The sequence below is a fragment of the Pseudomonas sp. S3_B11 genome, from assembly GCF_054667715.1.
Genome location: NZ_CP162749.1, coordinates 2576820 through 2691596, shown reverse-complemented (window position 1 = coordinate 2691596; position 114777 = coordinate 2576820). Strand labels below are relative to the sequence as shown.

The 114777-nt window shown below is 62.4% G+C and carries 98 protein-coding genes and 3 pseudogenes (2 of these 101 running past the window's edge); 48 read left to right on the top strand and 53 right to left on the bottom strand.

The features are described 5' to 3' along the window. From AB4O22_RS12315 to nahK, 3 genes are all read left to right on the top strand, one after another. Positions 1-341, top strand: partial view of a nitrous oxide reductase accessory protein NosL gene (locus AB4O22_RS12315; RefSeq protein WP_013693250.1) — the 3' portion only. The gene continues 187 nt to the left of window position 1, outside the view; only the last 341 of its 528 coding nucleotides appear in the window; its start codon lies off the left edge, out of view; it ends in the stop codon at positions 339-341. 154 nt (positions 342-495) lie between these two features. Then, entirely contained in the window at positions 496-1659 is a 1164-nt protein-coding gene (gene nosP, locus AB4O22_RS12310; RefSeq protein ID WP_003201423.1) for a nitric oxide-sensing protein NosP, read from the top strand. Then, on the top strand, positions 1589-4231 hold the full coding sequence (gene nahK / locus AB4O22_RS12305; RefSeq protein WP_460096393.1) for a hybrid sensor histidine kinase/response regulator NahK/ErcS': 2643 nt from the start codon (positions 1589-1591) through the stop codon (positions 4229-4231). The genes nosP and nahK overlap by 71 nt, the downstream gene beginning before the upstream one ends. A gap of 77 nt (positions 4232-4308) precedes the next feature. Here nahK and AB4O22_RS12300 read toward each other — a convergent pair whose 3' ends face one another. From AB4O22_RS12300 to AB4O22_RS12275, 6 genes are all read right to left on the bottom strand, one after another. Next, positions 4309-4974 carry a response regulator transcription factor gene (locus tag AB4O22_RS12300; RefSeq protein ID WP_014338437.1) on the bottom strand — a complete coding sequence of 222 codons (666 nt, stop codon included), beginning with the start codon at positions 4972-4974 and terminating at the stop codon, positions 4309-4311. 59 nt (positions 4975-5033) lie between these two features. Next, complete coding sequence (locus tag AB4O22_RS12295) at positions 5034-5567, bottom strand: PQQ-dependent catabolism-associated CXXCW motif protein (protein WP_003201429.1); 534 nt, start codon at positions 5565-5567, stop codon at positions 5034-5036. 261 nt (positions 5568-5828) lie between these two features. Beyond that, on the bottom strand, positions 5829-6620 hold the full coding sequence (locus tag AB4O22_RS12290; protein ID WP_063321456.1) for an ABC transporter permease: 792 nt from the start codon (positions 6618-6620) through the stop codon (positions 5829-5831). Next, positions 6617-7348 carry an ABC transporter ATP-binding protein gene (locus AB4O22_RS12285; RefSeq protein WP_460096392.1) on the bottom strand — a complete coding sequence of 244 codons (732 nt, stop codon included), beginning with the start codon at positions 7346-7348 and terminating at the stop codon, positions 6617-6619. Before AB4O22_RS12285 ends, AB4O22_RS12290 begins: the two co-directional genes overlap by 4 nt. Continuing rightward, positions 7345-8349: a YVTN family beta-propeller repeat protein gene (locus AB4O22_RS12280; protein ID WP_003201434.1), complete on the bottom strand. Its 1005-nt coding sequence runs from the start codon at positions 8347-8349 to the stop codon at positions 7345-7347. The genes AB4O22_RS12285 and AB4O22_RS12280 overlap by 4 nt, the downstream gene beginning before the upstream one ends. A 27-nt stretch (positions 8350-8376) precedes the next feature. Further along, positions 8377-9543: an ABC transporter substrate-binding protein gene (locus AB4O22_RS12275; protein ID WP_460096390.1), complete on the bottom strand. Its 1167-nt coding sequence runs from the start codon at positions 9541-9543 to the stop codon at positions 8377-8379. Between the two features lie 377 nt (positions 9544-9920). Between AB4O22_RS12275 and AB4O22_RS12270 the strand changes: the two genes are divergently transcribed. Together AB4O22_RS12270 and AB4O22_RS12265 are read left to right on the top strand one after the other, a co-directional pair. Then, positions 9921-11174, top strand: coding sequence for a HAMP domain-containing sensor histidine kinase (locus AB4O22_RS12270; RefSeq protein WP_460096389.1), 1254 nt, complete (start codon positions 9921-9923; stop codon positions 11172-11174). Further along, a complete protein-coding gene (locus tag AB4O22_RS12265) occupies positions 11174-11812 on the top strand; it encodes a response regulator (protein WP_043042249.1) in 639 nt (212 codons plus the stop codon). The genes AB4O22_RS12270 and AB4O22_RS12265 overlap by 1 nt, the downstream gene beginning before the upstream one ends. 69 nt (positions 11813-11881) lie before the next feature. Here the strand turns inward: AB4O22_RS12265 and AB4O22_RS12260 are convergent, their stop codons facing one another. Beyond that, positions 11882-12526 (bottom strand): pentapeptide repeat-containing protein, encoded by a 645-nt coding sequence (locus tag AB4O22_RS12260; RefSeq protein ID WP_003201442.1) that lies wholly within the window; start codon positions 12524-12526, stop codon positions 11882-11884. 130 nt (positions 12527-12656) lie between these two features. Continuing rightward, the gene (gene exaA / locus AB4O22_RS12255; protein ID WP_460096388.1) at positions 12657-14513 is read right to left on the bottom strand and encodes a quinoprotein ethanol dehydrogenase; all 1857 of its coding nucleotides are present in this window, start codon (positions 14511-14513) and stop codon (positions 12657-12659) included. A gap of 254 nt (positions 14514-14767) precedes the next feature. Here exaA and pedF point away from each other — a divergent pair, with 254 nt between their 5' ends. The 10 genes from pedF to mqo all read left to right on the top strand — a co-directional run bounded on the left by pedF (position 14768) and on the right by mqo (position 26558). Further along, entirely contained in the window at positions 14768-15229 is a 462-nt protein-coding gene (gene pedF, locus AB4O22_RS12250) for a cytochrome c-550 PedF (protein ID WP_003201446.1), read from the top strand. A 5-nt stretch (positions 15230-15234) separates the two neighbouring features. Then, positions 15235-16110, top strand: coding sequence for a substrate-binding periplasmic protein (locus tag AB4O22_RS12245; RefSeq protein ID WP_003201448.1), 876 nt, complete (start codon positions 15235-15237; stop codon positions 16108-16110). Positions 16111-16120: 10 nt separating this feature from the next. Next, positions 16121-16879, top strand: coding sequence for a quinoprotein dehydrogenase-associated SoxYZ-like carrier (locus tag AB4O22_RS12240; protein WP_003201450.1), 759 nt, complete (start codon positions 16121-16123; stop codon positions 16877-16879). A 16-nt stretch (positions 16880-16895) separates the two neighbouring features. After that, positions 16896-17834 carry a quinoprotein relay system zinc metallohydrolase 1 gene (locus AB4O22_RS12235; RefSeq protein WP_460096387.1) on the top strand — a complete coding sequence of 313 codons (939 nt, stop codon included), beginning with the start codon at positions 16896-16898 and terminating at the stop codon, positions 17832-17834. A 137-nt stretch (positions 17835-17971) separates the two neighbouring features. Continuing rightward, positions 17972-19747: a PQQ-dependent methanol/ethanol family dehydrogenase gene (locus tag AB4O22_RS12230; RefSeq protein WP_003201454.1), complete on the top strand. Its 1776-nt coding sequence runs from the start codon at positions 17972-17974 to the stop codon at positions 19745-19747. Positions 19748-20034: 287 nt separating this feature from the next. Then, positions 20035-21555, top strand: coding sequence for an acetaldehyde dehydrogenase ExaC (gene exaC / locus AB4O22_RS12225; RefSeq protein WP_003201456.1), 1521 nt, complete (start codon positions 20035-20037; stop codon positions 21553-21555). 277 nt (positions 21556-21832) lie between these two features. Next, entirely contained in the window at positions 21833-21904 is a 72-nt protein-coding gene (gene pqqA / locus AB4O22_RS12220) for a pyrroloquinoline quinone precursor peptide PqqA (RefSeq protein ID WP_003243383.1), read from the top strand. 133 nt (positions 21905-22037) lie between these two features. Beyond that, entirely contained in the window at positions 22038-23195 is a 1158-nt protein-coding gene (ercA, locus tag AB4O22_RS12215) for an alcohol dehydrogenase-like regulatory protein ErcA (protein ID WP_087945363.1), read from the top strand. Next, complete coding sequence (locus AB4O22_RS12210) at positions 23179-24549, top strand: ATP-binding response regulator (RefSeq protein ID WP_460096385.1); 1371 nt, start codon at positions 23179-23181, stop codon at positions 24547-24549. Before ercA ends, AB4O22_RS12210 begins: the two co-directional genes overlap by 17 nt. Before the next feature lie 365 nt (positions 24550-24914). Beyond that, positions 24915-26558 (top strand): malate dehydrogenase (quinone), encoded by a 1644-nt coding sequence (gene mqo, locus AB4O22_RS12205; protein WP_460096384.1) that lies wholly within the window; start codon positions 24915-24917, stop codon positions 26556-26558. Positions 26559-27661: 1103 nt separating this feature from the next. Here mqo and AB4O22_RS12200 read toward each other — a convergent pair. From AB4O22_RS12200 to AB4O22_RS12190, 3 genes are read right to left on the bottom strand one after another with little or no spacing between them, the layout of a single operon-like run. Continuing rightward, complete coding sequence (locus tag AB4O22_RS12200) at positions 27662-28969, bottom strand: CitMHS family transporter (protein WP_460096383.1); 1308 nt, start codon at positions 28967-28969, stop codon at positions 27662-27664. Positions 28970-29021: 52 nt separating this feature from the next. Further along, positions 29022-29345 carry an AtuA-related protein gene (locus AB4O22_RS12195; protein ID WP_003201468.1) on the bottom strand — a complete coding sequence of 108 codons (324 nt, stop codon included), beginning with the start codon at positions 29343-29345 and terminating at the stop codon, positions 29022-29024. After that, on the bottom strand, positions 29345-30694 hold the full coding sequence (locus tag AB4O22_RS12190; RefSeq protein ID WP_460096382.1) for an acyclic terpene utilization AtuA family protein: 1350 nt from the start codon (positions 30692-30694) through the stop codon (positions 29345-29347). Before AB4O22_RS12190 ends, AB4O22_RS12195 begins: the two co-directional genes overlap by 1 nt. A gap of 113 nt (positions 30695-30807) precedes the next feature. Between AB4O22_RS12190 and AB4O22_RS12185 the strand changes: the two genes are divergently transcribed. Next, positions 30808-31692, top strand: coding sequence for a LysR family transcriptional regulator (locus AB4O22_RS12185; protein WP_223472817.1), 885 nt, complete (start codon positions 30808-30810; stop codon positions 31690-31692). Between the two features lie 122 nt (positions 31693-31814). On the opposite strand, the gene AB4O22_RS12180 is transcribed toward AB4O22_RS12185, so the two are convergent. The 3 genes from AB4O22_RS12180 to AB4O22_RS12170 form a co-directional block, all read right to left on the bottom strand. Beyond that, positions 31815-32666, bottom strand: a complete 852-nt coding sequence (locus AB4O22_RS12180) for a CAP domain-containing protein (protein ID WP_003201475.1) — start codon at positions 32664-32666, stop codon at positions 31815-31817. A 194-nt stretch (positions 32667-32860) separates the two neighbouring features. Further along, on the bottom strand, positions 32861-33634 hold the full coding sequence (locus tag AB4O22_RS12175) for an L-iditol 2-dehydrogenase (protein WP_460096381.1): 774 nt from the start codon (positions 33632-33634) through the stop codon (positions 32861-32863). Positions 33635-33792: 158 nt separating this feature from the next. Next, entirely contained in the window at positions 33793-35106 is a 1314-nt protein-coding gene (locus AB4O22_RS12170; RefSeq protein WP_223472814.1) for an ABC transporter substrate-binding protein, read from the bottom strand. Positions 35107-35379: 273 nt separating this feature from the next. Here AB4O22_RS12170 and AB4O22_RS12165 point away from each other — a divergent pair, with 273 nt between their 5' ends. Together AB4O22_RS12165 and AB4O22_RS12160 are read left to right on the top strand one after the other, a co-directional pair. Continuing rightward, on the top strand, positions 35380-36282 hold the full coding sequence (locus AB4O22_RS12165) for a helix-turn-helix domain-containing protein (RefSeq protein ID WP_003201480.1): 903 nt from the start codon (positions 35380-35382) through the stop codon (positions 36280-36282). 11 nt (positions 36283-36293) lie between these two features. Next, positions 36294-36923, top strand: coding sequence for a hypothetical protein (locus AB4O22_RS12160; protein WP_223472813.1), 630 nt, complete (start codon positions 36294-36296; stop codon positions 36921-36923). A gap of 151 nt (positions 36924-37074) precedes the next feature. Here the strand turns inward: AB4O22_RS12160 and AB4O22_RS12155 are convergent, their stop codons facing one another. Further along, complete coding sequence (locus AB4O22_RS12155; RefSeq protein ID WP_223472812.1) at positions 37075-38850, bottom strand: sigma-54-dependent Fis family transcriptional regulator; 1776 nt, start codon at positions 38848-38850, stop codon at positions 37075-37077. A gap of 284 nt (positions 38851-39134) precedes the next feature. Between AB4O22_RS12155 and AB4O22_RS12150 the strand changes: the two genes are divergently transcribed. The 6 genes from AB4O22_RS12150 to AB4O22_RS12125 all read left to right on the top strand — a co-directional run bounded on the left by AB4O22_RS12150 (position 39135) and on the right by AB4O22_RS12125 (position 48206). Continuing rightward, the gene (locus tag AB4O22_RS12150) at positions 39135-40607 is read left to right on the top strand and encodes a benzaldehyde dehydrogenase (RefSeq protein ID WP_223472811.1); all 1473 of its coding nucleotides are present in this window, start codon (positions 39135-39137) and stop codon (positions 40605-40607) included. A gap of 69 nt (positions 40608-40676) precedes the next feature. Then, on the top strand, positions 40677-41444 hold the full coding sequence (locus AB4O22_RS12145; protein WP_223472810.1) for a coniferyl-alcohol dehydrogenase: 768 nt from the start codon (positions 40677-40679) through the stop codon (positions 41442-41444). A gap of 89 nt (positions 41445-41533) precedes the next feature. Next, a complete protein-coding gene (locus tag AB4O22_RS12140) occupies positions 41534-43183 on the top strand; it encodes a DUF1302 domain-containing protein (protein WP_460096380.1) in 1650 nt (549 codons plus the stop codon). Positions 43184-43198: 15 nt separating this feature from the next. Then, the gene (locus AB4O22_RS12135; protein ID WP_460096379.1) at positions 43199-44560 is read left to right on the top strand and encodes a DUF1329 domain-containing protein; all 1362 of its coding nucleotides are present in this window, start codon (positions 43199-43201) and stop codon (positions 44558-44560) included. 69 nt (positions 44561-44629) lie between these two features. Then, complete coding sequence (locus tag AB4O22_RS12130; protein WP_460096378.1) at positions 44630-45733, top strand: WD40/YVTN/BNR-like repeat-containing protein; 1104 nt, start codon at positions 44630-44632, stop codon at positions 45731-45733. A gap of 52 nt (positions 45734-45785) precedes the next feature. Beyond that, positions 45786-48206, top strand: coding sequence for an efflux RND transporter permease subunit (locus AB4O22_RS12125; RefSeq protein ID WP_027911727.1), 2421 nt, complete (start codon positions 45786-45788; stop codon positions 48204-48206). Positions 48207-48648: 442 nt separating this feature from the next. Here AB4O22_RS12125 and AB4O22_RS12120 read toward each other — a convergent pair whose 3' ends face one another. From AB4O22_RS12120 to AB4O22_RS12105, 4 genes are read right to left on the bottom strand one after another with little or no spacing between them, the layout of a single operon-like run. Next, positions 48649-50016, bottom strand: a complete 1368-nt coding sequence (locus tag AB4O22_RS12120) for a 4Fe-4S binding protein (RefSeq protein WP_223473011.1) — start codon at positions 50014-50016, stop codon at positions 48649-48651. Then, the gene (locus tag AB4O22_RS12115) at positions 50004-50858 is read right to left on the bottom strand and encodes an FTR1 family iron permease (protein WP_027911725.1); all 855 of its coding nucleotides are present in this window, start codon (positions 50856-50858) and stop codon (positions 50004-50006) included. The genes AB4O22_RS12120 and AB4O22_RS12115 overlap by 13 nt, the downstream gene beginning before the upstream one ends. A gap of 22 nt (positions 50859-50880) precedes the next feature. Then, positions 50881-51243 carry a cupredoxin domain-containing protein gene (locus tag AB4O22_RS12110; protein WP_460096377.1) on the bottom strand — a complete coding sequence of 121 codons (363 nt, stop codon included), beginning with the start codon at positions 51241-51243 and terminating at the stop codon, positions 50881-50883. A 2-nt stretch (positions 51244-51245) separates the two neighbouring features. Next, entirely contained in the window at positions 51246-51776 is a 531-nt protein-coding gene (locus AB4O22_RS12105) for an iron transporter (RefSeq protein WP_003201507.1), read from the bottom strand. A 204-nt stretch (positions 51777-51980) separates the two neighbouring features. Here AB4O22_RS12105 and AB4O22_RS12100 point away from each other — a divergent pair, with 204 nt between their 5' ends. Beyond that, positions 51981-52208 (top strand): DUF3079 domain-containing protein, encoded by a 228-nt coding sequence (locus AB4O22_RS12100; protein ID WP_027911723.1) that lies wholly within the window; start codon positions 51981-51983, stop codon positions 52206-52208. Between the two features lie 183 nt (positions 52209-52391). Here the strand turns inward: AB4O22_RS12100 and AB4O22_RS12095 are convergent, their stop codons facing one another. From AB4O22_RS12095 to AB4O22_RS12085, 3 genes are all read right to left on the bottom strand, one after another. Continuing rightward, positions 52392-54131: a dipeptidase gene (locus AB4O22_RS12095; RefSeq protein ID WP_460096375.1), complete on the bottom strand. Its 1740-nt coding sequence runs from the start codon at positions 54129-54131 to the stop codon at positions 52392-52394. Between the two features lie 225 nt (positions 54132-54356). Continuing rightward, positions 54357-56357 (bottom strand): peptidase U32 family protein, encoded by a 2001-nt coding sequence (locus AB4O22_RS12090; protein ID WP_460096374.1) that lies wholly within the window; start codon positions 56355-56357, stop codon positions 54357-54359. A 118-nt stretch (positions 56358-56475) separates the two neighbouring features. Beyond that, positions 56476-58044: a sensor domain-containing diguanylate cyclase gene (locus tag AB4O22_RS12085; RefSeq protein WP_223473016.1), complete on the bottom strand. Its 1569-nt coding sequence runs from the start codon at positions 58042-58044 to the stop codon at positions 56476-56478. Positions 58045-58171: 127 nt separating this feature from the next. Here AB4O22_RS12085 and AB4O22_RS12080 point away from each other — a divergent pair, with 127 nt between their 5' ends. Beyond that, positions 58172-58630 (top strand): metallophosphoesterase family protein, encoded by a 459-nt coding sequence (locus tag AB4O22_RS12080; protein ID WP_003201516.1) that lies wholly within the window; start codon positions 58172-58174, stop codon positions 58628-58630. A 9-nt stretch (positions 58631-58639) separates the two neighbouring features. Here the strand turns inward: AB4O22_RS12080 and AB4O22_RS12075 are convergent, their stop codons facing one another. From AB4O22_RS12075 to AB4O22_RS12065, 3 genes are read right to left on the bottom strand one after another with little or no spacing between them, the layout of a single operon-like run. Beyond that, positions 58640-59542 (bottom strand): sugar phosphate isomerase/epimerase family protein, encoded by a 903-nt coding sequence (locus AB4O22_RS12075; protein WP_003201518.1) that lies wholly within the window; start codon positions 59540-59542, stop codon positions 58640-58642. Between the two features lie 42 nt (positions 59543-59584). Further along, positions 59585-60754, bottom strand: coding sequence for a Gfo/Idh/MocA family protein (locus AB4O22_RS12070; RefSeq protein ID WP_223473017.1), 1170 nt, complete (start codon positions 60752-60754; stop codon positions 59585-59587). A gap of 18 nt (positions 60755-60772) precedes the next feature. Then, positions 60773-61696, bottom strand: a complete 924-nt coding sequence (locus AB4O22_RS12065) for a TIM barrel protein (RefSeq protein ID WP_223473018.1) — start codon at positions 61694-61696, stop codon at positions 60773-60775. 128 nt (positions 61697-61824) lie between these two features. Here AB4O22_RS12065 and AB4O22_RS12060 point away from each other — a divergent pair, with 128 nt between their 5' ends. Next, positions 61825-62880: a LacI family DNA-binding transcriptional regulator gene (locus AB4O22_RS12060; RefSeq protein WP_223473019.1), complete on the top strand. Its 1056-nt coding sequence runs from the start codon at positions 61825-61827 to the stop codon at positions 62878-62880. Between the two features lie 63 nt (positions 62881-62943). On the opposite strand, the gene AB4O22_RS12055 is transcribed toward AB4O22_RS12060, so the two are convergent. Together AB4O22_RS12055 and AB4O22_RS12050 are read right to left on the bottom strand one after the other, a co-directional pair. Continuing rightward, positions 62944-64038 (bottom strand): alkene reductase, encoded by a 1095-nt coding sequence (locus AB4O22_RS12055; RefSeq protein ID WP_223471897.1) that lies wholly within the window; start codon positions 64036-64038, stop codon positions 62944-62946. Between the two features lie 51 nt (positions 64039-64089). Continuing rightward, positions 64090-64929 (bottom strand): pirin family protein, encoded by an 840-nt coding sequence (locus AB4O22_RS12050; RefSeq protein ID WP_460096373.1) that lies wholly within the window; start codon positions 64927-64929, stop codon positions 64090-64092. A gap of 121 nt (positions 64930-65050) precedes the next feature. Here AB4O22_RS12050 and AB4O22_RS12045 point away from each other — a divergent pair, with 121 nt between their 5' ends. The 6 genes from AB4O22_RS12045 to AB4O22_RS12020 all read left to right on the top strand — a co-directional run bounded on the left by AB4O22_RS12045 (position 65051) and on the right by AB4O22_RS12020 (position 71012). Then, entirely contained in the window at positions 65051-65965 is a 915-nt protein-coding gene (locus AB4O22_RS12045; RefSeq protein ID WP_460096372.1) for a LysR family transcriptional regulator, read from the top strand. Positions 65966-66204: 239 nt separating this feature from the next. After that, positions 66205-67530: a flavin-containing monooxygenase gene (locus tag AB4O22_RS12040; RefSeq protein ID WP_223471900.1), complete on the top strand. Its 1326-nt coding sequence runs from the start codon at positions 66205-66207 to the stop codon at positions 67528-67530. Then, the gene (locus AB4O22_RS12035) at positions 67530-67940 is read left to right on the top strand and encodes a RidA family protein (protein WP_003201555.1); all 411 of its coding nucleotides are present in this window, start codon (positions 67530-67532) and stop codon (positions 67938-67940) included. The genes AB4O22_RS12040 and AB4O22_RS12035 overlap by 1 nt, the downstream gene beginning before the upstream one ends. 10 nt (positions 67941-67950) lie before the next feature. Further along, the gene (locus AB4O22_RS12030) at positions 67951-68625 is read left to right on the top strand and encodes a DUF1028 domain-containing protein (RefSeq protein WP_223471901.1); all 675 of its coding nucleotides are present in this window, start codon (positions 67951-67953) and stop codon (positions 68623-68625) included. After that, entirely contained in the window at positions 68618-69787 is a 1170-nt protein-coding gene (gene argE / locus AB4O22_RS12025; RefSeq protein ID WP_460096371.1) for an acetylornithine deacetylase, read from the top strand. Before AB4O22_RS12030 ends, argE begins: the two co-directional genes overlap by 8 nt. A gap of 244 nt (positions 69788-70031) precedes the next feature. Then, positions 70032-71012 (top strand): ABC transporter substrate-binding protein, encoded by a 981-nt coding sequence (locus tag AB4O22_RS12020; RefSeq protein ID WP_411740639.1) that lies wholly within the window; start codon positions 70032-70034, stop codon positions 71010-71012. 163 nt (positions 71013-71175) lie between these two features. Here the strand turns inward: AB4O22_RS12020 and AB4O22_RS12015 are convergent, their stop codons facing one another. From AB4O22_RS12015 to AB4O22_RS11995, 5 genes are all read right to left on the bottom strand, one after another. Beyond that, positions 71176-72087, bottom strand: a complete 912-nt coding sequence (locus AB4O22_RS12015; protein ID WP_003201562.1) for a LysR substrate-binding domain-containing protein — start codon at positions 72085-72087, stop codon at positions 71176-71178. A gap of 211 nt (positions 72088-72298) precedes the next feature. Continuing rightward, positions 72299-73501, bottom strand: coding sequence for an NAD(P)/FAD-dependent oxidoreductase (locus AB4O22_RS12010; RefSeq protein ID WP_460096370.1), 1203 nt, complete (start codon positions 73499-73501; stop codon positions 72299-72301). A 236-nt stretch (positions 73502-73737) separates the two neighbouring features. After that, the gene (locus AB4O22_RS12005) at positions 73738-74112 is read right to left on the bottom strand and encodes a response regulator transcription factor (RefSeq protein ID WP_460096369.1); all 375 of its coding nucleotides are present in this window, start codon (positions 74110-74112) and stop codon (positions 73738-73740) included. A 101-nt stretch (positions 74113-74213) separates the two neighbouring features. Further along, entirely contained in the window at positions 74214-74861 is a 648-nt protein-coding gene (locus AB4O22_RS12000; protein ID WP_223471906.1) for a response regulator transcription factor, read from the bottom strand. Beyond that, complete coding sequence (locus AB4O22_RS11995; protein ID WP_411740640.1) at positions 74858-76309, bottom strand: sensor histidine kinase; 1452 nt, start codon at positions 76307-76309, stop codon at positions 74858-74860. The genes AB4O22_RS12000 and AB4O22_RS11995 overlap by 4 nt, the downstream gene beginning before the upstream one ends. Positions 76310-77020: 711 nt before the next feature. Between AB4O22_RS11995 and AB4O22_RS11990 the strand changes: the two genes are divergently transcribed. After that, positions 77021-77962, top strand: a complete 942-nt coding sequence (locus AB4O22_RS11990) for a LysR family transcriptional regulator (RefSeq protein ID WP_317846382.1) — start codon at positions 77021-77023, stop codon at positions 77960-77962. A gap of 27 nt (positions 77963-77989) precedes the next feature. On the opposite strand, the gene AB4O22_RS11985 is transcribed toward AB4O22_RS11990, so the two are convergent. Beyond that, positions 77990-79000, bottom strand: coding sequence for a GlxA family transcriptional regulator (locus AB4O22_RS11985; RefSeq protein WP_460097815.1), 1011 nt, complete (start codon positions 78998-79000; stop codon positions 77990-77992). Between the two features lie 207 nt (positions 79001-79207). Here AB4O22_RS11985 and AB4O22_RS11980 point away from each other — a divergent pair, with 207 nt between their 5' ends. The 5 genes and pseudogenes from AB4O22_RS11980 (at position 79208) to AB4O22_RS11960 (ending at position 85067) form a co-directional block, all read left to right on the top strand. After that, positions 79208-80215: an ABC transporter substrate-binding protein gene (locus AB4O22_RS11980; protein ID WP_460096368.1), complete on the top strand. Its 1008-nt coding sequence runs from the start codon at positions 79208-79210 to the stop codon at positions 80213-80215. Between the two features lie 111 nt (positions 80216-80326). Continuing rightward, positions 80327-81318: pseudogene (locus tag AB4O22_RS11975) on the top strand (helix-turn-helix domain-containing protein). Positions 81319-81387: 69 nt separating this feature from the next. Next, complete coding sequence (locus tag AB4O22_RS11970; protein ID WP_460096366.1) at positions 81388-82323, top strand: SphA family protein; 936 nt, start codon at positions 81388-81390, stop codon at positions 82321-82323. 12 nt (positions 82324-82335) lie between these two features. Further along, positions 82336-83592, top strand: coding sequence for an MFS transporter (locus tag AB4O22_RS11965; protein WP_223471912.1), 1257 nt, complete (start codon positions 82336-82338; stop codon positions 83590-83592). 17 nt (positions 83593-83609) lie between these two features. Next, positions 83610-85067, top strand: coding sequence for an amidase (locus AB4O22_RS11960; protein ID WP_223471913.1), 1458 nt, complete (start codon positions 83610-83612; stop codon positions 85065-85067). A gap of 144 nt (positions 85068-85211) precedes the next feature. Here the strand turns inward: AB4O22_RS11960 and AB4O22_RS11955 are convergent, their stop codons facing one another. After that, positions 85212-86699: an aldehyde dehydrogenase family protein gene (locus tag AB4O22_RS11955; RefSeq protein ID WP_028237006.1), complete on the bottom strand. Its 1488-nt coding sequence runs from the start codon at positions 86697-86699 to the stop codon at positions 85212-85214. A 208-nt stretch (positions 86700-86907) separates the two neighbouring features. On the opposite strand from AB4O22_RS11955, the pseudogene AB4O22_RS11950 reads away from it, so the two are divergent. After that, positions 86908-87867 (top strand): annotated as a pseudogene (locus AB4O22_RS11950) (methyl-accepting chemotaxis protein); the annotation flags it as partial. Between the two features lie 158 nt (positions 87868-88025). Here AB4O22_RS11950 and AB4O22_RS11945 read toward each other — a convergent pair. Beyond that, positions 88026-89354, bottom strand: a complete 1329-nt coding sequence (locus tag AB4O22_RS11945) for an alginate export family protein (protein WP_460096365.1) — start codon at positions 89352-89354, stop codon at positions 88026-88028. Positions 89355-89646: 292 nt separating this feature from the next. Here AB4O22_RS11945 and AB4O22_RS11940 point away from each other — a divergent pair, with 292 nt between their 5' ends. From AB4O22_RS11940 to feaR, 3 genes are all read left to right on the top strand, one after another. Beyond that, on the top strand, positions 89647-91146 hold the full coding sequence (locus AB4O22_RS11940) for an APC family permease (protein ID WP_038859563.1): 1500 nt from the start codon (positions 89647-89649) through the stop codon (positions 91144-91146). Continuing rightward, positions 91091-91711 (top strand): DUF3156 family protein, encoded by a 621-nt coding sequence (locus AB4O22_RS11935; RefSeq protein WP_050516647.1) that lies wholly within the window; start codon positions 91091-91093, stop codon positions 91709-91711. Before AB4O22_RS11940 ends, AB4O22_RS11935 begins: the two co-directional genes overlap by 56 nt. Positions 91712-91834: 123 nt before the next feature. Beyond that, the gene (gene feaR / locus AB4O22_RS11930) at positions 91835-92797 is read left to right on the top strand and encodes a transcriptional regulator FeaR (protein ID WP_003201588.1); all 963 of its coding nucleotides are present in this window, start codon (positions 91835-91837) and stop codon (positions 92795-92797) included. 172 nt (positions 92798-92969) lie between these two features. Here feaR and AB4O22_RS11925 read toward each other — a convergent pair whose 3' ends face one another. From AB4O22_RS11925 to AB4O22_RS11900, 6 genes are all read right to left on the bottom strand, one after another. Next, a complete protein-coding gene (locus AB4O22_RS11925) occupies positions 92970-93737 on the bottom strand; it encodes an SDR family oxidoreductase (RefSeq protein ID WP_038859353.1) in 768 nt (255 codons plus the stop codon). Beyond that, entirely contained in the window at positions 93730-94530 is an 801-nt protein-coding gene (locus tag AB4O22_RS11920) for an SDR family NAD(P)-dependent oxidoreductase (RefSeq protein WP_460096364.1), read from the bottom strand. Before AB4O22_RS11920 ends, AB4O22_RS11925 begins: the two co-directional genes overlap by 8 nt. Continuing rightward, entirely contained in the window at positions 94523-95344 is an 822-nt protein-coding gene (locus tag AB4O22_RS11915; RefSeq protein ID WP_013693296.1) for a molybdenum cofactor biosynthesis F family protein, read from the bottom strand. The genes AB4O22_RS11920 and AB4O22_RS11915 overlap by 8 nt, the downstream gene beginning before the upstream one ends. Before the next feature lie 78 nt (positions 95345-95422). After that, on the bottom strand, positions 95423-96082 hold the full coding sequence (locus AB4O22_RS11910) for a helix-turn-helix transcriptional regulator (RefSeq protein WP_003201594.1): 660 nt from the start codon (positions 96080-96082) through the stop codon (positions 95423-95425). 51 nt (positions 96083-96133) lie between these two features. Beyond that, the gene (locus AB4O22_RS11905; RefSeq protein WP_003201596.1) at positions 96134-96499 is read right to left on the bottom strand and encodes a cupin domain-containing protein; all 366 of its coding nucleotides are present in this window, start codon (positions 96497-96499) and stop codon (positions 96134-96136) included. A gap of 108 nt (positions 96500-96607) precedes the next feature. After that, the gene (locus AB4O22_RS11900) at positions 96608-97906 is read right to left on the bottom strand and encodes an NAD(P)/FAD-dependent oxidoreductase (RefSeq protein WP_003201598.1); all 1299 of its coding nucleotides are present in this window, start codon (positions 97904-97906) and stop codon (positions 96608-96610) included. A gap of 311 nt (positions 97907-98217) precedes the next feature. Between AB4O22_RS11900 and AB4O22_RS11895 the strand changes: the two genes are divergently transcribed. From AB4O22_RS11895 to hpaR (AB4O22_RS11885), 3 genes are all read left to right on the top strand, one after another. Further along, positions 98218-99387 carry a p-hydroxyphenylacetate 3-hydroxylase oxygenase component gene (locus tag AB4O22_RS11895; RefSeq protein ID WP_003201600.1) on the top strand — a complete coding sequence of 390 codons (1170 nt, stop codon included), beginning with the start codon at positions 98218-98220 and terminating at the stop codon, positions 99385-99387. A 65-nt stretch (positions 99388-99452) separates the two neighbouring features. Further along, positions 99453-100394, top strand: a complete 942-nt coding sequence (locus AB4O22_RS11890; RefSeq protein WP_003201603.1) for a p-hydroxyphenylacetate 3-hydroxylase reductase component — start codon at positions 99453-99455, stop codon at positions 100392-100394. Between the two features lie 201 nt (positions 100395-100595). Continuing rightward, a complete protein-coding gene (hpaR, locus tag AB4O22_RS11885; RefSeq protein ID WP_014338027.1) occupies positions 100596-101018 on the top strand; it encodes a homoprotocatechuate degradation operon regulator HpaR in 423 nt (140 codons plus the stop codon). 139 nt (positions 101019-101157) lie between these two features. On the opposite strand, the gene hpaI is transcribed toward hpaR (AB4O22_RS11885), so the two are convergent. From hpaI to AB4O22_RS11845, 8 genes are all read right to left on the bottom strand, one after another. Further along, complete coding sequence (hpaI, locus tag AB4O22_RS11880) at positions 101158-101955, bottom strand: 4-hydroxy-2-oxoheptanedioate aldolase (RefSeq protein WP_013693297.1); 798 nt, start codon at positions 101953-101955, stop codon at positions 101158-101160. 14 nt (positions 101956-101969) lie between these two features. After that, positions 101970-102773, bottom strand: coding sequence for a 2-oxo-hept-4-ene-1,7-dioate hydratase (gene hpaH / locus AB4O22_RS11875; RefSeq protein WP_003201609.1), 804 nt, complete (start codon positions 102771-102773; stop codon positions 101970-101972). 12 nt (positions 102774-102785) lie between these two features. Beyond that, the gene (locus AB4O22_RS11870; protein WP_460096363.1) at positions 102786-104090 is read right to left on the bottom strand and encodes an MFS transporter; all 1305 of its coding nucleotides are present in this window, start codon (positions 104088-104090) and stop codon (positions 102786-102788) included. A 52-nt stretch (positions 104091-104142) separates the two neighbouring features. Further along, positions 104143-104535, bottom strand: a complete 393-nt coding sequence (locus tag AB4O22_RS11865) for a tautomerase family protein (RefSeq protein WP_003201613.1) — start codon at positions 104533-104535, stop codon at positions 104143-104145. Positions 104536-104579: 44 nt separating this feature from the next. After that, positions 104580-105437, bottom strand: a complete 858-nt coding sequence (gene hpaD, locus AB4O22_RS11860; RefSeq protein ID WP_027911702.1) for a 3,4-dihydroxyphenylacetate 2,3-dioxygenase — start codon at positions 105435-105437, stop codon at positions 104580-104582. Positions 105438-105549: 112 nt separating this feature from the next. Next, positions 105550-107010 (bottom strand): 5-carboxymethyl-2-hydroxymuconate semialdehyde dehydrogenase, encoded by a 1461-nt coding sequence (gene hpaE, locus AB4O22_RS11855; RefSeq protein WP_014338032.1) that lies wholly within the window; start codon positions 107008-107010, stop codon positions 105550-105552. A 5-nt stretch (positions 107011-107015) separates the two neighbouring features. Beyond that, positions 107016-107786 (bottom strand): fumarylacetoacetate hydrolase family protein, encoded by a 771-nt coding sequence (locus AB4O22_RS11850; protein ID WP_003201619.1) that lies wholly within the window; start codon positions 107784-107786, stop codon positions 107016-107018. After that, a complete protein-coding gene (locus AB4O22_RS11845; RefSeq protein ID WP_003201621.1) occupies positions 107783-108460 on the bottom strand; it encodes a fumarylacetoacetate hydrolase family protein in 678 nt (225 codons plus the stop codon). The genes AB4O22_RS11850 and AB4O22_RS11845 overlap by 4 nt, the downstream gene beginning before the upstream one ends. A 187-nt stretch (positions 108461-108647) precedes the next feature. Between AB4O22_RS11845 and hpaA the strand changes: the two genes are divergently transcribed. Further along, on the top strand, positions 108648-109553 hold the full coding sequence (hpaA, locus tag AB4O22_RS11840) for a 4-hydroxyphenylacetate catabolism regulatory protein HpaA (RefSeq protein ID WP_003201623.1): 906 nt from the start codon (positions 108648-108650) through the stop codon (positions 109551-109553). A 140-nt stretch (positions 109554-109693) separates the two neighbouring features. After that, a pseudogene (gene hpaR / locus AB4O22_RS11835) lies at positions 109694-110115 on the top strand (homoprotocatechuate degradation operon regulator HpaR). A 171-nt stretch (positions 110116-110286) separates the two neighbouring features. Here the strand turns inward: hpaR (AB4O22_RS11835) and AB4O22_RS11830 are convergent. The 4 genes from AB4O22_RS11830 to AB4O22_RS11815 all read right to left on the bottom strand — a co-directional run. Next, a complete protein-coding gene (locus AB4O22_RS11830; RefSeq protein ID WP_212795843.1) occupies positions 110287-110505 on the bottom strand; it encodes a phage infection protein in 219 nt (72 codons plus the stop codon). A gap of 200 nt (positions 110506-110705) precedes the next feature. Then, the gene (locus AB4O22_RS11825; RefSeq protein WP_003201628.1) at positions 110706-111485 is read right to left on the bottom strand and encodes an alpha-amylase family protein; all 780 of its coding nucleotides are present in this window, start codon (positions 111483-111485) and stop codon (positions 110706-110708) included. 180 nt (positions 111486-111665) lie between these two features. Continuing rightward, positions 111666-113669, bottom strand: coding sequence for an NfrA family protein (locus tag AB4O22_RS11820; RefSeq protein ID WP_460096362.1), 2004 nt, complete (start codon positions 113667-113669; stop codon positions 111666-111668). Beyond that, positions 113666-114777, bottom strand: partial view of a glycosyl transferase family protein gene (locus tag AB4O22_RS11815; RefSeq protein WP_003201631.1) — the 3' portion only. The gene runs 1003 nt beyond the window's last position; the window shows 1112 of its 2115 coding nt (coding positions 1004-2115); the start codon falls outside the window, past its right edge; the stop codon is at positions 113666-113668. The genes AB4O22_RS11820 and AB4O22_RS11815 overlap by 4 nt, the downstream gene beginning before the upstream one ends.

Genomic DNA, 114777 nt, shown 5'->3' with positions numbered 1-114777 from the left:
TCGGGGCAGGGGGCGTGAAGAAATTCTGCTCGCCGGCGGAGATGCTGGGCTGGTGGTTGCAGCCGGAAAACCATCGGGCTGACGTCAAGCTGTATGTCCACGACATGGGCCGCAGCCATTGGGATACACCGGATGACGCCCACCTGATCGACGCCCGGACCGCCTACTTCGTCATCGGCAGTGGGCTTAAAGGCGCCATGGGCGTTGTCCTGGCCTCGTTCTCCGACCCCCAGGCGGCACAAAAGCTCGCCAGCGACACCGGCGGCCGGGTGCTGCGGCTGGAAGACATCGACCAGAAATTGCTGGGGCAGGCGACTGCCATGGCGCCGATGAGTCACTGATATTGCTTGTTCGGCAAACCACGCTTGTGGCAGGGGCGCTTGTGGGAGCAATCTCATCCCATGGAAGTGTCCACCCGCTACCCAAGTAGCATTCGTCGACTCGACGCGGCTTCGTACACTCAGGGCTCCTATCACGCACCCGTCGGAGGCGAAGATGCAGCAGGCCCAGAGCGAAGGTGTGGTGAGCGCCATGTCCCAGGCGACGGACGTCCAGCAGGTGGCCCAGGAGCTGGCGCGGCAGTTGTTGCACCCGCACCTGGGCTTCGTGCTGTTTTTCTGTTCCGCCGAATACGACCTGCCGGCCCTGGGCCAGGCGTTGTCCCAGAGTTTCGGCGGGATTCGCCTGGTGGGCTGTACCAGCGCCGGTGAAATCACCGCCCAAGGTTATGGTCGCAACTGCGTGACGGCGGTGGGGTTCGATCACCGGCACTTTTCCATCGCCGCCGAACTGATCGGTGAAATGGAGCGCTTCAGCCTGATCGACGCCCAGCAAATGGTCGAGCGCCTGGCGAGCGGCTGTCGCAGCAACGCCTTGGCCCCGATCAAGGGTCACAGTTTCGCCTTGACCCTGCTCGATGGCCTGTCCAGCCGCGAGGAAATGGTGCTGGCGGCCTTGAGTGCCGCGCTGGGGGACATCCCGCATTTCGGCGGGTCGGCTGGCGATGACAACTACCTGACCCACACCCACGTGTACTTCGAAGGCCAGTTCCACAGCGGCGCGGCCGTGGTGGTGCTGATCAACACCTGGCTGGAATTCGAAGTCTTCACCACCCATCACATCCTGCCTCGCCAAGAGAAGCTGGTGGTGACCGGTGCCGACAGCGCCTCGCGGCGGGTCTATGAGCTCAACGCCGAACCCGCCGCTGAAGAATACGCCCGGCACATCGGCGTGCCGGTGAGCGCCCTCGACTATCGGGTCTTCGCCGCCCATCCACTGGCGGTGCGCATCAACGATCAGTACTACGTGCGGGCGATCCAGCAGGTGCACCCGGACCTGAGCCTGAGTTTCTACTGCGCGGTGGAGAACGGCATCGTTCTCACCGCCATGACCCCCGGTCCCTTGCTGCAAAACCTGCAAACGCTGTTCGACGGTTTGCAGGCCCGTCTCGGTGATCTGTTGCTGACCATCGGCTGCGATTGCTTTCTCCGGCGCCTGGAGCTGGAAGATCGCGGCGGCCTGGAGCAGATCGGCCAGTTCCTGCGCGAACAACGGGTGATGGGGTTCAACACCTATGGAGAACAGTTCAATGGCATGCATATCAACCAGACGTTCACCGGAGTTGCCATTGCCCGACATCGCGTCCCCGGCCATCGTTGAGCTGCAGGCCCAGCTCGCTGCCCTGCAGCACGAAAACCGCAAGTTGCGGCGCATCAACGAGGCGCTGATCGAACGGGTGGAGTCTGGCGTAACCCGGGGCAACGACCCGTATGCGGCGTTCCAGCACTCGGTGGTGCTGGCCGAGCAGGTGCGCGAGCGCACCGATGCGCTGAACCAGGCCATGGCTGAACTCAAGGCCGGCAATCACTTGCTGGGCGAGGCGCGGCTGCGGGCGGAAACCGCCCACCGGCACCTGATCGACGCCATCGAAAGCATCTCCGATGCGTTTGTGCTGTTCGATGAGCAGCAACGCATTGTCCTGTTCAACAGCCGCTTCAAGGCCTTCTGGGCCAACAGCCGGGTGCGCATCATCGCCGGAATGCGTCTCTCCGAGGTCAAGCGCTTGATGACCGCCAACGGGCTGTTTAGCGAAGAGCCTCGGGGCCAGGCCGACGAGCACGTGCTGTACCGGCTGCAGAACGGACGTTGGCTGCAAGTCAGCGAGCGACCGACCCAGGAGGGCGGCCGGGTAATCCTGTTCACCGATATCACCGACGTCAAGCTCAGCGAAACGGTGCGCCGCGAGCAGGCCATCGCGCAGAAATCCCACCTGTTGCAGCGGGCGGTGGACAACCTGTCCCAGGGCGTGGCGATGGTCAACGCCCAAGGCGTGCTGGAGCTGTGGAACCGGCGTTTCCTCGAACTCAGCGGCCTGGCACCGGTAGCGGCGCACCGGCCATTCAATGAAGTGATTGCCGACAGTGAGCTGCAACTGCTGACCCCGGCCAGTCGCGACAGCAACGGCCGGCTGATCCACGAATCCGAGCAGCGCCTGTCCGATGGCCGGGTCCTGGAGATCCGTACGCATCCCTTGCCCACTGGCGGCTACGTCAATACCTTCACCGACATCACCGAACGCTACCAGCACGCCGAGGCGCTGAGCGAAAGCGAACGCTGGATTCGCCTGATCACCGACCATGTGCCGGCGCTGATCGCCTACCTCAACGCCGACCTGGTCTACGAATTCACCAACAAGGTCTACGAGCAGTGGTATTGCTGGCCCCGTGGCGTGATGCTCGGCCAGAGCCTGCGCGAAGCCCATAGCGAGCAGCATTACCAGCGCCTGGAGGCCTACGTGGCGCGGGCGTTGGCGGGTGAGAGCGTGACGTTCGAGTTCGCCGAGACCAATATCAACAACCAGGAGCGCTACATGCTGCGCTCCTATGTACCCAACCGCCTGGCCAACGGCGAAGTGGTGGGAATTTTCGTGCTGATCCGCGACATCACCGAACGCCGGCGCACTGCTGAAGCGCTGCACCAGGCCTACCAGAACCTGGAACAGCGGGTCCAGGAGCGCACGGCCGAACTGACCACCCTCAACGAGCAGTTGCTGCGCGAAATCGAAGAGCGCAGCCGGGTGGAATTGCGCCTGCGGGAGGCCAAGCGCGAGGCCGAGCAGGCCAACCTGTCGAAGACCAAGTTTCTCGCAGCGGTCAGCCATGATCTGCTGCAACCGCTCAACGCCGCCCGGCTGTTCACCAGCGCCTTGCTGGAGCGCCGCGAGCCGGTTGCCAACGCGCAACTGGTGCGTAACGTCAGCAATTCACTGCAGGACGTGGAGAACCTGTTGGGCACCCTGGTGGATATATCCAAACTGGACGCCGGGGTGATCAAGGCCGATGTCGCGCCGTTCGGCCTCAGCGAGCTGCTCGACAACCTGGCTGCCGAATACGCCCAGATCGCCCGCAGCGAAGGGCTGGAGCTGCACTTTGTCGGCTGTTCGGTGCTGGTGCGCAGCGACATGCAATTGCTCGCGCGAATCCTGCGCAATCTGCTGAGCAACGCTATTCGCTACACCCCCAGCGGCCGGGTGGTGCTGGGTTGTCGGCGCCACCGCCAGCGCGTGTCGATCCAGGTCTGGGACAGCGGCATCGGCATTGCCGAGAACCGCCTGGAGGAAATATTCCAGGAGTTCAAGCGCGGCGACGTGCAGCGCCCGAATCAGGACCGTGGGTTGGGCCTGGGCCTGGCGATTGTCGAGAAAATCGCCGGGATCCTCGGGCACCGGATCCAGGTGCGCTCCTGGCCGGGCAAGGGCTCGATGTTCTCTATCGACGTGCCGCTGAGCGCCACCGCGCCCAAGCCGCTGCCGTGCCTGGACATGAGCGAGCCGATGCTCGAACGACTGCGTGGGGCGCGGGTCTGGGTACTGGATAACGATGCGGCGATCTGTGCCGGCATGCGTACGTTGCTGGAGGGCTGGGGTTGCCAGGTAGTGACCGCGTTGTCAGAACAGGACCTGGCCCGCCAGGTGGACAACTACCATGCCGAGGCTGACCTGTTGATCGCCGATTATCACCTGGACAACGATCAGAACGGCGTCGATGCGGTGGCCCGGATCAACGCCCGCCGGGCCTCACCGATCCCGGCCATGATGATCACCGCCAACTACAGCAACGAACTCAAGCAGCAGATCCGCGAACGCGGGCACACCCTGATGCACAAGCCGGTGCGACCGATGAAGCTCAAGATTGCGATGAGTCATCTGTTGGGCCAGGCCCTGAGCCATTAAGTCGAACGCTGTTGTGGCGAGGGAGCAAGCTTCCTCGCCACAGGGGTGTCCACCCTATCTCAGCAGTGTCCAGCGGTTCAACGCCGCAGATAAGCCCCGAAATCAATATCCCCGGCACTGAGGATCGCCTGCACCCGGTTGTGCACGTTGAGTTTGCGCAGGATCGCCGAGACGTGAGCCTTGACCGTGGTTTCGGCGATGTCCAGGGTGTAGGCGATCTGTTTGTTCGACTCGCCCTTGGTCATGCGTTCGAGCACCAGCAATTGCTTGCGGGTCAAGGCCTGGAGCAGTTCCGGCGGGAAGCTCGGGTTTTCGTTCAGGCGCCGGCCCATCGGGCTTTTTTGCGTGCGAATGATGTCCGGCGGCAGGTACACGTTGCCGTTGAGGATCTGCTCGATGGCGTCGGTCATCTGCGAGCGTGGCGAGGATTTGGTGATGAAACCCACCGCGCCATAGGTGATGGCCTGCAGCACCACCTGTTTGTCCTGCTCGGCGGAGACAATCACCACGGGGATGGTCGGCGCCTCGTTGCGCAGGTTGATCAGGCCATTGAGCCCGTGCATGCCGGGCATGTTCAAGTCCAGCAGGATCAGGTCCAGGTCGTCGTGCTCGGCAGTCAAGGCCAGGGCACTGTCCAGGTCGGCGGTCTCCATGACCTCGCTGCCAGGAAAACCGTCGCTGATGACGTTGTGGATGGCTTCGCGAAACAGTGGGTGATCGTCGGCTATCAGGATTTTATACATGGCCATTCACCTCGTTATTGTCGTGTGGGGCAGAGCAGTTGCACGCACTTCTTGCAAGATCAGGGAAAGGGTTCGGGCCGGGCAGCTTGCAGGGGCAGGTTGGCCGCCTCCCAGGCATCGAGGCCATCGCGATACCAGTACAGATGGTTATAGCCCATGGCAGCGGCGCGTTTTACCGCGTTCCAGCTCAGCCAGCAATCTGCGCGGCAATAAAAGACCAATGGCGAATCCAACCGCCCGCCGGTGGCCGCGCGCAGGTGATGGCTGAAGTAGTCCTGCCAGGTCGGGTCGAGGTCGCCGTCACCAGTATTGGCCAGCCACAGGCTGCCGGGGAGATTGGCGTGGGGTTCGTTGTCGATGAAACGCCCTTGGACCCACGGCCGACGATAGACGTCGATCAGCACTGGGGGCGAGGCTTGGCCGAGCAGCTGTTGCAGGGCCTGGGTGTCGAGGGTCTGGGCGCCGTCGACAGTGGCGGGCGTCGGGCTGCGGTATTGGCCGATGCGATAGCCCTGCGCTGAAAACAGCGCGGTATCGGCCTGCGCAACATTCAGCGCCAGGCCCAGCAGGAGGATCGCCAGCAAACGGGGCATAGGATTTATCCTTTTTGTTATGCGCCCATTACATGCCAGGGTCGAGGTCTTGTGAATGCGACCATGGACAGGAAAACCAGTACTAAAGTAGTAATTTCGACCATGGGCCCTGCACAGAACCCTTGTGGAGAACCTTGTGGGAGCGAGCTTGCTCGCGATAGCGACGGATCATTCAGCAAGGATGTTGACTGATACACCGCTATCGCGAGCAAGCTCGCTCCCACAGGATTGCACCCACAGGAATCTGGGCAGGGGGCAGGATCAATTGGCCTTGCGCAACGCCGCATGCTGCGGATTGAACGTCCACACCGCCAACAGCGCGAACACCAGGGTCAACCCCACGCACACCGCCATCGCCAGCAGGTTGAACTGCTCGTACAGCGCAAAACGCACCAGCTCCACGCCGTGGGTGAACGGGCTGACCGAGCAGAGCCAGTACAGCCAAGGGCTGGCTTCCTGCATTTTCCATAGCGGGTACAGTGCCGAAGACAGGAAGAACATCGGGAAAATCACGAAATTCATCACCCCGGCGAAGTTCTCCAGTTGCCGGATGGCATTGGACAGCAACAAGCCCAGGGCGCTGAGCATCAGGGCCACCAGCAACAGGGCCGGCAGGGCCAGCAGCAGGCCCATGGTCGGTGGCTGGATACCGTACAACCAGGCGATGGCGAGAAAGGCGTAGACCTGCAAGAGCGAGATCAGCGACGTCGCCAACAACTTGCTCGCCAGCAGGAAAGCCCGGGGCAGGGGACTGGTCAGCAGCACGCGCATGCTGCCCATTTCCCGATCGTAGACCATCGACAGCGAGCCCTGCATGCCGTTGAACAACAGGATCATGCAGGCCAGCCCGGGCACGATGTACACCTCGTAGGGGATGTAGGTGTCGTAGGGCGCGATGATGGCGATGCCCAGTGCCGCGCGAAAACCGGCGGCGAACACCAGCAGCCACAGCAGGGGCCGGACCAGGGCGCTGAGCAGCCGGGTGCGTTGCAGTACGAAGCGCAGCCATTCGCGCGTCACGATGCCGCTGAAACATTGCCAGTACGCATTCATGGCCGGACTCCCGAGGCGGTCAAGCGAGTGAAGGCCGAGCCGAGGGTGCCGCCGTGTTCCAGGCTCACCGCGTCGGCCTGCCCGCTGGCGACCAGGCGGCCCTGATGCACGATCAACAGATCGTCGCTGGGCTGCACTTCGTCGAGCAAGTGAGTGGTCCAGAGCACGCTGATACCTTGCTCGCTGCACAGTTGCCGGATGTGCAGGCCCAGGGCTAGGCGGCTGGCCGGATCAAGGCCGACGCTGGGTTCGTCGAGCAGCAACAGGCGCGGTTCGTGGAGCAGGGCGCGGGCGATCTCGACCCGGCGACGATGGCCACCGTTGAGGTCGCGTACCCGCTCGTGGCGGCGCTCCGTCAGGTGCTGGCGGGTCAGTTCAGCGTCGATGCGGGCGCTGCCCTGGCGCCGCGAAAACCCGTGCAGCGCCAGGTGATAGCGCAGGTTCTGTTCGATGCTCAGGTCCAGGTCCAGGGTGCTCTGTTGGAACACCACGCCCAATTGGCGCAAGGCCGGACGCGGAGATTTTTGCAGGGAATGACCGCCGATGCGGATCTCGCCACGTTGCAGGTCGTACAAACGCGTGAGCAGGGCGATCAGCGTCGACTTGCCGGCACCGTTGGGCCCCAGCAGCGCAGCGAAACGCCCGGCGGGCAGGCTGAAATTCATCTGCTTGAGGGCTTCGCGCGTGCCATAGGCAAAGCTCAGGTCGCTGACCTCCAGGGCGTTCATGGCGTGACCACCACGCCCCAAGGGTAGCGCCCGACTTTCACCGACTTCAGGACCTTGCGGCTCTCTACATCGATCACCGAGACATCGCCGCTGACGCCGTTGGTCGCCAGCAGCTGCTTCTGGTCCGGGGTGAACGCCAGTTGCCAGACCCGTCGGCCCACCAGCAGGTAATCCAGCACTTCGAAGGTCTTGGCGTCGATCACCGCCACATGGTTCGCCGGGCCCAGGGCGACGAACGCCAGCTTGCCGTCGGCGCTGAGCTTGATGCCCACCGGCTGGACCTTGTCCGGGTGCACGCCCTTGATCTGGAACGTCAGGGTCTTGAGGATCTTGCGTGTCGCCACGTCAAGCACGGTCAACGTGCCGCCGATCTCCGCCGAGGCCCAGAGCTGCGTGCCGTCGCGATTGAACTCGACGAAACGTGGCCGCTGATCCACCAGGGTGTTGTCGGCCAGGGTCTGGGTGCTGGTATCGATCCAGTGCAGCATGTTCGTGGTTTCACTGGTGTTGACCGCCCACTTGCCGTCAGGGCTGACGGCCATGCCTTCGGGTTCGACACCGACACCGATCTGGCCCAGCACTTCGGAGGTCTGGGTGTCGATCACCGTGACCAGGGCATCGTCTTCGTTGGAGACATACAGCCAGCGGTCGTTGGGGTGCAGGGCGAACTGCTCCGGGTCCTTGCCGGAGGGCAGTTCCTTGATGATCTTGCGGGTGGCGACGTCCATCACCTGGACCCGGTCCGAGTCGCTGGCGCAGATGTACAGCAGGCGATTGTCGTGGGACAGCAGCAGGCCCCGGGGGCGCTGGCCGACCGGCAGGGTCTCGATCACTTCCAGGCTCTGCATGTCGATCAGGCTCAGGCTGTTGTCTTTCTCGTTGGAAACCCAGGCGATGCTGGCGGCGGCGGGACCGGCGGCGAGCAACGCGGCGCCCAGGGCGAGGGCTTTGCATAGCCGGGTCGGGCAGAGCCGGGCCGGGTGAATCAGGGAGCGGCGCATGGCGGTTTTCCTTATTGTTGTTATCGATCAGGGGTAACGGCAGCTCACTTCGGGCTGGTCATAGCCCAGGCTGTCCATTTCATTGGAAGGGTGCAGAAAACCGTCCTGGGGCGAGGTGCTGACCAGTGCCCGTGGCTGGACCAGCGCAATTGGTTGGCGCAACTGGCCGTTCCAGGGCCGGTAGCTGAGCTTGCGACCCTTGAAGCCGTCCAGGGGCAACTGGTCGCTGAGGGCCAGTTGGCGGATGGCGAGCGGGTCGTCCTGGCGCAGTTTGCTCACGGCGCTGGCGATGCTGCGCACGGCAATCCAGGCGGCGAAATCGCGGTCGTTCATCCAGCGTCCGGCCAGGGCTTCGAAGCGTTTTTGCAACTGCGCCGCGCCGTAGGTTTCCACGGTCTTGTGCCAACCGGTGGGGGTCAGCCCTTGGGTGCCGGCCACTGGGCGTGGATACCAGGTCTGGTAGGGCAGGTATTCGCCGAAGTCGCCGCGCTCGTCGGCTACCAGCACCACGTCGTACTCGGCGGTCTGGGTGAACAGTGGCATGTCGGCCTGGGCGCTGCGACGCTGGTCGTTGTCGAACTGCCAGGCCTTCTCGGCGACGATCTTCATGCCGAAGCGTTTCATGGCCCGGCGCAATGCGGCGGCATAGGCCTGGTCCTCGGGCGTCTGGCCGACGATCAGCAAGGCCCGCTGCCATTTACGCACGACGCTGAACTGCACCAGGGCATCGGCGAGCATGGCGCGGTCGGGCAGGCTGTGCAGCACGTTACCGAGGCAGTCGGTGGTGCGCAGGCTGTCGTCGGGGCTACCGGCGTTGAACAGCAGGCTGTCGGGCAGGGCGGCGCTGAGTTGGCGCAGGCTGGCGGCCGGTGCGTTGACCACGAACAGCCGCAGACCCTGGTCGTGTTGGGCCCGGGCGGCCTGGAGCAGCGCTTCGGGAGTGTCGACGCTGGCGCTTTCCAGGCGGTAGTCGTGCTTGAGAAAACGTCCGGTGCTGTTGCTGTCGACGATTGCCAGTTCAGCGCCGCGCAACCCGGCATCGGCCGGTTCGGCAATGACGTTGGACAGCAACGGGCCCGGATCGGGACGATAACCCAGGTAGCCGATGCGCACTTGCAGCGGTGTGATATCGCCCGCGTGAGCGGTTGCCGCTGCCAGCAGAGAAACCAGGGCGTAACTGACGAGCCGGCGCATGACATCCTCCATTGCAGGTAGCCCCAGCATAGGAAGCCCAGGGTCATGGGGAAATATGCAGAAAGTACCGCCGGTGCAGTACCAAGGTAGTAACTCGCCTTGGAGGCCGGGGTTTTAGCATGCTAGGCATCGTCATTGGCCAGGAGGGGACAGACCATGCGGATTCTCAAAGCGTTGCTGCTGCCGTTTCTGCTGATCCTGAGTTTGATCGGGGTTGATCGTCCCAGAACCTGGAAACCTCCAAGCCCCTCTGTGGGAGCGAGCTTGCTCGCGATAGCGGTGGTTCAGTCAACTTCAGTACCGGATGTGCCGCCGTCATCGCGAGCAAGCTCGCTCCCACAGGGGGTGGGTGTCAATTCAGGGTTGGAGCGCTAGCCATGTCAGCCCTCTGGCGCATCAACCTCTGGGTTTGTGCCTTTTTCGCCCTGGTCACCCTGGCCTGTGCAGTCCTGTTGTTGCACCAGGCCACGGCCGATGTGAAACGCGAGCTGCAATCGGCCGGGTCGGTGGTGCATTACCTGCGCGAAACCGCCGAGCGCGATCCGGCCAGTCTCCAGCCGCGATTGACCGGCAGCCTGCGGCATGTGCGGGTCAGTTGGCTGGCCCCTGGGGAACTGTTCCCGGCGGATGAAGACGGGATGAAGGCCTGGCTCGGCCGCCGGTTACTGGATGACGGCCCTGCGGCCCAGGTGGTGGATTTGCCGGACGGTCGGCGGGCCTGGATTGCCGTCGACCCGCGCGATGAAATCGACGAGATTCTCGATTCCTTGGTGCAACTGTTGTACGTCTGCGCCCTGGCGCTGTCGCTCAGCCTGTTGGTGATTCGCTGGGGGGTACGCCGGGGCATGCGTTTGCTCGATGAGTTGCTGCATGCGTTGCGTCAGGTGTCAGCCGGGAACCTGCAGGTGCGCCTGGGTACTGAGGGTATCCCGGAGGCGCAGCATCTGGCGGGGCATTTCAATCGCATGACCGCCGCCCTGGCCGAGGCCCAGGCCGATAACGCCCGGCTTACCCACGCCTTGCTGGCCGTGCAGGAGCAGGAGCGCACCCAACTGGCCCAGACCCTGCACGACGATCTGGGCCAATACGTGGCCGGTATTCGGGCCCGCGCCTGCCTGCTGCGGCTGGTGATGGATCAACCCCTGGCGCTGGAGCAGACCGTCAGCCAGCTCGAAGAGCATTGCGAGCATTTGCAATTGGGTTTCCGGGCGCTGGTGCATGACTTGTACCCCGTGGTGTTGCAGCACCTGCCGTTGTGCGAGGCCATCAGGCTATTGGCCGGGCAATGGCAGGCCAACCAGGGCATCGCCTGTCAGGTGTGGATCGACAAAACGCTGCCGCCCTTGTCCGGGCCGGACAAGACCCATTTGTATCGTTTGTTGCAGGAAGCGTTGACCAACATTGCCCGGCATGCCGGCGCCACGCAGGTGCGGATTCGCCTGCAACACCGCGCCGGGCGCCTGCGGTTGCTGGTGCGCGACAACGGTTGCGGAGCGACGCAACCATCGCGCGCCGGTGTTGGCTTGCACTCGATGTCTGAGCGGGCGCGCAGCCTGGGCGGTGAGCTGCGCATCGTCAGCCAGCCTGGCGCCGGGTGGGCGCTGGCCTTGAATATTGCCTTGGAGGCGTGATGAACATTTTGTTGGTGGACGACCATGCGGTGGTTCGGCAGGGCTATGCCAGCCTTTTGCGGGTGTTGATGCCGGACCTGCAGGTCCGCGAAGCAGCCACCGGCGAGGAGGCGTTGAGCCAGGTCCAGGAGCAGGTGCCGCATCTGGTGATCATGGACTTCGGCCTGCCCGGTATCAGTGGCTTGGAAACCACCCGCCGGCTACGCCAGCGCCTGCCACAGCTGCGGGTGTTGTTCTTCAGCATGCACGATGAATTGCCCTTGGTGCGCCAGGCATTGGACGCCGGTGCCGCGGGCTACCTGACCAAGAATTCGGCACCCCAGGTGCTGATGGAAGCGGTACGCCGGGTGCTGGCCGGGCATGTCTACATCGAGCAATCCCTGGCCACGCAACTGGCCTGCACCAGCTCGCGCCAGGATGTCGACCCGCGCCTGCAATGCATGACCCAACGGGAGTTGGAGATTTTCGTCATGCTCGCCAAGGGCACCCCCGCCCGCACCATTGCCGAACAGCTGTGCATCAGCGCCAAGACCGTGTCCAACCACCTGACGCTGCTCAAGAGCAAGTTGCAGGTCAGTTCCCATGCCGAGTTGGTGCATCTGGGGATCGATATGGGGGTGGTGCGGGTGGCTGGCTGAAATGATCAGAGCCGAACGCGGAGCGTCCGTTGAGGCATTCCCACGCGGAGCGTAGGAGCGATCAGGTCTTCACTGATCCCACGACGTCGGGCACCCGGTACAGCCTTGCATATTGGCATCCTGGAAATTCCCGTAATGCTGGCGAGAACCGCTCAGGTTGGCCTGTTCCAGGTTGCTTTCACCGAGCTTGGCTTCCTGCAGGTTGGCGTCGCGCAGGTCGGCGCCCTTGAGGTCGGCCTTGCTCAGCCAGGCCATTTCCAGGTCCGCCGCCTGCAGGTTGGCCTCGTGCAAGCGGGCGCCGGACAAGCGGGCGAATTGCAGGTAGGCCGCCGTCAGGTCGGCACGCTGGAATTGCGCGCCCTGGGCGAACAGGCCCCAACCCTGGATCGCCTTGAGTGTGGCGCCGCTGAAGTCCGCCAGGCGCAGGTTGCTTTGTTGCAGGCTGGCACGGGTCAGGTTGGCGCCCTGTAGCTGGGCTTTCTCAAGATTGGCCAGGTCCAGTCGCGCGTGCCGCAGATCGGCGTCGCGCAGATCGGCACCGCTGAGGTTCATCTTGCGCAGGTCCTGGTTCGCCAGTTTTGCACCGCGAAGGTTGGCGCCGGGGCATTGGCTGGATTCGGCGATGAGGCAGCCGTTGATCGTCAGGGGGGTGTCAGGGTCGTCGGCATGGGCAAGGGCGCCGATGAACAGAAGCAGCAATGGCAATGATTTCATGGCAGGAACTCGGGCAAGTGTGGGAACGGGCTTGCTCGCGAAGACGTAGGCACAGTCAAAATCCCTATCAACTGAACCACCGCTTTCGCGAGCAAGCCCGCTCCCACAGGGGATTGTGGTGAGGGTCAGGTTATTTCTGCGCCGTCGCCTTATCCCAGCTCGGAATCTTGAACACCCAGAACGACCCACCCTGGGCCACCGGCTTGGTCAGTTCGGCCATGTCGCCGCCCCACAACGGTACGGCGCCACCGTAGCCGACGGTCACGCCGATGAATTGCTCGCCGTCCTGCTCCCACGTGATTGGCGGGGAGACGATGCCGCTGCCGGTCTGGAATTTCCACAGTTCCTGGCCGGTCTTGGCGTCGAAGGCCTTGAAGAAGCCGTCGCCGGTGCCGGTGAACACCAGGTTGCCCTTGGTCGCCAGCACACCGGCCCATAGTGGCAGAGGTTCCTTGTGTTCCCAGACCACCTTGCCGGTGGTGGGGTTCATCGCCCGCAGGCTGCCGACGTGATCGTCGTACATGCGCTTGATGCGAAAGCCCATGCCCAGGTAGGCCGAGCCTTTCTTGTAGTTCACTTCCTCGGTCCAGTATTCCTCTTTCCACTGGTTGCCGGGGACGTAGAACAGGCCGGTGTCCTGGCTGTAGGCCATGGGGTTCCAGTTCTTGCCACCGAGGAAGGGCGGCGAGACTTCCACCGGCTTGCCCTTGGTTTCACCCGGCAATGGCTTGGCCGGACGCTGGCCGGGATTCTCCACTGGGCGACCGGTCTTGAGGTCGATGTGGCTGGCCCAGGTGATGTTGTCGACGAACGGGAAGGCGTTCTGCAGCTTGCCGTTGTTGCGGTCCACCACGTAGAAGAAACCGTTGCGGTCGGCGTGGGCGGTGGCCTTGACCACCTTGCCGTCCTTATCCTTGTAGTCGAACAGCACCAGCTCGTTGTTGCCGGAGAAGTCCCAGGCGTCGTTGGGCGTGTGTTGGTAGAACCACTTCACTTCGCCAGTGCTTGGGTCGACCCCGACCTGGCCGGAGGTATAGAGGCTGTCGAAGTCGTGAGGGTTGCCGTCCTTGGCCGTGCGCGCCCAGGTGTTCCACGGGCCGGGGTTGCCCGCGCCGACGATGATGGTGTTGGTCTCGGCGTCGAAACTGGCACTCTGCCAAGGTGCGCCGCCGCCGTGGCTCCAGGCTTCGACCTTGCCGGTTGCAGTGGTCTTGTCGTCGGGCCAGGAGGGCGCCTTGACGTCGCCGGTCGGCGTGCTGTCCTTGCCGTTGAGGCGGCCCATGTGGCCTTCGACAAACGGGCGCATCCAGACTTCGTCGCCGGTGTCCGGGTCGCGGGCGAACAGTTGCCCGACCACACCGAACTCGTCGCCGGAACTGCCATGGATCAGCAGGACCTTGCCACTGGTCTTGTCCTTGATCAGCACCGGGGCGCCGGTCATGGTGTAGCCGCCGGCGTGGTCGCCGAACTTCTTGTTCCACACCACTTTGCCGGTGTTTTTATCCAGGGCGACGACTCGCGCGTCCAGGGTGCCGAAGTAGATCTTGTCGCCGTAGATGGCCGCGCCGCGGGTGACCACGTCGCAGCACGGGCGAATGTTGTCCGGCAGCCGGTGGTTGTAGGTCCACAGGCGCTTGCCGGTCTTGGCGTCGAGGGCGAATACCCGCGAGTACGAGCCGGTGACGTACACCACGCCGTCGCTGACGATGGCCTGGGACTCCTGGCCGCGCTGCTTCTCGTCGCCGAATGAGTAGGACCAGGCCGGGGTCAGCTTGAACACGTTCTTGTCGTTGACCTGGGCCAGCGGGCTCCAGCGCTGGGCGTTGGTGCCCATGCCGTATTGCAGCACGTCCTTGGTGGTCAGGTGGTCGTTGGCGATGTCTTCCCAGGTGACGGCAGCGTGCGCCGAGGGACTCGACGACAGACTGCCGGCCAGCAGCAAGGCAACGGTCAGGGAGGAGAGGGCGGGTAGCGTTTTTATTCTCATGGTGGCAGTTCCCAGTGAAAGGTTTTGGCCTGACTAGGGTGAGTCGCGCCACGACGTTGCCGATACGGAAAAAGTCCCGCCCTTGCCGGGAAGACTTCCCGAACCGCCTGTCTTTACGACCTGCGTCGGATGGCTTGCTACCAAGGAACTAGACCCCGGCCACCAAAGCAGCATTCGGCTGGGGCAAGGGGGTTCCTAAGATGACGGCACGGCTTCTTCACAGAGGTCTTGCGTGCAATCCAGAGGGCATAACAATGACAACAAAACGCAACGCCATCATCGCTACCGCATTACTGATGGGGCTGACCGGCGCAGGCTCCGCATGGGCCCATGGCAACGTAGTGCCCCAGGCAGTGGAAACCAAGGGTCTGACCCCGATCAAGGACACCGGTGTCGCACTGGACGGTGACGGCTGGGCCACGGTGAACCCTTATCGCGCCTCACCTGAACACGACCGGGCACTGGAAATCGGCTCATCGGCCTACAACCAGAACTGCGCGGCCTGCCATGGCCTGGAAGCCAAATCGGGCGGCATCGCCCCGGACCTGCGCATGCTCGACGCCGCCGACGCCGGTGATGAGTGGTTTGTCGAGCGCGTACGTCACGGTGCGGTGCGCGACGGCCGGGTCTACATGCCAAAAATGGCCGACTACCTGAGCCAGGAAGCCTTGTGGGCGGTGCGCACCTATCTCGACAGCGTGCACGTCGAGGAGTGATCGCCATGCGCCTGTTCGCGTGGGTAATGTGCAGCCTGCTCCTGTGGGGCCAGGCGGTGCAGGCGCAGGTGCGCAGCTACGACCAGATGATCGCGGCCGGTGAGTTGAAGGTCGCGGTCTACAAGGACTTCGCGCCCTACAGTTTCGAAGACCACGGCCAACCCAGGGGCGTGGACGTGGAACTGGCCCAGGCCCTGGCCAAGGCGCTTGGCGTGCGCCTGCAACTGATGTGGGCACCGCCGGGCGAAAAACTCGATGACGATCTGCGCGATTACATCTGGCGCAGCAGTCCGCTGCACGATCGACAACTCGCCGACCTGATGATGCGTGTCCCGTACGATCATGACTACGTGCAAAGGCGCAACGACATCGGCGAACTGGCAAACGCCCAGGTGGTGATGTTCGGCCCTTATCAGCAGGAATGCTGGCAGGTGGCATTTGACCGCCGCCGACTGGATTCGGTGGGCAGTGTCGCGGTGTTCCAGCAGCACCCCATTGGCGTTGAAGTCGACAGCGTGCCGTCGTTCTACCTGACGTCGGTGTTCAACGGCATGCTCAGCGCCAAGACCCACCATTACCCCGGTGTCAGCCAGGCCTTCAAGGCCATGCAGGCCGGGGAGGTGGACGCTGTCATGGCCATGCGCGGTGAGGTCGATTGGCAAGTGCACGAGGCGGCCGATCCGCAACTGGCGCTGGCGGAGAATGCCTACCCGAACATGGGCAAGCAACGTTGGGAAATCGGCATGGCGGTGCATGAAAGCAACCGTCAGCTGGCCTATGCGGTGGAAGAGGCGCTGGAAGGCTTGATCCGCGACGGCAGCGTCAAGACCGTCTATGCCCATTACGGCCTGCGTTACGAAGTGCCGGAGATGTATCAATAGGAGCGCCGGGATGAAATGGGTCATGTGGTGCCTGCTGTGGTGCGGCCTGCCAATGACCGCCTGGGCGGCGGTCGAGCCAGGGAAGGACCCGGTGCCATCGGTGATGTGGGCCTTTTATCACAAGCAATTGCTGGGGGACGCGCCGTTCGTGTTCGATGACCGGGTGCGCCTGCTGGCGCCACCCTTTGCCGAAGACGCCCGCCAGGTGCCACTGGAAATAGATGCCCGGGCCTTCACCGGCGACGTCGTGCGGGTGCTGGCCTGGGCCGAACTGAACCCGTTGCCGAAAATCGTCGACTTCCAACCGGGGGAGCGAGTGCTGCCCTGGCTGTCGATCCGCATTCGCATCGAGCAAGCCACGCCGTTGCGCGCCGCCGTGCAGACCCGCGATGGCTTGTGGCACGTCGGCTCGACGCTGATCGACGCGGCCGGTGGCGGCTGCACCGCGCCCAGCGTGGTGCGCACCCAGCCAGGTTGGGAGGAACACTTGGGCGAGGTACTGGGCGCCCGCTATCCCCGGGGCGATTCGAGCCGCCTGCGCCTGCAGGTGGCTCATCCGATGGATAACGGCCTGGTGAGCGGCATCCCGGAATTTTTCCTCAACCAGGCGCAACTGCTGGACGCCGACGGCCAGGTGCTGGCGCGCCTGGAGCTGTTCCCGGCGGTCAGCGAAAACCCCAACCTGGGCTTCGACATCCGAGGCCCGGGCCAGACCCGCCTGCTGCTGCGCGACAACAGCGGCAATACGTTCGAGGCGGCGATCCCCTGACCACAAGGAGCGCGCCATGCGCTGGTTGTTGCTGATGTTCCTGAGCCTGTGCTGGCCGACGTGGGCCGGGACGGGCTACGCACTCAAGCCCCGGCAGATCGCCGAAGGCACCTGGCTGCTGGAAGGCAGCACCGAGAATTTTGCCAAGGCCAACGGCGGCAACATCGTCAACACCGCGTTCATCGTTACCGATGCCGGCGTGGTGGTGATCGATACCGGGCCGTCGAAGCGCTACGGCGAGGCGCTGCGCCAGGCCATTGCCGCGACCACCGACAAACCGGTGATCCAGGTCCTGCTGACCCATCACCACCCCGACCATGTATTGGGCAACCAAGCCTTCAGCGACGTGCCCATTGGCGCCTTGGCGGGCACCACCGACCTGCTGCGGCAACAGGGTGATGCGCTGGCGGAAAACATGTACCGGCTGGTGGGCGACTGGATGCGCGGCACCGAGGTGGTGTTGCCGACTCGAGAGCTGGCTGCGGGGCCGCTCAGGGTGGGTGACCATTCGTTGCGCTTGCTGCAACTGGCCGGGCACACCGGGGCCGACCTGGCGATCCTCGACGAAACCACCGGCGTGCTGTTTGCCGGCGACCTGGTGTTTTACGAACGCGCCCTGACCACACCCAACAGCCCGGGACTCGAGATCTGGCTCCGGGACCTGGACACCTTGCAGGCCTTGCCCTGGAAGCAGATCGTGCCCGGCCACGGCCCGGTCGCGACCGACGCCCGGCCCTTTGCACAGATGCGCGACTACCTGGGCTGGCTCGACCAACTGATGCGCGATGGCGCGGCGCGGGGCGACGACATGGCCGAGATGATCCGCAGCCCCATTCCCGAGCGCTTTGCCGGGATCAGCCTGAGTCGCTATGAGTTGATTCGCAGCGTCAGTCATCTCTATCCGCGCTATGAGCGGGCGGGGATGAAGCGGGTGGATGCCCACGACCCTGACTGAACGCACTCCTCTATGTGTACCAAGGAACTAGAAAACTCAACACAGCGGGCAATTGTTGGCAACGGCTCCGAGCCCAAGAATCTGTGGCAGACCGGGAAAAATTCCCGGGTATAACAATAACCGCAGAGGTAGCCGTCATGAGTCATCCCGCACGTCGCCAACCCTTCGCCGTGAGCCTGCTGCTCAGTGCCATGCTGCTGTCCGGTTCGGCCCTTGCAGCCGTGACCGATCAGGAAATTCTCCAGGACCCGAAAAACCCGCAACAGATCGTGACCAACGGCCTGGGTGTCCAGGGCCAGCGCTACAGCCCGCTCGATACCCTCAATGTCGATAACGTGAAGGACCTGCGACCGGTCTGGGCGTTCTCCTTCGGCGGCGAAAAGCAGCGTGGCCAGCAAGCCCAGCCGATGATCAAGGACGGTGTGATGTACCTCACCGGTTCCTACTCTCGGGTATTCGCAGTGGATGCGCGCACCGGCAAGAAGCTGTGGCAATACGATGCGCGCCTGCCCGATGACATCCGTCCTTGCTGCGACGTGATCAACCGTGGCGTAGCGTTGTACGGCGACCTGGTGTTCTTCGGCACCCTCGACGCCAAGCTGGTGGCCTTGAACAAGGACACCGGCAAAGTGGTGTGGAGCAAGAAGGTGGCCGACCACAAGGAAGGCTACTCCATCAGCGCCGCGCCGCTGGTCATCAACGGCAAGCTGATCACCGGCGTGGCCGGGGGCGAGTTCGGCGTGGTTGGCCAGATCAGCGCCTACGACCCGAAGAACGGTGACCTGCTGTGGACCCGCCCAACCGTGGAAGGCCACATGGGCTACGTCTACAAGGACGGCAAAGCCATCGAGAATGGTATTTCCGGCGGCGAGGCGGGCAAGACCTGGCCGGGTGATCTCTGGAAAACCGGCGGTGCCGCGCCTTGGCTGGGCGGCTACTACGATCCGGAAACCAACCTGTTGCTGTTCGGCACCGGCAACCCGGCGCCCTGGAACTCCCACCTGCGTCCTGGCGACAACCTCTATTCGTCGTCGCGCCTGGCCCTGAACCCGGACGATGGCAGCATCAAATGGCACTTCCAGAGCACGCCTCACGACGGCTGGGATTATGACGGCGTCAATGAACTGATCTCGTTCAACTACAAGGAAGGTGGCAAGGACATCAAGGCGGCGGCGACCGCGGACCGTAACGGCTTCTTCTACGTGCTCGACCGCACCAACGGCAAGTTCATCCGCGGCTTCCCGTTTGTCGACAAGATCACCTGGGCCACTGGCCTGGACAAGGATGGGCGGCCGATCTACAACGAGGCCAGTCGTCCGGGCGCGCCGGGCAGCGAAGCCAAAGGCAGTTCGGTGTTTGTCGCACCGGCCTTCCTCGGCGCAAAAAACTGGATGCCGATGGCGTATAACCAGGACACCGGGTTGTTCTACGTACCGTCCAACGAGTGGGGCATGGACATCTGGAACGAAGGCATCGCCTACAAGAAAGGCGCGGCGTTCCTCGGAGCCGGTTTCACCATCAAGCCGCTGAACGAGGATTACATCGGCGTGCTGCGGGCCATCGACCCCAAGACCGGCAAGGAAGTCTGGCGCCACAAGAACTACGCGCCGCTGTGGGGCGGGGTCCTGACCACCAAGGGCAACCTGGTGTTCACCGGTACGCCTGAAGGGTTCCTGCAGGCATTCAACGCCAAGACCGGGGAAAAGGTCTGGGAATTCCAGACCGGCTCCGGCGTGCTCGGCTCGCCCATCACCTGGGAAATGGACGGCGAGCAATACGTCTCCGTGGTCTCCGGCTGGGGCGGCGCGGTGCCGCTGTGGGGCGGCGAGGTGGCCAAGCGCGTGAAGGACTTCAACCAGGGCGGCATGCTCTGGACCTTCAAGTTGCCGAAGGACTTGGTGGTCAAGCGCTGAGCCAACTCTGGCAAATGCAGAACCTGTGGAAAATGTAGCACCTGTGGGAGCGAGCTTGCTCGCGATAGCGGTCGATCAGTCACCCCTCCATGCTGGATGTGCCGACCTCATCGCGAGCAAGCTCGCTCCCACAAAAAAGCCCGGGTCAACCTCAGATCGCGGCAAAACCTACGACCAAATAACGAGAGTCCCCCCTGCCAACGACGCATTCGTCCGGCAGGCGGGGCTCTCTACCATCGGCCTATCGCCTGTCCTGTGACAGGCATCGACCAGGCAGAGGCCCCATCATGATCTATGCACAACCCGGAACCCCAGGCGCCGTCGTTTCCTTCAAGCCGCGCTATGGCAACTTCATCGGCGGCGAATTCGTCGCGCCGGTCAACGGCGAATACTTCACGAACACGTCCCCGGTCAATGGCGAAGTCATTGCCGAATTCCCACGCTCCAGCGCCGCCGACATCGACAAGGCCCTGGATGCCGCCCATGCCGCAGCCGATGCCTGGGGCAAGACCTCGGTGCAGGACCGTTCCCTGGTGCTGTTGAAAATCGCCGACCGTATCGAGCAGAACCTGGAAATCCTCGCCGTCAGCGAAACCTGGGACAACGGCAAGGCCGTGCGCGAAACCCTCAATGCCGACGTGCCGCTGGCGGCCGACCATTTCCGTTATTTCGCCGGCTGCATCCGCGCCCAAGAGGGTGGGGCGGCCGAGATCAACGAACTGACCACGGCCTATCATTTCCACGAGCCGCTGGGCGTGGTCGGGCAGATCATCCCGTGGAACTTCCCGCTGCTGATGGCCGCCTGGAAACTCGCCCCGGCCCTGGCTGCCGGTAACTGCGTCGTGCTCAAGCCGGCTGAACAGACGCCGCTGTCGATCATGGTCTTCATCGAGCTGGTCGCTGACCTGCTGCCGCCAGGGGTGTTGAACATCGTCCATGGTTTCGGTCGCGAAGCCGGTGAAGCCCTGGCCACCAGCAAGCGCATCGCCAAGATCGCCTTCACCGGTTCCACTCCGGTGGGCTCGCACATCATGAAATGCGCCGCCGAGAACATCATCCCGTCCACCGTGGAACTGGGTGGCAAGTCGCCGAACATCTTCTTCGAAGACATCATGCAGGCCGAGCCGGCCTTCATCGAGAAAGCCGCCGAAGGCCTGGTGCTGGCGTTCTTCAACCAGGGCGAAGTCTGCACCTGCCCGTCCCGGGCGCTGGTGCAGGAGTCGATCTACGAATCGTTCATGGCCGTAGTCATGAAGAAGATCGCCAAGATCAAGCGCGGCGACCCGCTGGACACCGAGACCATGGTTGGCGCCCAGGCCTCCGAGCAGCAGTACGACAAGATCCTCTCGTACCTTGAAATTGCCCAGCAAGAGGGCGCCGAGCTGCTCACCGGCGGTGCTGCCGAGCGACTCGAGGGGGATTTGTCGAGCGGCTATTACATCCAGCCGACCCTGCTCAAGGGCCACAACAAAATGCGTGTGTTCCAGGAAGAAATCTTCGGCCCGGTAGTGGGTGTGACCACCTTCAAGGACGAAGCCGAAGCCCTGGCCATTGCCAACGACACCGAGTTCGGCCTCGGCGCCGGCCTGTGGACTCGCGACATCAACCGCGCCTACCGCATGGGCCGGGCGATCAAGGCCGGTCGCGTGTGGACCAACTGCTACCACCTGTACCCGGCGCACGCCGCGTTCGGTGGCTACAAGAAGTCCGGCGTGGGGCGTGAAACCCACAAAATGATGCTCGACCACTACCAGCAGACCAAGAACCTGCTGGTGAGCTACGACATCAATCCGTTGGGATTCTTCTAACCCGATAACACAGCACGACACCCTGTGGGAGCGAGCTTGCTGTGGAGCAAGGCTTGCTGTGGGAGCAAGGCTTGCCCGCGATACAGGCGACTCGGTCTCCGGTCAGGCCGAGGCGACTAATCGCGAGCAAGCTTTGCTCCCACAATGGGTTTTGTAGCTCTCCTGAATTGCTACCAACGCACCCCACCCACCGCTTCGAAAGTAGCATTCGAGCCCCGGGCGCGGCGTGCATTAATGACCTTGCCGGAATCGCCCGGTACAAGAAGAGGAAAGACCCATGTGGACTAAACCCGCGTACACCGACCTGCGTATTGGCTTTGAAGTGACGATGTACTTCGCCAACCGATGAGTGCCGGCCCGGCCTGACGCGTTCAGGCCGGGCTCACCATTTGGTCTGATTGCAATCACGGTGGGATGCTTTAGGCTCAGGGTATCCCAATACAATAAGAACAGGCTTACCGATGAGCCACGTACCTGAAAAGATGAGTCTCAGCCCGCTGCGCAAGTTCGTTTCACCTGAAATCATGTTCGGCGCCGGTTGTCGGCACAATGTTGGCAACTATGCCAAGACGTTCGGCGCACGCAAGGTGCTGATCGTCACCGATCCCGGCGTGATCGCTGCCGGGTGGGTGGCCGATGTCGAAGCCAGCCTCCAGGCCCAGGCCATTGATTACTGTCTCTACAGCGCCGTCTCGCCCAACCCCCGGGTCGAGGAAGTGATGCTCGGTGCCGACGTGTACCGGGAAAACCATTGCGACGTCATCGTTGCGATTGGCGGCGGCAGCCCGATGGACTGCGGCAAGGCCATCGGCATTGTCGTCGCCCATGGTCGCAGCATCCTCGAATTCGAGGGTGTCGACATGCTGAACATGCCCAGCCCACCCTTGATCTTGATTCCCACCACTGCCGGCACCTCGGCCGATGTGTCGCAGTTCGTGATCATTTCCAACCAGCAAGAACGCATGAAGTTTTCCATCGTCAGCAAGGCGGCGGTACCGGACGTGTCGCTGATCGACCCGGAAACCACCCTGAGCATGGACCCGTTCCTGTCGGCTTGTACCGGCATCGACGCCCTGGTTCACGCCATCGAGGCGTTTGTGTCCACCGGTCATGGCCCGTTGACCGACCCTCATGCGCTGGAAGCGATGCGCCTGATCAACGGCAACCTGGTGCAGATGATCGCCAACCCGGCGGACATCGCCCTGCGGGAAAAAATCATGCTGGGCAGCATGCAGGCCGGGCTGGCGTTCTCCAACGCAATCCTCGGCGCGGTGCACGCGATGTCCCACAGCCTGGGCGGTTTCCTCGATTTGCCCCATGGCTTGTGCAACGCGGTACTGGTGGAGCACGTGGTGGCGTTCAACTACAACTCGGCGCCGGACCGTTTCAAGGTGATTGCCGAGACGCTGGGCATCGACTGCCGGGGGCTCAACCACCGCCAGATCCGCACTCGGCTGGTGGAACACCTGATTGCCCTCAAGCACACCATCGGTTTCCACGAGACCCTGGGCCTGCACGGTGTGAGCACCTCGGACATTCCGTTCCTGTCGCAGCATGCGATGCACGACCCGTGCATCCTCACCAATCCTCGGGAGTCGAGCCAACGGGATGTCGAGGTCGTTTATGGCGAAGCCCTCTGACGAGCAGCAGAAAGCCCTGGAAGGGCTGCTGGGGCTGGGCAATCACTCGACGCGCAAGAGCCACTACCCAGAACTGGCGGCGCGTCTGGATGAGCTGGAGTTGGCCCGGCAATACTTGCAACAGCTCAACAACCAGTTGGAGCAGCGGGTGTCCGAGCGCACCGATGCGCTGCTGGAGGCCAACCGTAACCTGCAACAACAGATCGCCCAGCGCGAGCTGATTGAGCAGCAGTTGCGCGACGCGCGCGACGCCGCACAGGCGGCCAACCGCAGCAAAGATAAATACCTGGCAGCGGCCAGTCACGACTTGTTGCAACCGCTCAACGCCGCCCGCCTGTTGATTTCCACGTTGCGCGAACGCCAACTGCCCACCGCCGAACATGTGCTGGTTGAGCGTACCCACCAGGCCCTGGAAGGCGCGGAAGATCTGCTCACAGACCTGCTGGACATTTCCCGTTTGGACCAGGCGGAGGTCAGGCCCGACCTGGCTCCGTATCGACTGGATGAGTTACTGGCGCCGCTGGTGTCGGAATTCCAATCGGTGGCAGGCGCTGTCGGGCTGGAGCTGCGGGTGCGGTTTGGCGATGAAGCCGTGCTGACTGACCTGCGATTGATGACCCGCATTCTGCGCAACCTGCTCAGCAACGCCTGCCGCTACACCGACAAGGGCGGTGTTCTCTTGGCTGCACGGCGTCGGGGCGGGCGGTTGAGCCTGGAAGTCTGGGACACCGGTCGCGGCATTGCCGCCGACTGCTTGGAGTCGATATTCCTGGAGTTCAATCAACTGGACGTCGGACGGGCGGCGGACCGCAAAGGCGTGGGCCTGGGGCTGGCGATTGTCGAACGTATCGCCCGTATCCTTGGCTACCGGGTCCAAGTGCGTTCCCGTCCGGGGCGTGGCTCGGTGTTCAGCATCGAGGTGCCACTGTCAGCCGAAAAACCGCTGCCCATTGCTCAAATGCCCATACAGGCGGTCGCCGGCAACCCGCTGCCGGGGCGGCGTTTGTTGGTGATCGACAATGAACTGAGCATCTTGCAAAGCATGGCGGCGTTGTTGGGGCAGTGGGGCTGCGAAGTCCTGACCGCCACCGACGAAGCGGGCGCCCTTGATGTGCTGCAAGGGCGTGCGCCGGAGCTGATCCTGGCGGATTTCCACCTGGATCACGGGGTCGTGGGGTGTGAAGTGGTCAAGCACCTGCGCGAGCATTTCCACCAGGCGATCCCGGCGGTGATCATCACCGCCGACCGCAGCGACCAGTGCCGCCGCGCCTTGCGCAAGCTGGATGCGCCGCTGCTCAACAAGCCGGTCAAGCCTGGCAAGTTGCGGGCGGTGTTGAGTCAGATGCTTGGATAGGTCAATCGGTCCCGAGAGCCAGCAAAATGCCGTCATTTGGTCGGCGTTTTTGCCAGGAATGTAAAAAGACGCTTCGGTCTGTTTATTTCCTTATGTAAACTCCCCCCCCCGCTGCGACAATCGGGCACGGCCACGTCTGGCCCGATGAACACCGTTTGCAGCGTCCCTCACCCCAGCTGAAGCCAAGACCTACAAGAAGTCAGCGCCGGAGAGACATAAACGAGAGGCCGACGTATTGCTCGGCCCTGTAGGTCCATCCTCCGGTCCTTCTCGATAGCCGCCCTGCTGGTGTTGCCGGCCATGGACGTGGTCTATCCTTGATCAGGACAGGTGGACGGAATGGCGTTCATCCTAGGGATACACACATGTTGAAGAAAACACACACGGCGCTACTGGGCCTGGCGATGGCGATGGGTCTTGCGACCACGCACGCCGCCGAGCCAAAAAAAGTGGATGTCTTGCTCATTGGTGGGGGCATCATGAGCTCGACACTCGGCGTCTGGCTCAATGAGCTGGAGCCGGGCTGGACCATGGAAATGGTCGAGCGCCTGGACGGTGTTGCCGAAGAGAGCTCCAACGGCTGGAACAATGCCGGTACCGGTCACTCTGCGCTGGCCGAGCTGAACTACACGCCGGAAGACAAGAACGGCAAGGTCGATATCTCCAAGGCCATCGAAATCAACGAAGCCTTCCAGATTTCCCGTCAGTTCTGGTCCTGGCAGGTCAAGAACGGCGTGTTGAAGAACCCGCGTTCGTTCATCAACTCCACGCCGCACATGAGCTTTTTGTGGGGCGACGAGAACATCGCGTTCCTGAAGAAGCGCTACGAAGCCCTCCAGGCCAGCCCGTTGTTCGCCGGCATGCAGTATTCCGAAGATCGCGAGCAGATCAGCAAGTGGGTGCCGCTGATGATGCAAGGGCGTGACCCGAGCCAGAAAGTCGCGGCCACCTGGAGTCCACTGGGCACCGACGTGAATTTCGGCGAAATCACACGCCAATTCGCGGCTTATCTGCAAACCAAGCCGAACTTCTCCCTCAAGCTGTCCAGCGAAGTGGAAGACATCACCCGCAACGAAGACGGCACCTGGCGCGTTTCGTACAAGAACCTGAAAGACGGTACCGAAACCGAGACCGACGCCAAGTTCGTGTTCATCGGCGCAGGCGGTGGTGCCCTGCACCTGCTGCAGAAGTCCGACATCCCGGAAGCGCGTGAATACGCAGGTTTCCCGGTGGGTGGTTCGTTCCTGGTCACCGAAAACCCGACCGTCGCCCAGCTGCACCTGGCCAAGGCCTACGGCAAGGCTTCGGTGGGCGCACCGCCGATGTCGGTTCCGCACCTGGACACCCGCGTGCTTGATGGCAAGCGCGTGATCCTGTTTGGCCCGTTCGCAACCTTCTCCACCAAGTTCCTGAAGAACGGTTCGTACTTCGACCTGCTGACCAGCACCACCACTCACAACGTGTGGCCGATGACCAAGGTTGGTATCGAACAGTACCCACTGGTCGAGTACCTGGCCGGTCAACTGATGCTGTCGGATGAAGATCGCTTCAACGCCCTGAAAGAGTACTTCCCGGAGGCCAAGCAGGAAGACTGGCGCCTGTGGCAGGCTGGCCAGCGCGTGCAGATCATCAAGCGTGACGAAGAGAAGGGCGGCGTGCTGAAACTCGGCACCGAAGTGGTCGCGTCCCAGGACGGCAGCATCGCCGGCCTGCTGGGTGCCTCGCCAGGCGCCTCGACTGCCGCACCGATCATGCTGACCGTGCTTGAGAAGGTCTTCAAGGACAAGGTCGCCAGCCCGGCCTGGCAGGAAAAACTGCACCAGATCGTGCCGAGCTACGGCACCAAGCTCAACGATAGCCCTGAGCGTGTAGCCCAGGAATGGGCTTACACCAGCGACGTCCTGCAACTGGACCCGCCACCGGCAATCGGCAAGCCAGGCACCACCGCGGCACCGGCCAAGCCGGGGGCTCCCCGTGAGGCCAACCCAGCGGCTGACATGGCGCTGTAAGCCGGACGCTGTCTGGTGAGGTACAAGAACGCTGCGCATTGAGCGTAATGCTGTTCACTTAAGGATACGGCGCTTTTTCCGAGGTAGGGGAAGGCGCCGTTTTCTTTGGTGTTGGTGTTGGGTTGGATTGGGTACATATCCTTTGCTGCGGTAACGGCTGCTTAGGGTTCCGCCCTGACGGCGGGTCACTTTTGAAAAGCCCGGAAGCCGGCCCAGTCAAAAGTAACCAAAACGCTCTTGCCCCACCACTCGGTGCCTCGCTTAGGCTCGGCATACCCTCACTCCGGCATTGCTCCGTGGGCCGCCGCGAAGGGCCATCCATGGCCCCGCGCGGCTACCTCGGCATCCATGCCGAGGTGCCCACTGCGCAATGCCTGTGTTCGGCCATCGTGGTTAACGGGGCGCCGCAGATCAAGATCAAGATCAAGATCAAGATCAAAAGCGAGGCGGCCTGGCAGCCGGTCTGGTTCTCCCGGCCATACACCCGTCTGATCTGTGGGAGCAAAGCTTGCTCGCGAGGCGGCCTGGCAGCCGGCCTATCTCTCCGGCCGTACCCGATCTTATTGTGGGAGCGAGCTTGCTCGCGATAGCGGTGTGTCAGTCAATATTTGAATTGAATGATGAATTGCAATCGCGAGCAAGCTCGCTCCCACAGGAGAAGTTCCCACAGGAGAAACGCGGTCTCACCAAGAGCCAGGTCGGCTGTTAGGCCGCCTCGCGGTGAACGTTGATCTCGGCGCCCCGTTAACCACGCTGGCCGAACGCAGGTATTGCGCAGTGGGCATCCCGGCATGGATGCCGGGATAGCCGCGCGGGGCCATGGATGGCCCTTCGCGGCGGGCCCACGGAGCAATGCCGGAGTGAGGGCACACCGAGCCTAGGCGAGGTGCCAAGTGGTGGGGCTGAAGCGTTTTGGTTACTTTTGACTGGGCCGGCTTCCGGGCTTCTCAAAAGTGACCCGCCGTAAGGGCGGAACCCTAAGCCGCCGTTACCGCAACAACGGATATACACACCGCCCCCAAGGGTAATCGCCCCCAAACGCTTGAGGCAGCAGTACCTGGGCCTCATCAAACGCATCCATCAGCGCCACATTCACCGCTTGCTCACACCTGTACCGCTCCAGTCATCACGGCGAAGCCGAGCATCACCAGGCTGACGCCCCAGGCCCAGAAGAACGTATAGGCGATGTGCTTGCGAAGCTCTACGCCGGACAACGCCAGCGCGAGGTACACGCTGGGCACCACCGGGCTGATGGAGAATCCAGTGTTCTCACCGATCAGCATGGCCCGGGCCACGGCCTCGAGGGGGACACCCGCGGCAGCGGCCACGTCCCTGATCACCGGCAGCAGGGCGAAATAGTAGGCGTCCGGTGAGAAGATCATCCCCAGGGGGACGCCGAAGAAACCGACGATCACATGCAGGTATTGGGCAGAACCGGCTGGCATGATATCGATCAGTGCCAATGCCATGCCGTCGGACATCTTCGCGCCGGAGAGCACGCCCAACAGGACGGCGGCGGCCATCATCACCAGGACCATTTGCAGCGCATCGGCCGCATGGGCCTTGAGGCGTTCGGCCTGGGCGTCCAGGGACGGGAAGTTCAAGGGCAGGGCGATGCCCAATCCCACCATGAAACACGCATACAAGGGAAAAATGCCGGTGAACAGGCACGCCAGGATCCCACCGGTCAGCGCCACGTTCAGCCAGTAACGCAGCTCCCGGGGGGAGAGGGCGAATTCACGGTCCAGGGGTTGCAGGCTGTCCATGTCACAGGTTGCAGCCGCGCCCAGCGACATCGGTTGGCGACGCTGGGCGCGCAAGCCCAACACTGTCGCGACAACGAGCATGCACGTCAGGCCCACCATCTGCACCGGCAGCAAGCCTAGCCACAGTTGGGTGGCATCCAGCCCCGACACTGCGGCAGCGCGTGCGGTCGTTCCGCCCCAAGGGACCATATTGATCACGCCGGCCGTGGTGCCAACCAGGCACAGCAACATCGCCGGGCTCATGTTCAGGCGCTTATACAAGGGCAGCAGGGCCGGGATGGTCAGCAAGAACGTGGCGGCGCCGACGCCGTCGAGATGGACCACTGACGTCACCAAAACCGTCACCAGTGCCACGGCCAGCGGCTTGCCGCCTGTGCTGCGGATCAGCAGGTTGACCAATGGATCGAACAAGCCCCGGTCACGCATGATGCCGAAAAACAGGATGGCAAACAGAAACAGTGCTGCGGTCGGGGCCACCGTGATCAGGCCGGCCTTGATGAATTCGCCGATCTGGCCGAGATTGAAGCCGGCTAGCAGGCAAACGATCACGGGAAGGGTAGTGAACGCCACCACCGGACTGATCCTGCGTAGCAATATCAATCCGATGATGGCGAGCATCATCAGGAAACCCAGGGTTGTAATCATGTTGCAGCCTCTCTTTTTTATTGTTGTCGAAGGTTCGTGGGCGGTGAGTCGATCAGCCTTGCGGTCCGGGCAGGCGCAACGCCAGAAGCAGGTAACTCAGGCTCTTGCCATGGCGATCCAGACCGCAACTGCGATTCACACCGCCCTCCAGGGCGTCCTCGAGCACGAAATTCAGTGCATTCAGGTTCGGCAGTTCATAGCGATGCACCTTGGAGGGTTGTCGCGTCGCGAATTGCTCGGCCACTCGGGCGCAGGTCAATTCCCGTAGCAGCCACGGATAGTGGGCCGGATCGTGGGGAAACAGGGCGATGCTGAGAATGTTGCCTTTGTCGCCAGCACGGGCATGGGCATAGTCGGCTAGGGTGACCAGGTTCATCAGTACCACTCCAGGGTTGTATGGATTTCATCTCGCGGCAGCAGGAAACTGCGGGTGGTAACGGTCTCGGCGAGGTGTCGCCGGACGCCACCGCCGCCCGCCGGCCCGTTGGTGTAGAGCGACTCGACCTCTGCCAGCAGGGCCTCCACCAGCCGTCGGTCGGTGTGAGTCAGGCCGATGCGCACGCGCACATCCTCCAGGGCGGGCGCCTGGGCCAGTTGCTGTTGCAGATAACGACCGCCCTGGTCGTTGAAGAGGCTGGCGACCCCGGACAGGTCGATCCAGGGCTGGACCCCGGGTGCCAACTGGTCGAAGCGCTGCAGCAGGATTTCCCGCGCCAGCGCGGCACGCGCCACGGCGCCGGGGCCTGCGTAGGATATTTCCGCCTCGCCGAACCAGAGGCCGCGCACACCCGCCAGACCCTTGAGCGTGTCGGGACGCGGGTGACCCAGCAGGCCCCTGATTTCAACACGGTCATCGCCCAAGTCCTGTACACGGGCCTGGCCCAGGTCCAGCACCACGTCCGGCGTCAGATAGCGTCGAGGGTCGTGTACTTCGTAAAGGAGTTGTTCCTTGACGGTCTGTTCGCTGACCCGTCCGCCGCAGTTGCGGGTTTTGCCGATGATCAGGCGGCCATCCTGATGGATCTCAGCAATGGGGCAGCCGAGATTGGCCGGGTCCGGAATGTCTTTCATTCCAGGATGGGCAAAATAGCCCCCCGTGACCTGGGTGCAGCACTCCAGCAGATGGCCTGCGGTGGTGGCGATGGCCATTTTCTGCCAATCGTCGGCCGACCAACCCAACCCATGGCGGATCGCCCCCACGGCCAGCGACGGATCCGCGACCCGGCCACACAGCACGATGCCAGCGCCCTCGGCCAACGCCTGGGCGATTCCGTCGGCCCCGGTGTAGACGTTCACCGACACGGGGTGCTCCAAGGGCTCCGAGGACAGCCATCGTTCGTAACGGGGCGGTGTTTCTTCCAACAGATCATCACCCAGCACGCAGGCGATTTTCAGTGCAGGGAAGCGGCCTGCCAGCGTCTGGCGCAACCGTTGCGCGGCCGCCCTGGGATTGGCGGCGCCGCCATTGGTGATGATCGGGATGCCGGCCTCGATGCACACGTCCAGCATGGGCTCGAGGAAATCGAACAGACGCGCGGAGTATCCCGCCTGCGGGTCCAGGCGCTTGCGTAGCTGCGCCTCGGCCAGGGTCCGTTCAGCCAGCAGTTCCAGCATGATGTAGCGCTGGCCGCTGCGTTGTGCCAGGTCCTGGGCCAGGCGCATGGCGGCGTCGGGTCGATCATTGGCGAAACCGGCACCGCAGCCGACGAGAATTGTTTTTGTCATGTCGCTTTCCACTGAGGGGTAGCACTGAGGGGTGGCCCCATAGTGGAGAGACTGGATTATTCTGTGAATTTTAAAGATACAATCAATTGATTCATTAATCTTATGAGTGGGTCATGAACGTTTCTTTTCGTCAGCTTCGTGCCTTCATCCTTATTGCCGAGACTTCGAGCTTTACCCGCACAGCCGAACAGTTGCACCTGTCCCAGCCGGCGCTGAGCTATAGCATCCGCAAACTGGAAGAGAGCATGGGGCTGCAGTTGCTCGCGCGTAATACCCGCAGCGTCGAGCTGACCCCGGCCGGTGAGCATTTTCTGCCCCAGGCCCGGCGCATGCTCCGGGACATGAACGACGCCGTGCGCGACGCTCGTGACACCCTGAGCCTGAGCCGTGGCACGCTCCGGCTGGCGGCCTTGCCCACCGCTGCGGCGTCATTCCTGCCGATCGCCATTGCTTCTTTCCAGCATGAAAACCCTGGCGTGACGGTGAGCTTGTTGGACGGTCGCGCCGGGGAAATCATGGGCTGGGTGCAGCGAGGAGAGGTGGATGCCGGCATCAGTTCGTTGCCTGACGATCTGTCCGGACTGAGCTTTGTGCGCCTGTTGGATGACAACCTGGTGTTACTGAGCCACAAGGACCCGCAGCGTGACGGCCAGGACGACTGGAAGCGGCAACCCTATATTGCCCTCACGCCTGACACCAGCATCCGGCCCCTGGCTGACGCTGCGTTACGCTATTTGAACGTTGACCCTGTGCCGGCCTGGGAAGTGGCGCACATGAGCACGGCCACGGCCCTGGTTCGCGAAGGATTGGGATTTTCTCTGTTGCCGGCCAGTTGCACGGCAGTGTTCAACATCGGTGAGCAGTGTGCTGTCACCGCCATCGACCAGCCGGCGAAGCGCTCGATCGGCCTGTTGCAGCGCAAGCCGGTGGCCCAATCACCTTCGTTGAGCCAGTTCATGCAGCATTTGCGACAGGTGCTGCTCAGCCACGGACACTGAGGTTGATCGAGCAATGGCTATCGCGAGCAAGCTCGCTCCCACATTGGCTGGTGGTGGAACTTGATTGCACGGCCACCACAACGCCCCCTGTGGGAGCGAGCTTGCTCGCGATGGTGTCAGTACTACTGGGTACCAAACATCGCCGTCCAATAGATCCCTGCATCGCTTTTCGGATCGGTCGCATACCCGGCGCCCAATTCGCGGAACTGTGGGTTCATCAGGTTGGCGCAGTGCCCTGGGCTGGCCAGCCAGCCGTCCACCACCTTGAGCGCGGTGTCTTGTCCGGCGGCGATGTTTTCGCCGATCAACTGGCCCAGATAACCAGCCAGTTCGGCGCGGTCGCCCGGCATGCGGTTGTCGCGGTCCTTGTGGTCGAAGAAATTGTTGTTGGCCATGGCCCGGGTGTGGGTCACGGCGGCCAGGGCCAAGGTGGCGTTCCAGGCCAGAGGTGTGGTGGCGGCGAAGGTTTCGGTGCCACAGCGACGCGGCTGGGTGCGGGCACTGTTGATCAGTTTCAGCAGCTTCTGGCCCTCGGCTTGCCAGTCACCCAGGCGCGCCGACAACAGTGGGCGCGCCAGCACGATGCGCCATTCGCGGTCCAGGCGGCTGACGCCGATGTCGACGAACTGCGGGTCGAGTACTACCTGGCAGAAGCTTTCCTGGACCGCTTTCATGGCCGATTGCGCATCGCGCGGCCCGGACAGGCTGATGGCCTGCACGTTGACCATTGGATAGGCCGCCCGCGCCAGCGCCTGCTGCAGGTCGCCGATGCCATTGGCCGACAGGATCAGCCGGGAATCCATCGCCAGCGGTGGCAACTCCAGCGAGGCCTGGCCGGCACAGCTTTGGGACTGGCTGCGGTAAAGGTTGATGGACTCGACCAGTTGCGTCTCTTCGGTGGCCGCGGCACTGGTGGCGAACACCAGGCCCAGCGACAGCACGACAAGACCCACGACGGATGAAATGGCACGCATGTAAATCTCCCTTGAGCGGACGGCGCCTATGATGCGCAATTTTTGCCCCGCTGGGGCAACGGTATTCACGCTCTTTTGAAATCCCTTGGAACGGCACCGTTGGGTAGCGTTCGGGATAATCCTCAAATAGTGGGATCAACTTTCAGGCGAATAAGTCCATTTCCGTCGTTTCAAGGCCATAAAATCGCAGATTATCAGCTCATCCAGTTCCCCCCATCGACGTTATAGGTCTGCGCCACCACGTACTCGCTTTCCGCCGAGGCGAGGAAAATCGCCATCCCGGTGAGGTCCTCCGCAGTCCCCATCCGGCCATAGGGCACCTGTTGCCCGACCTGGCGCTTCTTTTCCCCCAGGGGCAGGTTTTCGTGGCGGGCGAACAGCGCATCCACGCCATCCCAATGCTCGCCATCCACCACGCCGGGGGCGATGGCGTTGACGTTGATCCGATGCTTGATCAGATCCAGTCCGGCGGACTGGGTCAGGCTGATCACCGCTGCCTTGGTGGCGCAATAGACACCGACCAGCGCTTCGCCACGCCGACCGGCCTGGCTGGCCATGTTGATGATCCGGCCGCCATGGCCCTGGCGGATCATCTGCCGCGCCGCCGCCTGCAGGGTGAACAGCGTGCCGGCGACGTTGATGGAAAACAGCCGCTCGTAGCTCTGGCGGGTGATTTCCACGATGGGTGCCAGGTCGAACAGCGCGGCGTTGTTGATCAGGATATCCAGCTTGCCCACCTGGGCCACCACGGCCTCGACGGCCTGGTCGATCGAAGCCTGGTCCGTCACGTCCATTTTGACCGCGTAGGCACTATCACCCAGTTCGGCGGCGGTAGCCTGGGCCCGCTCCAGGTCGATATCGGCGATCGCCACTGTGGCGCCCTCGTTGATATAGGCCTGGGCGAACGTCCTGCCGATGCCACGGGCGGCACCGGTCACCAGGGCACTTTTTCCTTCCAGTCGTTTCATGGGGTTGTCCTTTTCGAAGTACAAAAAAAAACTGTGGGAGCAAGGCTTGCCCGCGATGAAGCAAATGCGGTCTCTCAGAAATCGAGGTGCCTGTATCGCGAGCAAGCTTTGCTCCCACAGCGGGGCAAACCTTCTAGCCTCGGGGAAGGTACCAATCGTTATTTCTTGGGATACCCGGCCCGCTTCATCTCCCGCTCGGTACTCGATTGCGCCGAGGCCAATGCCTGTTCCACCGTGATCTGCCCGGTGAGGGCGGCGGTAAACAGCTTGCCGACGGAAGTGCCGATGGCCTGGAACTCTGGAATCGTCACGTACTGGATGCCCACGTACGGCACCGGTTTGGCGGTGGGGTGGGCCGGGTCGGCGTTCTGCATCATTTTCAAGGTGATCCGGGCGAACGGAGCGGCGTTCAGGTAGGCGTCGCTGTAGGTGGACATGCGCGTGCCGGGCGGGACATTGCTGATGCCGTCCTGCCTGGCGACCAACTGGATGTAGTCCTTGGACGTGGCCCAGGCCACGAACGCCTTGGCGGCGTCCTTGTGCCGGGAGCTGGTGGGAATCGCCAGTGACCAGGCATACAACCAGGAAGCACCTTTATGGGTCACTTCGATGGGGGCGGCAGCGAAGCCCACACGGTCGGCGACCTTGCTTTGGCTGGTGTCGGTGATGAAGGAGCCCGCGACGCTGGCATCGACCCAGATCGCACATTTACCGCTGTTGAACAGCGCCAGGGTTTCGTTGAACCCGTTGCTGGTCAGGCCCGGCGGGCCGTACTTCTTCAGCGTATCGACGTAGAACTGCGCGGCGGCCTTCCATTGCGGGCTGTCGAACTGCGGTTTCCATTGTTCATCGAACCAACGGGCGCCGAAGGTGTTGGCCAGGGTGCTGAGCAGCGCCATGTTCTCGCCCCAACCGGCCTTGCCCCGCAGACACAGGCCGTACTGGCCCTGGTCAGGTTGGTGCAACTTGGCAGCGAATTCACCGAGCTGGCTCCAGGTCGGTTGCTCGGGCATGCTCAGGCCGGCCTGTTTGAACAGGTCCGTGCGGTAATAGGTGACGGTGCTTTCGCCGTAAAAGGGCAGGGCGTAAAGCGTGTCATTGACCGAGAGGCCTTGGCGAACGGCAGGAAAAATGTCCTCCAGGTCATACTCGGCGGGCAGGTTGGTCATCGGTTCGAGCCAGTGCTTGGCCCCCCACAGCGGGGTTTCGTAGGTGCCGATGGTCAGCACGTCGAACTGCCCGCCCTGGGTTGCGATGTCAGTGGTCAGGCGCTGGCGCAGGACATTCTCTTCGAGTACCACCCAGTTCAACTTGATGTCCGGGTGCTCGCTCTCGAAGGTTTTCGAGAGTTTTTGCATGCGGATCATGTCGGCGTTGTTCACCGTGGCGATGGTGAGGGTCTCGGCGGCCTGTCCGGCCAGGGCAAAAGACAATCCCGCGAACATGACAAGCACCTTGGGCACTGTTTTCATGAGCTTCTCCAGAGCTGCGCCTGGGCGCAGAATTATTATTGTTGTGGGGGCCGTGGCGTCGGGCTGAGCGGTTCGTCGCCAATGGCAAGCCGATTACAGCAGCGCCTGTGGAGGCCGACAAACGCAGGGAGGATCGTGCGCTGATACTTTTTTAACGCCCTTGAGCGCGACAGGGCCGGGTTAAAAAAGTATCAGTGGGCGGTCAGACCGAGGCTGGCGAACCGCTGCGCACTCGGCGTAAGGTGCCCGCTATAACGATAAAAGAGGCGCGACATGCCTGATCACCGAACGCCGCTGTTCGAGCAGCGACCAGCCGAACTGGAAGTCATCCTGCCTGAGCCCGAACACAGTTTTCGCTGGTACGAGCATGACTACCCGTACCCGATGGCGCGTTGGAACCATCACCCTGAATTTGAAATCCACCTGATCCGCCAGGGCAGCGGCAAACTGCTGGCGGGCGACTACATCGGCCCGTTTGGCCCAGGCCATGTGGCGATGATTGGCCCGGACTTGCCCCACGACTGGATGGGCGATCTGGCGCCGGGCGAGCACCTGCCTGGGCGTGACGTGGTCTTGCAATTCGACGGTGCCACGCTGCTGACCTTGCGCCGAACCCTGCCCGAACTGGGCGATCTGCAGGGCCTGTTCGAACGCGCCCGCCGTGGCCTGACCTTCGACGGCAACACCGCGCGGCGGGCCGCGCACCTGCTGGAAGCCATCGGCCCGGCCCAGGGACTGGCGCGGTTGGCGCTGTTCCTGGAACTGCTGCACACCCTCAACCAAGCCCCTGGCGACGAGGCCTTGAGCCTGGCGAGCCCTTGCTACGCGCCGACCCTCGATGCGCGCAGCTCCGAGCGCATCCATAGAGCCTTCGAATACCTGCAAGCCGAACTCACTGGCGACCTGCGCCTGTCGGTGATCGCTCGTCAATTGGACATGAGCGAGCCGGGCTTCTCACGGTTCTTCAAGCGCATCACCGGGCACGGCTTCATTGACCTGATGCGCAAGCTGCGGGTCCAGCGCGCCTGTCGCTTGCTGTTGCAGAGCGAAATGCCCGTGACCGATATCTGTTTTGAAGTGGGCTACAACAACTTGTCCAACTTCAACCGGCACTTTCGGATAGAGATGAACCAGACCCCCAGCGAGTACCGGCGGGGCGCTTTTCCCCTCGCTTGATGGAGACTGTCATGTTGCGCATCGTGGAACAGCAAGCCAGCGCATCCCTGCGCCAGCGGATGGAAAAGGCCGGTTGTGCCTTCGATTTCCTGGTGCTTGTGCCCGAGGCGAGTGATGCCGCTGATGAGGTGCTTCATCGTCAGGCTGTGGACCTGTTGTTCCAGCACCTCAAGGCTCAATGGCTGGAGCGTCATCGCCAACTGACTCTGGACCCGCGCTATACCGAGGCTGCGCCCCCCACCATGGATTGGGATTTGAGCAAGGCCGTCGCCAAGCCGCTGAACCGGGACGAACGGGCTCGACTCATGCGGAGCGACCAAGATGATCAGCACACTTATGCCTTGTACGCGGCCTTCTGCGACCCGCCCTATGGCACCCGTTTCAGCGACGACACCCCGCAGGCGCTGTTCAGCGAATGGCTCGACCTGCTTGGGCTCGAGGACGGTACCGATGGGGTGGTGTTGAGCTGGGTCGATAACTTCAACCTCAACTGGACGGCCAGCGACGAGTACGATCCGGCACGGGCCTCCTGGAGCGATTATTTCGACGATGGCCTGGAGTGGTGGGGCGTCTGGTGCCTGAGCATCTGGAACCCCAAGCGCCGAACGCTTGCCGTACTGGCGGCGAGCACGACGGATTGAGTTGCAGAGCTTGCAGCTCCGCAGAAACCAATGTGGGAGCGAGCTTGCTCGCGATGGCGTCAACCCAGCCAGCATCAATGTCAGCTGACCCACCGCCATCGCGAGCAAGCTCGCTCCCACAGGGGAATTATGGTGATCCCAGGTTCGGGGTTTAGTCCGCGACACCTCGTTGATGCTTCTTCAACCGATAGGCGAACTGTGCCCGGCTCAGTCCCAATGAGCGTGCGGCCGCTGCCAGGTTGCCGCTGCTCAGTTGCAGGGCTTCGTTGATCAGCCGTGATTCCAGGCCGTCAATGGAGAAGTCCGAGTCCAGTTGGCTGAGGGACTGGAGCAGGGCCGGTTTTTCCGCGGCGTCGTTGGCGGCCAGGCCCATCGGCGAGAGACCGCCGTGCAGGTCCACGGAGTACGCATCCACGGGAAGTTGCTCATTGCGAAACAGATGGACCAGGTCAATCGCCTGGCCTTCTTCGCTGGCGATCAGGCCGCGCTCGATGAGGTTCTGCAATTCCCGCACGTTGCCCGGGAAGTCATAGCGCAACAGCACCTTCAAGGCACGCATGGTCAGGCCCATCGGGGTGCGGCCGTACTCCTGGCAAAAGCGCTTGAGGAAAGCATTGATCAGCAACGGGATGTCATCGCGACGCTCGCGCAAGGGCGGCAGGGCGATGGGGTAGACGTTGAGCCGGTAGAACAGGTCTTCACGGAACGCGCCTTCCGCCACGGCCTTGCGCAGGTCGATGTTGGTGGCCGCCACGACCCGCACATCGACCTTGATGCCGTGGCCACCACCGATCCGTTCAATCTCCCGCTCCTGCAAGGCGCGCAGCAACTTGCTTTGCCCGGCCAGGCTCAGGCAGGTGATCTCATCCAGGAACAACGTGCCGCCATGGGCTCGCTCGAAACGACCGGGGCGTGAATGGGTGGCCCCGGTATAGGCACCGCGTTCAACGCCAAACAGTTCGGCCTCGATCAGGTTGTCGGGGATGGCCGCGCAGTTGAGGGCGATGAACGGACCATCGCGTCGGCGACTCAGTTGGTGCAACTGACGGGCGAACATCTCCTTGCCGACGCCGGATTCGCCGCTGACCAGCACGGTGGCGGGGGTCAAGGCCACCCGCTGCAAGGCCTGGGTCGCGGCGTTGAAGGCGGCGCTGGCACCGATCAGCGGCTGTTCGCTGTCCGGCAGTGGGGCGGTGCCGGCAACACTGTCGGACTGGCTGTCGGTGCGCGCGACGACCGCTGGCGGTGAGGCATTGAGGTAATTGAGGTCCTGCTCGACATCGCCCCATTGCTCGGCGGTCTTGCCGACGACTCGGCAGCGTTCGTGCCCCATGCCTCGACATTCCACTTCGCGGAAAATCACCAGTTGCCCGAACAGCCCGCTGACGAAACCGATGGCATAGCCCAGTTCGGTCCAGCACACCGGATCCTGCCCGGTGCCATAGGCGGCGACATGCTCGTCGGCCTCACAGGAGTGATGCCAGAGAAATTCCCCTTCATAGAACCCCGAATCAGCATCGAACTTGAAGTGCAGCGGCTCGACCTTGGTCATGCCTTCAAGGGTGTGCAGATGCGTGCCGGCACGAAATACCGCTGCGGCATCGGCGTGGGGCCAGCGTTCGCGAATCAGCCGGGCGTCCCGGGCGCCGGAGGAATAGCCGGTGCGGGTGAGCATGCCACGGGCCTGTTCCAGCCCCTGGCGTTCGATGATTTCCCGGCGCAACGCACCGAAGGATGAACTGTGCAGCAGCAACATGCGTTGGTCGTTGAGCCAGATACGACCGTCGTCGGGGGAGAAAAACAGACACGCGGTGAGTTCTGCCGTCGTGGGCGAGCTGCTGTCGGTCAGCTCGTTGCTGTCACCCCGTGGGCGGAAGTGCTCGGTGGCGATCCGGTGATCCGGCAACTGGCAGTGGGGATTATTCATTGTTATGCCCCTGATGGCGGGTGATCGAAATGATCATCTGGCGAGATAGTTATTAAGCATAACTTTATCAAATGAACAAGCGGCAGCTGGCCAACGGCCACGTCGGCAGGTGCTTCATCAGTCCTGCATTCGATGCAGACCATTGATCCAGAGCCCTGCGCCAGGTTTATCAAGGTCTGCGGGCAAAACCGGCACAGCGCTTGCTCAGGCACTAGCACGGCGTTTGCGTCGATACCTTCCAGGTGCGGCAAACGATGACAACAACAAAGAGCCGGGAGTGTTAAATGTCTGCATCCAAAAGCCACCTGTTGTCCCAGGTGATCGAGTCGGAATGTGTCTTCAACGGTGACTGGGTGCCTGCGTCGGGTCTGCTGCAATGGATCATTGAACCGGCCACCGGTGAGCGGTTGATGCGCTGTGCCACGGCCGACTCCGCCGACATCGCCAAGGCCAGTCGCGACGCAGCCCTGGCGCAGCCGGGGTGGGCGGCGCTGGGCCCGCGGCAACGCGCGGCGATCTTCCGCAAGGCCGCCGACGTGGCTGAGCAGTCCTTCGATGAACTGGCGCTGTACGTGGCCCGGGAGACCGGCGCCGCGCTGTTCAAGGGCCAACACGAAGTACGCGAAGCCATCGTGCTGTTGCATCAGGCCGCGGGCCTGCTGTCCCAGGCCCATGGGGTGGTCCTGCCCAGCGAGGCGGGGCGCCTGTCCTACGCGCGGCGCCAGCCCCATGGCGTGGTCGGGGTGATTTCGCCCTTCAATTTTCCCCTGGTGTTGTCCATGCGCTCCGTTGCGCCAGCCCTGGCGGCGGGCAATGCGGTGGTGCTCAAGCCGGATCCGCAGACCCCGGTGAGCGGCGGTTTCCTCATCGCCCGGTTGTTCGAGGTGGCAGGGCTGCCCAAGGGCTTGTTGCAAGTGTTGCCCGGCGCGGCGGATGCCGGTGAGGCGCTGTGCCGCGACCCCAACGTGCGCATGATCGCCTTTACCGGTTCCACCGGCGCCGGTCGCAAGGTCGCTGAAGTGGCCGGGCGCAACCTGAAGAAGGTCGCACTGGAGTTGGGCGGCAAGAACCCGCTGATCATTCTTGAAGACGCCGATCTCGACCTCGCCGCTCGCAACGCGGCCTGGGGCGCCTGGCTGCATCAAGGGCAGATTTGCATGGCCACCGGGTTGATCCTCGCCCATGAATCCATCGCCGAAGAACTGACCCGCAAACTGGTGGAAAAGGCCCGGGCCTTGACCGTCGGCAACGCCGCCCAGGGCGAGGCCGCGTTGGGGCCGCTGATCAATCAGCGCCAGCTGAAACGGGTGCACGACATCGTCAGCGACTCCGTGCGCGCCGGCGCCCGGCTGGAGGCAGGCGGCGAGCACGATCGACTGTTCTACCAGGCCACCGTGCTCAGCGGCGTGAAACCGGGCATGCGGGCCTTCGACGAGGAGGTCTTCGGGCCCGTGGCAACGGTGGTCAGCTTCGCCACCGATGATGAAGCCGTCGAGTTGGCCAACCGCACCGAATACGGTTTGGCGGCGGCGATCATTTCGCCGTCGGTGGGCCGGGCCATGGCCATCGGTGAGCGGTTGCAGTGCGGCATGTTGCACATCAATGACCAGACCGTCGCCGATGAGTGCATCAACCCGTTCGGCGGGCGCGGCGCCTCGGGCAATGGCGGTAGCGTCGGCGGCCCGGCGGACTGGGACGAATACACGCAATGGCAGTGGGTGACGGTCAAGGACCAGGCGCCGGTCTACCCCTTCTGACAGGCAGGTTTACAGGGCCCGATGAGCTGAGGGCCCTGCGAGTACACAAAAATAATAAGAGGACTCAACATGAAACTCGACAACAAGATTGTGCTGGTCACCGGTGTCTCGTCAGGCATTGGTGCTGCCACGGCAAGCCTGCTGCGCACTCATGGCGCCCAAGTGATTGGCGTCGACCTCAAGGCGCCGCACATGACCCTGGACGGTTTTGTGCAGGGCGATTTGAGTAGCGCCGAAAACATCGAACGGCTGCTGCCGCAGCTGCCCGCACGGCTCGACAGCCTGTGCAACATCGCCGGGGTGCCGGGCACTGCCAACCCGCAACTGCTGGCGCGGGTCAACTACCTTGGGTTGCGCCACTTGAGCCGTGCGCTGCTGCCGCGCATCAACGCTGGCGGCAGCATCGTCAATATCGCCTCGATCCTCGGCGCCGAATGGCCGTTGCGCCTGGAACAGCACAAGGCGCTGGCGCGCATCGAAGATTTTGCCGTCGCGCAAGCCTGGCTGGCCGACCACCGGGTGCCGGACCAGACCTGCTACCAGTACTTCAAGGAAGCCTTGATCGTCTGGACCTACCTGCAGGCCCAACCCTGGTTTCTTGAGCATTCGGTGCGCATGAACAGTGTTGCACCGGGCCCGGTGTTCACGCCCATCCTCGACGACTTCGTGAGCATGCTCGGCGAGGCCCGGACCCAGGCCGATGCCCATCGCATGAAACGTCCCGCTTACGCCGATGAGGTGGCGGCGGTGATCGCTTTCCTGTGTGCCGACGAGTCGCGCTGGATCAACGGCGTCAACCTGCCGGTCGATGGTGGATTGGCCTCCACCTACATCTGAATGCGCATCCGTACAACGCGGCGCAAGCCGCTACCCGAGCGTGTTGGCTGCAAAGCCATGCCAAAAAATAACAATAATGAGAAGCGTCCATGGATAACCTCAAAGATTGCTTTGGTTTCAAGCATTGCGCCCTGTTCCTGGCGTTATGCAGCACCGGTGTGATGGTCGAAAGGGTCCAGGCCATGCAAATGGACCTGGGTGACTCCGACTGGAAACTGCGCTGGGACAACACTATCAAGTACAGCCAAGCCTGGCGCCTGCATGGACAGGACAGCCGCTTGGTCAACGCGCCAACCGCCAGCGGCCTGTACCCCTCGATCCAGAGCCAGGGCGACAAGAATTTCAGCAGTGGCCTGGTCTCCAACCGCCTGGACCTGTTTTCCGAAATGGACCTGAGCCGGCAAAACTATGGGCTGCGCGTGAGCGGCGCAGCCTGGTACGACGATATCTACAACCAGGACACCGACAGCAGCGAGCAAACGCATTTCCTCAGTGAAACCCGCAAGCTCCATGGCCGCGACGCGGAAATCCTCGACGCCTTCGTGTTCTTGCGCGGGGATCTGGGTGAAGACTCCCAGGGCGTGGCGCGCCTGGGCCGACACAGCCTGATCTATGGGGAAAGCCTGTTCTACGGTGGCAACGGCATTGCCAATGCCCAGGGCCCGACCGATGTCGTCAAGTTGCTCAGCGTGCCGGGGACTCAGTTCAAGGAGATCCTGCGCCCGGTCAATCAGATCTCCGGGCAGTTGCAGATCAACCCGCAACTGTCGGTGGGCGCTTACTATCAGTTTGAGTGGGAACGTTCCAATCTGCCCGGCGCCGGCAGCTACCTGAGCGATGTCGATGCCATCGGCTACGGCAGTGGCCCTCTGCGCGAAGTGTTCGGCAACGACACGGTCAATGGCGGCGATTTGAAACCGCGCAATTCGGGGCAGGGCGGCATGCAGATCCGCTTCAAGCCGACCGGCACCGAGCTGGAGCTGGGTTTCTACGCGGCCCAGTATCACGACAAAGCGCCAATCGGGTTGTACGCCTACCTGGACGGTGCGGCGTCTGCGGCCACCGGGTTGCCCATCCTGGGTTCCTATCGCCAGGTCTACGCCGAAGACATCAAGACCGCTGGCGTCAGCTTCTCCACTGCCTACGGTCCGTTCAACTTTGCCGGTGAAACGTCGGTGCGCTGGAACGCGCCGCTAGTGAGTAATCTGCAAGTAGTGACCCCCGGCATGGCGGCCGATGGTGGCGACAATGAGTTGTTCGCCAGGGGCAAGACCGCCCACGCCAACCTGTCGGCGATCTACCTGTTATCGCCCACCGCGTTCTGGGATGGCGGATCGGCCCTGGCCGAACTGGCCTGGAACCGCACCCTGAGCGTGACCAAGAACGCTGCCGCGCTGGACTCCAACACCACCCGCGATGCCACCGCGCTGCGGGTATTGATCGAGCCGGCGTACTTCCAGATCGTCGACGGAATCGACCTGACCGTGCCGATCGGCATGGGTGTGGTACTCGATGGGCGCTCATCGGCGGTCAACAAATCCGGCTTCGGCAACACCCACTCCGGCGACTGGAGTGTCGGGCTCAAAGCCACCTACCTGCAACGCTGGGATGTCGGCCTCAACTACGTGAACTTCTTCGGCGCACCGAAAGCCGGGCTGCGCGAGGACGGCAATTTCAGTTACGGACAGTCGTTGGCCGATCGCGACTTCGTCTCGCTCTACGTGAAAACCTCATTCTAATAAGGTGGATTCGCCATGCAGAACACAGCATTCCTGAACACATGCGTCCTGACCCTGGCCCTTGCCAGCATGGGATTGGCGCAGGCGGCGGTGTCACCTGAACAGGCCGCGCGCCTGAAAACCGATCTGACTCCCTTGGGTGGCGAGCGCGCCGGCAACGCCGATGGCAGTATCCCGGCTTGGCAGGGCGGCTATACCCAGGCCACGCCTGGCTACAAACCGGGAGACAAACGCCCCGATCCATTCGCCGGCGAGAAGCCGCTGTATTCGATCAAAGCCTCGAACATGGAGCAGTACGCCAGCGAGTTGGCCGAAGGGACCAAGCTGCTGCTGAAGAAATACCCGGGCTATCGCCTGGACGTGTACCCGACCCATCGCTCGGCCGCCGCTCCGCAATGGGTGTATGACAACACCAGCAAGAACGCCACCCGCGCCACCCTGGACGTGGACAGCGAGAAGGTCGCCAACGCCTACGGTGGCATTCCGTTCCCGATCCCGGAAAACGGTGCCCAAGTGCTGTGGAATTATCGGTTGTCCTGGCAGGGCGGCGACACCATCAGCGCGCCTTTCGATACCTGGCTGATGACCGCCGGTGGCAAGAAAGTCCAGGCGACCCGGGCCCAATTCTCCTATCAGTTTCCCTACTACTTCGAAGGCGGCAGCCTGGAAAACTATGCGGGCAAGTACCAGGTGGGCAAGCTGTTGACTGAGTTGCCGTCATCCAAGGCCGGCGAAGGCCTGATGACCCATTGGGACATGGACCCGGCCAATCGGGCAGCCTGGCAATATCTGGTCGGCCAGCGCCGGGTTCGCCGGGCGCCAAACATTGCCTATGACACGCCGGACTTCGTGACCTCTGGCGTTGGCCTGTTCGACGAAGCGTTCATGCTGTTCGGGCCTACCGATCGCTATGACCTCAAGCTGGTGGGCAAGAAAGAGCTGATCGTCGGCTACAACAATAACCGCGCCGCGCTGGCCAAGAGTGACGACCTGGTCAAGGAAAACTTCCTCAATCCTGATCTGGTGCGTTGGGAGAAGCACCGGGTCTGGGTGGTCGAGGCCACGCTCAAATCCGGCAAGCGCCATGTCGTGCCGCGTCGGACCTACTACGTCGACGAAGACTCCTGGCAGATCCTGATGGCCGACGGTTATGACGCCCAGGGCAAGCTCGGTCGGCAGATGTATTCGCTGACGCTGCTGGCGCCGGATATGCCGGTGCTCACCGCACAGGTCATGTGGGGCAGCTACAACCTCGACACCGGGGCCTACTTCCTCAACGCATCGAGCAATGACCTGGCGGTTCAGTACCAGAAGATCGCGAGACCTTCGGCGTCCTATTTCACGCCGGATGCCATGGCCAACGAAAACATGCGTTGAACCTGTGGCGGCCGTGGCGAGGAGGAGGTTCGCCGCGGTCGCTTACGATTTTCCAGGCGGAATAACGATATGAACGTTGATAAATTTTTTGCGAGTCGCGGTCCGCTATGGTGTGTTTGCGCCTTGGTGGGGAGCCTGTTGGTGAGCGTGCCCTTGGTTGCACAGGCCACGACATTGGCCGTGCTGCAACAGCCGGCATTGCCGACCGCCAAGGCCCAGCGCTCGGTGTTGCTCGGGCTGGCCCGGGCCGGCGAGCGTCTGGTGGCGGTCGGTGAGCGCGGGATCGTGCTGCTCTGCGATGACGCAGGAGTCAATTGGCGCCAGGCCAAGGTGCCGGTCAGTGTCAGCCTGACGGCGGTGCAATTCGTCGATGCCGAGCAGGGCTGGGCGGTCGGTCATCTGGGCGTGGTGCTGCACACCCAGGACGGCGGAGAAACCTGGCAAAAGCAACTCGACGGTCAGCGTGCCATCGCCTTGGCGGTACAGTTCGCTGAGCGCGATGTCAATCAACCCGACGGTGCCAGCCACTTGGCGCAGGCACGGCGAATGCTCGATGACGGACCGGATAAACCGTTTCTCGACCTGTACTTCAGTGACCGCCTGCACGGCTACGTCGTGGGTGCCTACAACCAGATCTACCGTACCGACGATGGCGGGCGAAGCTGGCAGCCGTGGATGCGGCATGTGGACAATCCGCAGGGCTTGAACCTGTATGGCATCCGCGCCTTGGGCAACGATCTGTGGTTGGTGGGGGAGCGCGGTTTGCTGTTGCGTTCCACCGATGCTGGGCAGTCATTCCAGGCCTTGACGTCACCGTATGAGGGCAGCTTCTTCGGTCTGCTCGGCACCCGCGATGGCGCCTTGGTGGTCTATGGCTTGCGCGGAAACGCCTGGTGGTCCGGGGATCGTGGCAACAGTTGGCGCCGCCTTGACACCGGTATCGAATCGACACTGGCGAGCGCTCTCCAACTGCGCGACGGCGGCCTGTTGTTGGCCAGCCAGAGTGGTGAACTTCTATTCAGTCATGACCAGGGGCGAAGCTTTGACAAGCGTCAGAGCCGCAGCGGCGGGACGCTCGCTGCCGTGCAACAGGCGGTCGACGGCAGCCTGGCTAGCGTCGGCTTGACCGGCGTGGCCGCTGACCAGGATCCGCGGGCCGCAGGTCAACCTTGAAACTTCACGGTGTAGCGCTATCGGGCCACGGCTCGTGCAACAGGAGTCAAACTTGAAAGACGACAGAACCCAAACCGTGATCGGCCGCCAGGAAGACTTTGACCGGGCGTCGGGCAACTTCGCTGAGCGGGCGATCTTCAACCATCGACCGCTGGTGGTCCTGCTGTGTCTGTTGGTGACGTTGGTGCTCGGTTGGCAAGCCACGCGCATCGGCATCAATGCCAGCTACGAAAAGACCATCCCCACGGGGCATCCCTACGTCGCCAATTTCCTGGAGAATCGCAAGGAACTGAGCGGCCTGGGCAACTCGCTGCGCATCGCCGTGGAGGTCAAGCAGGGGAGCATTTTCACCAAGGACTACCTCGACACCCTGGCCAGGCTCAACGACGAGCTCTATCTGCTGCCGGGCGTCGACCGCCCCTACATGAAATCGTTATGGACCCCGACCACGCGCTGGACTGCCGTGACCGAAGACGGGCTCGACGGCGGCACGGTGATCCCCGACGATTACGATGGCTCGGCCACCAGCCTCGAGCAGGTGCGGACCAACGTGGCCCGCTCCGGGGAAGTCGGGCAATTGGTCGCCGGCAACTTCAAATCCAGCGTGATCTTCGTGCCGTTGCTGGAAATCAATCCGCAGACGGGCAAGGCGCTGGACTATGGCGAGTTCTCCCGGCAACTGGAGGCGCTGCGAGACAAGTACCAGACCGATGACCTGCGGATTCATATCACCGGCTTTACCAAGATCGTCGGCGACCTGATCGAGGGCATGACCCAGGTATTGCTGTTCTTCGTGGTGGCGGTACTGGTGACGGTCTTGGTGCTGTTTGGCTACACCCGTTGCGCGCGAAGCACCTTGGTGGTGGTGATCTGTTCACTGGCGGCGGTGCTTTGGCAACTGGGGCTGCTAGCGCTGCTCGGCTATGAGCTGGACCCTTACTCGGCCTTGGTGCCGTTCCTGGTGTTCGCCATTGGCATGAGCCATGGCGCGCAGAAGATGAACGGCATCATGCAGGACATCGGCCGCGGTACTCACCGGGTGGTTGCCGCGCGCTATACCTTCCGTCGACTGTTCGCCGCCGGCATCACCGCTTTGCTCTGTGATGCGGTGGGCTTCGCGGTGCTGCTGCTGATCAACATTCGGGTGATCCAGGACCTGGCGATCACCGCCAGCCTCGGGGTGGCAGTGCTGATTTTCACCAACCTGATCCTGCTGCCGATCCTGCTCAGCTATATCGGCGTCAGCCCGGCGGCGGCGCAACGCAGCCTGAGTGCGGAAACCACAGAGCAACAGGCGCAGATCAAGCATCCCCTGTGGCGTGTGCTCGATTTGTTCACCCAACGGCGCTGGGCCACGGGCGCCATGTTGGCTGGCTTGCTGTTGGCCGCGTTTGGTTTTGCCGTGAGCCTGCACCTGAAAATCGGCGATCTGGACCCCGGCGCTCCAGAGTTGCGTGCCGACTCGCGCTACAACCGCGATGCGTTGTTCATGACCCAGAACTATGCGGCCAGCTCGGATATTTTCGTGGTCATGATCAAGACCCCCGAGGATCAATGCACCCGTTACGCCAGCCTGTCCGCGGTAGATGCGCTGGCCTGGCAACTGGAGCAATTGCCCGGCGTGGAATCGACCACCTCGATGGCAGCGCTGAGCAAGATCGCCACGGCCGGGTATAACGAAGGCAACTTCAAATGGTATGAACTGATCCCCAATGACGGCGCACTGGGTGCCGTGCAAACCCGCGCCCCGCGAGAGCTGTTCAATCAGGGCTGCTCGATGCTGTCGCTGTACGTCTACCTGGCCGATCACAAGGCTGATACCTTGAACCGGGTGGTGGAGGCCAGTGAGCAGTTTATCGCCGGGCATCAGATGCCAGAGGTCAAGTTCATGCTCGCGGCCGGCAGTGCGGGGATCGAAGCGGCGACCAATATCGTGGTGAAGAAGTCCATGCGCGAGATGCTGTTCTGGGTCTATGGCGCAGTCAGTCTGCTGTGTCTGGTGACCTTCCGCAGCTGGCGCGCAACCCTGTGCGCGATGCTGCCGCTGATGCTCACCTCGATCCTGTGCGAGGCGCTGATGGTGGGGCTGGGCATGGGGGTGAAAGTCGCGACACTGCCGGTAATCGCACTGGGCGTGGGCATCGGGGTCGATTATGCGCTCTATGTGTTGAGCGTGATCCTGGCGCGGATGCGGGCCGGTGACACCTTGGCCCAGGCGTATTACCAGGCGCTGCTGTTCACCGGCAAAGTGGTGTTGTTGACGGGCATGACATTGGCTGTGGCGGTGTCGACCTGGGCGTTCTCGCCGATCAAGTTTCAGGCTGATATGGGGATTTTGCTGGCCTTCATGTTTTTGGTGAACATGCTGGGGGCCTTGATCTTGCTGCCGGCGCTGGCTTGGTTGCTGTTGCCGCAGAGGGTGTTTTTAAAAAAGCCTGAGTTGAGTCGGCAGGGGGGGTGGGTTCGGGGCTGACGGCTTTTGGGGGGTATATCCGTTATTTAGGTAACGGCGGCTTATGGTTCCGCCCTTACGGCGGGTCACTTTCGAAAAGCGCGAAAGTAACCAAAGCGCTTTTGCCCCACCACTCGGTGCCTCGCCTAGGCTCGGCATGCCTGAACGAAGGCATTGCTCCGAGGGCCGCCGCGAAGGGCCATCCATGGCCCAGCGCGGCTAACCCGGCATCCATGCCGGGTTGCCCACTGCGCAATACCTTCGTTCAGCCAGCGTGGTTAACGGGGCGCCGAGATCAACATCCACCGCGAGGCGGCCTTATAGCCGACCTAGTTCTTGGTGGGACCGCGTTTCCCCTGTGGGAGCGAGCTTGCTCGCGATGGCGGTGTGTTAGTCTTTGGTGATGTTGAATGTGCCGGCCTCATCGCGAGCAAGCTCGCTCCCACAGGGTGTTGTGAACACATCACCATCCCCAGAACTGCAGCCACCAGCCATAACCCACCAGGCTGCTGGCCATGACCAGGCATGCCATGGCTGGCAATCGTTGGATCGCTGGAGTCTGCGTCTGCTGCAGGCGTTTCCAGCCCAGCCATAAACTCCAGGCTATCGCCGCTACCAGCAACCCGGCCCGTGCCGGTTGTACCCATTCCAGCAGCAGTCCTTCATAGCGCAGCAGTTTGACCGTGGTGGCCGACAAGCCGAGGAACAACCCAGCACCGCCGAGGGGCGTCAGGGTGATGGCTAAGGGCGGATATTGTGTGTTGTCACCCGAGAGGCGTGCCGCCAGGCGCATCAGCAGCATCAGTGAAGTGCCTATCAGCAGTGCACTCATGCCCAGGTACGCGACGATGCAAAAACCGTCGAGCCAACTGAAACTGTCATTGAGTTGCGGATAGTGCGTCAACAGCCACCACGGCGCGTTGTCCTGGAGTGCCCAGAGCCAATCATGACTGACCAGCCATTGGGCCAGGCTTTGCTTGAGGTCGATGAACCATGGGCTGACAGTCCACTGGAAGGCGCCCATGGCCAGGCCGATGACACCGAACAACAGCAAACGAACATCCCATGGCGAGAGGGTGTCAGCTGTCGAGTGCAGGATTTCTTCGCTGCTGGAGCGGGCAATCAGGCGCACCGCATCGCGCTGGCCGCTGCAGCGACCACAGGCGTGGCAATCGGCGGCGCCACGCATGCGGCGGATGTCCAGCAAGGGCGCGCAGTTGGGAGGAGGGCGACGCGGTGCGGGGTTTTCCAGCCAGCGTTGTTCGTCCACCTGAAAGTGCACCGGCGCCAAGCGAGCAAGCAGGGAAAAGACGCCGCTGACCGGGCACAGGTAACGGCACCACACCCGCTTGCCCCGGGCGAACAACAGGCCAACGATCACCGCGGCGACGGTCGAGCCGCCCAGGATCAGCAATGCAGCCTGGGCGTAGTCGTAGACGCTGATCAATTGACCGTAGAGTGTGGTCAGGCAGAACGCCAAGGTGGGCCAGCCAGCCCAGCGCAATCCGCGCGGCACCCCGAAGCCCTTGCCGTACTGGCTGGCCCACTCACTCAGGGCGCCTTCCGGACACAGCACGCCACACCAGAGCCGCCCGAACAACACGATCGACAGCAACACGAACGGCCACCACAGGCCCCAGAACAGAAACTGTGCCAGCAGTGTGAGATTGTCGAACAGGCGTGCCTGGCTGTTGGGCAATGGCAGCAGGGCCGGCACCACCAGCAGCACCGCGTAGAACAGCACCACCGTCCATTGCACGGCACGAATGGTTGCACCGTGGCGCCGCATGCCGTCGCCCAGGCGTTGGAGCCAGGGGTTCAGGTCGGGCATGGCAGGTTTTCCGCCTTGCGCGGCCGCAGCCAGCCCGCGACGACGCCCCAATAGCCCAGCCACACCAGCAGCGTCATCGCACTCGGGCTGGCCCGATACCCGGTGAAGTCCGCCAGGAACCCGCCGAAGCCATGGCCGTCGTCGAGTATCGCGCTACTGTCCCACAGCGCGTCGCCAATGCCGCGATACACCGCCTCAGGCCAATCCATCGCGAGCAGTTGCCCGCCGACCCGCTCGATACCGCTGACCAGCAACGCTGCCCCCAACAGCAGCAGGATCGCTTCGCTGATGGCAAAGAAACGCGGCCATGAGATGAACCGGCGACTGCTGTGCAGCAAGGAGACGGTCAGCAGCGACAGCACCAGCCCGGCCAGCGCACCGACGGCGAACAAGCCCAGTTGCGGCCCCTGCAGGCGCGCACCGGCGCCATACAGGAACACCACGGTTTCACTGCCTTCGCGGCTGACCGCCAGCAGCGCCAGCACCAACAGCCCCAGGCCGCCCTGACGGCTCAGGCGCTGGTCGGCGTGGCGCGTCAGGTCATGCTTGAGCGTCCTCGCGTTTCGGTGCATCCAGCCGACCATCTGCACGATCAGCAGGCTGGCGACCAGAGCCAGCGACGCCTGGAACCATTCATTGGCCGTCCCGCTCATGGCCTCGCCGGCCAGCAGGATCAGGCCGGCCAGCACGCCCGAAAGCAACAGGCCCAGCGCGGCGCCGGTCCATACATAGCGCAACAGCTGGCTGGCCTGGTGTTGTCGGCTGACCCAGGCCTGGAGAATCCCGATCACTAACAACGCCTCGACGCTTTCGCGCCAGACAATAAACATCGATTGAGTCATGCAAACGCCTCCTGCTGACCGATTACTCGGCGAGAATCCCGCCCTCGGGCAGTTGCGGATTGAATTCGTCGAAAAACGGATAGTGCCCGGGGCGCAGCGGGTGGATGACCACGAAGGTCGTGACGCCGGGCGAGAGCACTTTCTCGACGCGCAAAGGCGTGCTTTCGAACTCCGCCGGGCCCTGGCCGATGTTCTTCAGCACGATCTTGAAGCGTTGCCCGGCCGGCACTTCCAGTTGCGACGGCGTGAAATGCCCGTCGCGTATGCTCAGCTCATAGGTCGGCAGTTCGGCTTGGGCGATCGAGGGCAGCAGCAAACCGGCCAGCGTCAACCAGGCCAGGCGTCGATGAGTCGTGACGTGCCGTGGGCAGGATGAGCGGCTCATGCTCAGTACCCGCCTTTTTTACCGATCCCGGCGTAGACGAATTCATAATGCAGTTCGCAGCGTTCGAACCATGGCGCCACGCCGGTTTCCTTGTCGGTATGACGACCGAGGGAGCCATGGCCGCCAGGCGGCAGGACAGTGAATGTCAGTTGATATTTGCCAGGGCCGAGCAGCTTGACGTTGTCGCCATAGTGCGGCCCGTCGTTGGCGACCATGGCGTGGAAATCACCCTTGAGCTCGGTGTCGTTGCCTTGTTTCTTCAGTTGGAATGACACATTGAGGTAGGGCACGAAACTGCCTTCCTGGAATCCCTGCTTATTGTCCGCCGTGGCGCGGATGTCGGCTTCCAGGTGCACGTCGGAATCGGCCGTGGCCCGCATCATCCCGGCCGGGGCCATTTCAATCGGCTGCAAATACACCGCACCGACCTCCAGTCCTGGGCACAGTTGCGGTTCGCCGATGGGGTATTCCTTGGCCTGGGCCAGCGGTGCGAGAAACAGCAAGGCCAGAGGCAGAGTTGCAAGTGTGCGCATGATGACTTCCTGGTTGGCTAAACGATGGCGCCGAGTCTAGGAAGCTTTGCTGCGAATAATAATGATTCTTGTCAATTTTTAGCGCGAATTTTCCAACGACGAATGCCGACTGGTTCCTGCGCGGTTGTTCTTGATCGGGATCAAGGGGCACTGCGCCCCGACGCGGTAGGGTGCGGGTACACCCATCAGTTATACGGGGTCGTTATGGCAAAGCCCTTTCCCATCAGTCCCAAACATCCCGAGCGCATTTGCTGGGGTTGTGATCGTTACTGTCCGACCAGTGCGCTGGCCTGCGGCAACGGCGCCGATCGAACGATGCACCCGGCCGAGATGATCGGGGAGGATTGGTACCTGCACGGGGATTGGGGACTGGAGCTGGTCGACATTACCGCCAAGGTCATCGATCCAAGCGCCACTCACCCGAAGGAATGAATAAAGCTGTGGCCAGGGATTGCTCCTGCTGGGCCGTAGGAGCTGGCGAAGCCTGCGATCTTTTGACCCTTTGATCTTTCGCTTGAGATTCAAGTGTCAGGGGAAAGATCGCAGCCTCGTTGCACTCGACAGCTCCTACACAGTTCCTACGCCCTAGCGGCAGCATTCTCAGGGCACGGTGTTTTACAACTTCGGCAACTGCCCGATCCGCCCCATCATCTCGGTCACGATCTGCAGGTCCAGCAGGAATTGCTCGACTGTCTTGAACTCGTTGTCGTTGTGACCCGTGTACTTGACGTCGGGCATGGCCAGGCCGAATTGCACGCCATTGGGCAAGTCATGAACCGAAGTGGCGCCGGCAGAGGTGCCGTATTTGTGTTCCATACCGAGGTTTTCACTTGCCACGGCCAGCAGCGCCTTGACCCATTCACCCTCAGGGTTGCGGTACATCGGCTCGTCAATGGAATAGTCGAAGGCCACCGCAATGTGGGATTTCTTGCTCCAGGCGGCCAGTTTGCCGGCGATTTCAGTCTTGAGGGCTTCCGTGGTCTTGCCCACCGGCACCCGCAGGTTGACCGCCAGCTTGAGGGTCTTCTCATCCATGCCGATGTAGGTCAGGGACGCGGTCAGCGGGCCCATGAAGGCATCGGAAAAACCGATTCCCAGTTTTTTACCCAGGTAGTCGAGCCCCCAGTTGTCAGCGGCATAGCGGGCGGCGTCGGTGATGTGGTTGTGTTTGAGCGTGACCTTGCCATCCAGGCCATTGATGAACCCCAGCATCCTTGCCACCGGGTTGACGCCTGACTCGGGTTCGGAGGAGTGGGCGGAAACGCCGGTGAAGGTAAGTTGGACGTCCTTGCCGACGACCTGGGTGCTCACTTCGAAGTTGCCACCGTTGCGCTTGGCATAGTCGGTAGCGGCTTTGAGCAGGCTGCCAGCCAGTTCGGCGGGCTTGTCGCTGGCGAAGGTGGCAACGGACGTCGACGGAATCTGATTGGTCGCTAGGCCGCCCGTCAGCGCGGTAATTTCTGCCCCCTTGCCCTGTGCCGCGCGCCGGGTGAAGTTCGCCATGACGGTGCCATAGCCTTTCTCGGCAATCACTACGGGGTAGCCGCCATCCAGCGCCAGGTTGTAATTGGGCGTCGGGTTGCGTTCGAAATAATAGGGGATGGCGTCGCCAGTGGTTTCCTCGGTGGTGTCGACCAGTAGCTTGAAGTTGCGCGCCAGCGGCAGTTTCTCTTCCTTGATGATTTTCATGGCATAGAGCGCGACCACGATGCCGTTCTTGTCGTCCTCGGTACCGCGGCCATACATGCGGTCGCCCACCTGGGTGACCTTGAACGGGTCGAGGCGAGTGCCATCTTTCAACACCCAGTTATCCGGCGTTACCGGCACCACGTCGGCATGGGCGTGAATGCCCACGACTTCGTCGCCGCTGCCTTCGAGGGAAATCTCATAGACACGGTTGTCGATGTTGCGGAAGTTGAGGTTGAACGCCTCGGCCAGGCTTTTGATCTTGTCGGCGATCTTGAGAAACTCCGGGTTCTCGTGCTGGGCAACGCCGTCCTTGCGAAAAGTCGGGATGGCGACCAGTTCCTTCAGTGTCTCGGTGGCCGCTTGGCCGTATTTCACTCGGGCATAGAGGCCCAGCAGGCGATGGATTTCATTCTGCTGTTCAGCCGAAAGGGTTGTGTTGCCTTGGAACGCGCTGATGGCCGGGCCGAGGTTGGCGGCTTTGCCCAGGTCGCTCTTGGCCACGTCGGCCAGGAACTGCCTGAAATCGGTAACTGAGGTGTTGGAGAAGGTTTTGACGATGGCTGCGCCCTGTTGGGCGCTGATGTTGGCGAATGCTGGTGTGGTGATCGAAGCGAGGCTGGACAACAGCAGGGTGGTCACGGCCAGATGTTTGAGCGAGAAGTCCATTGCTGGGCATTCCTTGGCAGGCGGTAGGAGGGAAGTGTCTGATTTGATGACACAAACCGTTGCAACCTAACACCGCGAGGAAGTGGTGGGGGAGTCCTGCAGGAGAATCTGTCGCACCGCGAAGCAAAAACGGCGCAGAAATGAAAAATGGCGCAGGGCCATCAAACACCCGAAAAACCCTGTGGGAGCAAGTTTGCTCCCACATGGGCATGGCTGGGTATTGGTTTAATGCGGGGCGCGGGGGATCGTCTTGAGCAGGTCTTCAGGGCTGATGTGACCGACCACGGGCTGCGCCGTGCTGCCGGGCAATGGCAGGTCCAGGATGTGTCCCTTGATCTTGCCGACCACATGCATTTCGCAGGGTTTGCAGTCGAACTTCAGCGTCAGCACTTCATCACCGTGTATCAGTTGCATCGGTGCCACCTTGGTGCGCACGCCAGTGACGCCCTTGGCCTGCTTGGGGCAGAGGTTGAACGAGAAGCGCAGGCAGTGCTTGGTGATCATCACCGGCACTTCACCCGTTTCCTCGTGGGCCTCGAACGCCGCGTCGATCAGCTTGACGCCGTGACGATGATAGAAGTCCCGGGCCTTCTGGTTGTAGACGTTGGCCAGGAACGACAGGTGCGACTCCGGGTACACCGGCGGCGGGTTGGTCTCGGCCTTGCGGCCACCGCGTGGATGGGCTTTGATGCGGGCGGCGGTCAGGGCTTCGATGGCTTCGCGGCGCAACGCCTTGAGCTGCGAGTTGGGGATGAAGAACGCCTGGGGCGCATCCAGCTCGATCGCGGTAGCGTGGTATTCGGTGGTGCCCAGTTGGCCGAGCAGGTCGTGCAATTGCTCCAGGGCCTGTTCCGGCTTGTTGGCCACGCCGAACGGCCCATCCAGGGCGACGCTGGCGCTGATGCCTTCTTCGCTGGTGGCGGTCAGTTCCAGGCGCTCTTCGCGCAGGCGCGCACCCCAGGCCAGGCCGACGCGGCGTTCGGAGGACGTCTTGAGCAACGCCTGCTGCCAGTTGTGGTCCAGGTTGCGGCTCAACGGGTGGTTGGGGCGCAACTGGTACATGCCGGCCGGCATCTCGTTGGGTTCGACGCGGTAGCGGTAACGCTTCTGGCCGTCCTCTTCGAACTCACCCTTGGGCTCGGCGATGTTGGCGCGGAAACCGACGACTTCGCGCTTGACCAGCACATTGAGGCCGTCGCCGTTGGACAGCGGATCGAAGGTCACCACTTGCAGGTCGCGCTTGCCGACTTTTTCCACCACGCCCACCGGCACGCCGGTAAAGGTCGGCGAATCGAAGGCGCCAATGTCGATCTTGCGTTCGCTGACGAAATAGTCGGTGCTGCCACGGTGGAAGGTCTTGTCCGGGGCGGGGACGAAGAAGTGCGCGGTGCGGCCGCTGGACGCGCGGGCCAGCTCCGGACGGTCTTCGAGGACATCGTCCAGGCGCTGGCGGTAATAGGCGGTGATGTTCTTCACATAACCCATGTCCTTGTAGCGGCCTTCGATCTTGAATGAGCGCACGCCAGCTTCGACCAGGGCGCGGATGTTGGCGCTCTGGTTGTTGTCTTTCATCGACAGCAGGTGTTTTTCGTAGGCGACCACCCGGCCCTGGTCGTCCTTGAGGGTGTAGGGCAGGCGACAGGCCTGGGAGCAGTCGCCACGGTTGGCGCTGCGGCCGTTCTGGGCATGGGAGATGTTGCACTGGCCGGAAAACGCCACGCACAGCGCGCCGTGGATGAAGAACTCGATGGCCGCGTCGGTCTCATCGGCAATGGCTCGGATTTCCTGCAGGTTCAGCTCACGGGCCAATACCAGTTGCGAGAAACCGGCCTGGTCGAGGAACTTTGCCCGGGCCAGGGTGCGGATGTCGGTCTGGGTGCTGGCATGCAGCTCGATGGGCGGAATATCCAGCTCCATCACCCCAAGGTCCTGGACGATCAGCGCATCGACGCCGGCATCGTACAACTGGTGGATCAGTTGGCGGGCCGGTTCCAGCTCGTTGTCATGCAAGATGGTGTTGATGGTCGTGAACACACGGGCGTGGTAGCGATGGGCGAACTCCACCAGCCGGGCAATATCGCCCACTTCGTTGCAAGCGTTGTGACGCGCGCCGAAACTCGGGCCACCGATGTACACGGCGTCGGCGCCATGCAGGATGGCCTCGCGGGCGATGGTCACGTCGCGGGCGGGGCTGAGCAATTCCAGATGATGTTTGGGCAAGGACATTTGTTTTTAGTCAGGCTGGTCACGGTCGAAGCGAGCATTGTAGCCGCCAGGCGCCTTGCAGGCACCTGTGGACTTGGGTTTGCTCGATCTTGACCGATGCGCGGCGGTCCCGCGGGGTTCACCCAGGCGTCGAGTCGGCGCTGCACCAACGGTTGCGCCCGGTGTTCTTGGCCAGGTACAGGAAGGCGTCCGCCGCCTTGATCAGCATGGCCGGGGTTACGTCCTCGCCGCTCGGCTGGCTGGTGGTGATGCCCGCGCTGATGGTCACGATGCCCAAGGGATGATCGCCATGTTCAATGTTCATGGCCCTGACAGCTTCGAGGATTTGCTGCGCGACCTTGGCGGCACCCGTGCTGTCGGTGTTGGGCAGTAACACGGTGAACTCTTCACCGCCATACCGGACCGCCAGGTCGCCCGGCCTTTTGATGGTCTGCCTGACCGCGGTGGCAATCGCGCGCAGGCAGTCGTCGCCGGCAGCATGGCCGTATCTGTCGTTGAAACGCTTGAAGTAGTCGACGTCGAGCATGATCAACGCCAGGGAAGAACCCTGGCGCTTGGCCAGGCGAATCTCGTCGGCCAACGCGATGTCCAGCCGCCTGCGGTTGCCCAGCCCGGTCAGGCTGTCGGTCAGCGCCATGTCGCGCATGGTCTGGTGGGCGCTGCGGATCTGCTTTTCCATGGTCATCCGGTGGCGCAACTGGCTCAGCACGATGAGCCCGAAGCCGACGAGGATCATGATCAGGAAAATCAGCACGATGCTGGTCTTGAACAGGTCGCGCCGCCACGGAGCGATGATGGACTCGCGCGACAACCCGGCCTCCACCACCAACGGGTAGGTGGTCAAGGCCCGAAAGCCATACAGGCGCTCGGTATCGTCGACCACGGCCCTGGCCTCCGCGATGCCCTGGTTCGACGTGGGCAGGTAGTTCCTGAAGATCACGCTGTTGACCAGGCTCTTGCCGATCACTGATTCGACGAAGGGGCGCCGTACCAGGATGGTTCCGCTGCGTGTCGCCAGGACCAGCGCACCCTTGTCGTCGATCTTGAAGTCGCCGTAGTAGTCGACGAAATAGCTGACCTTGACCGTTCCGAGCAGCACACCGGCGAACGAGCCGTCGGGATTGTTCAAGCGACGGGACACCGGAATGATCAGGTCGTTGGTGGACCGGCTCTTGATCACTTCGCCGATGCGCACGCCCCGGTCCTCGTGGGTACGGTGATATTGGAAGTAGTCGCGGTCGGCGTTGTTCGCCGTTTCCGGAATGACTTCCTTGTCCGTTACCAGCCATTGGCCGTCCGGGCCATAGATAAACAGCCCATGCAGTTGCGGCATGATGGCGGCCTGTTGCACCAATAGCTTATGGATGCGCGCAACGTCCATGTTCTGCAGGCCATCGCCTTCCACCCGTTCACTGAGTGCGGCGGTGACCACATCCACTTGTCGGATGGTGTCTTCGGCGTGCTGGGCCGTCGCCCGTGCCAGGTTCGTCACCGAATCCTGGGCGGACGAAAAGGCCGCGCGATAATCCCGCCAGGTGCGCCAGCCTTCGACGGCCAGAAACGCGATGATGACCACCAGCATGAAACTCACGGTCAGGCGCAATGCCGCTCCAGCCCGTGCGCTCTGGGGAGAAAAGTCCTCATCAGTGTTTTCAATCTTTGGCTCTGGCCGTTTGCGTCCGAGCATCAACATTTCCTTTTACGACGGGTCTGCGCATTATTGATGCGCAGCCTATCTTATTCGATTTCAGCACGTTAGCTCGCTACGACGAAGCAGGTACAACCGGCGATACACGATTGGGGAGAAAGATTTCATGAAAGTTGGCGTCATTTCCGACACCCACGGTCTGCTCCGCCCGCAAGCGCTGACAGCATTGCAAGGGTGTGAGCGGATCATCCATGCCGGTGACATAGGTGGCCCCGAGATTCTGGATCAATTGGCGTCGATTGCGCCATTGCACGTGGTGCGCGGCAATAACGACCTGGGGGCCGATTGGGCTGGGCCGCTTGCTGACCGCCTGCAATTCGACCTGTGTGGATGGCAGGTGTTGCTGGTTCACGACATCGCCGATGTACAGGACTCGCTGGACCCGGGCGTGAAGTGGGTGATCAGCGGCCATTCCCACAAACCGGGCATCGAATGGCGTGGCGACCGGCTGTACCTGAACCCAGGCAGCGCCGGCCGGCGGCGGTTCACGCTGCCGGTGACGCTGGCGTTGGTCGAGGTGAGCGCTAGTGCGATCGAGCCGCAGCTGGTCCGGTTGTTGGAATAATGAACACGCTTACTTGAAGTATTTGTCGACGTAGGACTGGATTTCCTTGCGCATGAAGCGCCCGGACTCATCCGCCCGTTCTTCCCAGCCGAACACGCAAGCGGTGACGATGCCGTCGAAGCCGGTCTTGGCCAGTTCACTGAAGAACAGGTCCCAGTCGATCTCGCCCTGGTGCATGTCCATGTGCTGGTGGACGGTGACCTTGGCGCCGGGCGGGTTGACGATGTAGCGCAGGCCGGACGAGGCTTTGTGGTTGTAGGTGTCGGCGATGTGGACATGGGCGATCATCGACCCGGCCTCGGCGATCATGGCTTTCATGTCATCGCCGAAATAGAAGGTGTGCGGCGTGCAATAGAGGAACTTGACGTTGTCCGAGCCGAGGGTCTTGAGCATGTCGAGGGCCGGGTGCAGGGTCTCGCACCAGTCCTCCGGGTGAGGCTCGACGTTCAGCGTGACGCCTTCCGCTTCCAGGATCGGCACCAGTTCTTCCATCGAACGCCACCAGGCCGCTTCGCTTGACTCGTGGCTGTGCACGCCACCGCAGCAACTGACTTTATGCCCGCGATCAGGCGACGGCCCACGGCCAAACTCCGAGTTCATGGTGGTGCAACCCATTTCCACGGCGATCTGGATGGCTTCCTTCCAATAGTTCACCGCCGCCCGGCGTTCGTCTTCGTGGGGGCTGGCCCAGCGATACATCGGCAGTAGCGAGGCCAGTTGCAGATCGTGGTCGCGCAGGGCTTTCTTGAATTCGGCGATGCGTTCCTTGTGGGCGCGGGGGCGTACCCACCAGGGCAGGAAATCTTCCCGTGGCGACAGTTCGAGGTATTCGAAACCGAGCTCGGCGGTCTTGCGGCACAAGTCCGGCAGACTCAAGTGGCGGTGCATGTAGGGGTCGAGGGCGATTTTCATTGTTGTTCTCCGTTAAGTAATGCTCATTACCGTGGCGAGGGGTCAATAGGCGACCCAGGTTGAATCCAGGTTGGCTGATTCCACACAGCGTTCGACCCAGCGCACGCCTTCCACGCCGGCAACGATGTCGGGGTAGCGCAGGGCCGCCAGTGCCTCGCTGTCGCCACGGTTCGCCGCATCCATGGCCAGGGCGAAGCGGCGATAGAGATTGGACCAGGCTTCGAACAGCCCTTCGGGGTGGCCGCCACCGATGCGGTCGTCCTGCAGCGCGTCGGCGTGCAGGTAGCCCATGCCGCGTTCCAGGGTCTGCGCCGGCTGGCCCTGGATCTCGAAGCTCAACTGGTTGGGCCGCTCGTCCCACCATTCAAGGCTGGCCCGGGAGCCGATCACGCGGATTTTCTGCCCGTGCATGGAACCGGCATTCACGGCGCTGGACCAGACCATGCCCATGGCGCCGCCTTCGTATTCCATCAAGGTGTAGGCGTTGTCTTCCAACGGGGCGCGGCTCGCGACGAAGCTTTGTCGGCTGCACATCAAGCGTTTGATCTTGAGATCGGGCAGCATCACCTTGGACAAATACAACGGGTGCGTGCCGACATCCCCCAGCACGTAGCTGGGCCCGGCCTGGCGCGGGTCGACGCGCCACTGGGTGGCCTGGTTCTGCGCCTCCACCGGTGCGCTGTGAAAACCATGGGCAAACTGCATGTGCACCATGCGGATCTCGCCCAGTGCCTGCGCCGCGATCATCGCGCGGGCCTGTTCGATCAACTGGTGCCCGGCATAGCCGTAGGTCAAGCCAACGATGCGTCCCTTGGCTTGCGCCAGGGTGCGCAGCGCCTCGGCCTGCTCGAGGGTAAAGCACAGCGGTTTCTCGCAGACCACATGCAGCCCGGCTTCCAGGGCGGCCCGGGTGATGGCGTAGTGGGTGCCATTGGGCGTGGCGATCGACACCGCTTCAATCCCATCGGGACGTTGTGCTTCCAGCTCGAACAGGCTGAGGTAGTCCGAATAGCAGCGCTGGGGCTCGATACCCAGTTGCTCACCAAAGGCTTGGCCGCGTGCAGGGTCGATATCCAGCGCCGCGGCGACCAACTCGAAATTCCGGTCGCGCAGGGCGGCCGAGCGGTGGATGTAGCCGATCTGGCTGTGCTCGCCGCCACCGACCATGGCCCAACGGATGGGCCGCGTGATTGTTTTGCTGCCGTTGATCATGACGTTGTCCTTGTGTGATCAGAAACCGATGCGGGCCAGGTAGGCGCGGCTGGCGGCCACGTCGTCGAGGCTACTCCCGGCGTTGCGCGGGTCACGCTCCTGTTCGACGGTGATGCAGCCCACATAACCCAGTTCATGCACCAGGCTGTGCAGCGCCGGGTAATCGATGACGCCGCGCCCGATGGGGCACATCACGCCCCGGGCGCAGGCGGCGAAGAAGCGAATGTGTTCGTTCAGCACCTGGTCGAACACCACCGGGTCGATGTCCTTGAAGTGCAGGTAGTCCAGGCGATGGGCGTAGGTGCGCAGCGACGCGACCGGGTCCATGCCCGCGTAATAGAGATGCCCGGTGTCCAGGCACAGCCCGGCGACCTCATCGGGAATGTCGTCCACCAGGCGCGCCAACTCGTCGGCGAACTCGATGTAGCCACCGGCGTGGGGATGGATGACGGCGCGGATGCCGTATTGATGCCAGGCGATGTCGGCGATGGCGCGGATGTGCGCCATCATTGTGTTCCAGCGTGCATCGTCCAGGCGCGGGGCGCGGTCCGAGTGACCGGCTGCGTAGTCGCGTGCCTCGTGGCCCCAGTCGATGATCACCAGGTAGGGCCCGGCGAAGCGTTGGCCGAGCTGTTTTTCCATGGGGGGCAACTGCTTGAGCAGCGTGCAGATGTCGTGGGCCTGGCGCAGCAGTTCAGGCAGGTTGGCGGGGTTGACCAAGTCGTCGAAAATCGTCCCGGCAACCACGTGCAGGCCATGTTCGGACAAGGCCGGGCCTACGCCTTCGGCGTCCAGGGGCAAGTAACCATAGGGCCCCAGTTCAATGCCGCGATAACCGGCCTCGGCCGCTTCGCCAAGTACCCGGCGCCACGGTGGCAGGAACGGGTTCTTGACGTCGTCGACGCCCCAACAGCAGGGCGCTGTACAGATGTGAATGGCCATGGAAGCACTCCGGCTGTGTTTATTGTTATGGGCTGGACCTGATGCTATTGCGTTGCCGGGGAGGGGGCCATGGGGGGTTGGCTTAATCTGTCAAAACCCCTCATGATGCCTGGCGGAGGTGTCAAAACATGTCAGAAAAGCCACGCCGAATGCTTCGCCCCACCATGGCTGATGTCGCCCGGGAAGCCGGGGTCAGCCTGTCGACCGTCGACCGGGTGCTGAACCTGCGCGCCGACGTGCGCGCCGACACGGCCCAACGCATTGCCGCGGCGGCCGCGCGGTTGGGGTTCCATGCCAAGGGCGTTATCGAACAGCGGGTGCTCAACGACCGCCCGACCTTGCGGCTTGGCTTCCTGTTGCAGAAAAGTGGTGTGCCTTTTTACCAAGGGCTTGCCCACGCGTTGTCGAACGCTGCCGCGACCTGCACGCGAGCACGGATCCGCGTGGTCATCGGCTATTTGGACGACCTCGACCCGGTCATCGTGGCGCAACGCATCCTGGCCCTGCGCGATCAAGTGGACGGGCTGGGCGTGGTGGCGGTGGATCATCCCCGGGTCCGGGAGGCGGTTGCGCAATTGCGCGAGACAGGTGTTTCGGTGGTGGCGCTGCTGTCGGAGCTGTCCACCGCCAGCGGCACGGGGTATGTCGGGTTGGACAATCGACTTACGGGCCGCACGGCGGGCTGGTTCATCAGCCGTCTGGCGAGTCGACCCGGGGCGGCAGCCGTCATGCTCAGCAGCCAGCGTTTCCAGTGCCAGGAATTGTGTGAGCTGAGCTTTCGCAGTTATCTGGCCGAGCACTCCAGCGAATGGGAGCTGCTCGCGTCGCGCCTGACGCTGGAGGACGATGAGTTCGCGTACGGCAACACGCTGGACTTACTCACCGCAGAGCCTGACCTGGTGGGGCTTTATGTGGCCGGTGGTGGCATCGCCGGCGTGTTACGGGCCTTGCGCAGCCTCCAGGAACAGCAGATTCGCTTACCCGTAGTGGTGTGCCACGACCTGACGCCGTTGACACGCGAAGCGTTGAAGACGGGGCTGGTCCAGGCGGTACTTTCTCATCCCGTCGTGACCATGGCCGAACAGGCAGTCGAAGCCCTGGTGGAAGCGGCGACTGCTACGCCGCCCGGACCGGCACCGAAGCGGGTGGTGCCGCTTCAGATCGATGTGCCGGAAAGCACCTGACTGTTTGATTGCAGTCTGAGCCATCGCTATCGCGAGCAAGCTCGCTCCCACAGGTCTTGAACATTAAGCTTCTTGGCCGGCTTGAGCCCCGGCCAAGGTCGGATAGTCCGTATAACCACGCTCGTCACCCTGGTAGAACGTCGACGCATCAGGGGTGTTCAGCGCCTGGCCTCGTTTGAAACGTTCCACCAGGTCCGGGTTTGCCAAAAACGGCGTGCCGAATGCCACCAGGTCAGCTTCTCCACGGCTGATGGCAGTGGCGGCGCGTTCGGCGCTGTAGCCGCCATTGGCAATGTACGTCCCGCCGAAGCGACGCTTGAGTTCCAGGAAGTCGAACGGGCCTTCGCCCAATTCCACGATGTGCAGGTAAGCCAGGCCGTAGCGGCTGAGCATTCTGGCCGTATAGTCGAAAGTCGCCTGCGGGTTGCTGTCGCTCATCGAGAAGTAGCTGAAGATCGGCGACAGGCGAACGCCGACACGGCTGGCGCCGAAGACTTCGATCACCGACTCGACCACTTCCTTGAGGAAGCGCGCGCGGTTCTCGATCGAGCCGCCGTAGGCATCGGTACGTTGGTTGGTGCCGTCACGCAGGAACTGGTCGATCAAGTAGCCGTTGGCGCCATGAATCTCCACACCGTCAAAGCCGGCCAGCTTCGCGTTGGCCGCGGCCTGGCGGAAGTCGGCGACCACGCCGGGGATTTCATCGAGCGCCAGGGCCCGTGGCAGTTCATAGGGCTTGAGCCCTTCGGGGGTATAGATCTCGCCATCGGCCTTGATTGCCGAAGGGGCTACGGGTTGGGCGCCGTTGACCTGCACCAATGGATGGGAAAGACGGCCCACGTGCCAGAGCTGCAAGAAGATCTGCCCGCCCTCGGCATGGACCGCGTCGGTCACCTGTTTCCAGCCGGTGATCTGCTCAGGAGTAAAGATCCCTGGCGTTCGCAGGTAACCCTTGCCCTGGGCCGACACCTGGGAGCCTTCGCTGATGATCAGGCCGGCGCTGGCCCGTTGGCTGTAGTACTCGGCCATCAGGGGCGTGGCTGCATCGCCAGCGCCCGCGCGGCTGCGGGTCATCGGTGCCATGATCATGCGGTTGTTCAGGGACAGTTTGCCAACTTGAGTGCGGGACAACAGAAGATCGAGACCGATGTCAGTCATGATTCACCTCTAAGGGATCGGGTAGGAATTAGGGATTGATTCGAGGGTCGGTCAGGCCAACCGACCCTCTTGTTGCAAAAGGGCGCCGATGCGCTGGATTTCTTTCTCGCCTTTTTCCAGGGCGGCCTCGCTGGTGTGCACCGAGTAGTAGCCCATCACCAGGTCGTGGGGATGCTTGACCGCCGAACCGAGTACGAAGGAGGTCGCGCCTCGGGCAACGATGTCGATGGCCTCTCCGGACGCTTCGAATACCACCATTTCTCCAGCATTGACGTGGCCGCCAGCATCGAGACTGCCGTCGTTGACCGCCAGCCAGGCGACGGTGTGCCCGGCCGGTGGCGTGTAGCGCCAGTGCTCGTTGTCCTGCAACTGCACGGCGAGGTAATTCATGCCCGCTGGCGCCGCGACGCTGCTGCGGGCCGCGCCGTATTGGCCGAGCAATACCAGCGCCGGACCTTCACGGGGGATCTCGGAGGGGGCCAGGTAGACGCTGCTGGCCGGGGCATTTTCTTCCGCCGCCGGCAGCGCAACCCAGAGCTGGAAGCCTTGGATCGGCGAACCTGCGACCGGCCGGGCGGTGTGCCACACGCCGTTACCGGCTTGCATCCACTCCATGCCGCCGCTGGGCAGCGTGCCTGACTGGCCCGTGGTGTCTTCGTAGATCACTTGTCCCTCGATCATGTAGGTCAGCGTGGCGATCCCGGAATGAGGGTGCATGCCGAAACCTCTTTGCATGGCATCGGCGTTGAAGGCGAAGTGATCGAGAAACACGAATGGCTTGCAGAGCTGGCCCAGGTCGCCGGGGCTCATGAGCCGGGTGATCGGCCCATGGCTGCTACCGGAGGTGCGGTGGACGATGGCGCGCGGCGGTGCTGCGACGATGCTGTTCATGGGTTGCCTCCAAGTCTTGGGCGTTGGGCCTCGATGCGAGAAGGATAAGTGCCTGCCAATGGATTGATTAGCCGATACAATCGGATTGAACTCATCCATGAAACGAAGGAATGTGTGCGCCATGCTCGATCTCAACGATGTTGCGCTGTTCGTCCAGGTGGTCCGCAGCGGCAGCTTCGCCGAAGCCGCCAGGCGCTTGGGCATGCCTTCCAATACCGTCAGCCGACGGGTCCAGCAGTTGGAGGCGCAACTGGAATCGCGACTTCTGCAGCGCTCGACCCGCAAACTCACGCTGACCCATGCGGGCCAGGGATTTTATGAACGCTGCGTGGATGCGGTGGACGGCCTGATGGATGCCGGACAGGAACTGATGATGGGCAGCGAGGAGCCCAGCGGCCTGGTGCGCATCGCGGCGATGGCGGATTTTTTCGATTTCTTCCCGATGGAATGGGTGGCCGACTTTTTAGCCGCACATCCGCGAGTGCAACTTGATTTCGTGCTCAGCGATGCCCGGGTCGATCTGATTGCCGACCGCATCGACGTTGCCTTTCGCGGCGGTCCCTTGCAGGACTCGGGGTATGTCGGTCGTCAACTGCTCAAGAACGACGGCGACGGCATGGTTGCCAGTCCCGCGTACATTGCCGCGCGCGGCACGCCGCTTTCGTTGCAGGACCTGGCTCACCACGACGGCGTGAGTTTCGGCCATCCCGGCGGCATGGCCCATTGGCGATTCGTTGGCCCGGACGGCATCGAGGAACAGGTGCAGATCGCCAGCCGATTCCACGCCAACACCGCCCAGGCGTTGCGCAGGGCGACCGTCGCCGGCCTGGGCATCGCCGTGTTGCCGGGGGCGCTGAGCAGCCTCGACCTGGAAGCTGGAAGTCTGGTGCGTGTGCTGCCGCAATACCGGCGCATCGGCTTCGGCCTGAATGTGCTCTATCCGAGCCGGCGGCAGTTGCCGCTGGCGGTTTCGGCGTTCATCGGGTTGGTGATGGAGAAACTGGAACTCAAGGCGTTTCCGGCGCGGATGCAGTGAACTAGTTAACGCGATCGATCGTTCTCACGCAGAACCAATGTGGGAATGATCATCACGCAATAGCCCATTTTTTTCCTTTCCAGCAACGATAAAAACCCTCGTTTCGCAAATCTCCCTCCGCCAACACAATCGCCTCGACATCTGATCTCGATAGCTGCAAGCGCAGAACAACAAAAAATCAGAACCCGAGGCGGCGCTATGCCGGCCTGAACCAAACCTACTGCCGGAAGTGCACAGACATGCCCGTTGAAACCCTACGCATCGATACGCTTGTTATAGGCGCCGGCCAGGCCGGCATAGCCATGAGTGAGCACTTGAGCCGGCAAGGCGTGCCGCATCTGGTGGTGGAGCGAAGCCGCATTGCCGAAGCCTGGCGCACATCACGCTGGGATTCGCTGGTGGCCAACGGGCCGGCCTGGCATGACCGCTTTCCAGGGTTGGAATTCGACGGGCTCGGTCCAGATGACTTCGCGACAAAGGACCAGGTGGCCGATTATTTCGAAACCTATGCCAGCAAGTTCAACGCGCCGATCCGTACCGGCGTGGACGTCAGGAAAGTCGAGCGCAATGTCGGTCGCCCAGGCTTCACCATTGAAACCTCCGAAGGCTTGATCGAGGCGATCCATGTCGTCGTCGCCACCGGGCCCTTCCAGCAGCCGGTGATTCCACCAATTGCGCCGGATATGCCGACGGTTACCCAGTTGCACTCGGCCCAGTACCGCAATCCTCGGCAATTGCCCGAGGGGGCGGTGTTGGTGGTGGGTGCCGGGTCGTCGGGGGTGCAGATCGCCGATGAGCTGCAGCGCGCAGGCAAGCAGGTCTATCTCTCGGTGGGTGCCCACGATCGTCCGCCGCGGGCCTATCGCAACCGCGATTTCTGCTGGTGGCTAGGTGTGTTGGGCGAGTGGGATGCGGAAGCGGTCAAGCCCGGCAAGGAACACGTCACCATTGCGGTGAGCGGCGCCCGTGGCGGTCATACCGTGGATTTTCGCCGGCTGGCCCACGAGGGCATCACCCTGGTGGGGCTGACGAAATCGTTCAACGGCAGCGTGGTGAGCTTTGAGCCGAATCTTGCCGAAAACATCGCCCGTGGCGACGAGAACTATCTGGCGCTGCTGGATGCCGCTGACGCCTACATTGCCCGCAATGGCCTGGACCTGCCGCTCGAACCTCAAGCCCGCGACCAACTGCCCGACCCGCAATGCCTGACCCAGCCGATCCTGGAGCTGGACCTGGTCGCCGCCGGGGTGACCAGCGTCATCTGGGCCACCGGCTATTCGGTGGATTACAGCTGGCTGAAAGTCGACGCCCTCGGCGCCAACGGCAAGCCTCGGCATCAGCGCGGCGTTTCCAGCGAACCGGGCCTGTATTTCGTCGGCTTGCCCTGGTTGTCGCGACGAGGCTCGGCGTTCATCTGGGGCGTCTGGCATGACGCCCGGCACATTGCCGATCACATCGTGAAGCAACGCATTTACCTCGCCTATCAAGATGCTGCCCAGCGCCAGGCCCCCGCGCGCGACAGCGATTCGTATCGTTCGAAAACCAGTCTCACGGGAGTCCGTTGATGCCTACTCATACACGTATTCGCATGTTCAACACCAAGGACACCTACCCGAACCAGACGCTGGACAACGACCTGTGCCAGGCCGTGCGCGCCGGCAACACCGTCTATGTGCGCGGCCAGGTTGGCACTGATTTCAACGGTCAACTGGTGGGCCTGGGCGATCCTCGCGCTCAGGCCGAGCAGGCCATGCGCAACGTCAAGCAACTGTTGGAAGAGGCCGGCAGCGACCTGAGCCACATAGTCAAGACCACCACTTACCTGATCGACCCGCGTTACCGCGAGCCGGTGTACCAAGAGGTCGGCAAGTGGCTCAAGGGCGTGTTTCCGATCTCCACCGGGTTGGTGGTCAGTGCCTTGGGCCAGCCGCAGTGGCTGATGGAAATCGACGTGATCGCGGTGATCCCTGAATAAGGAGCGGAGCATGACTTTTTCCATCGTTGGACGCTGTGTCGAAACCGGCCAGCTGGGCATCGCCATCAGTTCCTCGAGCATTGCCGTCGGCGCCCGTTGCCCCTGGTTGCGCGCGGGCGTCGGCGCGGTGTCGAGCCAGAACATTACCCTGCCGGCCCTGGGGCCGCAGATTCTTGACGAACTGGCCGGCGGCCTGGTGGCCCAAGCGGCGCTGGAGCGGACGCTGGCACGCAATGGCTACAGCCAGTATCGCCAGGTGGCGGTGATCGATGCCGAGGGGCGCACGGCGATTTTCAGTGGCGAGCATACCTTGGGCACCCGCAACGCCGTGGCCGGTGAGCAATGCGTGGCGGCTGGGAATCTGTTGGCCAACGGTGCGGTGATCGAGGCCATGGTCGCGGCCTTCGAGCATAGCGCCGGCTGTCTTGCAGCACGTTTGGTGAGCGCGTTGCAGGCCGGGCAGGCGGCAGGCGGGGAGGCCGGGGCGGTGCATTCGGCGGCGCTGTCGGTGGTCGATGACCTGACCTGGCCCATCGTCGATCTGCGGGTGGACTGGGTTGAGGAAAACCCCATCGGCGAACTGGAAAAGCTTTGGCTCGCCTATCAGCCGCAATTGCAGGCTTACCTGACCCGCGCGCTCAACCCGACGCTGGCGCCCAGTTATGGAGTGCCGGGTGATGAGTGAGCTGCGCAGCCGCGCCCTGCTTGCCGAGCTGGTGGGCTTTGCCACGGTCAGTCGCGAGTCGAACCTGGCCTTGGTCGAGTTCGTGCGCGATTACTTGCAAGGGCTGGGCGTGGATAGCGAGCTGATCTACAACGCCGAGCGAACCAAGGCCAACTTGCTGGCGAGCATTGGCCCAGCGGTACCCGGTGGCGTGGTGTTGTCCGGGCATACCGACGTGGTGCCGGTGGATGGGCAGGCCTGGACGGTCGATCCGTTCTGCCTGACCGAGCGGGACGGCAAATGGTTCGGGCGTGGTACGGCGGACATGAAGGGGTATCTGGCATCGGTGCTGGCAGCGGTGCCGATGTTCCTCGCCAGCGCGCTTCGTCGACCGCTGCACCTGGCGTTTTCCTATGACGAAGAGGTGGGTTGCCTGGGCGTTCACAGCCTGTTGGACGCGTTGGTTCGGCGAATTCCCCAACCAGCGCTGTGCCTGATTGGCGAACCCACCCGACTGCAACCGGTGCTGGGGCACAAAGGCAAGTTGGCGATGCGTTGTCATGTCCGAGGGGCGGCCTGTCATTCGGCCTATGCACCTTACGGGGTCAACGCCATCGAGCAGGCGGCGCGCCTGATGGGGCGCTTGGGCGAGATCGGTGCACAGCTGGCCGAACCATCGCGGCATGACCCGCGCTTCGATCCACCGTTTTCCACGGTGCAGGTCGGGGTGATCCACGGCGGCACGGCGCTGAACATTGTCCCGGCCGATTGCCGTTTCGATTTCGAAGTGCGCGCCTTGCCGGATTTCAATCCCCAGGTGGTGGCCGAGCAATTGCAGGACTTGGCCGAACAGGAACTGCTGCCGGCGATGCAGGCGGTGGCGGGCGATACGGCGATTGGTTTTGAACCACTGTCCGCCTACCCGGGCCTGGCGACCGCGCCTGACAGCGCTGCTGCACAACTGGTTGCGCGGCTGTGCGGCAGCGACGCTTTCAGCACCGTTGCCTTCGGCACCGAAGGCGGCCTGTTTCACCAGGCTGGCGTGCCAACGGTGGTCTGTGGCCCCGGCAGCATGGAGCAGGGGCACAAGCCCGACGAATACGTGAGCGTTGAACAAATGGCCGCCTGCGATCGCTTGATGGATCGGTTGGCGAGCTATCTCGCTGAACCCAATGGTCCGTGACCACGAGGCGGCCAAAGTGAACGATTTCAACCTCAGGAAAATCCTGGCGGCCAGTTGTGCCGACCTCAACGAATGGGCCGACAAGAGCCTTATTGCTGTAGACCACTCCGCCCGCGCTTACGGCCACCCTTGAGTCCCGTCGCCGGCTCGTGCGGGCGAGCCGGCATTTTCGAGGAACCGCTCCATGTCCAGATCCTTGCGTTGCAATATTGCGTGTGCGTTGGCGTTGTTGAGTTCCAGCGTCATGGCCGCGCCCCAGAGCTTGACCGTGATTTCCTTTGGCGGCGCCACCAAGCAGGCCCAGGACAAGGCCTACTTCCAACCCTTCAACGCCAGCGGTGCAGGAAGCATCGTGGCCGGCGAATACAACGGTGAGCTGTCGAAGATCAAAGCCATGGTCACGGCCGGTCACACCAGTTGGGACGTGGTCGAAGTGGAAAGCCCCGAGTTGCTGCGAGGCTGTGAGGAAGGCTTGTTCGAGAAGCTTGACCTGGCCGGCCTTGGCGACCCGGCCAACTATGTGCCCGGCGCACTCAATGAGTGTGGTGTCGCCACCTACGTCTGGTCGATGGTCCTGGCCTATGACCAGAGCAAGCTCGCCAAGGCGCCCAGCTCCTGGGCGGATTTCTGGAACGTTGCCCAGTACCCGGGCAAGCGCGGGCTGCGCAAAGGGGCCAAGTACACCTTGGAGATCGCCTTGCTGGCCGATGGAGTCAAGTCGCAGGACTTGTACAAGGTGTTGGACACACCGGAGGGCGTGTCCCGGGCTTTCGCCAAACTGGATCAGATCAAGCCGAATATCCAGTGGTGGGAAGCCGGCGCCCAGCCGGCGCAATGGCTGGTGGCGGGGGACGTTGCGATGAGTGCCGCCTATAACGGGCGCATCGCGTCGGCGCAAAAGGAAGGCATGAAGCTGAGCATTGTCTGGCCGCAGAGCCTGTACGACCCGGAGTACTGGGCCGTGGTCAAGGGCACGCCGAACAAGGCCCTGGCCGAGCAGTTCATTGCCTTTGCCAGCCAGCCACAGACCCAGAAGGTGTTTTCGGAAAACATCCCTTATGGGCCGGTGCACCGCAAGACACTCGCCTTGTTGCCGACGGCGGTACAGGAGCAGTTGCCAACCGCCGAAGCCAACCTGGCTGAAGCGCAAGCCGTGGATGCGGAGTTCTGGGTCGACCATGGCGAGGAACTGGAGCAACGTTTCAACGCCTGGGCGGCTCGCTAGGCACCGAACCGCCTCCTCACCATGGATCGATCGTTCCCACGCTCCTGCGTGGGAACGTCGCCAGGGACGCTCCGCGTTCCGCTTCTGGAGGGTGACGCAGAGCGTCACGGGATGCATTCCCACGCAGAACATGGGGACGATCAACGCTTCCTCGCCACAGGGTTCAGGCCAGCCATTGCCTGAACTGTTCCTTGCAGTAATCCACGAACAACTGGGCCGGTTTGGTCAGGTGGGTGCGTTTGAGCCAACCCGCCACCAAGGCCGAACCGGTCACGTCCTCGGCGATGTCGACGCACACCAGGTGTTGCCCATCGTAGGTGCAGGTGGAGTGCGGGCGGGTCACCAGCACGGCAAAACCGAAAGACTGGCCGACCATGCCACGGACCATCTCGATGGACGGCGAGCTGAAGACAATGTTGGGCGTCAGGCCCAGCTCCTCGAAGATGCTCACGAAATAGGTCCGGCTGGGCTGTACGTCCAGCAGGATCATCGGTTCCAGCGCCAGGTCACGCAGCGAGACCTGGGCCTGATCGGCGAAGCGATGCCCAGCCGGCAATAACGCATAGGGCCGTTGCGGTGCCGTCAACGCCTCGGTCTCGATGGTGCTGTCGAGGTCGTGCTCATAGAAAATCGCCAGGTCGAAACGTCCACCCGTCAAACCTTGCACCAGTTCCTGTTGCTCGCCGTCCTGCACGCGGATCTCCACCCCCGGGAAGCGCTGGCGAAAGCCCGCGATCAGGCGCGGCAGGTAGAGCGGGGCGACGGTTTCGAAGCAGCCGATGTCGATTTGCCCACTGACCACATCGTTATCGGCCAGGGCGTTCTGCTCGAACTCCCGGGCCATGCGCAACAGTTCCTGGGCCTTGCGATAGAAGCGCGCGCCGCCGGGCGTCAACGATACGCCCTGGGCGTGATGACGGATGAGCAATTGCACGCCGAAGCTGTCCTCCAGCCCCTTGATGGCGGTGGCAATCGATGGCTGGGCGATGTACAGCTTGCGGGATGCCTCAGCGACGCTGCCACATTCAACGGTGGTGACAAAGTACTTCAGCTGACGCAAGGAATAGGACGCCACGGCACACCTCGATCCGGATGGTTTCTGCCTACCTTACCTTGTGCTCAGTGGGCCGGGGGTGGGCATTGATACGGATTTTGCTGGGCAGTGACGATATTCAGACTGGCTTGGGGAGAAGCCAGCCCAAAAAACGCCCGCCGAAGAATCATTGGCAGGCGTCTGGGAAAGCCCGGCGCAGAAAGGAGAGACTGGCCGGGGAAGGGCGCAAGGGTCAGGCCACCGGAATCAACGGGTCAGCCGCCGCCAGGGCCGCCGCGCGGTCGGCGGCGGGCGGGTAGATCCACACACTGTTGATCTGGGTCTTGAGATCCTTGGCTTCCTGCCCGACCAGCTTGAGTTGGCGATCCCAACCTTCGGTATACACCGCGCCCCAGGCGCCCAGGTCCAGGCAGGTCACGTACTTGGGTTGGCTGTAGGGCATCGGCGCCACACCCAGCAGGTCGGCCGCGACGTTGTTGCCGGCGTAGCGCCCCAGGGATATGGCGTGCTGGCAAGACATCGCCGCGTAATTGCCCAGTGTGTCGGTGGCGGCGTAGGCCACGTCACCGGTGGCGAATATGTCGTTTTGTCCCAACACTTTCAGATGGCCGTCGACGTGCAGGCGGCCTTGGTGATCGCGGGTGCCTGGCACTTGCTGGGTCAGCGGGTGGGCACGGAAACCCACGGTCCAGATCACGGTATTGGACTCGATACGCTGGCCGTTCGACAGGGTGACACCGCCGGCATCCACCGAGTCGACCGAAGCATTGAGGATCCACTCGATGCCCAGGTGATCGGACGCTTCGATCACGGAGGGGCGAATACCGTCGCCCAACGACGCGCCGATCTGCGGCGCGCGATCCACCACGATGACCCGGATGTTCGCGTCCTCACCCAGGGCGGCCCGCAGGCGGGTCGGCATTTCGGTGGCGGTTTCGATGCCGGTGAAGCCGCCGCCGGCCACCACCACGGTGTTGCGGGCTGGACTGTCCGGCAGGTTTTTGAGGGACTTGATGTGGGCTTCGAGGCGCGTTGCCTGTTCGATCTCATCGACGTCGAAGGCATGTTCGAGCATGCCTTTGAGATCGGGGCGAAACAGTTTGCTGCCCGCCGCCAGGACCAATCGGTCGTAACCCAGGCTGCCCTGGGTACCGAATACGTCCACGTAGCCGACCCGTTTGCCCTCGACGTCGATACTGCTCGCCGAGCCCTGTACGAACTTCACGCCCACTGCATCGAACAGTCCGTCCAGCCGAGCCATCATGGTGTGGACGTCCGGCTCATAGAAACGAGGCCGGATGCGCAATTCCGCCTGGGGCGCCAGGACAGTAATCTGCACGTCATTTCGATCATGCTGGTCCAGCAGGCGGGCCGCGCTCAATGCGCTCCATACTCCGCCGAAGCCAGCACCAATAACCAGAATTTGCTGTTTCATGATTTGCTCCCGAAGACAAAATCGATACGTTGAATGAATTAATCTGTTCAGCGTGACCGTGGCGCGAAGTACTCCAGAAACGCCTGGCTTCAATGTATTCACATCAAGCACATTCAGTTTCGGTTCGCTGTAGGAAATCATATTGATCGGAGCTGTGTTTAACACTTCTACATAAGGTCATCGGGCCCATGCTTGGGTAGGTGTGATCTATACGAAGGTATGAGGGTGCGGCGCAGTCAAGCAGACCGGGCCAGTACCGATTCGATACAGGCGATCAATTCAGCGCAGTCGAAGGGCTTCGGGAAAAACGCCACCGGCTCCGGCGCAGCAGCGCTGGTACGGGGCGGCACGCCGAGGTATCCGGTAATGAAAATGATCGGGATATTAACGCCCAGGGCCGACAGGCGATCGTACATCTGAATACCCGTCATGCCGGGCATTTGTATATCCGATATCAGGCAGGCTGTATTTTCAAGTTCGCAGGAAGATAAAAAATCCAAGGCGCTGGCGTATGATTCAACTGAATATCCGTGGGAACGCAACAAACCATCCAGGGCAATTCTAACTGATTCATCATCATCAATAATTGAAATGATTGCGGTGTTGGACATGTCGATACCTGGGGTGATATCAGGTAGCCATAAAGGCGCCCGTTATCAGTGCAAGATACGCCGTCCAATGGGCCCGCCAAGTATACGTGGGTATGAACTTTCTACTGCTCGCCACGCAATTCCAGTACCTGAGCCATGCGCACCAGCTCGGCGAACGAACGTGCGCACATTTTGCGCATGGCTTGGCCGCGGTGAATCTTGACCGTGATTTCACTCAAGCCTATTTCCCCGGCGATCTGCTTGTTCATCAAGCCCGACGCTGCCAGCGCCATGACCTGCTGCTCCCGGGGCGTCAATGCGGCGTAGCGATCAAGAAGTTGCTGGTGGCTGCGTTTGGACTCGTGCCGCAGCCGGTCCTGCTGATGGGCGGCGGCTACGGCATCGATCAGGTCCTGCTCGCGAAACGGTTTGGCGAGGAAATCCACGGCACCGGCCTTCATTGCCCGCACGGTCATGGCGATGTCACCGTAACCGGTCATGAACACGATTGGCAGGTGAACGTTGGCCGCGGCCAGTTCGCGTTGGCAATCCAGGCCGCTGGCGCCTTGCAGCCGCACATCCAGTATCAGGCAACTGGGCAGGTCGAGCCGGGGATGGTTCATGAACTGCGCGACCGAACCGAACAAGTGGACCTGCAGGCCAATGGAGCGCAGCAGGCTGCCGAGGGATTGGCGCAGCGGTGCGTCGTCGTCGACGATGTAGACGACGGGGGCATGGTCGATGACCGGGTGGGTGTGTGTGGGGGTCATTGGGCGTTCCCTGCCAGGGTGGTGCAAGCGAGCAGCGGCAGCGCGAACCTGAACGAGGTGCCTTGGTCGGTTTCGCTGGTCGCCCAGAGCCTGCCGTCATGGAAGTCGATGATGGACCGGCAGATGGAAAGGCCCATGCCCAGGCCGTTTTCCTTGGTGGTAAAAAACGCATTGAACAAGGACGGCAGGACTTCGGGAGCAATGCCGGTTCCGTGGTCGGTCACCTCCAGCAGCGCTTCGTCATCCTCTGTCCAGGTGCGTATGTGCAGGATTCGTGCGTGTACCTTGACCCCGTCCATGGCGTGACAGGCATTGATGATCAGGTTGATGATCACTTGCTGCAGTTGCACCCGGTCTGCGCTGACCTGGCCGTCCGTCGCTGCCAGGTCCAGCTTTGCCCGGACTTTATGATGCGTCAGTTGTTGCTGGACCAGGTTCAGGGTCTCGCGGACGATGTCGTCCAGCCGTTCGGGTTGGCGCAACGGATCGCACTTGCGCGACAGCGCCCTGATACCGCTGATGACCTCGCTGGCACGACAGCCGTTGGCGACGATCCGGTCGAGGCAATCCAGGGCCTCATCGAGATCAGGTTCCGGACGTTCGAGCCATCTGCGGCAGGCCTCGCCGCTGCTGGTGATGGCCGTCAGTGGCTGGTTGACCTCGTGGGCAATGGACGCGGCCATTTCCCCCAGGGAGGTCAAGCGAGTGACGTGGGCCAGTTGGCTCTGGGCGCGGAACAATGCTTCTTCGGCCAGCTTGCTGGCGGTGACGTCCATGAGTGCGCCGAGGTACTGGAAACGGCCATGCTGGACGAGCAGTGGACTGGCGATCATGTGGATATGCTTGATACGTCCATCAGGCATCAGCAGGCGCAGCTTGACCTCGATCTGTGGTTCGCCGCCGGCGGCCTGCAAGAAAACCCCGCGTGCCAACTCCAGGTCTTCAGGATGGGTACGCTCCAGCATCATCGACACCGTCGGCGTCCTGCTGGGTGGGTATTCGAAGATCCGTGCCGATTCCTCCGACCAGGACATCTCTTTCCGATCACCGCGAAAGCCCACGCTGCCGGTCTGGCTCAGGCGCTGGGCGCCGATCAGGTAAGCCTCGTTATGCCGCAGGCTGTCGGACGCCTGCTTGCTGCGCAAGGCCAGGAACGCGATGGCCGACAATGCGGTCAGGCAGCGGAAGAAACCGGTGGTCGATTCCCAGCGGTGATAGTCGCCGTTGTACAAGAACATTGCGGTGAGCAAGAACATGCTCATCAGCGCGACGGCGATCACCAAGTTGATTGAAAACAAGTTGGCCGCCATCAACAACAAGGTGATGTACAGCAGAGTCGGGGCCAGGTCGGAATGGGTTTCGGAGTTGATGATGACAACCCCGCAGGCCACCACCAGGCCTACCAACCAGCCGAGGGCGTTGACCAACGGGTGGGTACTGATTCCCATCGTCGGTCGCGGCCCGCTCTGGCATGGGGGGTATCGAAGGCTGTCATAGACGTTCTTGAGCATCGCGGAGGGTAGGGGCACGCTGGCAGACCTTTTGTTTTTACGGGGTCTCGCTCTGGGATGTCGGGGAGACAGAGCATCGGTTCGTATCTTAGAAGTGGCCCTTTGTCTGAGGTAGGACATAAAACCCTGAAATCCCGCCAAGTCGCGCCGAGGAGAGGGGCCGCGGCGCAGTCCAGCGGGAGCAAGCTCTCATGGAATAAATTGCAACCATGTGATTTTTAAGGCTGAAAATACATATCGATCGTTCCCACGCTCCTGCGTGGGAATGTCGCCAGGGACGCCCCGCGTTCCGCTTCTGGAGTGTGACGCAGAGCGTCACGGGATGCATTCCCACGCAGAGCGTGGGAACGATCAAAAACAGATATCTCGTGGACGTCGCTCTAGTTCCCTGCGCGACAGCGCAGCGTCGAAGACGTGGCGGGGACTCCCTCGCCACAACCGGCGCTGTTTGCCACAGGGCCTGGGTATATACCTAAGTATCGATGACGCCGCCCAAAGGGTGAGTCGAGTGTCCCCACGTACGACAGACACTGGCCTGCCCCGGGGATTACGCTTTCAACACCTCGTCGCCGCCGTGCCTTGATGAAGGGCCTGGGCGGTGATCTTGTTCACTTCTGACTCAATGGCCTGGCGCCTGAGGCGATGACTATGATGAACAGAAATGACTTGCGTCGTGCTGACATCAATTTGCTTGTGGTCTTCGAAACCATGATGCACGAGCAAAACGTTACCCGCGTCAGCGAAAAGCTGTTTCTCGGCCAGCCAACGATCAGCAGTGCCCTGGCGCGCTTGCGGTTGATGTTCGATGATCCGTTGTTCATCCGTTCGGGACGGCTGATGGAACCGACCTCCCGGGCCCAGGAAATCTTCTCCAATCTGTCACCGGCGCTGGACGGCATCGCTGCCGCCTTGAGCCATTGTCAGGCGTTCGAGCCGGCCACCAGCGAGGCGACCTTCCATATCGGGCTGTGCGATGACGTCGAGTACGCACTGTTGCCGGAGCTGTTGCGCCGCCTGCGGGCCGAGGCACCGGGCACCACATTGGTTGTGCGCCGGACCGATCAATGGCAGTTGTCCCAACTGATGGCCAGCGGTGAGATTTCTCTGGGAATCAGCCCGACCTTGGAGCTGCCGGCCAATGCCCGACGCAAGTTGCTGCGGCCGATTCGACCGATGCTGTTGCGCGCCGATTCGCAGCCCGGTGAACTGACGCTGGACGAGTTCTGCCGTCGGCCCCATGCGATTGTGTCGTCCATGGGCAATGTCATCGATGACTCGGATCGCGCGTTATGCCTGATGGGCCGCCAGCGTCGGGTGGTGTTGACTGTCCCGCAATTCAGCGCCTTGCCCGTGCTGTTGGCCCAGAGCGACATGATAGCCATTGTGCCGGATTACGTTGCCCGGGCGATGGCGGTGACGACCGGCATGAGGGCGCAAGCGGCTCCGATCTGCTTGCCACAGCACGAGCTTTCCATGGTCTGGCGCGGCGCCTCGCACAATGATCCGGGGGAGCGCTGGCTACGTTCGCGTTGCAGCGCGTTCCTGGCCGAGCAGGCCGACCCGCGGGAGAACTCGAGGAGAGTGGCCTGACGGGACCGTACCGTAAGGGGTTCGCGCTCAGCGGGAAAACCGGTTGCGATACTCCCGGGGGGAAATCGAGAGATGGCGCTGGAAGGTGTGACGCATTCGTTCCTCGTCACCGAAGCCGCAGGATCGGGCGATCTGGTCGATGTTGCGCTGGGAGTCTTCCAGCATTCGACGCGCGGCTTCAAGGCGGAACATCTCGACGGCTTTGGCCGGGGTTCGTCCGGTCTGGCGTTTGTAGACCCGGGCAAAATTGCGTGGGCTCATCCTTGCCTGGCGGGCCAGTCGTTCGACGGTGAGATTGTCGTCATCCAGGTGTTCGGTCATCCAGGCGTGCAGTTCGTCGAACCCGGCGCTGTCCTGCATCTGCAACTGCAACAGTTGGCTGAACTGCGCTTGTCCCCCGGGCCGCTTGAGAAACACCACCAGCTCACGGGCCACCTGCAGGGACACCTCGCGCCCACAATCGGCTTCGACCAGAGCCAGGGCCATGTCGATGCCGGCGCTGACACCGGCCGAGGTCCACACTGCGTCCTGCTGGATGAAGATCGCGTCCAGGTCCACTTCAATCGAGGGGAAGCCGCTCTTGAGCATGTCGCACATGGCCCAATGGGTGGCGGCGCGGCGTCCGTCCAGTAAGCCGGCCTGGGCCATGAGGAAGGTGCCGCTGCATACCGATGCGGTGCGCCGGGCCGTGACCGAGGCGTTGCGCAGCCATTGCACCAGGTCGACACAGTCAATCATCGCCTGCCGTATGTCCGGTGCGCCAGGCACGATCAACGTGTCGATGAGCGTCCCGTCGAGCTCGTGCAGGGCACGGGTATCCACGACCAAGCCTTCGGCGGTCTGCATCAACCCGCCTTCCAAGCTTGCGGTGTGCAGGGTGTAGCCGGGCAGGCCGCGTTCAGTCATGGCTTTGGTGGCGGCCCAGAAAACGGTCTGGGCGCCGGTCAGGTCCAGCAGACCCATCTGCGGATAAGCCAGGAATACCAGTGTGCGCGGTTGGGAAATGGACTCGGCAGCGATGCCGACGTCCAGGGTCATCTCGTTCATGATCGCTTTGCGCTGGGTGTTCGTCAGGGGAGGTTTGCAAGATTATCAAGTGATCGTACCCGTGAGTGCGATTTCATGGGTTCGGATGCCGAACATTTAGGTACTATTGATATGCTATTCCGGTATTTAAATTAATATTTTTATAGCTTTAAAGTCGTGATCTCAGTCTTTTCCACTTACTGTGAGGTTCACCAGACCATGGCTTTCAAGCGTTCTGCGCTCACCTTGTTGGTTTCCCTGGCGGCCACTGCGCTGCTCAATTCCTTGGCCCACGCCGAAGGCAAGATCAGCATCGCCCAGCAATTTGGCATTGGCTACCTGATCCTCGACGTGGTGCGTGACCAGCAGTTGATCGAGAAACATGGCAAGGCCCAGGGCCTCGATATCAAGGTGGACTGGAACAGCATTTCCGGCGCAACGGCCATGAACGAGGCCTTGCTGACGGGTGCCCTGGATGTGGTGTCGGCGGGCGTTCCGCCGATGCTGACGATCTGGGATCGGACCCGTGGCAAGCAGAACGTCAAGGCCATCGCCTCGCTGGGGTCGATGCCCAACTATCTGTTGACCAATAACCCGAACGTGAAGAGCCTCAAGGACTTCACCGACAAGGACCGGATCGCCGTCCCGGCGGCGGGTGTCGGGTTCCAGTCGCGCACATTGCAGATCGAAACCGCCAAGGTGTTCGGGAACGATCACTTCAAGAAGTTCGACGATATCTCGGTCAGCCTCCCGCACCCGGATGCGACGGCGGCGCTGGTCGCCGGCCAGTCGGAGATCAATTCGCACTTCTCCAGCCCGCCGTTCCAGTATCAGGCACTGCAAAGCCCCAACGTACACAAGGTGCTCAGCTCCTATGATGTGCTGGGCGGGCCGGCGACGTTCAACGTGCTCTACACCACGGAAAAATTCCACGACGAAAACCCCAAGACCTACAAGGCGTTCTACGACGCCCTGGTGGAGGCGCAAGGCATCATCAAGGCCGACAAGCCGGCCGCTGCCCAGACCTACATCCGCGTAGAACAGTCCAAGTTGCCGCTGCCGCTGGTGGAAAAAATCGTCACTGACCCCGAAATCGACTTCACCGTCGTCCCGCAACGCACCTACATCTATGCCGAGAAGCTGCATGACCTGGGCGTGCTGAAAAACCAGGCCGACAGCTGGAAGGACTATTTCTTTGAAGAGGCCCATGCCGGCGCAGGCAGCTGAACCCTGGTCGATTATCCGTTTTCGGCACAATTTCCCGACCGGCCCACGGGGCGGAATGGAACTTGCCTGAGCTTTGACCCGTAAGCCCTGGAATCATCAAAGGTCGGGTCAATGAACAACTCCAACATGGCGCAGCCAGCGATCTCGTCGGACCTGTTGCCGACGCTGCCGATCAATCGGTTCCGTACCGCAGACATCGATGAGCACGCCCGCAACATGGGCGGCTGGCAGGTTTGCTATGACCAGTTGACCCCCGGGCGCTTCGAAGGCGAGTTGGTCGAGTTCCGTTCGGACTGGATGCAACTGGTGCGCGACCGCTCTAATCAGGCACTGGCCAAGCAAGGCATGGCCTGGGAGGGTGCCATCACCTTCAGCGTGCCACTGAGTGCCGATGGGCCGGTCTTTTGCTCCGGGCACCCGATCATCGAGCCCAGCCTGATGGTCGCCCGTGGCCAGAACCTGCCCGAGCTGCGCACGCCCCAGCATCTCGATCTGCTCAGTGTCGCCATCGAAGAGCAGGCGTTGGAGCATGTGCTGGAACGACAGCGCAGTCGCTTTCGAATTACCGATCTTCCCAAGTGTTACCGTCTGGGCAACTCGACGCTGCCAGCCGAGCTTGCGGCGTTGTTCGATGAACTTGAAGGCGGCAGGCAGGGGCGTGATTCATTGCTGGGTTACGAATCGATTCGCCGTGGCCTGCGTGACACGGTGATGCTGCACATACTGGAACTGGTGGCACCGGATGAGGCACCGCCGCTCCCCCCACGGCACGCAAGCGCATGGTCGACCGCGCCCGGGAGTACGCCTTGACCCATGTTGATGAGCCGCTGTCGATCCTCGACCTGTGCAACCACATCGGTGCCAGCCGACGAAAACTGCAGTATTGCTTCCAGGAGACGTTGGGCATCAATCCCGTGGCCTATTTGCGGGCGTTGCGCCTCAATGCCGTGCGTCGTGAACTGCGCAGCGGCGGCCATGCCCGGGGTGTACAGGAGGTGGCGGCACGCTGGGGCTTCTGGCATTTGAGCCGGTTTTCCAGCGACTATCGGGTGCTGTTCGGCGAGACCCCTTCACAAACCCTGCGTCGCACGCATCTGTGCTGAAAACGGATAACGGCTGACCGGCCGGCTCCCTAGGATGACCCCAACACCACTTGGTTGGAGGGGCATTCGATGTATCAAAAAAATTATAAAACCAACGTCTTGCGCAGTACCTGGTTAAGCCTGGGGTTGATTGCTGTTTGTGGCGCTGCCCATGGCACCGAAAACGGCGCGCCGACCACGGCGGTCGGGGTCTACGATTTCGGTGCGGGCATGATGCCGCCGGCCACGCCCTTTGGCACCGTCGGCCTGCGCACCGCGTTCTATTCGGCCAACGTGCAGAAAGATCGCCACGGCAAGTCCGTGGACAACAATTTATCCCTGGATTTGTTGTCCATCGCCGCCGCCTACATGCGCATGACCGATTACACCGTGCTGGGCGCCAAATATGGCTTCGGCGCTGTCGTGCCGTTTTTCCAGATTGATGCCTCGGTACAGGTGCAGACGCCTGTCGGCCCGCTGGACCTTGCGGCCGATCCGTTTCGCATGGCTGATATCCAGGTGCTGCCGGTGATCCTGCAATGGACCCTTTCGCCGAACCTGTTCGTCAATGCCCAGTTCCAGATCCAGGCCCCCACAGGCGACTACGACAAGAATCGCTTGATCTCGCCGGGCGTCAACCACTGGACCTTCTCGCCGATCCTCAACGCCACCTACATCTCCGACAGCGGTTTCGAGGTGTCTTCCAGTTTCGAAGCCGACATCAACACCCGCAACCACGCCACCGACTACAAGAATGGCGTCGAGTACCGCCACGAATTCGCCGTGGGTCAACACGTTGGCCCGTGGACCGTGGGTGTGGGCGGCTATTACTACCGGCAATTCACCGATGACGATGCGCCGGGCCTGGAAGCGGGCAATCGCGCCCGGGTGTTGGCGGTCGGGCCGGCAGTGAGCTACTTCAAGCCCGGCATACCTCCGGTGTGGCTGCACGTCTACAAGGAGCTCGATGCGCGGAACCGCGCCGAGGGCTACACCGCGGCGCTGCGTATTTCTCAAAGTTTCTAAAAGGGGCTCGCCATGAACCAATCAAATTCCGTTTCAACGGCGGCCACCCCGTCCCGCCAGGCCAGTTGGCGTGAAGGGCTGGTGCTGATGCTGGGCAGCAGCCTGACGATCATGGGGGCGGTGATGGTCACGCCCATCCTGCCCAGGTTGGGCGCCGAATTTGGGCCCATGGAATCGCGCGCCGATCTATTGGTGCCGTTGGCGATTACCGGCCCGGCCTTGGCGATTGCCGTGTGCGCACCGTTGGCTGGCTGGTTGGCCGACCGCGTCGGGCGCAAGGCCTTGCTGGTGATCGCCACGGTGCTCTACGCCTTGCTCGGCGCGTTGCCGGCGTTGCTCGATAGCCTGCCGTCGATTGTCGGTGTGCGGCTGTTGTTCGGTTGCACGGAGGCGGCAGTGATGACCTGCTGCGCCACCTTGATCGCGGACTATTGGCAGGGCGATGAGCGGTTGCGCTACGTCAACCGGCAGGTGGTGACCATCGGCCTGGTGGGGGCGCTGTTTTTCGTGGTGGGCGGGGTGCTCGGCGAGCATTCGTGGCGCACGCCGTTCTTCCTGTATTTGCTGCCATTGCTGCTGGTGCCGGCAATGATGAAAGTGCTGTGGGAACCGCCGGTGGCGAAGCTACAGAGGGTCGAGCAGCGCATCGATGAGCCGGGACCGGCCAAGGTCGCCGTGCTGCAGCTGTTGGTTGGCTACCTGATGATCCTGGGCGGCATGGTCCTGACGTTCATCATGCCGATCCAGGCGCCGATGCTATTGGTCAGCCTGGGTATCACCTCCAGCACGATGATCGGCCTGGCCGCGGGATTGAGCCTGTTGGCGACCTTGGGCGGTTCGCTGATGTGGCCGTTGCTGCGTCGTCGCTTCGGCATCGCTGGTTGCAACGCGCTGTTGCTCGGCCTGATGGGCCTGGGACTGTGGCTGCTGATGCGCGGGCAGAGCTACAACGCCGTGCTGGTGGCGGTGTTCATCCAGGGCCTGGGGGCCGGGCTACTGGTACCCAATGTGATGGCGCCAGTGATGAATGCCTTGACCGCAAGCACCCGTGGCCGCGGTTTGGGCGGGTTTACCTCGTGCCTGTATATCGGCCAGTTCGTCAGTCCGCTGGTGGTGGCCTCGGTGGTTGTCTTCGCCGGTGACCTGCGTCACGCCATCCAGTGGCTGGCCCTGGCCAGTCTCGCCTTGGCGCTGCTCTGGGTCGTTGCCGGCCTGCGAGCACGGGGCCAGGGGCAGGCAAGCACTCTCCGATCACATCAATCGTCATGACATAAGGAACCTGAGACATGGGTATGCAAGACATCCACCACTTGATGGACACTGAAGATGCCACGGCGCTGGCCGAGTGGGTCAGGCGTGGCGAGGTTCAGCCCGGCGAACTGCTGGAGACGGCCATCGAGCGCCTGGAGCGGGTCGAGCCGCAGCTCAATGCGGTGGCCGAGCGCTTGTACGATTCGGCCCGGGAGGCGGCGCGCAAGCCTCAAGCCGGACAAGGCCTGCTGGCCGGCGTGCCGACCTTGATCAAAGACCTGTTTTCACCGGTCGATGGCGCGGCGATGACTAACGGTTCGCGGGCGCTGGGCGACTGTCGTGCGGATTTTGAATCGGAAGTCGTGGCGCGGTTGCGGCGTGCCGGGTGCCAGGTGATGGGCACCAGTACTTCTCCGGAGTTCGGCACCTCGTACACCACCGAATCCGTGCGCTTCGGCGCCACCCGCAACCCCTGGAGCACTGACCACAGCGCCGGTGGCTCCAGCGGTGGTGCGGCGGCACTGGTGGCGGCCCGCGTGGTGCCGTTTGCCCACGGCAACGACGGTGGCGGTTCATTGCGCGTGCCGGCGTCTTGCTGTGGCGTGTTCGGGTTCAAGCCCAGCCGTGGCCTGATGCCGTCGGGGCCGATAATGGGCGAGGGCTGGGCCGGGATGGGCACGCCTCATGCGATCACTGTGTCGGTGCGCGACAGTGCGGCGCTGCTGGATGCCACCGCCGGAATGGACCTGGGCGCGCCGTACGCCGCGCCGATCCAGGCGTTGCCGTATGTGATGGCGGTGCAGGCTGATCCCAAGCCGCTGCGCATTGCCCTGGTCGAGCAACTCGAGCCCTGGCCTACGTCACCCCAGAGCCTTCAGGCGGTGGGCGAGGCCGCGCGGCTGTGCGAGTCCTTGGGGCACCGTGTCGAACCGGTGAGCCTGCCGGTGGGGTTGCTGGAGTTTCTCGACCACGTGTTCAGTATTATTGGTGCAAGCACCCGTCGCTATGTCGATTTGCTGGGCCAGATGCGTGGGTTCGCCGTGCAGGCGGAAGAACTGGAGGTGCGTACCCGGATCATCTTGCGGGACAAGGGCAACGTCAGCGGCGCCCAATATGTCGCGGCGGTGGAATGGATTCATGCCCTCGGCCGGCAGTTGGCGGTGTTCATGCAGGATTACGACGTGATCCTGACCCCGGTCCTGACCCGTGGACCGGTGCCGATTGGCGAACTGGATCTGCAGGATGTGTGCATGAGCCTGGATCAACTGCTTGAGCGCTACCACAGCTATGCGCCGTTCACTGCGTTGTTCAACGCCAGCGGTCAGCCGGCGATGTCAGTGCCGTTGTCCTGGAGCGCCAATGGCCTGCCGATGGGAGCGCATTTTGCCGGTCGCTTTGGCGAGGAAAGCACCTTGCTGGCCTTGGCCGCTCAACTTGAACGCGCCCAACCCTGGCGCGGCCGAGTCCCACCGGTCAACGCCTGCCGGCGGTGAAACCGTGGGAGCGAGCTTGCTCGCGATGGCGGTGCCAGCTCCAGCATCATGGTTGGCTGATAGTCCGTTATCGCGAGCAAGCTCGCTCCCACAAGGGGATTTTTGCTGGGTAGGGCTCTGGGGTTGTCCCAGAGCCCTTGAAGGTCAGTAGCGGATCATCACCGACTTCAGTTCGGTGTAGTCATCAATGAATGCACTGCCGAATTCACGGCCTACCCCTGAAGATTTACTGCCGCCAAAAGGCACCGCCGGGTCGAGCAGGGTGTGCATGTTCACCCAGACCGTGCCGGCTTCGATGGCGGGGACCATGCGCAGGGCTTTGCCCAGATCGTTGGTCCAGAGGCTGGCGCTCAGGCCGTAGGGGGTGTCGTTCATCAGCTCCAGCAGTTCCTCTTCACTGTCGTAAGGAAAGAACGTGGCGATCGGGCCGAAGGTTTCTTCGTTGAGCAGGCTGTCGTCGCGGCGATTGGCGAGGATGATGGTCGGTTCCACATAGCAACCCGGTCCATCGATCAGCTTGCCGCCGTGGACGATGGTGTTGTTCTGTGCGCGGGCCTTGGCGAAGAATTCTGCGAGTTTGTGTTGGTGCTGGCGGTTGGTCACGGGGCCGAATTCGGTGCGTTCGTCCAGAGGCGAGCCGATGCTGAGTTTGCTCAGGCGCTGGGCCAGTTTGTCCATGATCGTCTCGATCTGCGAGCGATGGACAAAGAACCGTTCCGCTGCAGCGCAGATCTGTCCCGAATGCAGAAAGCCCGCCTCGATGATGCCGTTGACCGCTACCTCGGGATCGATATCACGCAGGAACCCCGCCGCATTCTTCCCGCCCAGTTCCAAGGTTGCACGGGTCAACCCGGCGCCCATGGCCGCTTGGCCCACCGCCAGGCCGGTGGGCACGGAACCTGTGAACGAGACCTTGTTGGTGCCCGGATGTTCGATCAGCCCTTTGCCCACCTGTCCGCCGCCGGTCAACACATTCAGGGCACCGGCTGGAAGGCCGGCCTCGATGGCCAGTTCAGCGATGCGCAGGATGGTCAGCGGGGTGAACTCGCTGGGCTTGATGATGATGCTGCAACCGGTCACCAGGGCTGAGGCCAGTTTCCAGATGGCGATCATGGTGGAAAAATTCCACGGCACGATACCGACCACCACTCCGACTGGTTCGCGCAAGGTGAATGCGGTGTAGCGTTCGCCAGCGAAGGAGGGCAGTGATGGGGTGATCGTCTCGCCGTTGATCTTGGTCGCCCAGCCAGCGTAGTAACGCAGGAAATGGGCGGCCTGGTCGACTTCGAAGGCCCGGGAGATGTGGATGATCTTCCCCGACTGGCAGGTCTCGATCTGCGCCAGCTCTTCGCGGTTGCGTTCCAGCAGGTCTGCCAACTTGAGCAGCACATGGCCGCGGACTGCGGGTGCCGTTTGGGACCACTGCTTGAAGCCGCGGCGGGACGACTCCACCGCCGCATCAATGTCGCCGGGAGTGGCGTCGCTGACCTGGGCGATGACTTGGCCGGTGGCGGGGTTGACGACGTCCAGTGTCTGGTTGCTCTGGCTTTCGACGTAGCCACCGTCGATGAACAGGGCGTGATGTCTACCGAGGAAGGCTTGGACCTGAGGCAGCAGGGCAATATCGCTCATGAGGGTTTCCTGATCACGAATAGGGAAAGCCCCGAGGGTAATCCCGGCAGGACCGTCCAGCTTGACTGTGCCTGCCGCGCCGTATGTCTGTGGCTGCCAGCCTGGGTGGTTGGCAGCCAGGAGCAAGGCCCCGTGCAGGCAGGGACAAGCCAGCCTGGCCGGTTTGCGATCAGATCCGGGTTTCGACTTGATGGCATAGGGGCGGGCGATGTTTCTCCAGACCAACAAACAGAAACTGGCGTTGACTGCACAAGTGCAACGCGTGCTGACCGGCGAAACGGAGGACACGCCGCAGCTCGACGCGTATCCGCAACTGCGCACCGTCCTTGATCAGCATGCACGACAGATGGCGAGCGCGACTGCACATCTGCATCAGGTCGATGCACAAGTACAGGCGCAAACCCTGCAATGGCAGCACAGCGAGCGTGAGTTGCACAGGGTTCGCCAGCAATTGGAGCAAACCCTTGAGCGCGAGCAGGTGCTTGAAATTCGCTTGGATGAACTGAGCCAGCAGCTGCAGCAACAACGCCAGGATGCGCAGATCTGGGAGTTGCTGCAGTCGACCCTGACAGAAGGCTGCTGGGATATCACGGTCGTCAACGGTGACCTCCAGCACCCGGCCAGTGGCATGCGCTTTTCCAGTCAGTTCCGTTCGCTGCTGGGGTATGGGCCGGATGATTTGCCCGACGGCTGGGATGCCCAGGTCGGCATCACCCACCCGGACGACTTACCCAAGATCATGGCCATTTTCGACCGGGAAATCCTTGGCTCCCAGGGCAGCGGTGAATACGTCTTCGAATACCGGATGCGCCACAAGACCCGGGATTACATCTGGTGCCGCGAACGCGGTCGGGCGGTACGTGACTCGCATGGGCAACTGGTGCGGGTCATTGGTGCGGTGCGGGATATCAGCGATGAGCGCTCGGCCCAGTCCACCCATCAGCGCATGCTCGAACAGAACCAGGTGACCTACGCCCAGATTGCCACGGTGGTGGGGGTGATCAAGGGCATTGCCGACCAGACCAATCTGCTCGCCTTGAACGCCGCGATTGAGGCGGCCAGGGCCGGAGATGTCGGGCGCGGTTTCTCGGTGGTGGCCGATGAAGTGCGCAAGCTGGCACAGAGCACCCGGCAGGCGACTCATCAGATCCAGACCATGTTGCATCAGCACAAATAAGCAAGGCAATCGCAATCCCGTGGAGCTGCGTAGGAGCTGTCGAGTGCAACGAGGCTGCGATCTTTCCAAAGACACTTGCATCTAAAGCGAAAGATCAAAAGATCGTCCGAACGCGGCCCGAGCCTTCGGCAGCTCCTACGGTCGGTCGTCTAGAACGGAACCGCCACCACCAACTGACTGTAGACGTTGGTGCCGTTGCCTCCGACCTGATTGCCGCCGCTGTCCGCATCCTTCTCGGGCTTGTACAGGCCCACCAGCGGCGTGACGATCAGGTGTTCATTCACCGCCCATTCCACGTACAGGTCCAGCTCCTGCGCATCAAGGTTCAGCGCGTCACGGGTATGCAGGGTCTGGTAGTCGAAGAACAGTGCGCCGATGGTCACGGTTTCCGCCGGCTTGAGCTTGAGTCCTACGTGCTGGATGACGGTGTTGCTGTTGAACGGGCCGGCATAGTTGCCCGCCACTTCACCCTGGAACCAGGTGCCATAGCCGCGGTTCTGCCCGTTGAACATCGAGTCCCAGTCCTTGGAATAGCGGCTGTAGCGATAGGTCAGGTCCGGCGTCCAGGGCAAGTCGGCGAAGGTGTAGCCGGCTTCGGTGTACCAGGCTTTCTCCGGGCCCGCGTCCTTGTCCTGCCAGGCATACTCGAAGGAGAAGTGGGCATTCTCGATGCCAGCATTCCCGGCGCCGCGCAGGCTGTAGATGTCCATGCCTTCGCGCTGTTTCTGGAAGTCGCTGGCGTAGCGGTCATCGACATTGATGCCGTGGATGTAGGTCAGCCCCAGGGTGCCAGGCGCGGCGGTGTATTCCAGGGTGCTGGCGGCCATCTCGGTGTTGGCCTGGGCGCGGTTGTCGGACTTGATCCACATCAGGCTGCCATGCACGCCTTCCTTGCCGCCCAGGCGAACTACAGCGGTTTTGTCGAAGGCATGCCGGGCCGCCAGGTAATAGGCGCCGCCACGGTTGAGCTCGCCATCGGCCACGCCTTTGCCCAGGTTCAGGCCATCGTCGTTGATGATGAAACCGTCGCCCAGGGTGATCACCTGGCGGCCGTAGGACAGGTCGACACCGTCCTTGCCCAATGCCGGGAACAGATCCCCCGAACGCCAGCCGGCAAAGGCTTCATCGAACTTGGTGGTGCGTTCGGAGCCGTCGCTCAAGCCGGCTGCGTCGCCATCGCCCCAAGTGCCGGAGCTGACCAGGTTGGCCGTCCCGTAGACACTGCCCAGGCCGCCGAGTGTCTGGTCGATACTCAGGCCATACTTGATGAAACCTTCGCGCCAGCTCGAACCGCCGGCGGTGCCGTCGTAGTTCTTGCGGCTGTTGAACAGCCCGTAGACCGCCAGGAAGTTGCCGGTGACGGTGGTGTCTTCGTCGGTGTAAAGCTCATAGGCCTGGGCCGATGAATCGGCAACCAGCAGGGCAATGCCCAGGCCGATGGCGTTGCGCAGCAAAGGTGTACGGCGTGTGTGCTCCATGGTGGATTCCCCAGTGTTATAGGACAGTAGAGCGCGCATTAAGGGGAGTGGTACCCGGGGAAGTCTTTCACCTGCCTGCCATGGAGTTGACTCAGGCCGCCAGCGCGGCGGTGTTGGCAGGCAGCAACAAAACCGGCGGCAGACATGGGCAAGACGCCTGGGGCGGGGCGGCGCAGAGTAATGCTGCACGCAACGCCGTTTCGATCAGGGATTGGTTGGGGAAGGCATGATCGCCGGTTCCTGGACGGCTGTGGCATCCATACTAAAAATACGCTTTCGAGGACCTTGCACCATGTCGATCAATGACAGGCTCACCGAGCACTTGAACCGGGGTTCGGTGGGCTTTCCCACCGCGTTGGCCAGCACCATTGGCCTGATCATGGCAAGCCCGGTGATTCTCACCGCGACCATGGGCTTTGGCATTGGCGGCAGCGCCTTTGCCGTGGCGATGCTGATCGCCGTGGTAATGATGCTGGCCCAGGCGACGACGTTTGCCGAGGCGGCGTCAATTCTCCCGACCACCGGCTCGGTCTATGACTACATCAACTGTGGCATGGGCCGTTTCTTCGCCATTACCGGGACGTTGTCGGCCTATCTGATTGTCCATGTGTTCGCCGGCACCGCCGAGACAATCCTGGCCGGGGTCATGGCCCTGGTGAACTTCGAACACCTCAACACCCTGGCCGAATCGGCAGGCGGCTCCTGGTTGCTGGGCGTGGGGTTCGTGGTGGTGTTTGGTGTACTCAATGCGTTCGGTGTCAGTGCCTTTGGCCGGGCCGAAATCATCCTGACGTTCGGCATGTGGACCACCCTGATGGTGTTCGGCGTGCTGGGCCTGATCGCCGCACCTGCGGTGGAACTGGAGGGCTGGTTTGGCGCGTCCGTGGTGGGCACCGATCTGGTCACGGTGCTGTCGCTGGTGGGCATGGCCATGTTCATGTTTGTCGGCTGCGAATTCGTCACGCCGCTGGCACCGGACCTGCGCCAGTCCGCCCGGACCATGCCCCGGGCCATGATGCTGGGCTTGTTCAGCGTCGCCACCTGCATGTTCATCTACGGTGCCGCGATGAAGCGCCAGGTGGAAAACGTGCTGCTCGATGCCACCAGCGGCGTGCATCTGCTGGACACCCCCATGGCGATTCCACGCTTCGCCGAACAGGTCATGGGTGATATCGGCCCGATGTGGTTGGGCATCGGCTTTCTGTTTGCCGGTGCGGCGACCATCAACACCCTGATGGCCGGCGTGCCGCGGATTCTCTACGGCATGGCGGTGGACGGTGCGTTGCCGAAAGTCTTCACCTATCTGCATCCGCGCTTCAAGACGCCGTTGCTGTGCATCCTGGTGGCGATGCTGATTCCGTGCCTGCATGCGTTGTGGCTGGGCGGCAATACCGACAACATCATGCACCTGGTGCTGGCGGCGGTGTGCGCCTGGAGTTTTGCCTACCTGCTGGTGACCGTGTCGGTGGTCAGCCTGCGGATTCGTCGCCCCGATCTGCCGCGGGCCTATCGCTCGCCGTGGTTCCCGTTGCCCCAGATCCTGTCCAGTGTCGGCATTGTGCTGGGCATGTGGTTCATCACACCGCCCGGCATGAATCCGGCAGACATCTACGTGCCCTTCGCGGTGATGCTCGGTTGCACCGCGGCGTATGCCTTGTTCTGGACCCTGGTGGTACAGAAGGTCAATCCATTCAAGCCAGCGTCGGTAGAAGACGTGTTGGCCAAGGAGTTCTCCCATGAGCCAGGGCAACCTGCGGGCGAGTTTATCGACCCTGCTGCAAAAACTGTCTGAATTGTTCAGCGCCCAGCGCGCCCCGGCCGGTTATCGGCCCGGGGTGACCCTGGAACACCTGCGGCGCAACCTGGCGTTGGCGCGATTCGAGATGGCGGGCCCGGCTACGGCGACGGCAGCCACCGAAGACGGCAGCTTGCAGTTGGAGATTGTCGAACGCACCGAGTCGCAGCTGTTGATGCACATGGTGATGACCGAGTTCGTCCTGCGCGTGCCTGCCTCCCGAGAGGGCACGGCGCGCCTGGAACTGCACCACGGCGGGGCCGTTCGGCGTAGCGGCATTCGTTGCCGGCAGCGGGACGGGCACAGTGACCTTGCGGCCCGGTTGCAGGCGGCCGTTGAGCAGGATCCTGTGCTGTACCAGGCGCTCATGCCGCTGGATTTCAAACGGCTGCGCATCGATCTGCAGGGACGCCAGTGGTGCGTGCGCCTGGAGCACATGGGCGGTAGCGAAGTGGTGAATCGCATGCCGGCCTTTCGTCGCTATGTCCCGTTGATCCGGGAGCAGCGCACCGTCTTGCTGGCGACCTTGAGCGGCCTGCAGCGGGTGTTGGCAACGCTCTGATTCCTTTGTTCCACCCTGGCATCATTCCTGCTACTGCTCTGGCGATAAGGTACTTGTTGCGCGCATATAGATAACATGTTAACTATTGCCGTACAAAAACAATAAGCCACTGCGGAGAATGCCATGAGCATGCAACAGGTTGGGCAGGACGGTCTGGACACCTGGAACCGGGATCTGCGGGCGACTTGCGGTCATTTCGATACCGAGCTGGCCTTCAATCGTTCGCTGTTTATCGGTGAAGTGTCGAACTTCCATCGTGGTGGCCTTGCCCTCGCGAACCTGCGCACCAACGCCGGTAACATCAAACGTCACTCGCCCAACGCCGATCACGATGATGACCAGGATTGCCTTCTGGTCAGCCAGCGCAGTGGCTACTGCCGCATTACCCAGAACGGTCGGAGCATCCAGTTGGCGCCCGGTGAATTGTTGTTGATGGATTCCGTTGGGGCGCTTGAAATCACCCCGTTCGGCCTGATCGAGCACGCGGTGCTGTCCTTGTCTCGCCAGGATGTGTCGCGGCAACTGGGCGGGGAAACCAAGACCTTCGGCAAGGTGTCGTCCAGCAAGGCGTGTGGGCGGATGCTGCATGTGTTGATGGACCAGCTATGCAGGGACACACCGGACGGCGAGGGCGCGACGGGAGAGGGTGAAGCCTTGCAGAGTGCCTTCGTTTCGCTGTTGGGCTCGGCACTGGAACAGGGTAGCGATGGCCGTGACGAAGGGGTGGCGTTGCAGGGTAGTCACTTGCGCAGCTACGTGCAGAAAGTCATCGACGAATCACTGACCCAGCCTGGCCTTAGCCCGGTGGGCCTGGCCAATCGGCTGAATATTTCGGTGCGGCATCTGTATCGGTTGTTCGAAGAGCAGGATGACAGCGTTTGCCGCTACATCCAGCGGGCCCGGCTCAAGCGCAGCGCTGATGACCTGACCAATCCGTTCCTGCGGGACGAGTCCATCACCTCGATTGCCTACAAATGGGGCTTTACCGATTCGGCGCATTTCAGCCGTTCATTCAAGAAGCAGTTCGAGCTGTCGCCCAAGGAGTTTCGTTCCAGCCGTTTGCAGGTGGGGCAGGGGGTGGCTTGAACAAGGTCGTCTCTGGCGGGACGACCGCTATCGCGAGCAAGCTCGCTCCCACAGGGGATCTGTGGTGGTCGCGGATGCCTTGAACGACTCGGAAAAACTGTGGGAGCGAGCTTGCTCGCGATGACGGTGGTACATCCACCCTCACCGCAAGCTGACTCACCCCCACACAGGTTCAAACCTCCGGCAAAGTCGAACCCCCATCGACCACCAAGGTCTGCCCGGTCACATAACTGGCCAGGCTCGACGCCAGGAACAGCATGGCGCCAGCGATGTCGCTCGGTTGGCCCAATCGACCCAGCGGTACCCGGCGGGCGATGTCCTGGTTGACCTCCTCGTCGCCAAGATTCGCCATGGCCGGTGTTGCAATCATGCCCGGCTCGACGCCATTGACGCGGATATTTTCGGCCGCCAGTTCCAGCGCGGCGTTGCGAATGAAACCATTGACCCCGGCCTTGGAGGCCGCGTAGTGGCTGAGCCCCGGATACGCCACCCGCGGGCCGGTGACCGAGGAGGTCACCAGCACGCAGCCATGGCCCTGGCGCCGGAACATCGGCAACGCCGCCTGGGTCAGCCAGAACAGCGCCGACAGGTTCACCGCCAGCGTTCGTTCAAGTATCGCCGGGGTGATCTCGGCGAACGGTGTCAGCGGAAAATAGCCGGCGTTGTGCACCAGGATATCCAGCCTTCCCAAGCGCTGTTCCAGCTCGACCATGATCCCGAAGACCGCCGTTGCGTCGGCCAGGTCAACCCCCACCGCTTGCACCTGACAGCCTCCGGCGGTCAATTCTTTGGCCACCGCCTCGGCGCGCGCCAGGCCCAGGTCGGCGATGACCACGTGGGCCCCGCGCAGGGCAAACGCTTCAACGATGGCCCGGCCAATGCCCTGGGCGCCGCCCGTGACCAGCACGGTCTGGCCGCTGAAATCCAGATCCTCAGGCATCGCTGGCCTCCATCCGGCTGAAGGCCAGTGTCGGTACGTCGACAATGCTGGAGCCGCCATCGGCCACCAGCGTCGCCCCGGTGATGATCGACGCCTCGGGCGAGGCCAGGAAACGGCAGACGTTAGCGATTTCCTCGGCGCTGGCAGCCCTGCGCAACGGCACGTCGGCGCAGACCCGGTCATACGCCTGCTGCAACGTTTCGCCATGGAACTGCAACAATGCCTGCATTTCTTCATCGGCCATGGGCGTGCGGACCCAGCCAGGGCAGATCGCGTTGACCCGTACGCCGTGAGGCCCGTAATCCCTTGCCAGGGAGCGGTTGAGGCCCAGCAGCGCATGTTTGGCGGTGGTGTAGCCGCACACGTGCGGGCCTGCCGCCAAGGAAGCAATGGAGGCGATCAGCACAATGTTGCCGGCACTTTCCTGCAGCATGGGCAGGCACGCCCGGGCGCTGTAGAAGGCGCTGTCGAGATTGCTGCGCAGGGCCGCTTCCCAGGCCGATGGCGGGGTCTCGGTGGCGCTGCCCATGCCCAAGCCGCCGGCACAGGCCAGCAGCACGTCGAGTCGGCCATAGCGCGTGCGAATCTGCTCGACGAAGCCGTCCCAGGTGTTCGGACAGGCCGCGTCGCCCACCAGCACCAGGCCGCCGATGTCCTCGGCGAGTGCTTCCAGGGGCTCGCGGCGTCGACCGATCAGCACCAGGTTGGCGCCTTCGGCGGCATACAGGCGGGCGCAGGCTGCGCCAATACCGGTGCCGGCACCCGTGATCGCGACGGTGCGTAATTCAGGCATCGGGATACTCCGTCTGGTTGAGCACCTGGCAGTACGAACTGACCGGGAAATTGGAGAACTCATCGAACGAAGCCCCGGCGTAGCCGAAGATCTTGCCGTCGCTGCGGTGCTGTTGCAGGTCGATCAGCACCAGCCCGAGGGTCGGGATGATCTTTTCTCGCCAGACGAACAGGTACAGCTGATCGGCGATCTTGTAGGTGTCGCAGCGGTCGGTGTCGCACAGGCCTTGTTCAACACCCTTGAGGCACTGCCACGAGTAGAACTGGTCGTTGAGGTAAATGTGTTCGTAGACTTCGCTCGGGCTGTAGCGATACAGGTTGCGCAGCCCCACCAGTTCGGTGGTCGGTGCATGCGGGCACAGGCCAGGCTGCCAGGGACGATCTAGGCTGCCGTGCATGAACTGCGCTTGTACCGAGGTCAGTGGCTTGCCGGCCAGCGCCCGGCTGTAGAGGCCTTCGCCGGTTTCTTGCTGGCTTGGCATGCGGCCGATCACGGCGGTGAAGGACGCGCTGGCGGTATCGAGCACCAGGCTTATCGACGACGTCAGTTCGCCTTCGCGTTTGATGAAGTCCACCAGGTACAGGCCCGGGCGTACGGATGTGGCCCGGTAGGTCGCGGTGCCGCTGGAGTGCCCATCGGCGGCGTTCCAGGTCAGGGTGTCCTGCTCGAAGCGATGCTCGATCTGCCAGCCATTGGCGAAATGCAGGGTGAAGGTCTTGCCGTCCAGGTCGGCCAGGTTTGGCAGGATGAAGGCTTCGGGGGCAAAGCCATCGGCCAGGGCGCCGACGGTGATCCAGTCTGAAGATGTGCTCATTGCAAGGCTCCGGTGGTTGAATTAGCCACTCGGATCATGCGGTGCCAGTCAACGGCGGCCTATCAACCAAATGGTTGATCAGAGGAACAGTGCGCTGACCAACTCGGTACGGCTGCTCACGCCAACCTTGCGAAACAGGTGGATCAGGTGAGTCTTGATGGTCGGCAAGCCCACTTCCAGCTCCCGGGCCAATTGCTTGTTGCTGACGCCTTGGCGCAGTAGCCAGGCAATCTGGCGCTCCTTGGGCGTCAAGTCGCCCAGTGGGTCCCCATGGGCTGGTAAATGGGCCACGGCCAGTTGCAGCAAGGCCTGCAACGCGCTGAGTTGACTCAACTGCTGGCTGGTGAAGACACCTTGCTCGGCAGTGCGCAGCAACGAAATCGCGGCTTGGGGCTGACCGTCCCGATGGGCGAAGACTTCCACCACGTCGACCACGCCGTAGCGCTGCAGGAAGTCGTGATAACGATGGTTGTCACGTCGCGGTTGGCGGGCCATCGCCAAGCCCAACGGCACCACGGCCAACTCGCTGGACATGCAGTGTCGCGGGTGCAGCGGGTCGAACTGACGGTAGTTGTCCAGGTAGTCGCGGTGCATCTCGCCGCTCATCTTATGCAGGCTGAAGTCATGGACCTGCAGTTGCCGATCAACGCAGTAGAACGCCGCCCGGCTGACGGGAACCAGCTGGGTAAAGGCGTGCAGGCACTGGCCGGCGATGTCCTGGGTGGGGATGACGTTCATGGTCGCACCTTCGCCGAGAGGGCTGCCGGTGGGGCCGGCAGCCAAGTCCGATCAGGCTACCGCGAAGTAGTGTTTGACGAAACTCTCGCTGACCACTTCCCACAGCACTGGCGTGCCCTTGGTCACGAACCAGCCGTCGCCGGCCTTGTAGCGGGTGCTCTGGCCGGTGGCCTCGTCGGTGAGCACTACTTCACCGGTGACCACGGTGGCTTGTTCGGCGAAGGGGTAGACCATCCGGAACTTGCCTTGGGTGGTACCGAAGTAGGCGCTGCTGATGGGGTCGGTGGGGGCGCCGAAGGTCATCTTGCCGAAGGCTTTGACTTCGCCTTCGAGAATCTGCGAACCAAGATCGGCGACGGTGCCCCAGGCGTCCAGGTCGGACAGCTGGATGTCTTTTTCGAGGGTGATAAGGGGCATGGCAGTGACTCCTGATGAGTGAAAAAAACAAAGGTGGGGTGTGTCCAGTGCCAGTCAGTTAAACCTCGCTCCCACAGGGTTTTGCTTAACTGATTGGCATCGTGATCGTCAGCGACGGCCATTCCAGTAGCCCGACAGCTGATGCCAGGACTTGCCGGCGGTCAGCAGCAATGGGCGAATGGCGTCTTTGCCGATGATGGTCGGGCGATGGATCGAGCTGACCAGGTCGTAGCGCGCCGAGCCTTCGCTCATGCCTTCGGCCAGCACCTTGCAGATGATGTGGCTCGGCGTGACGCCAAAGCCTGAGTAACCCTGGACGAAAAACGCATTGCTGCGGCCGGGCAGGGTGCCGATCTGCGGGAACAGGTTCGGGCTGCACGCCATCGGGCCACCCCAGGCCAGGTCGATCTTCACGTCCTTGAGGTACGGGAAGATCTTCAGCATCAGGCGCCGGTTCCAGGCCTTCAGATCCTGGGGGATGTGCTCCACCAACGGCGTCGCGGCGCCGAACAGCAGGCGGTTTTCGTTGGTGACGCGGTAGTAGTCGATCACCGGGCGAATGTCACTGTAGGCACCGCGAATCGGGCTGATGCGCTGGATCAGTTCGTCCGACAACGGCTCGGTCATCATCTGGAAGGCGTAGGTGTTGATGGTCGAGCGGTGCAGTTCCGGCTCCAGCTTGTTGAGGAAACTGTCACAGGCCCAGAGCAGCTTGCTGGCTCTGACCGAACCGCGTCCGGTACGCACGGTGATGCGTTCGCCATAGCTGACTTCCAGGGCCGGGCTGTTCTCGAAAATCCGCACGCCGTGGCTGACGAGGGCCTTGGCCTCACCCAGTAACAGGTTCAGTGAGTGCACATGCCCGCCGCCCATGTGCAGCAAGGCGCTGCCGTAGGCCTTGGAACCGATGATCTGCTGCACGTCGGAGCCGCCGAGAAAGCGGATCTCATGTTTGCTGTTGACTGACTTGAAGTCTTTTTCCCAGGCCCGCAGGGTTTTCTCCTGGCGCGCGTTGAAGCCCATGTAGCCGTAGCCGTGGCAGAAGTCGGCATCGATTGCGTACTTGGCGATACGGTCCTTGATGATGTCGGCGCCCAGGTCGCTGATCTCGAAGATCTGGCGCAGTCCGTCTTCACCCACGTCCTTCTTGATCTTCTCCAGGTCATGACCGATGCCGGCCATGATCTGCCCGCCATTGCGCCCAGTGCCGCCGAACCCCAGGTAACGCGCCTCGAGCACCACGATGTTGGTGATGCCTTTTTCGGCGAGCTCCAGCGCGGTATTGATGCCGGAGAAACCGCCGCCAATGACCACAACATCGGCTTCCACGTCCTGTTCCAGCGTGGGGAAGCTGAGGTTGTATTTCTTGGTGGCCGTGTAATAGGTGGGCGTTTCGATATTGATCATGACGCAGCCTGACAAAGTGAAAGGAAACTCCGTTGCAACGCCTACGCAAGGCATTGCAGGGGACGGCCCTATTAAGAGCCCGGATGGGGGCGCCTGTCTTGATCATCCGTGCCGGGGTATTTGACCGAGCGCGCCATGGAGCCGAAACCTGCCCATGAAAAGTACAATCTTGGATCTGGAAGGTGCATTTTTCACCTGCCTGTGATTGCCCATACTGGACCGGCCTTAATCACTGATCCCGCTGTCTGTGCAACCTCAGGTTGCCGGGCAAAGGCGGGATTGGCAGATGCCAATAATAAAAGAGCCTGTCCATGAAAAAGCCAAACCCGCTGCTCGAAGACCTCAAGCCGATCCTGCCGGTCATTGCCGCCAATGCCTTCCAGGCGGAGAAAGACCGTAGCGTGCCTGCCGAGAATATAGCCTTGCTCAAAAGCATCGGCATGCACCGGGCCTTCCAACCGAAACCGTACGGTGGCATGGAGATTTCCCTGCCGCAGTTCGCCGATTGCATCGCGCTGCTGGCCGGTGCCTGTGCCAGCACGGCCTGGGCCATGAGCCTGTTGTGCACCCACAGCCATCAGTTGGCAATGTTCCCGGCCAAGGCCCAGCAGGAAATCTGGGGTGATGATCCCGATGCCACCGCCAGCAGCAGCATCGCGCCGTTTGGCCGCACCGAGGAAGTCGAGGGCGGTGTGATGTTCAGCGGTGAAATGGGCTGGAGCAGCGGCTGCGATCATGCCGAATGGGCGATCGTGGGGTTTCGCCGTAAAAACGCCGAAGGCGCCCAGGACTATTGCTTTGCGGTGCTGCCACGCAGCGACTATGAGATTCGCGATGACTGGTTCGCGGTGGGCATGCGCGGCAGTGGCAGCAAGACGTTGATCATTGACAACGCTTTCGTGCCGGAACACCGGATCCAGAAAGCCAGGGACATGATGGAGGGCAGGTCCGGCGGATTCGGCCTGTACCCCGACAGCAAGATTTTCTACTCGCCATACCGACCCTACTTCGCCAGTGGTTTCTCCACGGTCAGCCTGGGCGTGGCTGAACGCATGCTGGAGGTCTTTCGCGAGAAAACCCGCAACCGCGTGCGGGCCTACACCGGTGCGGCAGTCGGTGCCGCTACCCCGGCGTTGATGCGCCTGGCCGAGTCGACCCATCAGGTGGCCGCGGCCCGTGCCTTTCTGGAGAAAACCTGGCAGGAACACGCCGAATACGGCGAGCGCCACGAATACCCCAGCCGGGAAACCCTGGCGTTCTGGCGGACCAACCAGGGCTACGCCACCAAGATGTGCATCCAGGCCGTCGATCGCTTGATGGAGGCGGCCGGCGGTGGCGCCTGGTTCGAAAGCAATGAGTTGCAACGGCTGTTCCGCGACGCCCACCTGACCGGCGCCCATGCCTATACCGACTATGACGTCTGCGCGCAGATTCTCGGTCGTGAGCTGATGGGCCTTGAGCCTGATCCTTCCATGGTTTGACCGCCTGTTCGCTGAAACCTAGAACAATAATCGAGGCCGCCGCTCGAGGCGGCCGGGAGTCTTGCATGTCCAGTCTTTGTGATACCGCTTTCGATACCCGTGCGTTCCGCCGGGCCCTGGGTAACTTCGCCACCGGCGTGACCGTGGTCACCGCTGCCACTGAAGATGGCCGCAAGGTCGGTGTGACGGCCAACAGTTTCAACTCGGTGTCCCTGGACCCGCCATTGATCCTGTGGAGCATCGACAAGCGTTCGAGCAGCCATGGCGTGTTCGAAGCCGCCAGCCACTTTGCGGTGAACGTGCTGGCCGCCGACCAGATCGACCTGTCGAACAACTTCGCACGACCCAAGGAGGACCGCTTCGCTGAAATCGAATTCGAGGCCGGCGAAGGCGGCGCCCCGGTGTTTGTCGATTGCTCGGCGCGTTTTCACTGTGAAAAATTCCAGCAGGTCGATGGCGGCGATCACTGGATCATGATCGGCAAGGTCGTGGCGTTTGATGATTTCGGCCGCTCTCCATTGCTCTATCACCAGGGCGCCTACTCGATGGTGCTGCCCCACACTCGCATGACCAAACGGGAAGAGGGCCAGTCCCCCAGCAGTCACTTCCAGGGGCGCTTGAGCCACAACCTGTATTACCTGATGACCCAGGCACTGCGGGCCTATCAGGCCAGCTATCAGCCGCGTCAGTTGTCCACCGGCTTGCGCACCAGTGAGGCGCGGATGTTGATGGTGCTGGAGAACGACGCCGGCCTGAACCTGTGCGACCTGCAGCGGGAAGTGGCGATGCCGGCGCGCGAGATCGAAGAAGCCGTGGCCAACCTCAAGCGCAAGGGCCTGGTGAGCGATGAAGGCGAGCGGGTACGCCTGACTGCCAAGGGTATCGATGAGACCGAAGGGCTCTGGACGATTGCCAAGGAGCAGCAGGACAAGGTGTTCGACCAGTTCAGCGAGGAACAGGTCGAGCACTTCAAGCAGGTGCTCAAGGGCGTGATCAAGGGCGCTTGAGCGCCCTGTGGGAGCGAGCTTGCTCGCGATGGCGGGGACATATTGATGTCGACTGGCTGGGCCCTATCGCGAGCAAGCTCGCTCCCACAGGGTTATGTGTGTGGCCCAGCTACAGATTCTGTGAACGGATAGTCCGGCATGGGTTGGAAGCTGTTAAGATTTAGTTAACTCATTAACTAAATCCTTTTCGCGAACATACCCATGCCCAAGTTGCGCCAATCCTTGACCCTGACCCTGCTCCAGGCCCGTGAAGCGGCCATGGGGTTTTTCCGGCCTTCCCTCAATCAACATGGCTTGACCGAGCAGCAATGGCGAGTTATCCGTATTCTCAGCCAGCACGATGAGCTGGAGATCAATCGCCTGGCCGAACTGGCCTGCATCCTCAAGCCCAGCATGACCGGCGTGTTGGTGCGCATGGAAGCGGCGGGCATGGTGGTGCGGCGCAAGGCCGAACAGGATCAGCGACGAGTGCTGGTGCGCCTGGCGCCGCAAGGGCAGGCGAGTTTTGATTCGATGAGCCAGAGCATGGAAGAGAATTACCAGCGTCTGCAGGACAAGTTGGGGGAGGAAAAATTGCAGACGTTGCTGGGCTTGCTCAATGACCTGAAGGCGATCAGGCGCTGAGACCCCGGGCTGGTTGTTTTCTGTGGGAGCAAGGCTTGCCCGCGATGAAGACGCTGCGGTCTTTCAGAGACCGAGGTGCCTGTTTCGCGAGCAAGCTTTGCTCCCACAGATCCCCTTGCCACAAGGTATTTGATACCGATCAGTACACGCCGCCAGCCGCAGGTTTTGGCGTGTCTTTGAACGTCGCCGCCAGCGTCTGCAAACCCCGCATCAACACCGTCGTATCCACGCCCACCGCGACAAACGCCGCGCCGAGTTCGATATAGCGCCGGGCCAGTTTTTCATCGGCGCTGAGAATCCCGGCTGCCTTGCCGGCCTGGCGGATGCGAGCGATGGCGTCTTCGATGGCCGCTTGCACTTCCGGGTGACCGGGGTTGCCACGAAAACCCATGGACGCGCTCAGGTCCGCCGGGCCGATAAAGACCCCATCCACACCTTCCACTGCCGCAATGGCATCCAGGTTGGCCAGGCCTTCGCGGCTCTCGATCTGGACCAACAGGCACATCTGCTCATCGGCCTTGTCGAGGTAGCCGGGAATGCTGTTCCAGCGTGACGCCCGGGCCAGTGCGCTGCCAACGCCGCGTACACCATGGGGCGGGTAGTGGATGGCGCGCACCAGTTCGCGCGCCTGGTCGGCGCTTTCCACCATCGGCACCAGCAGGGTTTGCACGCCAATATCGAGCACTTGCTTGATCAGCGCCGTGTCACCGATTACCGGGCGTATCACCGGTTGGCTGGGGTAGGGTGCCACGGCCTGGAGCTGGCCGAGCAAGGTTCGCAAGTCGTTGGGCGCGTGTTCACCGTCGATCAGCAGCCAGTCGAAGCCGGCGTTGGCCGCCAGTTCCGCACAGTAGGCATCGGCCAACCCCAGCCACAGGCCGATCTGCGCCTCGCCGCTGCGCAGGCGTTGCTTGAAGGTATTGATGGGCATGTCCATGAAACGGTCTCCGATCAGACGAAACGGCAGGCGATGGAACCGAGCATGTCGTAGTCGACATGGAAGGTGTCGCCGGGGTTGGCTGCCACGGGGCGGGTGAAGGAACCACCGAGGATGATCTGTCCCGGTTGCAGGGTGACGTCATAAGCCGCCAGTTTATTCGCCAGCCAGGCCACGCCTTTGGCCGGGTGATTGAGCACCGCCGCCGAGACGCCGGACTCTTCGATCACGCCGTTGCGGTAGAGCACCGCCGGCACCTTGCGCAGGTCGATCTCGGTCGGGCGTACGGCGCGACCGCCCATGACCACGCCGGCATTGGCGGCGTTGTCGGAGATGGTGTCGAACACTTTGCGGGTCGCCTTGGTCTGCGGGTCGATCTGCTGGATGCGCGCATCGATGATTTCCAGCGCCGGGATCACCCATTCGGTGGCGTCGAGCACGTCGAACACCGTCACGTTCGGGCCCTTCAACGGTTTGCCGAGAATGAACGCCAGCTCCACTTCCACCCGCGGCACGATGAAACGCTCGAACGGGATGTCGGTGCCTTCGTCAAAGAACATGTCGTCCAGCAGCGCGCCGTAGTCCGGCTCGGTGATGTTCGACGACACCTGCATGGCCCGGGAGGTCAGGCCGATCTTGTGGCCGACCAGCTTGCGGCCGTCCTTGATTTTCTGCGCGACCCAGGCGCGCTGGATGGCGTAGGCATCCTCGATCGTGATGTCCGGGTGATCGAGGGAAAACTGCCGCACCTGCTCGCGGGAGCGTTCGGCATGGTCGAGACGGGCGGCGGCTTGTTGGATGAGGTTCTGGTCAAGCATGGCAAGGGTCTCTTATTGAGGGTTGACGATGGCGGCCCGGGTGCGCAGCACCAGCAAGCCGCCAAGGGCGATGAGCAGGGCCAGCACATACAAGGCGAGGCTGGCGCTCTGGGTGGTGTCGCGCATCCAGCCGATCAGGTAGGGCGCGAAGAATGAGGCGATGCTGCCGAAGGAGCTGATCAGCGCGATGCCGGCGGCCTGGGTGCCGTTGGACAGGAAGGCCGGCGGCAGTTGCCAGAACATCGGCAACGCCGCGCTGGCACCCATGCCGGCGACAATCAGGCCGCTGAGCACCAGGATCGGATTGCCGGGTGAGAGCCCGGTGACCGCAATGCCCAGCGCGGCCATCAACAGCGGCACGCACAGGTGCCAGCGGCGTTCGCGATGGCGGTCGGAGGAGCGCCCGCAGCCGATCATGAAGAAACAGCCGGCCAGGTAGGGCACCGCGCTGAGCAGCCCGACCTTGCCGTCGCTGCCGATGCCGGCGCCATGGATCAGGGTGGGCATCCAGAAGGCCAGGGTGTTCACCGCCAGCATCACGGCGAAGTACACCGCCACCAACAACCAGACCTGCGGATTGTTGAGGATCGCCGAAAACGAGGTGATGGATTTGCGCTGTTCTTCAAGGCTCAGTTGTTCGCGCAACTGCTGCTTGGCGTGCGGCGTGAGCCAACTGACCGTCTCGAAATTGTCCGGCAGACACTTGAGCACAACAAGGCCGAGCAGGATCACCGGCAGCCCTTCGATGACGAACATCCACTGCCAGCCGCGCAAACCGCCAACATCATGGAAATGCTCTAGAATACCGCCGGACAAAGGCCCGCCAATCACCCCGGCCATCGGTACGGCGATGGCAAACAACGCGGTTATCTGGGCCCGACGCCGGGCTGGATACCAGCGGTTGAGAAAGACCAGGATGCCAGGAAAGAAACCGGCCTCGGCCACGCCCAGCAGAAAGCGCAACACGTAGAAACCGGCGGCGCTGTCGATAAGGAACATGCCGGTGGACAAGGCGCCCCAAACCACCATCAGCGTGGCGATCCAGCGCCGCGGACCGACCCGGTCCAGGGCCATGTTGCTGGGCACCCCAAACAGCGCGTAGGCGATGAAGAACAGCCCTGCGCCGAAGCCGTAGACCGTGTCGCTGAACTGCAGGTCGGCGCTCATCTGCATCTTCGCGAAGCCGATGTTGATGCGATCCAGGTGGGCAAAGAGGTAACAGACCAGCAGCAGCGGCATCAGCCGCCAGGTGATGGTGGCATGGGTGCGGTCGTGCGCGACGGTGCCGGCAGTGTCGGCGGTATTGGCTGTGCTCATGATCTTGTACTTTTTGTCAGAGGGGCCGATGGGGAACGCCAGGCAGATGGATTCAGGTGGCCTGGCCCTTGAGGAAGGCGTGGACGTTGTTGGCCTTGAAGTTGAGCTGTTCGTGCAGCTCGATCATCTCGAATGACAGGGCCAGCAGGCGTTGGGCCTGGAGCTCGGCGAAGTGCGCGGTGATCACCTCGAAGAGTTTTTCCGCGACTTTCTGGCGGGTGGCCAGGTCACGGCCGTGGCCGACTTTCAAGGTCATGTGCACGAAGGCGTAGTCGTGCTTGCCGTCGGCCATGCGCCAGGTGTCCAGGCGCAGGCCGCGGCTGCGGATGCCGCCCAGGGGGAACACGCCGCTGTCGCCCAGCAAGGCGTGGACCTTTTCAAACAGGCCGGGCAGGTCGGCTTGTTGTTCGATGTTGTCGGTGTATTCAGCGATGAAATGCGGCATGACGGCTCCTTCAGGCCGCACGGGGATGCCGTACGGCCGCAGTGTCAAACAGGGAAGACAGCGTTGATCTGGCCGGTGCCGGAGCTGCCGAAAGGCTCGGTGATGATTTCGGCAGGCTTGTCGTAGTCCGGCCCGCCGAGCAACCCCAGCAGCATCGCCGTGTCATGCATCTTGCCTTCGCCGAAGCAGTGTTCGGCGTAGTCCGGGAGCATGGCGCAGAACTCTTTCCAGCGGCCTTGGCGCCACATTTCGACGACGTGCAGGTCGACCTGCTTGTCGAACTCCCGCGTCCAGTTGTGGATGTTGGCTTCAGCGTTGCGATCGTCGGAGAAACGGTGCGACAGCGAGCCGGACGCGAGCACCAGCACCTTGCGATCGCTTTTTTCGATGGCCCGGCGCACGGCGGCGCCGAAGGTGAAGCTGTCTTGCAGGCGGTGCCAGGCGCACCAGGCGGCAATCGACACGACGTTGAATTTCTGTTCCTGAGGGACGTCCATGTGCATGTAGCGCATGGGCACCAGGGTGCCGTATTCCAGCTCAAGACTCGGGATGTTGTGGGCCAGGGTGCGCACGTCGGCGGCATTGGCCTCGGCGGCAATCAGCTCGCCCAGTTCCGGGGCGCCTGAGTATTCGTACTCCATGTTCTTGATGAAGTGCGGCAGCTCGTTGCTGGTGTAGATGCCCTTGAAGTGCGCGCCGCTGTTGACGTGATAGGCGCTGTTGACCAGCCAGTGCACATCGAACACCACGGCGGTATCGGCCCCCAGTTCCCGGGCGCGGCGACCGATTTCCTTGTGGCCGGCAATCGCGGCGGCGCGGCAACCATGGTGCTTGCCGGGCAGCTCCGACAGGTACATGGAGGGAACGTGGCAGATTTTCGCAGCCAGGACGACTTCGCCCATGATGATTCTCCTGAAAAATTGTTCTTGTTGAATCTTGGTTGTGGGAGCAAAGCTTGCTCCCACAGGAACAGGGATAAATCCCCTCGCCACAGGGTTCATCACTTACCTGGGGTCATACACCCCAGCGCGGTATGTGATGACTGCCCATGGAGATGCAAACGTTCTTGATCTCGGCAAACACTTCAAAACTGTACTGTCCGCCTTCGCGGCCGGTTCCGGAACCCTTCACGCCGCCGAAAGGCTGGCGCAGGTCGCGCACGTTCTGGCTGTTGATGAACACCATGCCGGCCTCGATGCCATGGGCCAGGCGATGGGCCTTGCCGATGTCCTGGGTCCAGATATACGAGGCCAGGCCGTATTCGGTGTCGTTGGCCAATTGCAGGGCTTGGGCCTCGTCCTTGAACGGGATCAGGCACACCACCGGGCCGAAGATTTCTTCCTGGGCGATGCGCATGTTGTTGTTCACATCGGCGAACACCGTCGGCTGGATGAACTGGCCGCGGCTCAAGTGGGCAGGCAAATTGGCCGGGCGCTCCAGGCCGCCGGCCAGGAGGGTGGCGCCTTCTTCGAGGCCGATCTTGATGTAGCCGGTGACCTTGTCGTAGTGGGCCTGGGTGATCATCGAGCCGACCTGGGTCTTCGGGTCCTGCGGATCACCGACGATCAGGCGCTTGGCGCGGGCGGCGAACTCGGCCACGAACTGCGGATAGACACTTTCCTGGATGAAGATCCGGCTGCCGGCGGTGCAGCGTTCGCCATTGAGGGAAAAAATCGTGAACAGCGCGGCGTCGAGGGCCCGTTCCAGGTCGGCGTCTTCGAAAATCAGCACCGGCGACTTGCCGCCCAGTTCCATCGAATACTTCTTCAACCCGGCGGTCTGCATGATTTTCTTGCCGGTGGCGGTGCCGCCGGTGAAGGAGATCGCCCGCACATCCGGATGGCGCACCAGCGCATCGCCGGCGGTTGCGCCGTAACCCTGGATCACGTTCAGCACGCCATTGGGCAGGCCAGCCTCGACCGCCAGGCGACCCAGCTCGTTGGCGGTCAGCGGCGACAGCTCGGACATCTTCAGCACGGCCGTGTTGCCCAGCGCCAGGCACGGCGCGGTCTTCCAGGTCGCGGTCATGAACGGTACGTTCCAGGGCGATACCAGCGCGCAGACACCCACCGGTTGGTACAGGGTGTAGTTGAGCATCTGGTCGTCGACCGGATACGTATGACCGTCCATGCGCGTGCAGACTTCGGCAAAGAAATCGAAGTTGTGGGATGCACGCGGAATCAGCACATTCTTGGTCTGGTGGATCGGCAAGCCCGTGTCGAGGGTTTCCAGTTCGGCCAGTTTCGGCACGTTCTGCTCGATCAGTTCACCGAGCTTGCGCATCAGCCGGGCGCGTTCCTTGGCGGGGGTATTGGCCCACTTCGGGAAGGCCTCCTTGGCGGCGGCCACAGCCTGGGCGACTTCCTCGGCACCGCCGCTGGCGACTTCACCGATGGCCTCGCCGGTGGCCGGGTTGTAGTTGACGAACACGTCTTTGCTTTCGACCTCACGGCCGTTGATCCAGTGTTTGATCATGCTGCTCAAGCCTCTTTACGGGATGCGAAGAACTCGGCTTCGCTGACAATTCGATTGACCAGACGGCCGACGCCTTCCACTTCCACCACCACTTCATCACCGGGCACAACGTCCGCCAGGCCTTCCGGCGTGCCGGTGGCAATCATGTCGCCGGGTTGCAAGGTCATGAAGCTGGACAGGTATTCGATCAGGTACGGGATATCGAAAATCATGTCCTTGGTGCTGCCTTCCTGGCGCAGTTCGCCATTGATCCAGGTGCGCAGCGTCAGGTTGCTCGGGTCCGGTACATCAGCCACATCGACGATCCATGGGCCGACGGGGGTGGTGGCATCGCGGTTCTTCACTCGCAGGTTGGGGCGGTAGTAGTTTTCCAGGTAATCGCGGATCGCGTAGTCGTTGCACACGGTGTAGCCGGCCAGGTATTGCAACGCATCCTGGCGCTTGACGTTGCGCGCCGCTTTGCCGATGACCGCCACGAGCTCGCACTCGTAGTGCATGTAGGCGACGTTGTCGGGACGCCAGCTCACCTGGTTGTGGCCGGTGTAGGTGCCGGGGGACTTGATGAATGCCAGGGGTTCGGTCGGCGGCTTGAACGCCAACTCGGCGGCGTGATCGGCATAGTTCAGGCCCAGGGCGAACATGCTGCCGGTGGCCGGTGGCAGCCACTGGACCTGGTCCTCGGCCACCAGGCGACCGTCGGCCAGGCGTACAGCGTTGTGAGCTTCAACGGTGACGGCTTGATCCTGGCCTTCAAAACGAATGCGTGCGTGTTTCATGAACCTGCTCCTGTTTCCTCGGCCACGATGGTATTGACCAGACGGCCCAGGCCGGCGATGTCCACTTCGACACGGTCACCGGGCAGTACGTCGACCCGGCCTTCAGGCGTACCCGTGATCAGCACGTCGCCGGCATGCAGGGTCATGAATTCGCTGATCTCGGCAATCAGTTGGGGAATGTTGCGAACGAGGTTGGCCGTGCTGTTCTGCTGGCGAACCTCGCCGTTGACGTACAGCGTGATCGCCAGGCTGTGAGGGTCGGCCACCTGAGTGGTAGGCACCAGTTCAGGGCCGATGGCGCAGAAGCCGTCCCGGCACTTGGCCTTGACGGCGGGGCGGTAATAGCTGTCTTCCGGGAGGCTGAATTCATTGACGATGGTGTAGCCGGCCACGTAGTCCAGGGCTTCGGCGGCGCTGACGCGACTGGCCGACTTGCCCATGACCACGCCCAGCGCCGGCCCTGGTTGCAGTGTTTCGCCGCGACCGGGGTGAAACACCTCGGCACCGTGCCAGTTGCGGGTGTTAGGGGTCTTGATGAACAGCACGGGCTTGAGCGGCGGTTTCTGGTAGGGCGGTTGCTCGAACTCGGCGAGGCGCTGTTTCAGCAGCCCCTGGTAGTTCAGCGCGACCCCGAACAGGGTGCCGGTCGCGACGTCATGCAGGGCACGGCTCATGCTTGTCTCCTGGCGATGCAGAGGGGTGAGGGCTCTGCGGTTATTGTTAATGTGTTAACAGTTATAATTAAGATGTTAACTATCGTCAAGCGTGACAGAATGAACGGGCACTGGTTGCCTTGCCGGATTCGGTGCAGGATGGCTGCGGCAGGTGCCTGGACCAGAATAAGAAAACGAGTACTGCGTGATGACTGACCGTCAGCCGATCCCCAACATCAACATTGGTCAGGTGTACGACCAGCGCTATAGCGACGCGGAAGTGCATTACGACCGACTCGCCAACCTGGCGGATTTTTTCGGTCGCAACATGCCGGTTCATCGCCACGACCGGTTCTTCCAGGTGCATTACGTCAAGAGCGGCACCGTGCGCGTGTATCTCGATGACCAGCAGTACGTCGAATCCGGCCCGATGTTCTTCCTCACACCGCCGACCATTCCCCATTCCTTCGTGACCGAGGCCGACAGTGACGGGCATGTGCTGACGGTGCGCCAGCAATTGGTGTGGCAGTTGATCGACGCCGACCCGAGCCTGGCGCCGGCGGGCGTGCAGATGCCGGCAGCCTGCGTAGCGCTGGCGCAACTGGGGCCCGGGCAGGCGGGGGAGGTGCGGCGCCTGGAGTACCTGTTCGAGGAGTTGAGCGAGGAGGTGACGGCCGGGCGCCCGGGGCGCAGCGCAGCACTGGACGCTTTGACGCGGCTGATCATGATCAGCCTGCTACGGTTGTGTTCCAACTCCCTGGAGGCCAGGCCGGCCCGGCATGAAGACCTGAAGATCTTTCACCGCTTCAACGAGTTGATCGAGGCCCACTACCTGCAGCATTGGCCGTTGTCGCGCTACGCCGAAGGCATCGGCGTGACCGAGGCGCGCCTCAATGATGTGTGCCGACGCATCGCCGACCTGCCTTCCAAACGCCTGATCATGGAGCGGCTGATGCAGGAGGCCAAGCGCCTGTTGTTGTTCACCGGCAGCTCGGCCAATGAAATCTGCTACCAGCTCGGGTTCAAGGACCCGGCGTATTTCAGTCGGTTTTTCCAGCGTTACGCCCAGCTCACGCCGGGGGAGTATCGCCAGCGGCAATCGGGGTTGCGCTGAATAGTGGCGAGAGGGATTCTGTGGGAGCAAGCTTTGCTCCCACAGAATCCCCTTCCACAGTGACATAGCGCGGCCATGCTTCTTGCAGCAGCCAGGCGGCCCAACTAAGCTGCCGACTCGCCCATCCACACAGTTCGAACATGGCCAACCCCAGACCCTCATTGACCCTGACGCTGTTGCAAGCCCGCGAAGCGGCGATGGCTTTTTTCGACCGGCGCTGAACCAGCATGACCTCACGGAACAGCAATGGCGGGTGATCCGTATCCTGCATCAGCAAGGGGAGCTGGAAAGCCATCAGCTCGCTCACCAGGCGTGCATCCTCAAGCCGAGCATGACCGGTGTGCTCAGTCGCCTGGAGCGTGACGGCTTGGTGCGGCGGCAGAAGTCCAGCCAGGATCAGCGACGGGTCTTTGTCGGGCTGACCGAGCGCGGCCAGCAGTGTTTCGTGTCCATGAGCGAGGGCATGGAAAGCAACTATCGACGGATCGAAGAACAGTTCGGCGAGGAAAAGATGCAGCAACTGCTCGCGTTGCTCAATGAGCTGAAGAACATCAAGCCCTGAGCCGCCCTGTCAGGCACTCGCAGCGAGGATGCACTGTCGGAGCTGACGAGCGAAGCGAGGCTGCGATCTTTCCATTGCTCATTGAGTCGAAAGCTCAAGATCAAAAGATCGCAGGCTTCGCCAGCTCCTACAGAATCGAGCGAGAGTAAGCGCCATTGCCACAAAAGCGCTTCACACCGCGCTGCGTTCACGCAACTCCTGCAGCCGATCAGCGCCACCTTCAGCCACACGGTTCTCGAGCAAGCGATCGGAGCCGCCTTCAGCCAGCTGTTGCGCCTGGTTGTGAATCGATGCACTGGCTGCGGTGGCCGAGGCGACATTGGCCAGGCCGACACCGCCAACCAATGTCAGGGCGATAGCCAGGGACGATACTTTCGAGAAATTGAACATGGTGATTCTCCTTGCGCTTGATTGAGTGGGTCCGTGGCAGCGAATGTGTTGCTGTCCGGTGATCACAGTTCAACGCGCGGATGTATCGACGATGTGTGCCAGGAGAGGGCGAGATGCATTGTTTTGTATCGGTCCGCATTTCAGATACAGACCGATACAAACTCAGTTAGCGGGGGCAAGCGGATGGCTTTAAGTCCTGATCAAGGCAGGGCCAGGGCTTGTTTCAACTGGTCCACCAAGGTTGGTGTCATGTAGTGCGGCCCGTCGAACAGGTAGAGCGGATAGCCTGCATAGGCCGCCAATTGTGGCTTGAGCTCGTCGACCGTGGCGGAGCGGAAACCACCGCCGTATTTGGGGCGAAAGGCTTCGACGATGATCCGCACGCGATCCTTGCCAAGCCGGTCACGCAGGGCATCGGCGTAGCTTCGGGCAACCGGGGCGGTGCGGGCATAGACGCCAACGCCGTCCTGGAAGAACACACCGATGTCGTTCGGCAACCATTGCTTGAGCCAGTCTGCGGTAGCGGCGGGGCCGATGTTGGCGCCGTCGTAGACGCTGATCCACAGCGGGCGCGGCAGCTTGGCCAGCAACGCCGGCAGCTCCGTGGCGCCCGACCAGCTGGGGTCGACCTCAGCCGGAAAGTACCAACCGGTGACATGCAATGGCGTTGGCAACCCGGCAATGCGCTCCGACAGCGCGGCCAGTTGCTCGATGTTTTCTCGTGAGCGGTTCTCGCTGAAATAGCCGGCCAGCCCGAGGATGACATCCTGGGCCCAGGGCGTCCTGGCGATGCGCGCCCAGTCCGGCAGTACCGGTACGCTGGGCAGGCCGGTGCCGGGCACGAAGGCCTGGTCGTCCACCACCGTCCATTGCACGAGCAACTCGTGCACCCCCAGTTTTTCCCAATTGCCGCTGATGCCGACGGTCTGGTTGTCCGGCTGCCAGACGATGCCGACGATGTTCGGTGTCGTGGTGGTCATTATGTAGTACGTCCCTGTACCTGCGCCGAGGAGCGCGGCCAGTAACAGCGCCGCGACGGTCTTGCGATTGACGAACTTTGCGAAGCTATTCAAACAAGTCCCTTCTGGATGCAGTGTAGTCGCGGCTCGGCAAGGCGAGCCGCTTTTCGTACCGACGAACCGAATATCCCACCAGCGTCCTCAATAGGAGTAGGTCAGGCGCGCGAACACGCCTTTGGCGCGATCCTCGCCAAACACCCTGGCCCGGTATTGCAGGGACAGGTCCACATAGGAGCGTGGCGCGTTGTAGGCGTCTTCCCGGAACCAGTAACGTACGTTGTTTCCTATCCCGATCCCCCCGGCGTCGCCGGAAGAAAAGCCGCCGCCGGCTTCGCTCTTCATCTTGGAATCGTAGTCGATCGCCGCGACGACATGGGGGAAGGTCACCCAGCGCGAGCCGGTTCCGCCGATGGCATAGCTGCGGCCCACTTGCCATTCGCTGTTGAAGTAGTCTCGCGAGTCGTTGATGTAGTGGCCGACCTCGGCGTACAGCTGCGAGGTCCACCAGCTCGGCACATCGACCCGCAGATCGGTGCCGATGCTCGAACCGTAGCCCAGTCGCACCAGCCAGTCGCCGTCGACATTGGAAGAGCCCAGCGGGAAGGTCCGTTCAAGGGCCGCCATGATGTTGACCGAACTGAAGGGCTTGACCCGCACGCCGAGAGCGCCTTGCAAGGCATCCGCGCCCGTGTCCGATTCGCTGTTCTTGCTCCACAGGGTGTCAGTGATGCGACCGTAGAGTTCGACAAAGCGGCCATTGCGATAGCCCAGCGGACGCCACGACAGTTCGGTGCTGTTTTGCAGCAGGTCATTGCTTTCGCTGCCGCTGCTGCTGGTGCCCGGGGCGGCGCTCAGGCCACTGGAACTGCTGCCGCGATAGCTGGTGGTGCTGGTCAGGCCGAGTCTGCGTGATACATCGCCCACGGTGCGACGGGTATCGACAAGCTGTTGCGGGGACAAGGGCGTCTCAGCGGTTTTTTGCCCATCGATGACGCGCTTGAAGTACGCCACGGCTTCGTCGTCTTCATGGACTCGCATGGCGTTGTAGGCAGCGTCCTGGGCGGGTGCCGGTGCCAATCGCGCGGTGGCGTCCGCCTTGCGGAACGCGGCATGGGCTGATTCGTCGTCGCCGGCTCGAACCCAGTCATAAGCTAGCTGCAGATCGCTCACCGGAGCCTGCCCGCCGGTGTTGCCCGGCGAGATGGAGCAGGTCAGACCGTAGGTGCTCTCCTGGCATAGCAGCACAGGTGGTGAGGATTGGGCCTGTGCGAAGCGGATGTCACGAGCTTCCCCGACCGACAGGCCCGCAAGGCTCTGCGCTTGGTGAAGATCGTCCTGGGCCGCCTGCGTCTTGCCCTGGCGGTTACGGGCAAAGCTGCGCAGGATCCACGGCGCGGCTTGGTGATCGTCCAGCGCCAGTGCGGCAGAAGCGGCCTGTTCGGCACTCACGTCAGCCTTCGCCGCGAGCAGGGCACTGATGAGCAGTTGCTGGTTGGCGGCGATCTCTGGTGCCCAGGCCACGGCTTTGCGCGCCTGGTCCACGGCCAGGACTGTGTTGCCTTGCTCCAGGGCGCGATAGCCCTGGGTCGCCAGCGGTACCGCGAGTTGGCGGCGAATGGCTTTGCGGCGCATCAACAACGTGTTGTCGTTGGCAAAGACACCAAGGGCATCGGTGGTGGCTAGGTCGGCTTCTTCCAAGTGTTGCTGGCGCTGCAAGGCGTCGATCAGCAACAGGCGATATTCACGGCGCCGGGGTGCCTGGGTGACGGCCTTGCGGGCCGATTGCGCGGCCAGGTCGAATTGTTCGCGGTCATAGGCCTTGAACCCCTGGGACGCGGCGACGAAACCCGGTGCTGCGCTGGCGGGGCGAGACGCTGCCAGGGGCTGGGGTTGGTCGCGCAGTTTCTTGTCCCGCTCGGCCAACTCGATCAGGGTGTTCAGGCGCGTCACGTCGGCACGCTGGCGCAGGGCTTCGCGTGCCTTGGTAATGGCCAGGTCGTAGTCCTTGCGTTCGTAGGCGCTGTAGGCTTCGTTGGCGGCGGTATAGGCCGGCCCGGACAGTGGCAGCGGCAACGTTTCGGCAAGCGCAAACGCTGGTATCAGGCTCAGCCCCGTGGCCAAAAGGGTCAGGAAGGGGCGGTTCATGCCGGGAGCTCCGTTGGGTAGAGATTGTGCTGACGGGCCACGACCTGTTCGATCGTCGAACGTGGCAGCACGCCGCTGTCGACCAGGTAATCGCCGATGCGGCCGTGGTGTTGCGGCCGGTACTGGAGCATGACGCGACTGAATTCGTCGCGATCGAGCAGGCCCATTTCGATCAGCAGGTCGCCCAACAGCGGCGCCCGGGCATTGGGTACGGCATGACCGTTGCGCGCAGGCAGCTTGCGCAACAGCGCGAGAATTTCGCTTTCCCGGGCAATCAGTTGCACCGGCTCGCTACCCAGCGCGGCGCTGACCTGTTGCAGGCCTTCATCGGGCAAGGGGTTGGCGACGGCGATCTGTTCGCGGCCTTCGCTGTTGGGGCCCAGAGGCACGACCCGCCAGCGCAAGGCAAACTCGGGGCTCAGCGGGGACGTCGAGGCAGCGGCTTTCTCGGCGACATCAAAGACCCGTGGCAGGTCATTCTGGAACGCGATGGCTTCGGCCAGGGTTTCATCGTCCAGCCACCCGTTATTGAGCAGAATTCGCCCCAAAGGCACGTTGCGCGACTGTTGTTCGTGGAGGGCGCTTTGCAGGGCCGTGTCGGTGATAGCCTGCCAGGACAGCAACACGCTGCCCAGGCGGCGCGGCGCGATGGCGACCAGGTCGGTGGAAGGAAAATCGTGCATGGTCTTGTCCCAGACCAGCTTGCGATTCATCACCTTGCCCACCAGGAACATGCGCCAGGCCCGGGAAGCGGCCATGAAGTTGACGAAGTTGCCCACCAGCATGCGCGGCATGGACAGCAAGCCATGCTGCCAGCCGTACAGCACGGCGGTGAAGTAATAACGGTGCAGGATTCGCCAGACCAAGGCGACGCCGTTGGCCAGCAGCAGGTATTTGATCAGGTCATTGCTTTCAAACGGCGTAGGGAAGGTGACGTCCCATAAGCCGCTGTGGCGCAGGACGATCAAGCCCAGCAGTTGCACCAGAATAACGTAGGCAATAATGCTCACGAACGCCGTCACCACGCCCTTGCGGTCGCGAAACAGCAGGTATCGGTTGGCCAGCGAGCCGTTCCAACCCATCTGCTCCCAGCCTTGCAAGCCGATGC

Excerpts from the sequence above, each read along its gene's own strand:
- nosP (WP_003201423.1), top strand. The coding sequence starts at position 496 with ATGCAGCAGGCCCAGAGCGAAGGTGTGGTGAGCGCCATGTCCCAGGCG.
- nahK (WP_460096393.1), top strand. The coding sequence starts at position 1,589 with ATGGCATGCATATCAACCAGACGTTCACCGGAGTTGCCATTGCCCGAC.
- AB4O22_RS12300 (WP_014338437.1), bottom strand. The coding sequence starts at position 4,974 with ATGTATAAAATCCTGATAGCCGACGATCACCCACTGTTTCGCGAAGCC.
- AB4O22_RS12295 (WP_003201429.1), bottom strand. The coding sequence starts at position 5,567 with ATGCCCCGTTTGCTGGCGATCCTCCTGCTGGGCCTGGCGCTGAATGTT.
- AB4O22_RS12290 (WP_063321456.1), bottom strand. The coding sequence starts at position 6,620 with ATGAATGCGTACTGGCAATGTTTCAGCGGCATCGTGACGCGCGAATGG.
- AB4O22_RS12285 (WP_460096392.1), bottom strand. The coding sequence starts at position 7,348 with ATGAACGCCCTGGAGGTCAGCGACCTGAGCTTTGCCTATGGCACGCGC.
- AB4O22_RS12280 (WP_003201434.1), bottom strand. The coding sequence starts at position 8,349 with ATGCGCCGCTCCCTGATTCACCCGGCCCGGCTCTGCCCGACCCGGCTA.
- AB4O22_RS12275 (WP_460096390.1), bottom strand. The coding sequence starts at position 9,543 with ATGCGCCGGCTCGTCAGTTACGCCCTGGTTTCTCTGCTGGCAGCGGCA.
- AB4O22_RS12270 (WP_460096389.1), top strand. The coding sequence starts at position 9,921 with ATGTCAGCCCTCTGGCGCATCAACCTCTGGGTTTGTGCCTTTTTCGCC.
- AB4O22_RS12265 (WP_043042249.1), top strand. The coding sequence starts at position 11,174 with ATGAACATTTTGTTGGTGGACGACCATGCGGTGGTTCGGCAGGGCTAT.
- AB4O22_RS12260 (WP_003201442.1), bottom strand. The coding sequence starts at position 12,526 with ATGAAATCATTGCCATTGCTGCTTCTGTTCATCGGCGCCCTTGCCCAT.
- exaA (WP_460096388.1), bottom strand. The coding sequence starts at position 14,513 with ATGAGAATAAAAACGCTACCCGCCCTCTCCTCCCTGACCGTTGCCTTG.
- pedF (WP_003201446.1), top strand. The coding sequence starts at position 14,768 with ATGACAACAAAACGCAACGCCATCATCGCTACCGCATTACTGATGGGG.
- AB4O22_RS12245 (WP_003201448.1), top strand. The coding sequence starts at position 15,235 with ATGCGCCTGTTCGCGTGGGTAATGTGCAGCCTGCTCCTGTGGGGCCAG.
- AB4O22_RS12240 (WP_003201450.1), top strand. The coding sequence starts at position 16,121 with ATGAAATGGGTCATGTGGTGCCTGCTGTGGTGCGGCCTGCCAATGACC.
- AB4O22_RS12235 (WP_460096387.1), top strand. The coding sequence starts at position 16,896 with ATGCGCTGGTTGTTGCTGATGTTCCTGAGCCTGTGCTGGCCGACGTGG.
- AB4O22_RS12230 (WP_003201454.1), top strand. The coding sequence starts at position 17,972 with ATGAGTCATCCCGCACGTCGCCAACCCTTCGCCGTGAGCCTGCTGCTC.
- exaC (WP_003201456.1), top strand. The coding sequence starts at position 20,035 with ATGATCTATGCACAACCCGGAACCCCAGGCGCCGTCGTTTCCTTCAAG.
- ercA (WP_087945363.1), top strand. The coding sequence starts at position 22,038 with ATGAGTCTCAGCCCGCTGCGCAAGTTCGTTTCACCTGAAATCATGTTC.
- AB4O22_RS12210 (WP_460096385.1), top strand. The coding sequence starts at position 23,179 with ATGGCGAAGCCCTCTGACGAGCAGCAGAAAGCCCTGGAAGGGCTGCTG.
- mqo (WP_460096384.1), top strand. The coding sequence starts at position 24,915 with ATGTTGAAGAAAACACACACGGCGCTACTGGGCCTGGCGATGGCGATG.
- AB4O22_RS12200 (WP_460096383.1), bottom strand. The coding sequence starts at position 28,969 with ATGATTACAACCCTGGGTTTCCTGATGATGCTCGCCATCATCGGATTG.
- AB4O22_RS12195 (WP_003201468.1), bottom strand. The coding sequence starts at position 29,345 with ATGAACCTGGTCACCCTAGCCGACTATGCCCATGCCCGTGCTGGCGAC.
- AB4O22_RS12190 (WP_460096382.1), bottom strand. The coding sequence starts at position 30,694 with ATGACAAAAACAATTCTCGTCGGCTGCGGTGCCGGTTTCGCCAATGAT.
- AB4O22_RS12185 (WP_223472817.1), top strand. The coding sequence starts at position 30,808 with ATGAACGTTTCTTTTCGTCAGCTTCGTGCCTTCATCCTTATTGCCGAG.
- AB4O22_RS12180 (WP_003201475.1), bottom strand. The coding sequence starts at position 32,666 with ATGCGTGCCATTTCATCCGTCGTGGGTCTTGTCGTGCTGTCGCTGGGC.
- AB4O22_RS12175 (WP_460096381.1), bottom strand. The coding sequence starts at position 33,634 with ATGAAACGACTGGAAGGAAAAAGTGCCCTGGTGACCGGTGCCGCCCGT.
- AB4O22_RS12170 (WP_223472814.1), bottom strand. The coding sequence starts at position 35,106 with ATGAAAACAGTGCCCAAGGTGCTTGTCATGTTCGCGGGATTGTCTTTT.
- AB4O22_RS12165 (WP_003201480.1), top strand. The coding sequence starts at position 35,380 with ATGCCTGATCACCGAACGCCGCTGTTCGAGCAGCGACCAGCCGAACTG.
- AB4O22_RS12160 (WP_223472813.1), top strand. The coding sequence starts at position 36,294 with ATGTTGCGCATCGTGGAACAGCAAGCCAGCGCATCCCTGCGCCAGCGG.
- AB4O22_RS12155 (WP_223472812.1), bottom strand. The coding sequence starts at position 38,850 with ATGAATAATCCCCACTGCCAGTTGCCGGATCACCGGATCGCCACCGAG.
- AB4O22_RS12150 (WP_223472811.1), top strand. The coding sequence starts at position 39,135 with ATGTCTGCATCCAAAAGCCACCTGTTGTCCCAGGTGATCGAGTCGGAA.
- AB4O22_RS12145 (WP_223472810.1), top strand. The coding sequence starts at position 40,677 with ATGAAACTCGACAACAAGATTGTGCTGGTCACCGGTGTCTCGTCAGGC.
- AB4O22_RS12140 (WP_460096380.1), top strand. The coding sequence starts at position 41,534 with ATGGATAACCTCAAAGATTGCTTTGGTTTCAAGCATTGCGCCCTGTTC.
- AB4O22_RS12135 (WP_460096379.1), top strand. The coding sequence starts at position 43,199 with ATGCAGAACACAGCATTCCTGAACACATGCGTCCTGACCCTGGCCCTT.
- AB4O22_RS12130 (WP_460096378.1), top strand. The coding sequence starts at position 44,630 with ATGAACGTTGATAAATTTTTTGCGAGTCGCGGTCCGCTATGGTGTGTT.
- AB4O22_RS12120 (WP_223473011.1), bottom strand. The coding sequence starts at position 50,016 with ATGCCCGACCTGAACCCCTGGCTCCAACGCCTGGGCGACGGCATGCGG.
- AB4O22_RS12115 (WP_027911725.1), bottom strand. The coding sequence starts at position 50,858 with ATGACTCAATCGATGTTTATTGTCTGGCGCGAAAGCGTCGAGGCGTTG.
- AB4O22_RS12110 (WP_460096377.1), bottom strand. The coding sequence starts at position 51,243 with ATGAGCCGCTCATCCTGCCCACGGCACGTCACGACTCATCGACGCCTG.
- AB4O22_RS12105 (WP_003201507.1), bottom strand. The coding sequence starts at position 51,776 with ATGCGCACACTTGCAACTCTGCCTCTGGCCTTGCTGTTTCTCGCACCG.
- AB4O22_RS12100 (WP_027911723.1), top strand. The coding sequence starts at position 51,981 with ATGGCAAAGCCCTTTCCCATCAGTCCCAAACATCCCGAGCGCATTTGC.
- AB4O22_RS12095 (WP_460096375.1), bottom strand. The coding sequence starts at position 54,131 with ATGGACTTCTCGCTCAAACATCTGGCCGTGACCACCCTGCTGTTGTCC.
- AB4O22_RS12090 (WP_460096374.1), bottom strand. The coding sequence starts at position 56,357 with ATGTCCTTGCCCAAACATCATCTGGAATTGCTCAGCCCCGCCCGCGAC.
- AB4O22_RS12085 (WP_223473016.1), bottom strand. The coding sequence starts at position 58,044 with ATGCTCGGACGCAAACGGCCAGAGCCAAAGATTGAAAACACTGATGAG.
- AB4O22_RS12080 (WP_003201516.1), top strand. The coding sequence starts at position 58,172 with ATGAAAGTTGGCGTCATTTCCGACACCCACGGTCTGCTCCGCCCGCAA.
- AB4O22_RS12075 (WP_003201518.1), bottom strand. The coding sequence starts at position 59,542 with ATGAAAATCGCCCTCGACCCCTACATGCACCGCCACTTGAGTCTGCCG.
- AB4O22_RS12070 (WP_223473017.1), bottom strand. The coding sequence starts at position 60,754 with ATGATCAACGGCAGCAAAACAATCACGCGGCCCATCCGTTGGGCCATG.
- AB4O22_RS12065 (WP_223473018.1), bottom strand. The coding sequence starts at position 61,696 with ATGGCCATTCACATCTGTACAGCGCCCTGCTGTTGGGGCGTCGACGAC.
- AB4O22_RS12060 (WP_223473019.1), top strand. The coding sequence starts at position 61,825 with ATGTCAGAAAAGCCACGCCGAATGCTTCGCCCCACCATGGCTGATGTC.
- AB4O22_RS12055 (WP_223471897.1), bottom strand. The coding sequence starts at position 64,038 with ATGACTGACATCGGTCTCGATCTTCTGTTGTCCCGCACTCAAGTTGGC.
- AB4O22_RS12050 (WP_460096373.1), bottom strand. The coding sequence starts at position 64,929 with ATGAACAGCATCGTCGCAGCACCGCCGCGCGCCATCGTCCACCGCACC.
- AB4O22_RS12045 (WP_460096372.1), top strand. The coding sequence starts at position 65,051 with ATGCTCGATCTCAACGATGTTGCGCTGTTCGTCCAGGTGGTCCGCAGC.
- AB4O22_RS12040 (WP_223471900.1), top strand. The coding sequence starts at position 66,205 with ATGCCCGTTGAAACCCTACGCATCGATACGCTTGTTATAGGCGCCGGC.
- AB4O22_RS12035 (WP_003201555.1), top strand. The coding sequence starts at position 67,530 with ATGCCTACTCATACACGTATTCGCATGTTCAACACCAAGGACACCTAC.
- AB4O22_RS12030 (WP_223471901.1), top strand. The coding sequence starts at position 67,951 with ATGACTTTTTCCATCGTTGGACGCTGTGTCGAAACCGGCCAGCTGGGC.
- argE (WP_460096371.1), top strand. The coding sequence starts at position 68,618 with ATGAGTGAGCTGCGCAGCCGCGCCCTGCTTGCCGAGCTGGTGGGCTTT.
- AB4O22_RS12020 (WP_411740639.1), top strand. The coding sequence starts at position 70,032 with ATGGCCGCGCCCCAGAGCTTGACCGTGATTTCCTTTGGCGGCGCCACC.
- AB4O22_RS12010 (WP_460096370.1), bottom strand. The coding sequence starts at position 73,501 with ATGAAACAGCAAATTCTGGTTATTGGTGCTGGCTTCGGCGGAGTATGG.
- AB4O22_RS12005 (WP_460096369.1), bottom strand. The coding sequence starts at position 74,112 with ATGTCCAACACCGCAATCATTTCAATTATTGATGATGATGAATCAGTT.
- AB4O22_RS12000 (WP_223471906.1), bottom strand. The coding sequence starts at position 74,861 with ATGACCCCCACACACACCCACCCGGTCATCGACCATGCCCCCGTCGTC.
- AB4O22_RS11995 (WP_411740640.1), bottom strand. The coding sequence starts at position 76,309 with ATGGGAATCAGTACCCACCCGTTGGTCAACGCCCTCGGCTGGTTGGTA.
- AB4O22_RS11990 (WP_317846382.1), top strand. The coding sequence starts at position 77,021 with ATGATGAACAGAAATGACTTGCGTCGTGCTGACATCAATTTGCTTGTG.
- AB4O22_RS11985 (WP_460097815.1), bottom strand. The coding sequence starts at position 79,000 with ATGACCCTGGACGTCGGCATCGCTGCCGAGTCCATTTCCCAACCGCGC.
- AB4O22_RS11980 (WP_460096368.1), top strand. The coding sequence starts at position 79,208 with ATGGCTTTCAAGCGTTCTGCGCTCACCTTGTTGGTTTCCCTGGCGGCC.
- AB4O22_RS11970 (WP_460096366.1), top strand. The coding sequence starts at position 81,388 with ATGTATCAAAAAAATTATAAAACCAACGTCTTGCGCAGTACCTGGTTA.
- AB4O22_RS11965 (WP_223471912.1), top strand. The coding sequence starts at position 82,336 with ATGAACCAATCAAATTCCGTTTCAACGGCGGCCACCCCGTCCCGCCAG.
- AB4O22_RS11960 (WP_223471913.1), top strand. The coding sequence starts at position 83,610 with ATGGGTATGCAAGACATCCACCACTTGATGGACACTGAAGATGCCACG.
- AB4O22_RS11955 (WP_028237006.1), bottom strand. The coding sequence starts at position 86,699 with ATGAGCGATATTGCCCTGCTGCCTCAGGTCCAAGCCTTCCTCGGTAGA.
- AB4O22_RS11945 (WP_460096365.1), bottom strand. The coding sequence starts at position 89,354 with ATGGAGCACACACGCCGTACACCTTTGCTGCGCAACGCCATCGGCCTG.
- AB4O22_RS11940 (WP_038859563.1), top strand. The coding sequence starts at position 89,647 with ATGTCGATCAATGACAGGCTCACCGAGCACTTGAACCGGGGTTCGGTG.
- AB4O22_RS11935 (WP_050516647.1), top strand. The coding sequence starts at position 91,091 with ATGAGCCAGGGCAACCTGCGGGCGAGTTTATCGACCCTGCTGCAAAAA.
- feaR (WP_003201588.1), top strand. The coding sequence starts at position 91,835 with ATGAGCATGCAACAGGTTGGGCAGGACGGTCTGGACACCTGGAACCGG.
- AB4O22_RS11925 (WP_038859353.1), bottom strand. The coding sequence starts at position 93,737 with ATGCCTGAGGATCTGGATTTCAGCGGCCAGACCGTGCTGGTCACGGGC.
- AB4O22_RS11920 (WP_460096364.1), bottom strand. The coding sequence starts at position 94,530 with ATGCCTGAATTACGCACCGTCGCGATCACGGGTGCCGGCACCGGTATT.
- AB4O22_RS11915 (WP_013693296.1), bottom strand. The coding sequence starts at position 95,344 with ATGAGCACATCTTCAGACTGGATCACCGTCGGCGCCCTGGCCGATGGC.
- AB4O22_RS11910 (WP_003201594.1), bottom strand. The coding sequence starts at position 96,082 with ATGAACGTCATCCCCACCCAGGACATCGCCGGCCAGTGCCTGCACGCC.
- AB4O22_RS11905 (WP_003201596.1), bottom strand. The coding sequence starts at position 96,499 with ATGCCCCTTATCACCCTCGAAAAAGACATCCAGCTGTCCGACCTGGAC.
- AB4O22_RS11900 (WP_003201598.1), bottom strand. The coding sequence starts at position 97,906 with ATGATCAATATCGAAACGCCCACCTATTACACGGCCACCAAGAAATAC.
- AB4O22_RS11895 (WP_003201600.1), top strand. The coding sequence starts at position 98,218 with ATGAAAAAGCCAAACCCGCTGCTCGAAGACCTCAAGCCGATCCTGCCG.
- AB4O22_RS11890 (WP_003201603.1), top strand. The coding sequence starts at position 99,453 with ATGTCCAGTCTTTGTGATACCGCTTTCGATACCCGTGCGTTCCGCCGG.
- hpaR (WP_014338027.1), top strand. The coding sequence starts at position 100,596 with ATGCCCAAGTTGCGCCAATCCTTGACCCTGACCCTGCTCCAGGCCCGT.
- hpaI (WP_013693297.1), bottom strand. The coding sequence starts at position 101,955 with ATGGACATGCCCATCAATACCTTCAAGCAACGCCTGCGCAGCGGCGAG.
- hpaH (WP_003201609.1), bottom strand. The coding sequence starts at position 102,773 with ATGCTTGACCAGAACCTCATCCAACAAGCCGCCGCCCGTCTCGACCAT.
- AB4O22_RS11870 (WP_460096363.1), bottom strand. The coding sequence starts at position 104,090 with ATGAGCACAGCCAATACCGCCGACACTGCCGGCACCGTCGCGCACGAC.
- AB4O22_RS11865 (WP_003201613.1), bottom strand. The coding sequence starts at position 104,535 with ATGCCGCATTTCATCGCTGAATACACCGACAACATCGAACAACAAGCC.
- hpaD (WP_027911702.1), bottom strand. The coding sequence starts at position 105,437 with ATGGGCGAAGTCGTCCTGGCTGCGAAAATCTGCCACGTTCCCTCCATG.
- hpaE (WP_014338032.1), bottom strand. The coding sequence starts at position 107,010 with ATGATCAAACACTGGATCAACGGCCGTGAGGTCGAAAGCAAAGACGTG.
- AB4O22_RS11850 (WP_003201619.1), bottom strand. The coding sequence starts at position 107,786 with ATGAAACACGCACGCATTCGTTTTGAAGGCCAGGATCAAGCCGTCACC.
- AB4O22_RS11845 (WP_003201621.1), bottom strand. The coding sequence starts at position 108,460 with ATGAGCCGTGCCCTGCATGACGTCGCGACCGGCACCCTGTTCGGGGTC.
- hpaA (WP_003201623.1), top strand. The coding sequence starts at position 108,648 with ATGACTGACCGTCAGCCGATCCCCAACATCAACATTGGTCAGGTGTAC.
- AB4O22_RS11830 (WP_212795843.1), bottom strand. The coding sequence starts at position 110,505 with ATGTTCAATTTCTCGAAAGTATCGTCCCTGGCTATCGCCCTGACATTG.
- AB4O22_RS11825 (WP_003201628.1), bottom strand. The coding sequence starts at position 111,485 with ATGACCACCACGACACCGAACATCGTCGGCATCGTCTGGCAGCCGGAC.
- AB4O22_RS11820 (WP_460096362.1), bottom strand. The coding sequence starts at position 113,669 with ATGAACCGCCCCTTCCTGACCCTTTTGGCCACGGGGCTGAGCCTGATA.